Origin of the sequence: Bacillus sp. Xin1, assembly GCF_013314535.1 — a bacterium.
Classification (GTDB): Bacteria; Bacillota; Bacilli; order Bacillales; family Bacillaceae_G; genus Bacillus_A.
Map to the genome: position 1 here is coordinate 57,672 of NZ_JABUAE010000003.1, position 115,343 is coordinate 173,014.

At 32.9% G+C, this 115,343-nt stretch carries 109 protein-coding genes, 15 pseudogenes and 2 riboswitches (2 of these 126 cut by a window edge); of the genes and pseudogenes, 69 read left to right on the plus strand and 55 right to left on the minus strand.

Going from position 1 to position 115,343, the window contains the following annotated elements; translation table 11 throughout:
* Window positions 1-796: the 5' portion of a D-alanyl-D-alanine carboxypeptidase family protein gene (locus HRG09_RS05525; RefSeq protein ID WP_174099747.1), read on the minus strand. It extends 215 nt beyond the left edge of the window; only the first 796 of its 1,011 coding nucleotides appear in the window; it begins with the start codon at window positions 794-796; its stop codon lies beyond the left edge, outside the window.
* Window positions 797-1,102: 306 nt separating this feature from the next.
* Here HRG09_RS05525 and HRG09_RS05530 point away from each other — a divergent pair.
* Window positions 1,103-1,603: pseudogene (locus HRG09_RS05530) on the plus strand (TIGR00366 family protein); the annotation flags it as partial.
* Window positions 1,604-1,786: 183 nt separating this feature from the next.
* Window positions 1,787-2,104: an antibiotic biosynthesis monooxygenase family protein gene (locus HRG09_RS05535; protein ID WP_174099748.1), complete on the plus strand. Its 318-nt coding sequence runs from the start codon at window positions 1,787-1,789 to the stop codon at window positions 2,102-2,104.
* A gap of 106 nt (window positions 2,105-2,210) precedes the next feature.
* Here HRG09_RS05535 and tatC read toward each other — a convergent pair whose 3' ends face one another.
* The 4 genes from tatC to HRG09_RS05555 all read right to left on the minus strand — a co-directional run bounded on the left by tatC (window position 2,211) and on the right by HRG09_RS05555 (window position 6,159).
* Window positions 2,211-2,957, minus strand: coding sequence for a twin-arginine translocase subunit TatC (gene tatC, locus HRG09_RS05540; protein WP_174099749.1), 747 nt, complete (start codon window positions 2,955-2,957; stop codon window positions 2,211-2,213).
* A 53-nt stretch (window positions 2,958-3,010) separates the two neighbouring features.
* Complete coding sequence (locus tag HRG09_RS05545) at window positions 3,011-3,214, minus strand: twin-arginine translocase TatA/TatE family subunit (RefSeq protein WP_174099750.1); 204 nt, start codon at window positions 3,212-3,214, stop codon at window positions 3,011-3,013.
* Between the two features lie 185 nt (window positions 3,215-3,399).
* Window positions 3,400-4,809, minus strand: coding sequence for an amidohydrolase family protein (locus HRG09_RS05550; protein WP_174099751.1), 1,410 nt, complete (start codon window positions 4,807-4,809; stop codon window positions 3,400-3,402).
* A gap of 129 nt (window positions 4,810-4,938) precedes the next feature.
* Window positions 4,939-6,159, minus strand: coding sequence for an amidohydrolase (locus HRG09_RS05555; protein WP_174099752.1), 1,221 nt, complete (start codon window positions 6,157-6,159; stop codon window positions 4,939-4,941).
* Between the two features lie 203 nt (window positions 6,160-6,362).
* Here HRG09_RS05555 and HRG09_RS05560 point away from each other — a divergent pair, with 203 nt between their 5' ends.
* Complete coding sequence (locus tag HRG09_RS05560) at window positions 6,363-7,244, plus strand: LysR family transcriptional regulator (RefSeq protein WP_174099753.1); 882 nt, start codon at window positions 6,363-6,365, stop codon at window positions 7,242-7,244.
* A 531-nt stretch (window positions 7,245-7,775) separates the two neighbouring features.
* On the opposite strand, the gene HRG09_RS05565 is transcribed toward HRG09_RS05560, so the two are convergent.
* Both HRG09_RS05565 and HRG09_RS05570 read right to left on the minus strand, forming a co-directional pair.
* On the minus strand, window positions 7,776-8,933 hold the full coding sequence (locus tag HRG09_RS05565) for a sensor histidine kinase (protein ID WP_174099754.1): 1,158 nt from the start codon (window positions 8,931-8,933) through the stop codon (window positions 7,776-7,778).
* A complete protein-coding gene (locus HRG09_RS05570) occupies window positions 8,923-9,618 on the minus strand; it encodes a response regulator transcription factor (protein ID WP_174099755.1) in 696 nt (231 codons plus the stop codon). The genes HRG09_RS05565 and HRG09_RS05570 overlap by 11 nt, the downstream gene beginning before the upstream one ends.
* Window positions 9,619-9,899: 281 nt before the next feature.
* Here HRG09_RS05570 and HRG09_RS05575 point away from each other — a divergent pair.
* The 7 genes and pseudogenes from HRG09_RS05575 to HRG09_RS05605 all read left to right on the plus strand — a co-directional run.
* Window positions 9,900-10,004: pseudogene (locus HRG09_RS05575) on the plus strand (DUF3885 domain-containing protein); the annotation flags it as partial.
* Between the two features lie 51 nt (window positions 10,005-10,055).
* The gene (mtnN, locus tag HRG09_RS05580; protein ID WP_174099757.1) at window positions 10,056-10,763 is read left to right on the plus strand and encodes a 5'-methylthioadenosine/S-adenosylhomocysteine nucleosidase; all 708 of its coding nucleotides are present in this window, start codon (window positions 10,056-10,058) and stop codon (window positions 10,761-10,763) included.
* A gap of 64 nt (window positions 10,764-10,827) precedes the next feature.
* A complete protein-coding gene (locus HRG09_RS05585) occupies window positions 10,828-11,679 on the plus strand; it encodes a GNAT family N-acetyltransferase (RefSeq protein ID WP_174099758.1) in 852 nt (283 codons plus the stop codon).
* Window positions 11,680-11,841: 162 nt separating this feature from the next.
* Entirely contained in the window at window positions 11,842-12,342 is a 501-nt protein-coding gene (locus tag HRG09_RS05590) for an SRPBCC family protein (RefSeq protein ID WP_174099759.1), read from the plus strand.
* A 456-nt stretch (window positions 12,343-12,798) separates the two neighbouring features.
* A complete protein-coding gene (locus HRG09_RS05595; protein ID WP_174099760.1) occupies window positions 12,799-13,068 on the plus strand; it encodes a DUF1292 domain-containing protein in 270 nt (89 codons plus the stop codon).
* 275 nt (window positions 13,069-13,343) lie between these two features.
* Window positions 13,344-13,946, plus strand: coding sequence for a YybS family protein (locus HRG09_RS05600; RefSeq protein ID WP_174099977.1), 603 nt, complete (start codon window positions 13,344-13,346; stop codon window positions 13,944-13,946).
* Window positions 13,947-14,131: 185 nt separating this feature from the next.
* Complete coding sequence (locus HRG09_RS05605) at window positions 14,132-15,544, plus strand: PQQ-dependent sugar dehydrogenase (RefSeq protein ID WP_174099761.1); 1,413 nt, start codon at window positions 14,132-14,134, stop codon at window positions 15,542-15,544.
* 403 nt (window positions 15,545-15,947) lie between these two features.
* On the opposite strand, the gene HRG09_RS05610 is transcribed toward HRG09_RS05605, so the two are convergent.
* Window positions 15,948-17,633, minus strand: coding sequence for a M3 family oligoendopeptidase (locus HRG09_RS05610; RefSeq protein ID WP_174099762.1), 1,686 nt, complete (start codon window positions 17,631-17,633; stop codon window positions 15,948-15,950).
* A 17-nt stretch (window positions 17,634-17,650) separates the two neighbouring features.
* Entirely contained in the window at window positions 17,651-18,589 is a 939-nt protein-coding gene (locus HRG09_RS05615; protein ID WP_174099763.1) for a DMT family transporter, read from the minus strand.
* A 125-nt stretch (window positions 18,590-18,714) separates the two neighbouring features.
* Between HRG09_RS05615 and HRG09_RS05620 the strand changes: the two genes are divergently transcribed.
* The 5 genes and pseudogenes from HRG09_RS05620 to HRG09_RS05645 all read left to right on the plus strand — a co-directional run bounded on the left by HRG09_RS05620 (window position 18,715) and on the right by HRG09_RS05645 (window position 23,275).
* The gene (locus HRG09_RS05620) at window positions 18,715-20,085 is read left to right on the plus strand and encodes an aminotransferase-like domain-containing protein (RefSeq protein WP_174099764.1); all 1,371 of its coding nucleotides are present in this window, start codon (window positions 18,715-18,717) and stop codon (window positions 20,083-20,085) included.
* Between the two features lie 357 nt (window positions 20,086-20,442).
* Window positions 20,443-21,321 (plus strand): annotated as a pseudogene (locus HRG09_RS28745) (SDR family oxidoreductase).
* A 169-nt stretch (window positions 21,322-21,490) separates the two neighbouring features.
* On the plus strand, window positions 21,491-21,724 hold the full coding sequence (locus HRG09_RS05635) for a DUF3947 family protein (protein WP_254610030.1): 234 nt from the start codon (window positions 21,491-21,493) through the stop codon (window positions 21,722-21,724).
* A gap of 238 nt (window positions 21,725-21,962) precedes the next feature.
* Window positions 21,963-22,370, plus strand: a complete 408-nt coding sequence (locus HRG09_RS05640; RefSeq protein WP_174099768.1) for a CHRD domain-containing protein — start codon at window positions 21,963-21,965, stop codon at window positions 22,368-22,370.
* Window positions 22,371-22,720: 350 nt separating this feature from the next.
* A complete protein-coding gene (locus tag HRG09_RS05645; protein WP_174099769.1) occupies window positions 22,721-23,275 on the plus strand; it encodes an undecaprenyl-diphosphatase in 555 nt (184 codons plus the stop codon).
* Window positions 23,276-23,476: 201 nt separating this feature from the next.
* On the opposite strand, the gene pdxR (HRG09_RS05650) is transcribed toward HRG09_RS05645, so the two are convergent.
* Window positions 23,477-24,916, minus strand: coding sequence for a MocR-like pyridoxine biosynthesis transcription factor PdxR (pdxR, locus tag HRG09_RS05650; protein WP_174099770.1), 1,440 nt, complete (start codon window positions 24,914-24,916; stop codon window positions 23,477-23,479).
* Window positions 24,917-25,064: 148 nt separating this feature from the next.
* Between pdxR (HRG09_RS05650) and HRG09_RS05655 the strand changes: the two genes are divergently transcribed.
* The 3 genes from HRG09_RS05655 (at window position 25,065) to HRG09_RS05660 (ending at window position 26,885) form a co-directional block, all read left to right on the plus strand.
* Entirely contained in the window at window positions 25,065-25,982 is a 918-nt protein-coding gene (locus tag HRG09_RS05655) for a DMT family transporter (protein WP_174099771.1), read from the plus strand.
* 219 nt (window positions 25,983-26,201) lie between these two features.
* Window positions 26,202-26,330 carry a cysteine hydrolase family protein gene (locus tag HRG09_RS29335; RefSeq protein ID WP_262386301.1) on the plus strand — a complete coding sequence of 43 codons (129 nt, stop codon included), beginning with the start codon at window positions 26,202-26,204 and terminating at the stop codon, window positions 26,328-26,330.
* 84 nt (window positions 26,331-26,414) lie between these two features.
* A complete protein-coding gene (locus HRG09_RS05660) occupies window positions 26,415-26,885 on the plus strand; it encodes a GNAT family N-acetyltransferase (protein ID WP_174099772.1) in 471 nt (156 codons plus the stop codon).
* A gap of 156 nt (window positions 26,886-27,041) precedes the next feature.
* On the opposite strand, the gene HRG09_RS05665 is transcribed toward HRG09_RS05660, so the two are convergent.
* Both HRG09_RS05665 and HRG09_RS05670 read right to left on the minus strand, forming a co-directional pair.
* The gene (locus tag HRG09_RS05665; RefSeq protein WP_174099773.1) at window positions 27,042-27,506 is read right to left on the minus strand and encodes a hypothetical protein; all 465 of its coding nucleotides are present in this window, start codon (window positions 27,504-27,506) and stop codon (window positions 27,042-27,044) included.
* Window positions 27,507-29,098: 1,592 nt separating this feature from the next.
* Window positions 29,099-29,743 (minus strand): YczE/YyaS/YitT family protein, encoded by a 645-nt coding sequence (locus HRG09_RS05670; RefSeq protein WP_174099774.1) that lies wholly within the window; start codon window positions 29,741-29,743, stop codon window positions 29,099-29,101.
* Window positions 29,744-29,981: 238 nt separating this feature from the next.
* On the opposite strand from HRG09_RS05670, the gene HRG09_RS05675 reads away from it, so the two are divergent.
* Complete coding sequence (locus HRG09_RS05675) at window positions 29,982-30,194, plus strand: hypothetical protein (protein ID WP_174099775.1); 213 nt, start codon at window positions 29,982-29,984, stop codon at window positions 30,192-30,194.
* Between the two features lie 465 nt (window positions 30,195-30,659).
* Here the strand turns inward: HRG09_RS05675 and HRG09_RS05680 are convergent, their stop codons facing one another.
* Together HRG09_RS05680 and HRG09_RS05685 are read right to left on the minus strand one after the other, a co-directional pair.
* Window positions 30,660-31,082 carry a hypothetical protein gene (locus HRG09_RS05680; RefSeq protein ID WP_174099776.1) on the minus strand — a complete coding sequence of 141 codons (423 nt, stop codon included), beginning with the start codon at window positions 31,080-31,082 and terminating at the stop codon, window positions 30,660-30,662.
* Between the two features lie 349 nt (window positions 31,083-31,431).
* Window positions 31,432-31,647, minus strand: coding sequence for a hypothetical protein (locus HRG09_RS05685; RefSeq protein WP_174099978.1), 216 nt, complete (start codon window positions 31,645-31,647; stop codon window positions 31,432-31,434).
* Window positions 31,648-32,118: 471 nt separating this feature from the next.
* Here HRG09_RS05685 and HRG09_RS05690 point away from each other — a divergent pair, with 471 nt between their 5' ends.
* Window positions 32,119-32,562, plus strand: coding sequence for an RNA polymerase sigma factor sigma-70 region 4 domain-containing protein (locus HRG09_RS05690; protein WP_254610031.1), 444 nt, complete (start codon window positions 32,119-32,121; stop codon window positions 32,560-32,562).
* 288 nt (window positions 32,563-32,850) lie between these two features.
* On the opposite strand, the gene secY is transcribed toward HRG09_RS05690, so the two are convergent.
* A complete protein-coding gene (secY, locus tag HRG09_RS05695) occupies window positions 32,851-34,155 on the minus strand; it encodes a preprotein translocase subunit SecY (RefSeq protein WP_174099777.1) in 1,305 nt (434 codons plus the stop codon).
* An 852-nt stretch (window positions 34,156-35,007) separates the two neighbouring features.
* On the opposite strand from secY, the gene HRG09_RS05700 reads away from it, so the two are divergent.
* From HRG09_RS05700 to HRG09_RS05720, 5 genes and pseudogenes are all read left to right on the plus strand, one after another.
* On the plus strand, window positions 35,008-35,472 hold the full coding sequence (locus HRG09_RS05700) for a hypothetical protein (RefSeq protein ID WP_174099778.1): 465 nt from the start codon (window positions 35,008-35,010) through the stop codon (window positions 35,470-35,472).
* A gap of 178 nt (window positions 35,473-35,650) precedes the next feature.
* On the plus strand, window positions 35,651-35,800 hold the full coding sequence (locus HRG09_RS05705) for a hypothetical protein (protein ID WP_170958730.1): 150 nt from the start codon (window positions 35,651-35,653) through the stop codon (window positions 35,798-35,800).
* A gap of 162 nt (window positions 35,801-35,962) precedes the next feature.
* Window positions 35,963-36,526: a GNAT family N-acetyltransferase gene (locus HRG09_RS05710; protein WP_174099779.1), complete on the plus strand. Its 564-nt coding sequence runs from the start codon at window positions 35,963-35,965 to the stop codon at window positions 36,524-36,526.
* Window positions 36,527-36,846: 320 nt separating this feature from the next.
* Window positions 36,847-37,137 (plus strand): annotated as a pseudogene (locus HRG09_RS05715) (IS4 family transposase); the annotation flags it as partial.
* Window positions 37,127-37,717 (plus strand): annotated as a pseudogene (locus HRG09_RS05720) (CPBP family glutamic-type intramembrane protease); the annotation flags it as partial. The pseudogenes HRG09_RS05715 and HRG09_RS05720, both read left to right, overlap by 11 nt.
* Window positions 37,718-38,656: 939 nt before the next feature.
* On the opposite strand, the gene HRG09_RS05730 reads toward HRG09_RS05720, so the two are convergent.
* Entirely contained in the window at window positions 38,657-38,818 is a 162-nt protein-coding gene (locus HRG09_RS05730; RefSeq protein WP_174099781.1) for a hypothetical protein, read from the minus strand.
* A 584-nt stretch (window positions 38,819-39,402) separates the two neighbouring features.
* Between HRG09_RS05730 and HRG09_RS05735 the strand changes: the two genes are divergently transcribed.
* From HRG09_RS05735 to HRG09_RS28605, 16 genes and pseudogenes are all read left to right on the plus strand, one after another.
* Window positions 39,403-40,632, plus strand: coding sequence for a helix-turn-helix domain-containing protein (locus HRG09_RS05735; protein WP_174099782.1), 1,230 nt, complete (start codon window positions 39,403-39,405; stop codon window positions 40,630-40,632).
* 322 nt (window positions 40,633-40,954) lie between these two features.
* Window positions 40,955-41,149: pseudogene (locus HRG09_RS29635) on the plus strand (DDE-type integrase/transposase/recombinase); the annotation flags it as partial.
* Window positions 41,150-42,144: 995 nt separating this feature from the next.
* Window positions 42,145-43,464, plus strand: coding sequence for a hemolytic enterotoxin HBL lytic component L2 (hblC, locus tag HRG09_RS05745; protein ID WP_174099783.1), 1,320 nt, complete (start codon window positions 42,145-42,147; stop codon window positions 43,462-43,464).
* Window positions 43,465-43,530: 66 nt separating this feature from the next.
* Window positions 43,531-44,751 carry a hemolytic enterotoxin HBL lytic component L1 gene (gene hblD / locus HRG09_RS05750; RefSeq protein ID WP_174099784.1) on the plus strand — a complete coding sequence of 407 codons (1,221 nt, stop codon included), beginning with the start codon at window positions 43,531-43,533 and terminating at the stop codon, window positions 44,749-44,751.
* A gap of 36 nt (window positions 44,752-44,787) precedes the next feature.
* Entirely contained in the window at window positions 44,788-45,915 is a 1,128-nt protein-coding gene (gene hblA / locus HRG09_RS05755; RefSeq protein ID WP_174099785.1) for a hemolysin BL binding component B, read from the plus strand.
* A gap of 320 nt (window positions 45,916-46,235) precedes the next feature.
* Window positions 46,236-47,635 (plus strand): annotated as a pseudogene (gene hblB / locus HRG09_RS05760) (hemolysin BL regulatory component HblB).
* 20 nt (window positions 47,636-47,655) lie between these two features.
* Window positions 47,656-48,858, plus strand: a pseudogene (locus HRG09_RS05765) (PAS domain S-box protein); the annotation flags it as partial.
* A 144-nt stretch (window positions 48,859-49,002) separates the two neighbouring features.
* Window positions 49,003-49,131: a hypothetical protein gene (locus tag HRG09_RS29340; RefSeq protein WP_302480764.1), complete on the plus strand. Its 129-nt coding sequence runs from the start codon at window positions 49,003-49,005 to the stop codon at window positions 49,129-49,131.
* Window positions 49,132-49,603: 472 nt separating this feature from the next.
* Window positions 49,604-51,820 carry a binary toxin-like calcium binding domain-containing protein gene (locus HRG09_RS05770; protein ID WP_174099786.1) on the plus strand — a complete coding sequence of 739 codons (2,217 nt, stop codon included), beginning with the start codon at window positions 49,604-49,606 and terminating at the stop codon, window positions 51,818-51,820.
* Between the two features lie 373 nt (window positions 51,821-52,193).
* Window positions 52,194-52,907, plus strand: coding sequence for a response regulator transcription factor (locus tag HRG09_RS05775; protein WP_174099787.1), 714 nt, complete (start codon window positions 52,194-52,196; stop codon window positions 52,905-52,907).
* On the plus strand, window positions 52,904-53,983 hold the full coding sequence (locus tag HRG09_RS05780; protein ID WP_174099788.1) for a sensor histidine kinase: 1,080 nt from the start codon (window positions 52,904-52,906) through the stop codon (window positions 53,981-53,983). Before HRG09_RS05775 ends, HRG09_RS05780 begins: the two co-directional genes overlap by 4 nt.
* A 76-nt stretch (window positions 53,984-54,059) precedes the next feature.
* Entirely contained in the window at window positions 54,060-54,557 is a 498-nt protein-coding gene (locus tag HRG09_RS05785; protein ID WP_174099789.1) for a DM13 domain-containing protein, read from the plus strand.
* A gap of 43 nt (window positions 54,558-54,600) precedes the next feature.
* Window positions 54,601-54,708 (plus strand): YjcZ family sporulation protein, encoded by a 108-nt coding sequence (locus tag HRG09_RS05790; protein ID WP_174099790.1) that lies wholly within the window; start codon window positions 54,601-54,603, stop codon window positions 54,706-54,708.
* A gap of 284 nt (window positions 54,709-54,992) precedes the next feature.
* Entirely contained in the window at window positions 54,993-55,460 is a 468-nt protein-coding gene (locus tag HRG09_RS05795) for a hypothetical protein (RefSeq protein WP_254610033.1), read from the plus strand.
* Window positions 55,461-55,525: 65 nt separating this feature from the next.
* A complete protein-coding gene (locus HRG09_RS05800) occupies window positions 55,526-56,011 on the plus strand; it encodes a response regulator (protein WP_254610034.1) in 486 nt (161 codons plus the stop codon).
* Window positions 56,010-56,205, plus strand: a pseudogene (locus HRG09_RS28605) (hypothetical protein); the annotation flags it as partial. The gene HRG09_RS05800 and the pseudogene HRG09_RS28605, both read left to right, overlap by 2 nt.
* 69 nt (window positions 56,206-56,274) lie before the next feature.
* Here HRG09_RS28605 and HRG09_RS05810 read toward each other — a convergent pair.
* Window positions 56,275-57,156 carry a 5'-methylthioadenosine/S-adenosylhomocysteine nucleosidase gene (locus tag HRG09_RS05810; protein ID WP_174099791.1) on the minus strand — a complete coding sequence of 294 codons (882 nt, stop codon included), beginning with the start codon at window positions 57,154-57,156 and terminating at the stop codon, window positions 56,275-56,277.
* Between the two features lie 179 nt (window positions 57,157-57,335).
* Window positions 57,336-57,439, minus strand: a riboswitch (purine riboswitch).
* Window positions 57,440-57,835: 396 nt separating this feature from the next.
* Between HRG09_RS05810 and HRG09_RS05815 the strand changes: the two genes are divergently transcribed.
* The gene (locus HRG09_RS05815) at window positions 57,836-58,627 is read left to right on the plus strand and encodes an arylamine N-acetyltransferase family protein (protein WP_174099792.1); all 792 of its coding nucleotides are present in this window, start codon (window positions 57,836-57,838) and stop codon (window positions 58,625-58,627) included.
* Window positions 58,628-58,794: 167 nt separating this feature from the next.
* Here the strand turns inward: HRG09_RS05815 and HRG09_RS05820 are convergent, their stop codons facing one another.
* On the minus strand, window positions 58,795-59,628 hold the full coding sequence (locus HRG09_RS05820; RefSeq protein ID WP_174099794.1) for a VanW family protein: 834 nt from the start codon (window positions 59,626-59,628) through the stop codon (window positions 58,795-58,797).
* 723 nt (window positions 59,629-60,351) lie between these two features.
* Here HRG09_RS05820 and HRG09_RS05825 point away from each other — a divergent pair.
* The 7 genes from HRG09_RS05825 (at window position 60,352) to HRG09_RS05855 (ending at window position 66,350) form a co-directional block, all read left to right on the plus strand.
* Window positions 60,352-61,002 carry a YdeI/OmpD-associated family protein gene (locus HRG09_RS05825; protein ID WP_174099795.1) on the plus strand — a complete coding sequence of 217 codons (651 nt, stop codon included), beginning with the start codon at window positions 60,352-60,354 and terminating at the stop codon, window positions 61,000-61,002.
* Window positions 61,003-61,320: 318 nt separating this feature from the next.
* Complete coding sequence (locus HRG09_RS05830) at window positions 61,321-62,436, plus strand: NAD(P)/FAD-dependent oxidoreductase (protein WP_174099798.1); 1,116 nt, start codon at window positions 61,321-61,323, stop codon at window positions 62,434-62,436.
* Window positions 62,437-62,793: 357 nt separating this feature from the next.
* Entirely contained in the window at window positions 62,794-63,213 is a 420-nt protein-coding gene (locus HRG09_RS05835; RefSeq protein WP_174099800.1) for a VOC family protein, read from the plus strand.
* Window positions 63,214-63,601: 388 nt separating this feature from the next.
* Window positions 63,602-64,165, plus strand: a complete 564-nt coding sequence (locus HRG09_RS05840) for a GNAT family N-acetyltransferase (RefSeq protein WP_174099802.1) — start codon at window positions 63,602-63,604, stop codon at window positions 64,163-64,165.
* Window positions 64,166-64,256: 91 nt separating this feature from the next.
* Window positions 64,257-64,631, plus strand: a complete 375-nt coding sequence (locus HRG09_RS05845; protein WP_174099803.1) for a nucleotide excision repair endonuclease — start codon at window positions 64,257-64,259, stop codon at window positions 64,629-64,631.
* Between the two features lie 172 nt (window positions 64,632-64,803).
* Window positions 64,804-65,433 carry a hypothetical protein gene (locus HRG09_RS05850; protein ID WP_174099805.1) on the plus strand — a complete coding sequence of 210 codons (630 nt, stop codon included), beginning with the start codon at window positions 64,804-64,806 and terminating at the stop codon, window positions 65,431-65,433.
* 137 nt (window positions 65,434-65,570) lie between these two features.
* Window positions 65,571-66,350 (plus strand): undecaprenyl-diphosphate phosphatase, encoded by a 780-nt coding sequence (locus HRG09_RS05855; protein ID WP_174099807.1) that lies wholly within the window; start codon window positions 65,571-65,573, stop codon window positions 66,348-66,350.
* Between the two features lie 335 nt (window positions 66,351-66,685).
* On the opposite strand, the gene HRG09_RS05860 is transcribed toward HRG09_RS05855, so the two are convergent.
* Complete coding sequence (locus tag HRG09_RS05860) at window positions 66,686-67,075, minus strand: cupredoxin domain-containing protein (protein ID WP_174099808.1); 390 nt, start codon at window positions 67,073-67,075, stop codon at window positions 66,686-66,688.
* 366 nt (window positions 67,076-67,441) lie between these two features.
* On the opposite strand from HRG09_RS05860, the gene HRG09_RS05865 reads away from it, so the two are divergent.
* The 4 genes from HRG09_RS05865 (at window position 67,442) to HRG09_RS05880 (ending at window position 70,412) form a co-directional block, all read left to right on the plus strand.
* Complete coding sequence (locus tag HRG09_RS05865; protein WP_174099810.1) at window positions 67,442-68,764, plus strand: glutamate synthase; 1,323 nt, start codon at window positions 67,442-67,444, stop codon at window positions 68,762-68,764.
* A 92-nt stretch (window positions 68,765-68,856) separates the two neighbouring features.
* Complete coding sequence (locus HRG09_RS05870) at window positions 68,857-69,378, plus strand: GNAT family N-acetyltransferase (RefSeq protein ID WP_174099812.1); 522 nt, start codon at window positions 68,857-68,859, stop codon at window positions 69,376-69,378.
* A 32-nt stretch (window positions 69,379-69,410) separates the two neighbouring features.
* Window positions 69,411-69,932, plus strand: a complete 522-nt coding sequence (locus HRG09_RS05875) for a YfiT family bacillithiol transferase (protein WP_174099815.1) — start codon at window positions 69,411-69,413, stop codon at window positions 69,930-69,932.
* A 6-nt stretch (window positions 69,933-69,938) separates the two neighbouring features.
* A complete protein-coding gene (locus HRG09_RS05880; protein ID WP_174099816.1) occupies window positions 69,939-70,412 on the plus strand; it encodes a GNAT family N-acetyltransferase in 474 nt (157 codons plus the stop codon).
* 176 nt (window positions 70,413-70,588) lie between these two features.
* Here HRG09_RS05880 and HRG09_RS05885 read toward each other — a convergent pair whose 3' ends face one another.
* Window positions 70,589-70,966, minus strand: a complete 378-nt coding sequence (locus HRG09_RS05885; RefSeq protein ID WP_174099818.1) for a PH domain-containing protein — start codon at window positions 70,964-70,966, stop codon at window positions 70,589-70,591.
* A gap of 191 nt (window positions 70,967-71,157) precedes the next feature.
* Between HRG09_RS05885 and HRG09_RS05890 the strand changes: the two genes are divergently transcribed.
* The 5 genes from HRG09_RS05890 to HRG09_RS05910 all read left to right on the plus strand — a co-directional run bounded on the left by HRG09_RS05890 (window position 71,158) and on the right by HRG09_RS05910 (window position 74,286).
* Complete coding sequence (locus tag HRG09_RS05890) at window positions 71,158-72,009, plus strand: patatin-like phospholipase family protein (protein ID WP_174099819.1); 852 nt, start codon at window positions 71,158-71,160, stop codon at window positions 72,007-72,009.
* A 236-nt stretch (window positions 72,010-72,245) separates the two neighbouring features.
* Complete coding sequence (locus HRG09_RS05895; protein ID WP_309232012.1) at window positions 72,246-72,485, plus strand: hypothetical protein; 240 nt, start codon at window positions 72,246-72,248, stop codon at window positions 72,483-72,485.
* Window positions 72,486-72,506: 21 nt separating this feature from the next.
* On the plus strand, window positions 72,507-72,914 hold the full coding sequence (locus HRG09_RS05900) for a DnaJ family domain-containing protein (protein ID WP_174099820.1): 408 nt from the start codon (window positions 72,507-72,509) through the stop codon (window positions 72,912-72,914).
* 78 nt (window positions 72,915-72,992) lie between these two features.
* Window positions 72,993-73,808, plus strand: a complete 816-nt coding sequence (locus tag HRG09_RS05905) for a YwqG family protein (protein WP_174099821.1) — start codon at window positions 72,993-72,995, stop codon at window positions 73,806-73,808.
* Window positions 73,809-73,977: 169 nt separating this feature from the next.
* Window positions 73,978-74,286: a hypothetical protein gene (locus HRG09_RS05910; protein WP_174099822.1), complete on the plus strand. Its 309-nt coding sequence runs from the start codon at window positions 73,978-73,980 to the stop codon at window positions 74,284-74,286.
* 517 nt (window positions 74,287-74,803) lie between these two features.
* On the opposite strand, the pseudogene HRG09_RS05915 reads toward HRG09_RS05910, so the two are convergent.
* Window positions 74,804-75,783: pseudogene (locus tag HRG09_RS05915) on the minus strand (LAGLIDADG family homing endonuclease).
* A gap of 399 nt (window positions 75,784-76,182) precedes the next feature.
* On the opposite strand from HRG09_RS05915, the gene HRG09_RS05920 reads away from it, so the two are divergent.
* Entirely contained in the window at window positions 76,183-77,046 is an 864-nt protein-coding gene (locus tag HRG09_RS05920) for an erythromycin esterase family protein (protein ID WP_375335750.1), read from the plus strand.
* A gap of 427 nt (window positions 77,047-77,473) precedes the next feature.
* On the opposite strand, the gene HRG09_RS28750 is transcribed toward HRG09_RS05920, so the two are convergent.
* From HRG09_RS28750 to HRG09_RS05965, 9 genes are all read right to left on the minus strand, one after another.
* Window positions 77,474-77,752, minus strand: coding sequence for a hypothetical protein (locus HRG09_RS28750; protein ID WP_254610035.1), 279 nt, complete (start codon window positions 77,750-77,752; stop codon window positions 77,474-77,476).
* Window positions 77,753-77,756: 4 nt separating this feature from the next.
* On the minus strand, window positions 77,757-78,077 hold the full coding sequence (locus tag HRG09_RS05930) for a hypothetical protein (protein WP_254610036.1): 321 nt from the start codon (window positions 78,075-78,077) through the stop codon (window positions 77,757-77,759).
* A 528-nt stretch (window positions 78,078-78,605) separates the two neighbouring features.
* Window positions 78,606-79,814, minus strand: coding sequence for an L-lactate MFS transporter (locus tag HRG09_RS05935; protein ID WP_174099823.1), 1,209 nt, complete (start codon window positions 79,812-79,814; stop codon window positions 78,606-78,608).
* 287 nt (window positions 79,815-80,101) lie between these two features.
* Complete coding sequence (locus HRG09_RS05940; RefSeq protein WP_174099824.1) at window positions 80,102-80,245, minus strand: hypothetical protein; 144 nt, start codon at window positions 80,243-80,245, stop codon at window positions 80,102-80,104.
* A gap of 29 nt (window positions 80,246-80,274) precedes the next feature.
* Entirely contained in the window at window positions 80,275-81,303 is a 1,029-nt protein-coding gene (locus HRG09_RS05945) for a serine hydrolase domain-containing protein (protein WP_174099826.1), read from the minus strand.
* Window positions 81,304-81,468: 165 nt separating this feature from the next.
* Window positions 81,469-81,726 carry a heterocycloanthracin/sonorensin family bacteriocin gene (locus HRG09_RS05950; RefSeq protein ID WP_174099828.1) on the minus strand — a complete coding sequence of 86 codons (258 nt, stop codon included), beginning with the start codon at window positions 81,724-81,726 and terminating at the stop codon, window positions 81,469-81,471.
* Window positions 81,727-82,185: 459 nt separating this feature from the next.
* Window positions 82,186-82,632 (minus strand): NUDIX domain-containing protein, encoded by a 447-nt coding sequence (locus tag HRG09_RS05955; protein ID WP_174099829.1) that lies wholly within the window; start codon window positions 82,630-82,632, stop codon window positions 82,186-82,188.
* Window positions 82,633-82,744: 112 nt separating this feature from the next.
* Window positions 82,745-83,236: a GNAT family N-acetyltransferase gene (locus HRG09_RS05960; protein WP_174099831.1), complete on the minus strand. Its 492-nt coding sequence runs from the start codon at window positions 83,234-83,236 to the stop codon at window positions 82,745-82,747.
* 190 nt (window positions 83,237-83,426) lie between these two features.
* Window positions 83,427-84,338: a DMT family transporter gene (locus HRG09_RS05965; RefSeq protein WP_174099832.1), complete on the minus strand. Its 912-nt coding sequence runs from the start codon at window positions 84,336-84,338 to the stop codon at window positions 83,427-83,429.
* A gap of 157 nt (window positions 84,339-84,495) precedes the next feature.
* Here HRG09_RS05965 and pdxR (HRG09_RS05970) point away from each other — a divergent pair, with 157 nt between their 5' ends.
* Window positions 84,496-85,944: a MocR-like pyridoxine biosynthesis transcription factor PdxR gene (gene pdxR, locus HRG09_RS05970; protein WP_174099834.1), complete on the plus strand. Its 1,449-nt coding sequence runs from the start codon at window positions 84,496-84,498 to the stop codon at window positions 85,942-85,944.
* Window positions 85,945-85,998: 54 nt separating this feature from the next.
* On the opposite strand, the gene HRG09_RS05975 is transcribed toward pdxR (HRG09_RS05970), so the two are convergent.
* The 4 genes and pseudogenes from HRG09_RS05975 to HRG09_RS05990 all read right to left on the minus strand — a co-directional run.
* Window positions 85,999-86,514 carry a GrpB family protein gene (locus HRG09_RS05975; protein WP_174099837.1) on the minus strand — a complete coding sequence of 172 codons (516 nt, stop codon included), beginning with the start codon at window positions 86,512-86,514 and terminating at the stop codon, window positions 85,999-86,001.
* A 423-nt stretch (window positions 86,515-86,937) separates the two neighbouring features.
* Window positions 86,938-87,057, minus strand: a pseudogene (locus tag HRG09_RS05980) (glycosyl hydrolase family 8); the annotation flags it as partial.
* Window positions 87,058-87,292: 235 nt separating this feature from the next.
* Window positions 87,293-87,577, minus strand: a pseudogene (locus HRG09_RS05985) (alpha/beta fold hydrolase); the annotation flags it as partial.
* Window positions 87,577-87,963, minus strand: a pseudogene (locus HRG09_RS05990) (MFS transporter); the annotation flags it as partial. The pseudogenes HRG09_RS05985 and HRG09_RS05990, both read right to left, overlap by 1 nt.
* A 562-nt stretch (window positions 87,964-88,525) precedes the next feature.
* Between HRG09_RS05990 and HRG09_RS05995 the strand changes: the two are divergent.
* Window positions 88,526-89,236, plus strand: coding sequence for a hypothetical protein (locus HRG09_RS05995; protein ID WP_174099839.1), 711 nt, complete (start codon window positions 88,526-88,528; stop codon window positions 89,234-89,236).
* Between the two features lie 30 nt (window positions 89,237-89,266).
* On the opposite strand, the gene HRG09_RS06000 is transcribed toward HRG09_RS05995, so the two are convergent.
* Window positions 89,267-89,773: a DUF3189 family protein gene (locus HRG09_RS06000; RefSeq protein WP_174099841.1), complete on the minus strand. Its 507-nt coding sequence runs from the start codon at window positions 89,771-89,773 to the stop codon at window positions 89,267-89,269.
* A 218-nt stretch (window positions 89,774-89,991) separates the two neighbouring features.
* Here HRG09_RS06000 and HRG09_RS06005 point away from each other — a divergent pair, with 218 nt between their 5' ends.
* Window positions 89,992-90,528: a GNAT family N-acetyltransferase gene (locus tag HRG09_RS06005; protein WP_174099843.1), complete on the plus strand. Its 537-nt coding sequence runs from the start codon at window positions 89,992-89,994 to the stop codon at window positions 90,526-90,528.
* Between the two features lie 84 nt (window positions 90,529-90,612).
* On the opposite strand, the gene HRG09_RS06010 is transcribed toward HRG09_RS06005, so the two are convergent.
* The 3 genes and pseudogenes from HRG09_RS06010 to HRG09_RS06015 form a co-directional block, all read right to left on the minus strand.
* Window positions 90,613-91,350: a YrrS family protein gene (locus tag HRG09_RS06010; protein ID WP_174099845.1), complete on the minus strand. Its 738-nt coding sequence runs from the start codon at window positions 91,348-91,350 to the stop codon at window positions 90,613-90,615.
* Between the two features lie 246 nt (window positions 91,351-91,596).
* A pseudogene (locus HRG09_RS28755) lies at window positions 91,597-91,789 on the minus strand (oxidoreductase); the annotation flags it as partial.
* Window positions 91,790-91,870: 81 nt separating this feature from the next.
* Window positions 91,871-92,423: pseudogene (locus HRG09_RS06015) on the minus strand (TetR/AcrR family transcriptional regulator).
* Between the two features lie 283 nt (window positions 92,424-92,706).
* Here HRG09_RS06015 and HRG09_RS06020 point away from each other — a divergent pair.
* A complete protein-coding gene (locus HRG09_RS06020) occupies window positions 92,707-93,144 on the plus strand; it encodes a cell wall hydrolase (protein WP_174099847.1) in 438 nt (145 codons plus the stop codon).
* A 175-nt stretch (window positions 93,145-93,319) separates the two neighbouring features.
* Here the strand turns inward: HRG09_RS06020 and speD are convergent, their stop codons facing one another.
* Both speD and HRG09_RS29345 read right to left on the minus strand, forming a co-directional pair.
* Entirely contained in the window at window positions 93,320-94,186 is an 867-nt protein-coding gene (gene speD / locus HRG09_RS06025) for an adenosylmethionine decarboxylase (RefSeq protein WP_174099849.1), read from the minus strand.
* 361 nt (window positions 94,187-94,547) lie between these two features.
* Complete coding sequence (locus tag HRG09_RS29345) at window positions 94,548-94,673, minus strand: hypothetical protein (RefSeq protein WP_262386294.1); 126 nt, start codon at window positions 94,671-94,673, stop codon at window positions 94,548-94,550.
* 360 nt (window positions 94,674-95,033) lie between these two features.
* On the opposite strand from HRG09_RS29345, the gene HRG09_RS06030 reads away from it, so the two are divergent.
* Both HRG09_RS06030 and HRG09_RS06035 read left to right on the plus strand, forming a co-directional pair.
* On the plus strand, window positions 95,034-95,189 hold the full coding sequence (locus HRG09_RS06030; RefSeq protein WP_174099851.1) for a hypothetical protein: 156 nt from the start codon (window positions 95,034-95,036) through the stop codon (window positions 95,187-95,189).
* Window positions 95,190-95,547: 358 nt separating this feature from the next.
* A complete protein-coding gene (locus HRG09_RS06035) occupies window positions 95,548-95,871 on the plus strand; it encodes a hypothetical protein (protein WP_174099853.1) in 324 nt (107 codons plus the stop codon).
* Window positions 95,872-95,964: 93 nt separating this feature from the next.
* Here the strand turns inward: HRG09_RS06035 and HRG09_RS06040 are convergent, their stop codons facing one another.
* On the minus strand, window positions 95,965-96,480 hold the full coding sequence (locus HRG09_RS06040; RefSeq protein ID WP_174099855.1) for a GrpB family protein: 516 nt from the start codon (window positions 96,478-96,480) through the stop codon (window positions 95,965-95,967).
* A 435-nt stretch (window positions 96,481-96,915) separates the two neighbouring features.
* Here HRG09_RS06040 and HRG09_RS06050 point away from each other — a divergent pair, with 435 nt between their 5' ends.
* Window positions 96,916-98,172, plus strand: coding sequence for a sensor histidine kinase (locus HRG09_RS06050; protein WP_174099857.1), 1,257 nt, complete (start codon window positions 96,916-96,918; stop codon window positions 98,170-98,172).
* 123 nt (window positions 98,173-98,295) lie between these two features.
* Here HRG09_RS06050 and HRG09_RS06055 read toward each other — a convergent pair whose 3' ends face one another.
* Window positions 98,296-99,090: an alpha/beta fold hydrolase gene (locus tag HRG09_RS06055; protein ID WP_174099858.1), complete on the minus strand. Its 795-nt coding sequence runs from the start codon at window positions 99,088-99,090 to the stop codon at window positions 98,296-98,298.
* Window positions 99,091-99,637: 547 nt separating this feature from the next.
* Here HRG09_RS06055 and HRG09_RS06060 point away from each other — a divergent pair.
* On the plus strand, window positions 99,638-99,949 hold the full coding sequence (locus HRG09_RS06060; RefSeq protein ID WP_174099860.1) for a hypothetical protein: 312 nt from the start codon (window positions 99,638-99,640) through the stop codon (window positions 99,947-99,949).
* A gap of 384 nt (window positions 99,950-100,333) precedes the next feature.
* Here HRG09_RS06060 and HRG09_RS06065 read toward each other — a convergent pair whose 3' ends face one another.
* The 4 genes from HRG09_RS06065 to HRG09_RS06080 all read right to left on the minus strand — a co-directional run bounded on the left by HRG09_RS06065 (window position 100,334) and on the right by HRG09_RS06080 (window position 103,682).
* Entirely contained in the window at window positions 100,334-100,441 is a 108-nt protein-coding gene (locus tag HRG09_RS06065) for a YjcZ family sporulation protein (protein WP_088229366.1), read from the minus strand.
* Between the two features lie 161 nt (window positions 100,442-100,602).
* Entirely contained in the window at window positions 100,603-101,430 is an 828-nt protein-coding gene (locus HRG09_RS06070) for an energy-coupling factor transporter transmembrane component T family protein (protein ID WP_174099862.1), read from the minus strand.
* Complete coding sequence (locus tag HRG09_RS06075) at window positions 101,423-103,123, minus strand: ABC transporter ATP-binding protein (protein WP_174099864.1); 1,701 nt, start codon at window positions 103,121-103,123, stop codon at window positions 101,423-101,425. Before HRG09_RS06075 ends, HRG09_RS06070 begins: the two co-directional genes overlap by 8 nt.
* A 10-nt stretch (window positions 103,124-103,133) precedes the next feature.
* Entirely contained in the window at window positions 103,134-103,682 is a 549-nt protein-coding gene (locus tag HRG09_RS06080; RefSeq protein ID WP_174099866.1) for an ECF-type riboflavin transporter substrate-binding protein, read from the minus strand.
* Between the two features lie 138 nt (window positions 103,683-103,820).
* Window positions 103,821-103,938, minus strand: a riboswitch (SAM riboswitch).
* Between the two features lie 309 nt (window positions 103,939-104,247).
* Between HRG09_RS06080 and HRG09_RS06085 the strand changes: the two genes are divergently transcribed.
* Complete coding sequence (locus HRG09_RS06085) at window positions 104,248-104,928, plus strand: aspartate/glutamate racemase family protein (protein WP_174099868.1); 681 nt, start codon at window positions 104,248-104,250, stop codon at window positions 104,926-104,928.
* A gap of 84 nt (window positions 104,929-105,012) precedes the next feature.
* Here the strand turns inward: HRG09_RS06085 and HRG09_RS06090 are convergent, their stop codons facing one another.
* From HRG09_RS06090 to HRG09_RS06100, 3 genes are all read right to left on the minus strand, one after another.
* Entirely contained in the window at window positions 105,013-106,794 is a 1,782-nt protein-coding gene (locus HRG09_RS06090) for a PAS domain-containing sensor histidine kinase (RefSeq protein WP_174099869.1), read from the minus strand.
* Between the two features lie 330 nt (window positions 106,795-107,124).
* Window positions 107,125-107,985, minus strand: coding sequence for a Cof-type HAD-IIB family hydrolase (locus HRG09_RS06095; protein ID WP_174099871.1), 861 nt, complete (start codon window positions 107,983-107,985; stop codon window positions 107,125-107,127).
* A 330-nt stretch (window positions 107,986-108,315) separates the two neighbouring features.
* Complete coding sequence (locus HRG09_RS06100) at window positions 108,316-109,527, minus strand: cytochrome P450 (RefSeq protein WP_174099873.1); 1,212 nt, start codon at window positions 109,525-109,527, stop codon at window positions 108,316-108,318.
* 138 nt (window positions 109,528-109,665) lie between these two features.
* On the opposite strand from HRG09_RS06100, the gene HRG09_RS06105 reads away from it, so the two are divergent.
* Window positions 109,666-110,187: a PadR family transcriptional regulator gene (locus HRG09_RS06105; protein ID WP_174099875.1), complete on the plus strand. Its 522-nt coding sequence runs from the start codon at window positions 109,666-109,668 to the stop codon at window positions 110,185-110,187.
* Window positions 110,188-110,253: 66 nt separating this feature from the next.
* On the opposite strand, the gene HRG09_RS06110 is transcribed toward HRG09_RS06105, so the two are convergent.
* The 6 genes from HRG09_RS06110 to HRG09_RS06135 all read right to left on the minus strand — a co-directional run.
* Window positions 110,254-110,409, minus strand: a complete 156-nt coding sequence (locus tag HRG09_RS06110) for a DUF1540 domain-containing protein (protein WP_174099877.1) — start codon at window positions 110,407-110,409, stop codon at window positions 110,254-110,256.
* Window positions 110,410-110,481: 72 nt separating this feature from the next.
* Window positions 110,482-111,132, minus strand: a complete 651-nt coding sequence (locus HRG09_RS06115) for a Vat family streptogramin A O-acetyltransferase (RefSeq protein WP_174099878.1) — start codon at window positions 111,130-111,132, stop codon at window positions 110,482-110,484.
* On the minus strand, window positions 111,122-112,393 hold the full coding sequence (locus tag HRG09_RS06120; protein WP_174099879.1) for an MFS transporter: 1,272 nt from the start codon (window positions 112,391-112,393) through the stop codon (window positions 111,122-111,124). Before HRG09_RS06120 ends, HRG09_RS06115 begins: the two co-directional genes overlap by 11 nt.
* Window positions 112,394-112,668: 275 nt before the next feature.
* Window positions 112,669-113,904: a cytochrome P450 family protein gene (locus tag HRG09_RS06125; protein WP_174099880.1), complete on the minus strand. Its 1,236-nt coding sequence runs from the start codon at window positions 113,902-113,904 to the stop codon at window positions 112,669-112,671.
* A gap of 176 nt (window positions 113,905-114,080) precedes the next feature.
* Entirely contained in the window at window positions 114,081-114,497 is a 417-nt protein-coding gene (locus tag HRG09_RS06130) for a hypothetical protein (RefSeq protein WP_174099881.1), read from the minus strand.
* 230 nt (window positions 114,498-114,727) lie between these two features.
* Window positions 114,728-115,343 carry the 3' portion of a DUF1835 domain-containing protein gene (locus HRG09_RS06135; protein WP_174099882.1) on the minus strand. The gene runs 392 nt beyond the window's last position, so the window shows 616 of its 1,008 coding nt (coding positions 393-1,008); the start codon falls outside the window, past its right edge; the stop codon is at window positions 114,728-114,730.

The window sequence follows — 115,343 nt, forward strand, 5'->3', positions numbered from 1 at the left end:
CATTTGCTTTCATTACAATGGAGATGAATCTTTTGTTTCCTTGTTTGGCTGTACTAGCAAAACTATATCCAGTAGTATTTGAAAAGCTAGTTTGTAAACCATCAACTCCTTTAAATTTCACATTGTTATCAAGTGAATACAACATTTTATTTGTATTGAAAACATGTATATCTTTGAAGGTAAATTGATAAGAGGTTAATTGGGCGATTTCCAATATCATAGGATAATCTGTTATTAAATGCTGGGCTAGTTTTGAGGCATCTAAGGCGGTTATTTTAGATTCTTCTTGCTTATTCATTATGCCGGTTGCACTTGCAAAATAAGTGTTATTAGATAATCCCAATTGTGTCGCTTTTTCATTCATTAAATTCGTAAATTCTTGTTCCCTTTTTGAAATATGTTCTGCTAAAGATACGGCTGCACTATTATCAGATGCAAGAACCATTGCATGAAACAAATCACGAACTGTTATTTGATCTTTAGTCGTTATATCAATTTTATCTCCTTCTGTTTGAATCGAATGATTACTTATTTTTACATGATCATCCCACTTTAGTGTTCCTTTATGTATTTGATCTAGTACAATATACTCGGTCATCATTTTTGATAAACTCGCTGAAGGAAAAGAGGTGTCTTCATTTTTTTTATATACAATTTCCCCTGATTTTGCATCTATTAAAATAGCTGATTGCGCTTGGATTGAAGGTCCATTTACATAGAAATAAAAGTAAAAAACAAGAATTGCAGTAATAAGAAAAGACAAGATAAGAAGCATCAATTTCTTGAAATGTTGCATAAACGATCCTCCTTGTATATCGATATTACTAGTTTAAAAATTAATAGTTAATTAGGAGGAAAGAAAAGTTAAAGAATTTCTAAAGAATTATAAGAAAAATATAAAGATTGGATAATTATGGTCATAATCAGGGAGGGAGTGTACTTTCATTCATATTTAAATACTAAGAAGGTTTGGCATTAGCAGACAAGAATAGAAGTAAATTATGGGATAGAAATAGCAGCTAGAGATGAAAAGTCTCCTTAAGTCGAGTGGAGGAAGAATTTGCATATGTAAAAGGATTTCATTTTCTTTTGTGGAATGTTAATCATATTCTTGTCACTCGGTTTACTGCTACATGGTTCTCTTGGTAATTTTGCACAAGGATTCAAAGAATCCGCGCAATCCATTTCTCCAATTATCCTACAGTTTCCGTTTTATGCAGAAATTATTGCTGTTTTAGGAAGTTCAGGATTGGGAAGCTCTATCATCGAATGGATGGCATCCATTGCGTCAAAGGATACATTTGATATTTTTACATATTGGTCAGCGGGATTGGTGAACTTATTGGCTCCATCTGGCGGAGGGCAATGGGCTTTGCAAGGGCCACTGCAGGTCCCAGCAGGGTTGAAGCTAGGTGTAGATCCAGCGACTATCGCTATGGTGGTAGGATGGGGGGACGCATGGACAAATCTGATTCAGCCGTTCTGGGCACTACCTCTATTAGGAGTGCTAGGGTTAAAAATTAAAGATATCATGGGCTATTGTTTCATCCTCTGCATTTGGGTCGGGATTGTTACAAGTTTATTGATGTTATTTGTATATTAGCTTTAATAGGAATACGCATCGCTATCAAGTTAAGGTCTTGAAATACCCTTAAAATGAAAGTAAAACTAATCTAAAAGTACAGGAGGGACATTTATGAACAACCTAGATTTCAGTATCAATTTTCCGGATATACATGATATTTCATGTAGAAAAGGTAATTTTTAACTTCAAGGGGGGATGTAGATGGAATCTAATAAAGTAATAGTGTGGATTAATGTATTTACTGCCAAACCAGGTAAACTAGATGAATTAGTTGCTATCCAAGCTGAAGAATTACTTAACTTTAAGAGGAAAGGTATTCCTGGTTGGATTAGTAGTCGTTGGCATCGTTCTATTGATAATAATAAGGCAATTATGATGACTACTTTTGAGAGTATTGAATATCATAAAAATTGGTTAGAGAAAAATGACTTCTCCGAACATTTAAACAAGATTAAGCACCTAATTGAAGGAGTAGAAGGTGGGTATTATACGTTAGTGGAAAACATTGAAAATATGTAAACTACTTATATTCTAGATTTTTATTTTTCACCTTGATAGTGAAAAGTCGATATACTGGACATAAAAGCCCACGGAAAAACTCCATGGGCTTCATCAAGTTGAAAAATTAAACATATTCGTATGCTTTTTTGTTTCTTTCTTTAGCACTTAGCTGCCGTTTGTATACAAATTTAGATAAGCTGACGCTTCCCTCATATAAGAGTAGTAACGGTATAGCCACAAGGAAATCTGATAGAAAATCCGGCGGTGTAATTAAAACTGCAATGACTATTAATAGAAAATAAGCGTATTTCCTAATTTTTTGCAGAAGGTATGGATTGATAATTCCCAAACTTGTTAAAAACATAATAACAACGGGTAATTCAAATAGAAATCCAAAGGGTAATGTCATATGAAGAAAAAATTGGAAATATTTCTCCGCTGTAAAGAAAGTAGTAAACATATCGTTTGACAGTGACATTAAAAAATGTAATACAAGAGGAAGTAAAATATAATAACCAAAACTAATTCCCAATAGGAAGAGAATCAATAGTGCTGGAATATAAGTGATTGTAACCTTTTGTTCTTTTGGTGTTAACGCTGGACGTACAAACAACCAAGCTTGATGCGCAGCAACTGGTATAGTAACAGTGCCGGCAGCGATTGCAGCAATTGTTAAATAAACGAGTAAGATATCACTCGGTCCTAACAGCGCAAGCTTAAATGGTAAATCTTTGACCAGCACATAGTAAATATCTTGTACAAATATAAATGTCAGTATAAAAAACAGCAAAAAAGCAACTAAAGTGATAATAATACGTTTACGTAACTCTTCAAGGTGCTGAACGATTTTCATATTTTTATCTTCCAACATTAATCACCCCATGAAATAGGAGATGTAAGACATATTCTACATCTCCTATTCATCTATTTGTCTAGTTTTTCTTTCTTATTAAGATTTTTTTGTAACTCATTTGTGTCATCTGCGATAAGATCTCTAGTAGATTTTTTAAATTCTCTTAATGTTGATCCGAATGCTCTTCCTAGTTCAGGTAACTTAGAAGGGCCAAAAATAATCAGGGCGAGCATTAAAACGAGTATTAATCCTGGGATTCCAATATTCTGAAGCATAAGATCCTCCTTAGTATTGAGTTTTATAATTCCTTTTACATGCTTATAGCAATGCTAGGAAACATTTCGGAAAAAAACATCTTTAGGTGGAAATTATTGTGTGGTTTTTCTGCCTTCCATTCATTTGCATTTACTTAGTTGCATACCAAACAAAATTTTATCAATTTTATTCGTATTCGCAGTGATTAGTTTTTTGCTTTATCAAGAGAACCGGCAGACAGAGTACCTTTATGTAGCACAGAAGCGCGCTTTGGCAGCCGGGCTACCGCTTCGGCTGAACAGCTTGCTGGAACGAGTACGGCGGTAGCAGCATCGCCAACTTTTGGCCAAACTTGCTTACCGGATTCATCTAATGGTGTAATGCCGCCGGTAGCAAGAGAAAGTGCGCGGGACAAATTGTATTCGTAAGACCATCCATACAGCTCTGCAGCAAGATGAGCTTTTTCCAGCGTGTCACCAATCCCGAGCGGGGACCAGTGATCCATTATACTGTCATTGCCAAGCATGACATTCACCTTTTGCTTTTGAAGAAGCGGAATCGGCATCGCATATTTGCCAATTGGAACAGTTGACGCAATCGAGATGCCCAGTGAAGCAAGGCGATTTGCCATTTCGATGTCGGCGCCGGCTGTCAGCGAGGCGAGAGAGAAGGCGTGGCTGATTGTCACTTTGCCCTGGAGACCAGCCTCTTCAGTCAAATCTGCCAATCGACGAATTGCTTTCAAGCCAGTTTCGCCGCCTTCATGAAGATGGATATCAATGCCTGCGTTATAGTCCACTGCAATTTGCACCATAGTTTGCAGCGATTTTTCCATATCTGCATCAACCACAGTTGGATCTAGCCCGCCAACATGTGTCGCTCCGAGCTTCATAGCTTCCCGTAGTAGTCCCTCTGCATTGGAACGAAGTAAGCCGTGTTGGGGAAAAGCGACAATTTCGTGTGATAATTTATCTGAATAGTTGGCTAAAGCGCGCTTTAAACTCTCAAGATTTTTAAGGCCGACGACGGGATCAATGTTGCAGTGACTTCTGGCATATGTTGAACCGTAGCTAAGAATCAATTCAATTAATTTTTCCGCACGTTCTTGGGCAGTCGGCAGCAACTCAAGTAACAGCGTTTGTTCAACTTCAATCATGTCAAAAATGTTTTTTCTTTGCGTTGCAGCTCTCCAAGGACCACCATAAAAGGTTTTATCCAAATGAATATGCATATCTTTAAAGGAAGGAAGCAGCAGCATGCCTTTTGCATCATAGCGATCGATATTTTTTTTATAAGGAACTTTTGTATCTGATATTTTTGTAATAATACCTTTATCGATTTGAAGATTGCGAAGTACAGTGTCCGTTGCGACAATCTGGCCATTTTCATATCTATATCCGCTTTCTAATCGCACATTCCACAGCATATAGGAACTATTTTTTCCAGGTTTTTTGATGTTGTGGTCATCTTTCTTTTCTTTTTCGTCCGCGCTTACAGTTCCAGGGACAAATAATCCCATCGCGTCCGTAACGCCGAGAATTGCTGTAGCCCCTCCAATTTTGCATGCGTTACCTAAAAACTTTCTACGAGAAAAACCTTTGTTTTCTTGATCCATTGGAATATCCTCCTCTTATAAGCTTTGCATGGAACTTAAAGCATGCAATTTTTAACACGATATCTGTATTTTACTTACCTTTTATCTTTATTTAAAAATGATTAAGATCTTGCTTCTTCATTTACTAGATTAAAGCGATCCGGAAACGATTTTTCCTTTAAACATAGTGGCTGCTCGTTCTGCTCTTCTTGCAATGGCTTCAGCGGAGCAGGATGCTTTGACAAACACGATATTTGCATCGTCTCCGACTTGCGGCCAAACTTGTTTCCCTTCATGATTGAGAGGCGTCTTGCCTCCCGTAATAAATCCGAGAGTTTGTGCCAAGGACCGTTCATCTACCCACTTTGAAATTTCTGCTAAACGGCTGGCACGTTCGAGAATGTCACCGTTGCCAAATGGCGACCAAACATCAAAAATGTTGTCACATCCGACGGCGACGTCCACTCCTTTGTTATGTAATAGCCCAACAGGTGGAAAACTTCTGTCAATTGGAACACTTGTAATAATTGAAATTCCTGCATCAATCAATAATTCTGCCATTTCACTTACTTGATTGAATGGAATATCTCCTAGGCCAAACGCGTGGCTAATGGCGACCTTTCCTTGCAGACCGGCTTCTTTTGTAAGGGCAGCTAGCCTTTTCATCGTAAAAATACCAAGATGATCGGTATCGTGTAAGTGTAAATCGATACCGGCATCTTCTTCCACAGCAATCTCGATCATCTCTTGTAATGATGCTTCGATATTCCCATCAACAGTCGCCGGATCAACACCACCAACAAGAGAGGCACCTTGGCGAATTGCTTCTCTTACTAGATTCCCTGATCGAGTGCGCAATAAACCGTGCTGCGGAAAAGCAACAATTTCATAAGATAACTTGCCCTCAAATGTTTGTAATACCTTCTGAATAGCCTCTAAATTTCGCAAACCGATTTCTGGATAAATATCTACATGCGTACGAATATGGGTAGATCCAGCTTTTAAGAAAGTCTCCAGTAGATGTTCCGCCCGCTCCTGAGTAGTAGTAGATAAAGAGGGAAGAACTTCTTTTTCCATTTCGAGTCGTTCAAAAATACTGTTTACAGGTGTTACTGCTTTCCAACGATCACCCACTATCGTTTTATCCAAATGACAATGCTTTTCAATAAACGATGGAAGTATTAATAGCTGCTTCACATCTACTTTCGGTAGACGATCTTGAAAAGGTTCATCAGTCGTAACAATTTTTGTGATTTTTTCATTGTCAATAAGAAGGTGGTAAGAGCCTGTTTTTGTTTTTATAACGGTATCATTTTCAACGTGATGACCGTTTTCTAATTTGGCATTTATTAACCAAAAAGCGGAGCCCATAGAGTATCCCGTCCTTTCTTTTATAAATAATCAGAATGCTCTTTTTTCTCCTTGTGAAATTTCAATAAGTCAGGGAATATTACAAGGGAAATGCAAAAAAGATTCATAAGATTATGATAAACTAAAGAAGAATATATGGAAAATATAAAAAAAATTAATTTTACTTAAGTTTTTCATATATAAAAGGGGAGTGTTTTCTATTTATGGATATAAGACAACTGCGTTATTTTATTGCGATTGTAGAGGAAAGACAAATCTCGGCTGCTGCTCATAGGCTTCATATTTCACAACCTCCGCTCAGTCAACATTTGAAAGCGATGGAACAAGAGCTAGGAACAAAATTGGTTGAGAGATCAGGGAAATTTTTAGAACTAACGCAAGCAGGTCAAGCTTTATATAAATATGCATTACAAATGACGCAATTATTAGAAGAAGCAAAAATGGAAGTAAAAGGAGTAGGGGATGGGATAACAGGAAGGCTGACACTTGGTGTCAATACTTTATCAGTAGTCGGGTTACCTCAATTGATGCAACAATTTCATGAAAGATACCCTAGGGTTACGTATAAAATTCAACAAAATGAATCAGCTCAGCTTTGTCAGCTAGTGAGAGATAGAGTAGTAGAGTTAGCAATCATTCGCTTGCCGCTGATGTTGGATGACTTTTCTGTTATCCATCTTCATACAGAACCGTTCTATTTTATTACTTCAAAAAAACAGCAATTAGCTAATCATAAGATTACTTTGGAGGAAATGAAAAAATCTCCATTAATCTTGCCTAGTACAGAGGGGTTAGGGGTATACAATATGATTTTGGATTTATTTTCTAAATATGAGTTATGCCCGAATGTCATTGCTGAATGTTCTGATATATCTGTTCTATTAGATTTAGTTGCGTCTGACTTTGGAGCCTCCATCGTTCCAGAAACCGTAATTCAGCGATATAAAGATTATCCTATACAAGCTTTTAAAATTGCTGATACAGATTTGACTGCCTCTACAGGGTTAATTTGGTTGAAGCATCATGAATTATCAAGTATCGCTCAAAACTTTGTTAATTTATATAAGTTCATATTGAAAAATTGACACATATGTAAGGTTGAAAAAAGTGTACATAGCCGTGATTGTCGCTGACGCAGTGGCTTCTCAATAAAGAAAGTTTTGAATTCCCATTAGGTAATACCATTCTGGTTACAGTAAATAATGCTTCAGAGGAAATAACTATACATATCTATACTTTACAAAAAGGAGAAGGGATTCTCATTTCTTTAAAAGCTGTCAGGGGAGAGGAGTTAAGAAAGAATATCCGTAATTTAAGTGGTGGAGAAACAATCCGTCTAGTATTCTATAAACTGTTTTTCGAAGATACAATGTGTTAGTTTTAGATGAATTGACAAATTTTGAGGTGATGATAGAGAGGGAAAATAAAGAGCATTTCCTTGAAATCGTGAAACGAAATATATTAGATGACTCAGAGTATTAAAATGCCAGTTAGCATGATACTATCTCGAAATGAAATGATTCTTTTGAGATAGTATCATTATTTTGTTGTATTAAAAATAAAATACTTTTCTTGTTTTGATGGATAATGTATTTAAATATTGAGACGAAATATTTTTATTGTTTATATGGAAGAAGCTTTACAGTAAATATTGTTTTTTCATCATTGCTATATACTTCAATGGTTCCATTATGAATCTCCACAATACTTTTGGCGATGGCCAAACCAAGGCCTGATCCTCCGGTATATGTAGAACGGGATTTTTCAACGCGATAGAAACGTTCAAAAATATGTGGTAAATCTGTACTTGGGATAGGCTGTCCGTAATTGGTAATATCAATTGCAATCATTTTACCGTCTTGATACGCTGTTACATCAATGAATTTCCCATCATTACCATACGTCATCGCATTCATAATTAAGTTTTCAAATACCCGTACTAATTTATCTCCATCAGCGAGTACCATTAGTTTTTCTGAAGGAAATGAAGGTCTACATTCAATATTTGCTTCTTGAAATTGTATACGGAATTGAACCGATAGTTGACCAAGCAATTCAATTATATCAATAGGTACAGTATTTAGTTGTAAATCTTTATTTTGAACACGGGTATATTCAAACAAATCATTCATAAGCATGTTTAACCTAGTTACTTTGTCATAAATAACTTGAATATAATGGCGTAATTCTACTTCATCTCTGTAATTATCATGATGAATAAGATTAACATAGCCAACTATGGATGTTAATGGTGTTCGTAAGTCGTGCGATACATTTGTGATGAGTTCACTTTTTGCTTGCTCAGTTTGCCGTTCTTCTTCAATAGAAACTTTTAACTGCTCTACAATACGATTGACACCAGTTGCTAAATCTTCTAAATAATCATGTTGTAAAATAGACACTTTATGATTAAAATTACCATCTGCAATATAACGAATTTCTTCAATCATTTGCTTTATACACACTTCATAATATAGTTTTTTTTCGTGACGATAAAAAATATAAACATAGAATGAAAAAATGGAGAATAAAAACAGATAGGATCCCATCATTGTCCAAAGAGACTCTTTTAATCCCCTATACTTTTCATATCCGACAATCCTGACAAATTCTCCACTTAATGCTGTTAATGTAAGGGAACTATCAATTACACTTGTAACAAGACGGGATATGACAAACTCGGTAATTGGTGTAAGTAAAATAGAAACTAAAAGCCAAAATGCAATTTTCCATTTTGGGATGACCTTCAATATATCAACCGTTTCATTTTTCAATTTTATAACCCACTCCCCAAACAGTATGAATGAGTTTTTCACCATTTGTTCTTGTTTCAAGCTTATCTCTTAAGTTGCTAATATGAACCATTACAGTTTTATTAGAACCATAACCATCTTCATTCCAAACACGTTCAAATATTTCTTCTGAACTAAATACTCTACCCGTATTACTAGCAAGTAAATATAAGATATCAAATTCAATAGATGTAAGTTTAATATACTCACCATTCATTTTCACAGTATGATTATGCTTATGTATTTCCACAGAACGAATCCGAATAATCCCATCTTCTTTTATTTGTGTCGCAGCATACTGGAAGGAGGATCTACGCAATAATGCTTTGACTCTAGCGATTAATTCTAATGGATTAAAAGGTTTAATCATATAATCATCAGCACCTGTCATCAGACCGAGGATTTTATCCATATCTTCGGCTTTTGCGCTTAGCATAAGAATGGGTACCGTATTTTCTTCTCTAACTTGCTGACATACTTCTAATCCGTTACGCTTTGGCATCATGATATCTAAAATCATAAGATCAATTTGATGAAGTGAGAGCATATGTAACGCTTCCTCACCATCATAGGCTTTATAAATGTTGAAACCTTCATTTCGTAAATAAACGGCAAGTAATTCTACAATCTCTTTATCATCATCAATAATTAAAATATTTCTTTCCATCGTAAATTTAATTCCTCTCTCTACATTTCATCATCATTAATATAATAACAAACATTTAGCTGTTTGGGAGTTAAGACTATATGCAAAATTTCATGTAACGTATTAAAAGGGTTTAAAAAATACAGCACGAATAAAAATAAGAGGATGCTTTATTTCTTATGATAAGCGGAATATAAATTTTGTTAGGAGAGAGTAACGTGTTACATAAAAAATAAACTGCGTTTAAGCCGAGTGGAGATTGGGAAAAAGATATAAAAATATTTTTATTAGAATACAACCACATGTTTATTTACGATGATAGAGGATGTGAGGTGATTGCGAAGAATAAAGAAATGATACGAGATTTATATATAAAATACAGAGAGTGGATTCCATGTTATGAATGAGGAAGTATTGATGAATGATTCAAATGAAAATAGGAGGAAGTGAAAAGTGTAATGAAGCGTATTGCAATTGTATCAGCATGGGAGCCAGAACTTATATATCTGCATCAACATTATCCAAGTCATCGTGTAGAAAAACGAGCAGCTTGGGAATTTCATTTTCATTCTATAGATGAGTTAGAAGTAATATCTGTAATTACGGGCGTTGGAAAAGTAAACTGTGCTAGTTGCGTACAGTTACTAATAAGTGAATTTAAACCTGAACAGTTATTTATGACAGGTATTTGTGGAAGTTTATCCGAAAAAGTAAAAAATGGTCATATTGTTGTTGCACTTAATACTCTACAGCATGATGTAACTGCTGCGGGAACAGGATCAGATACTTTCGACTTATATACTGGTAGAACAGCTCCTATTGAAACAACGAAGTATCTCGTAAGACAAATAAAAAAAGTGCGTTCTTATGATCCAGTACACTTCGGGACCTTCATATCCGGAGATCAGCGTATTCGTAGTACGGAAATGAGATACTTATTACATACTGTATATGGTGCAATAGCTGTCGATCAAGAAGTAGCAGCTTTTGCATACGTATGTCATGTGAATAAAAAGCCTTTTCTTTGTTTAAAAGCAGCCTCAGATCAAGCGAATGATAGAACAGTAGAAGAACAAAAGGTTTTTAAAATGTTCGCTTGTGAGAGAGCATGTGAATATTTGCTTGCGTTTTTACGTGTATATGAAGTAACGACAGCCCATCAATAAATCAATGTTTTATTAAGTGTCCATTTATTTCAAATTAATAGGAAAGGTAGATGCAAGTATTACTATGATTCATTATAAAAAATGTAGCGAAGTAAATATAGATTTCGTATACGAAGCTTTTCGAGATGGTTTTTCTGATTACATTATAAAGATGGAGGTTTCGAAAGAAGACTTTATAAAAAGGTTTTTTGGTCCGGAAGGAAATAAACTTGAACATTCTCATCTAGCACTAGATGAAAAAAGGCCAATTGGAGTTATACTTGGTGGAATCAAAGACTATGAAAGTATAAAAACAATGCGATGTGGAACATTAGCGGTTCATCCGGACTTTCGTGGAACTGGTGTTAGTCATACATTATTTGAACTTCATAAAGAAGAAGCGATAAAAAATGAATGTCAGCAGCTTTTTCTTGAAGTCATTGTCGGTAATGATAGAGCGATTCAATTTTATAAGAAGTTAGGCTATGAAAAAGTATATAATCTGTCTTACTATAATTTGAAGGATCTTTCTAATTTGCCAAGTCAGACTCTACAAAATGTAGAAATAAAGCAAATTAAGTTTAGCGAATTTCAAAATGGAATACAAAAATGGTTAAACTTCCATATAAATTGGCAAAATGATATCGATTATATGGAGAAAACTGAAAATAATACGTATTATGGAGCATATATTAACGACGACTTAAAAGGATGTATATGTGTGAGTGACAATGGTAAAATCAGTTTCTTATTTGTAGATAAAAAATATAGAGGAATTGGAATAGCTACAAATCTATTACAAACTGTAAGTAAAGAATTACAGCTTTCCAGTCTTTCTATAGGATTCCCAAATAATAGTTTACTTGAAGGGTTTGTAAAAAAGTGTGGATTCGAAAAAAGTCCATTGGCTCAGTATGAAATGTATTATACATTATAACATTTAGAGAAAAATAGAAAAGTCCTTCAGCTTCATACTTTAAACGAAACTGAAGGATTTATATTTTTATAGACATCATAAGTTTGCATTTGCTTTTTCATGTGTTTTGTGTGATATTAAAGTTAAGCGAACGTATGTTTTTATTTAAATGGAGGTGTGACAATGTTAGCTCTACTAGAGAAAATAGATAACGAGTATGTAGCTCAATTTAATCGTCCTTTACATTATTCAGTAGAAGAAATTTGGGCTGTATTAACAGAGAATGAGAAACTAGCAAGATGGATGCCAAATCTTCACATAGAGAATTTGCGGAAGGGAGGTATAATAAAGTTTGATATGATGGATGGTTCTGGGGAATTTATTGATATCAATATTTTGGAATGCCAAATGAATTCCGTATTAGAATTTATTTGGGGAGAAGACCGAGTTCGATTTGAAGTACATAAAAATCACGATGGTTGTATATTGATTTTAAAGGAGTTCATTCATGAAATAAATGATCACACGCCAAAGGACTTATCTGGATGGCATATATGTTTAGAAATGTTTTCTTCTGTATTAGATGGACGTAATATGGAGTTTCCGAAAGATGAGTGGGAAAAATGGTATGAAAGATATAAGTTAGTAGTAGTTAATAAAATAGGAAATAAAGATGTAAATTAATTATATTATTGTGTAATAATTATAGGTTAAAAATATATTTATTAAGAAAAAACATTAGAAGGTTTTATATTGAATAAGGAATTTACAGAAGACAAACTAAAAAATGGCCCTGTTCAACAACTATGTCGATAATCGAATAAAACGAAATCTTGTCAATATCACATAGGATAAGCCCAGATTAATAGCTTTTCGTTTGTAACACGATTAGATAAAGTAATGAAGATGATCTTCAAAGTGTAAATATACACCTGTTTGATTTTTAAAGAATTCCAATCAGGTTTGTCTAAGTTAGAAAAGAGTTGATGTATTCCATATCCTTTTAGTTGTGTTCTTACGCTGAAGCAGTAAGAAATTGTTGTTCTTTGTGCATTAATTTGATTTTTTATGGAAATATATACTAGTAAGTATGCGATTTGAACGTTCTATTTTTTAGAGTATAACAGGAGGAGAATGAATATGTCGGAAATTGAAGTAGGCGAAATTTTTATTCTTAGCGATGAGAGTAATGAGGAGCAGGAAGTTGAAGTGCTCGGAACGATGAATGTTGAAGGAGCAGAATACATTGCCGTTGGCTTTGTAGAAGACATTCAAACGGAAACAGAGGAAGACATAGATATTTTCTTTTTAAAAGTAGAAGAAGATAGTGAATTCTCATACATTGAGAGTGACGAGGAATTCGAAAAAGTATCTGCTGCGTTTGAGAAAATTATGGAAGAGCAAAAATAATATTGGTTGGACACAAGAGGGGGATGCATATCTGCCCTCTGTTTTTGTATAAAGGGGCACGGCAAGATTCTTAATATGCTAAAAAACCACTAGTTAGCCAAAGCAATAAGCGAAGTGTCTTGGTCATAATTCTTTTTATTGTATCAGTACGATACATCATCTACCTGGAATAAGTCTCTGTTTTTGGATATTTATGGAAGCGCAGTCCTCATTCCAATTGATTACTAACAGGCAATACCGCATAAAGCGCAAGAGAATGAATAATATAGAAAATGATGAATTGGATATTTTTGGGGGGTGTTTTCATCAATTGGTTTGTTCGTTATTGGTATCAATCGATGATAGAGACAGGTGCAAACTATGTTCATGTCAGAAAGAAGGCACTTGCAACCAAGTTAGTTATTACAGCTTTATTGAGTACAATTGCTACTATGCTTCAATCAGCGGGAGGCTTTATGCCTGGTATAGGCTTTCTAATTAGTTCTCTAGCGACAGTACCAATTTTTTTAGCTACTTGTTTTTATATCCGCCAGGGAATCCTTTCTTTTACCCTTACGATTTTCCTTTTATTTATTATTCAGCCGAGTGAACTAATTATCTTTCCCTTTACAACAGGTTTATTAGGTATAGTGATGGGGGTGGCTTTTTTACAATTGAAGAGTAGAATTATGATTGTTTCCTTTTCATCAATATGTCTACTTACAGGTATTATGATGATTCTGTATGTATTCCGTTTTCCAGTGCTAGGCCCTACTGTTGATACAACTGTGGACTTAAAAGTTATCGCAATAGCATTTATATTTAGTTTTCTATACTGCTGGATCTTCGCGGAGTTTTGTAGACTACTCATGAATAGATTGTATCAGATATTTCCTTAACAGTTGAGTAATATAAACAGTTTGAAATTTCCATATATCCATCTTAATATCCACATAGAACCTACCAAAAATGTACCAATATTAAAAGGAAATTCACCTAATCTCCCGGCCTTAATTTGATACTAAAAGCACAATTCTAATCATATTCTTATAAAAGAAAACAATTAGAAGGAGTGTAAAGTTAGTTGATAAAAGTTAAGGTTAGTTTACGACCCATTGTAAGTAAGATAAATTTACCCACTGTTTTGAAAACAGCTATACTTCCGGGCGACTCAATTGAAAGATTATTTATTGCAACCCAGGTAGGAGAGATCTTTTACATAGGAAACGGGGTTATAAGGACTTTTTTAGATATTCGTTCGCGAATCATAAAACTAGGTGATTCTGGTAGTGGATATGATGAACGGGGATTGCTAGGGCTAGCATTTCATCCAGAATTTTATAATAACGGTCTGTTTTATCTTCATTATTCAGTAGCTGGAACACAAGGTCCAGGTGCTCTTTCTGAATCTTTTAAGCCTAACCCATGTGATCCTAGAACTTTAAACCTAAGATGGATAAATAGAGAAACTCAATATGATCATATTGATACAGTTGAAGAATGGATTTTACAATCGAATGGTCAACCTCAAAAACGACGAACATTACTTAACCTAAGAAGACCATTTTATAATCATAATGGTGTCAATAGCTTAAACTTTTCACCTGAAACCGGAAAACTTATTTTAACAACCGGAGATGGTGGTTCAGGCTATGATCCATTTAATTTAAGTCAGGAAGACATGGAGATGGCTGGTAAAATAATTGAAATTGATGTTAAGAATACATTTATCTATAATCCACCCGTAGTCACACGTTTTAATGAACTTCCCGCACCTATCCAAGAAACGCTTACAGTAATTGCAAAAGGGGTTCGTAATATATCAGGCATTTCATTTCAAAAGCTTTATAATCAGTATATCAAATATGCGGGAAATGTCGGACAGGATTTGGTAGAGTCGATTTTTTCATTCATTCATTATAAACCAATACCGGTTACACAGCTTATTCAAGCTTCATTAATGAACTCTAAACCTGACCAAGAAGGATTTATAAACTTTGGCTGGCGAGGGTGGGAAGGTGCTTTTCCTACTTCAGTTATAAGGGGCTGCTCTACAAGTCCGACTTTGGATGAGAAAACAATTGCTTATTACAATGAAGCAATAATAACTTCAGTGAGGCGTCTTCAGCCTTTAACTAGTTATTTTCATAAAGATCCCCGTCCCGATAAGTTTGGAGGAATTGCACTTACAGGAGTCCAGCCATATATGGGGAATGGAATCCCAAATTTAACGGGAAGCGTTGTATTTACCGATCTTGCCCGGTATGAAGAATCTCGCCCTCCGGTTAGAGGGGTCTTAGCTTATACGAGGGTAAGGACAGATTGTAAGCCAAATGATTTTAGTGTTATTGAAACCGATTATAATTTCGGGTCTCAACCAGCTTATTATGTTAATTTGGGGTCGAATCTAGATCAAACCAGACTATATTTAGGGGTTTATGGCTCTATGAAAGTGACTGATTTTAACCAAGGTACTGTTTTTGAAATTGTTCCGTAATTTATAATTAAAAACTTGAAGATTAGATATATATTATTATAGAATGCAGAAACTAGACTAGTAAACAAGCTGTTTTTGTTTCTAAACATAGAATATGATGAATTCTATTGTTAAGAGGAGATAATCATATTTATGAGATGTAATTGTCATTGCAAACATTTTCGAGATTGTGATAATTGTCGAGATTGGTAAATCTCTTTGAAAGAGTGTTTTAAAGAAAAACACTCTTTTTTGTTCCTGGATTTTCTGAACCCATTATTTGACGCTAATTTTTTATTTTTCACAAAAAAACCATTAGAGATTACTATAATTTAGTTATGTAAACTTACAATGATAAACTTAACCCTAATTTTAAAATTAGGGTTAAAAATAAAGTAATGCAGTGCAACCTATTTTTAATTATTTATATGTTTTCTAGTAACTGTAATTCTTCTTCTACAAAACTCATTACTTCTTTTATTATTTCACTAGAAAAATCAAATTGAATTCCAGCTGCTTTATATACTTCTTTTACAGATTTAGAACTACCTAAAGATAAAGCTTTTTTATAGTTTTGCAATGCTTGGTGAGGGTTTTCTTTATAGAGCTTATACATTTGTAAAGCGCCAATTTGTGCAATTGCGTATTCAATATAATAGAAGGGTACTTCGAAAATATGAAGAACAGATAACCATTGTGCAACTTTCCAACTTTCATATCCATCTGTATTTACTACACTTGAGTTATATAGGGAAGAAAGTTCTAGAAACTTAGCATTTCGTTCTTCGACAGTATGGTTTGGGTTCTCATACAACCAGTGTTGAAATTGATCAATGATAAGTGTATTTGGTAAATACTCTACAATCTGTGTTAATTGCTCTTTCATAGCTTGTTTTAAATCTTCTTTGTTTGTATAGAAAATGTTCCAATGCTCCATTGTGAAAAGCTCCATTGTCATGCTTGCTAATTCAGCAGTCTCCATCGGTAAATGTTGATATTGGTGTATTAAAATATCTTTCATTAAATCATGATGAATACAGTGACCCATCTCATGTAAGAAAACAATAACATCATCTTGTGTTTTTGTTAAATTCATAAAAATAAATGATAACTTAGATAGGGGTAAATACTCACAAAATCCGCCTGGCGCTTTTCCTTTTCTGCTTTCTAAATCTAGATGGTTATGCATCTTTTCTAGAAGAGTTGAAAAGCTTGAATCAAGCTTAGTAAAAAGCGTTTTACTTTTCTCTATTAATTCAATTTCATTTTCTACAGGTTGTAACAGTTTATGATCTGCAGGTAAAGCCTGTATATCCCACGGACGTAATGTATCTATCTGAAGCTTTTTCTGTAATTCTTTATGAATTTTTTCTTGAAGCGGCACAACGTATTTACGAATAGATTCAGCCAATTGATTACATTGCTCAGCAGTGTAATCAAAACGCTCATATTTTTTAAACATATAGTCACGATAATTCGTTAAACCAACATTTCTAGCTTTTTTTGACCGAAGAATAATTAACTGATTTAAGATTTCCTGAATCTCATTTTCTACGGATAGAAATTTTTCAGAGATAGCAGTCATTGCTTTTTGACGAACGCTTCGATCTGGATTCTGTAGATAGACATTTAATTCAGATAGATTTACTTCTTCACCATTCCACATAGAAGTGAGGTTACCAGTGATTTCAAAATATCTTGTTATTAACTCATCCTCAGTAATTTCTAAACTAATATTTTCTTCATTAAAGAGTTCTCTAGTATTTTTAATTTTTTTATCTAAGAATCCAAACTGAGAAGGATTTAACTGTGAGTGGTAGGGTGATTCATAATATTTTTGGTCTAATAGACTTTTATAACGTTTTAATATAGGCTGCACATGTTTTTGATTAAAGTCAAAAGTGTTTTTTGCCTCTGCATCATTCGTATTTCGTTGAAAGGCGATATAATGTTTCGTAAGTTGTTCATTAATAGAATTTAAAGTTTGTGATTGTTTTACTAACCAAATCTCAAGTTCTTGACTAGATGATATGGATTCGTTTAATAGTACATCCAATTTTTTTATTAATTCATCTATATTACTAATATTGATAGGTATTGTCTGCTGCATGAAATATCCCTCACTTATTATTTACTAATAGAGGTATTCTTTTCTTTCGTATGAATTCCTTTTTTACCCAAGAAATTGGTGCCTACTATACCAAAGATAATCATCATAGCTCCAAAGATATGATAGTGTGCGATTTGTTCGTGTAAAAATAATACACCTGCAATAATCGTGATAAGTGTAGATAGATTACTAAAGACACTCATCTTAGCTGCTTCTATATAAGACAATGAATAATTAAGTAGAAATGCTGTTAGTAAGGAAGAGAATAATCCTAAATATAAAATAGATATAAGGAATGTTCCGTTTGTAAATGGTATAAAGTATTCATTTACTGTACTTTTATTTATATGATTAATGATGGCGATTAAATTGAAGCTAAGAAATCCAATGGCTGTCATTATATACGTTAAGTCATGCAGCTTGAATTTTTTTGTCATTTTCCTAGCTAATACATTGTAGCAAGCAGAGGATAATGCTGATAACAGAATAAGGATAATTCCAATAAAGCTAGTTTCATGAGTTTCTATGCCATTCATTACAAATATATAAATGACACCAATGACAGAAATGAGTACAGATATTTTTTGCCATGCATTTGAATGCTCTTTTAAAAAATAAGAAGCTAAAATCATTGTAAATATAGGTATGGTAGCTTGGATAATTCCGGCTTCAGATGAGCTTGTATACACTAAACCAAATGCCTGGAAAGCAAAAAATAGTGCAGGGTAAAATATTGCTAATGGCAAAAGTGTAAGTATATTTTTAAATGAAATATTTAATTTTACAAACCCGAAAATGATTGGGATAGTTGCTATTAAGAAAGCTACAGTAAAACGATGAGCAAGTGTAGCAAGCGGAGTTGTAACTGTTAATGCTAATTTCACAAACATAAATGAAAAACCGATAATAAAAGAATATACTAGTGCTGCTGTATATGCTTTAGTTGTATTTTTCATAATTTCACCTCATATAGTTGATTTGTTACTGGCCAGTATATGTACATGGTAATCTTTCTGAGTCAGTGCTACAATGTTAACAAATCTAAATTGTACCGGTACAAAATAGACATGGGGGTACAATTATGTATAAATATTTAAATATATTAAATGATTTAGAAAGTATGATTCAAAAAGGAGAGATAAAAGAAGGAAAGAAATTACCGTCTATACGTTCACTTGTATCACAATATGAGTGCAACAAAGCAACAATTATACGTGCGCTTCATGAATTAGAGAAGCGTCATATTATTTACTCCGTACCTCAAAGTGGGTACTATGTGGTGAAAAGAATGGGGAATCATGAAGAAGGTGAAGCAGAGAATATTGATTTTGCATCTTCAGCTCCAGATCCTGATGTATTTCCGTATTTAGATTTTCAACATTGTATTAATAAGGCAATTGATACGTATAAGAATGATTTGTTTATATACGGTACACCTAAAGGATTACCATCTCTAATTTCAGTTGTGCAAAAACAACTAGCAAACTATCAAGTTTTTACAAAAGAAGAAAACATCTTCATCACCTCGGGAGTTCAGCAAGCTCTCGCTATATTAACTTCTATACCCTTTCCAAATCAAAATGAAACGATACTTATTGAGCAACCGAGTTATCACTTATTTATTGAATATATAGAAACAAATCGTATTCCTGTAATTGGAATTAAACGAACTGTTGAAGGTATTGATTTAATTGAGTTAGAAAAGATATTTCGAACGAGAAAGATAAAATTCTTTTATACCATTCCAAGATTCCATCACCCACTAGGTACTTCATATTCTAAGAAAGAAAAAGAAAAGATTATTTCTCTTGCGAAGAAATATAATGTATTTATAGTAGAAGATGATTATTTAGCAGATTTAGAACAAAATCCAAAGGTAGATCCACTATATAGTTACGATGATTCTTCACATATAATCTATCTAAAAAGTTATTCAAAGATTATTTTCCCTGGATTACGTGTAGGTTTGGCGCTTATTCCTTCTTCTATTGCAGAAGCGTTTCATAAATATAAAAAACTATTAGATATTGATAGTTCAATGATTTCCCAAGCTGCGTTAGAAATTTATATAAAAAGTGGGATGTTTGAACGACACAAACAAAAAATCCAATTGTCATATTACACTAGATCTAAGGCGTTATCTGAGGTATTAGAAGAAGCTTATAAAGAAAATCAACATCTGTTTTGTAAAACAGAAAGTAATATAGGAATACATACGTGCTTATCCTTACATAAAAATATTATGACGGAAGCGCTTATTAAAAACTTAAGAAAAAATCAAATATTTTTGGAGACTGTGGATAAAAATTATTTGTCTTCTTTTCATAAAGAAAACCTTTTAAAACTAAATGTATCAAATGTGAAAGAAGAGAAAATTGGGATAGGAATTCATAGAGTAATCGAGGAAATGAAACACGTAAGTCGTGTAGATTTCCATTTTAAGAAAGATTAACACTTCATATAGGAGTAGGAGGTTTATTATGAAGAAAAACATAATAGCATTGTTGTAGGAATAGGAGTGTTAGCAATGGTGATATATAATAAAAAAAGTGAACAATGTAAAGCGATTACTGTTCAGATAAAATAAGTTGTTACAGATTATAATAACCTACCTTTAGAAAATGTTAAGGTTTATGAAGATTCAATTACAAATAAGGAACATGCTCTTTCGAATTCATAAGATGAGTTTAAATTTTACACTGGTGTTTGTGGTGAAATTACGCTAGAGAGAAATATACGAAAAAATATGATGCGAGAGCATGTACCTAAATCGATTCAATTAAAAAATTAACATTAAGGAGAATTTTATATGAAACCATTACAAGGAAAAGTAGCAGTCGTAGCTGGTGCAACACGAGGTGCTGGAAGAGGGATTACGATGATGCTCGGTGAAGCTGGAGCGACTGTATATGTAACAGGAAGAAGTACAAAAGGTAATTTATCATCAATGGGAAGAACAGAAACAATTGAAGAAACCGCAAAATTCGTTACAAAACAAGGCGGAAAAGGGATTGCTGTTCGTGTAGATCATACAGTAGAAGCTGATATTGAAGCGCTATTTAATAGAATCCAAGAAGAACAAAACGGAAAACTTGATATTTTAGTAAATGATGTTTGGGGCGGTGATCCGCTTACTGAATAGGAAAAACCGTTTTGGGAACATAACTTACATAACGGATTACTAATGCAACAACGCGCTGTCCATTCGCATATGATGACGAGTTATTATGGTGTACCGCTTATGGTGAAGAACAAGAAGGGACTCGTAATTGGAATTACAGATGGTGTAGATTATCAATATCGTGGAAACCTCTATTATAGTTTAGCGAAAATCTCAACAATTCACTTAGCGGAAGCGATGGCAAAAGATTTAGAGGAACATCATATTACTGCTGTTGCGGTAAGTCCTGGCTTTCTCCGTTCTGAAGCAATGTTAGATTTATTTGGTGTGACAGAAGAAAATTGGCAAGAAGGTACAAAGAAAGATCCTCACTTTATCGCATCTGAACCCCCTTTCTTTGTAGGGAGAGCAATTGCCGCTTTAGCAAGTGATACGAACGTTCATAATAAAACAGGAAAAGCACTTAGCTCATGGGAGTTAGCGAGAGAATATGGATTTAAAGATATTGATGGAAGACAACCTGATTGGGGAAAATATTTTGAAGAGAATGTGTTAAAAGAACAATGAGTATTATATAAAATGAAAAGAAGGCTAAGAACTCTGTATATATCGGTTTTTAGTCTTCTTTTTGTATTATAAATTTTCTTCCGGTGGCGGGTATTGGAACTTTTTAAAATTCATATCTATAGTATATAAAACACTATGTGGATAATTAAATAAGAAGGAGTAAATGAATATGAATATTCCATATATTTATGATAAAATTCGGGTCCCTGCTGTAACATATACTACGGCACAGGGAACGGTTCATTCTGCTCAGCACGTTCTACAAGCACTACAAGCACAAGCCATGCAAATGCAAGGTATGCCATTAGAGTACCCACCTGTACAACATTATTATCCTACGTACATTATTCAAAGTGGAGTTTATTTTTCAACAATTCCATTTGGTGCCGTGTACAATTTATAAAAGTTGATTTGAGCTGTTCCAATTTGATTTTGATCTGCAATATCAGAATCAAATGTATTCGTTGCACTTACACCGCTAAAAGTATTTGTAACAAAGGTGAAGTTTTATAAGCGTTATTTAGAAAGGAGAAGTGTAGGATTTGTATGTTCATATTCCTCTTATAGTGAAAATGAACAAGCTGTTTTTTTATTTAATGAATACTATATAGCATCAAAGAAATAAGGAAGTGAAGCACGTCTTGTCCACATGTTTTATTTCTAAATTAACAGGTCGAGAGGAAGTACCTCCTGTTTATACAGACGCTTTTGGAATAGCACAATTTAGATTTAACAATGATTTTACGAAACTTCAATTTAAACTGGTAGTACATGATATAGAACAAGTGACTGCTGCTCATATTCATTTAGGAGATAGAGGAGAAAATGGCCCAGTTGTTGTTTTTCTATTCGGGCCAGTTACACGCGGAATTAGTGTAGATAGAGGAGTGGTAACAGGAATTATTTCAGAAACTGATCTTGTTGGTTCTTTACAAAATATGTCATTATTAGAACTTGCAAATCGGATGAATACAGGTAATACTTATGTAAACGTTCATACGGAAAAACATCCACCTGGACAAATTCGAGGGCAAATAAGAAGGTTTTAAAATTTCTTAGATGTATGTACAGTTTGTTTCTGCTTATAAGTATGCTAACAAAAACCTTTAGACATAATCATGACTAAAGGTTTTTATTGTGGGGAAATGTATACAGGACCAACAATTTTAATTATATAGGAGGTGAAGTTCTTGGAAGATAATCGAAAATCAATCCTCGCTTTTATCGTGTTAGTTTTAGGTTTAGTGTTCTTTGTTGGAGGTATGGTTTATAGCTTGTGGGGTCCATTTTAAATTTGTTTGTGACTAACTGCCCCTTAGATAATCCAGTCCTAAACTGCTTTTTATTTATTAAGTTAATGGTTTCTATATATTTCTGAAAATAAAGGAGAACATTCGCAATGAATTATATACTATTTAAAGCGATTAATCGTCTTGCTGGACGCGGAACTGCTATGGATACGATAATGGTTTTTATCTCACAGAAGACCCGATATTTATACCTTTTCACATTGATTTGTATGTGGTTTAGAAGCAATTTCTACAAAAAAATTATTTTGTATGCAGGAATATCAGCTGGATTCACCTTATGTATAAACCGTATCATCCAATTTTCTTATTTCAAACCTCGTCCTTTTATTGTCCATCGCGTTCGTTTGCTTATCCCATCAAAGAATAATTCTTCGTTCCCAAGTAAACATACTGCTTTAGCTTTTGCTGTAGCAACTTCCATTTTACTTCGTGAGCGTTTCATTGGTTCTATTATGTGGTTATTAGCGGTGTTGACAGGTTTTTCACGTATTTGGGTAGGGCACCATTATCCATTTGACATAATCGGGAGTGCTGTTATAGGTAGTCTTACAAGCGTAGTTATTAATAAAAATACATATGCATTTCAATCTTTTATTATTTGGATTATAAAGATGTATTCATCGTTTACAAAATTATTTAAATGAAAAAAGATGAACTCATCCGTTTCTTTTGTTTGGTGAAGTAGAGTAAGAGAAGGTGCAAATTGAAAATCTTTTTTTGCATTTTAAAAAAACAGTAGAGAAATAAGAATTGATTAGGATGACGAAAAACAAGTATATGCTAGAAAGGACTAGTATATACTTGTTTTTCGTTTGTATGTACCATGTGAACAATAAAGAATTTGATTAATGACCATTTTGAAAATTGTATATTACTTCACGAAGTTTTTTCAATCCAATCAGAGTATCTTGTTCACTTAACATAGAATAGCTGATACGTAAATGATCATGTTTCGATTCATGAACAAAACAAGCAGTTCCAGGTAAAAAAGAAATGTTAGATTCATTTGCCTTTTTTAGTAATGCAAATGAATTCATTGAATCCGGAAGAGAAATCCATAAATTAAAACCGCCTTGTGGTTTTTGGAAGTGAATCGTATCTGTTAGAGGAGAAAGTATCTCTACTGCAGTATCGCATCGTATTTGCAAGGCAGTTCGCAATTTTTCTAAATGATTTTTCATTCTTTCAGTTCGTAAAAAGGGTTGAATAGCTTTTTGAGTTAACAATGGGCTTCCTATATCCATCAAAGCTTTTACAGCATTTAGCCAATCAAATACAGGCCCCTCCGCCGCTACTGCTGCGATACGCAGACCTGGCGCTAATGTTTTACTGAATCCTTTTAAATATATGACATACCCGTTTGTATCAAAGATTTTAAGTGGAGCTGGAATTGTAGCCTCATCAAAATATATTTCTCCAAATGAGTCATCTTCAATTATAAAAAATTGATATATCTCCGCCAGTTCTATAAGTTCCATTCGCCTTTGTTTACTCATGACAGTACCTGTAGGATTTTGAAAAGTAGGATTTACATATAGTAAAGTTGGCGTCCTTTTTTGACAAACTTCATCGATTAAATCAGAACGAATCCCTTGTTCATCAAGCTCAATTGGTATGATTTGAACACCTTTATTTACAAACACATCAATTGCTGCACCATAGCACGGGCTCTCTATTATAACTGTATCACCTGGTTTTAATAATGTTTGAGCGATTAAATCAATTCCTTGCTGGGCGCCACTTGTAATTAATAAATTAGAATGGTTTACAGATAGTTTTTGATAGTCCTTTAAATATCTTGCAATCTCTAATCGAAGTTCTTCATCTCCTTGAACTGGTCCATAAGTTGCTAATATCATTTGATCTTTATCTATTATTTTTTGTATTTCCTCCGAAAGAAATGGATTCGGTAATAGACGAGGGTAAAGAATAGCTTGTGAAAAATCATAATACTTTCTATGTTGATTCATTACATATTGAGATCGAATGACATTGATTGATTTCGTATGTTGCCAATCATACGGTAGAGATTGAGATTTACGACGCTCGTGTTTATGTATATAGACGCCTTTCCCTTGCTTTATATATACATATCCTTTCGTTTCTAACTTCTTATAAGCTTTACGGACGGTTAATATACTTATTTGTAAATCATTCGCCATAGAGCGTAATGAAGGTAAAGAATCTCCCTTTGATAGCAGTCCACTTTGAATTCGTTCAACAATTTGCATATAAATTTGTTGATAGAATGGTATGTTAGATTCTTTCCGCAGTATAATCTTCATTATCTCACCTAAGTTTCTTTTTAATTTAATTAAATCTAAAAACATATATAGGAGCAACTATAGATTTGTCCAACTGTTAAATACCTTGATATACTGTTATACACTTCTTCCTTTATACTCACCTTAATAATCAAAAGGAGGAAACGTAATGGTCATTTTTAATTATATTTTAATTTGTATTATTTTCGGGACAACATTTTTAACAATAAAAATCGGGATTGAAGCGGGAGCACCACCGTTATTTTCAGCGGGAATCCGTTTCTTTTTAGCGGGTGTTATTTTGATTATCATATTTATGATAAAACGGAAACATATCATGCCATACTTGTTATCAAAAAGAATTATGTATGCTGGTTTTTGTTTAACCTTTATGACATTTGCAACATTATATTGGGCAGAACAATATATTTCTTCAGGATTAGCAGCTGTTCTTTCGGCAACAGGACCAATGATGATTTTGCTATTACAAGTAAAGAAAAATAAAACAAAATTACAACGGGAACAATTTCTTGCTTTAATCATAGCGCTTATAGGTGTTATTTGTATCTCTTTACCAGGGATGCACCATCAACTTACTTTTATATGGAGTATAGCTTGCGTTATCATATTAGTCGGCGAATTATTTTATGGTTTAGGTTCCATCCATTCAAAAGAAATACTTTCAGATTTGCCAAAAGTATCGCCGTTTCTCATTAATGGAATCCAAATGTTTTACGGGGGAATTTTTCTGTTGATTACTTCTATTTTTATAGAACAGCCCAATCCAGCTATATTAACATCTTGGAGTGTGCAATGGCCTATTTTGTACCTCATATTTGTTGGTTCAATTGGTGGGCATGGACTCTATTACTGGCTCTTATCAAAGACCAATCCGGTATTTCCATCAACTTGGCTATATGTATCTCCTTTAATCGCTGTTATTGCAGGATATATATTTTTAGGGGAACCAATTAATCCACTAATGGGAATCGGAGCGTGTCTCATCTTGATTGGTGTATTTTTAGTAAATCGCTCTATACTTGAGGTGTACTTTAAACAGGGAAAATTATTGAAAAAAGAAATGTAACATGATTGTATTTTGGTTGTGGGATACTTAATGCACCTCTAAATAACAGAAAAAACAAACTATTAAATAGAGTTAGAACTCTTTATATGTTATAATTTATATATCATTTTCATAAAATGGCCCTATATATCATAGGGCTTTTTTGAGTTGTACAGTAGAAAATAATACATATTAAGGACAATCAAAATTTTCATTAGCAAACGGATAGGGGTGGTTCACTTGAAACAAGCATTAATCGTTATCGATTTGCAAGAAATCTTTTTCTCAGAGGAAAAAAATTACTTATATCAGCATGAACAATTGCTTCAAAATGTGAATACAGTTATTAACTGGGCAAAAATAAATTAGAGTACCAGTATCAATTAAAAAAGGTAGTATGCTTGTGAACTTTAAAATAAGTACGAGGAAAATATTGATGGGGAGGGAAGCTTTATGGAGATAAAAATAGATGATTTAACCGGTACCGGTACAGAAGTAGAAAAATTATTGATGGATCATCTGCAAAGCATGGCACTACATTCTCCTCCAGAAAGCAGACATGCTCTAGATTTAGAAGGATTGCAGAAAGAAGATATTACATTTTGGAGTGCATGGGAAGGTAATGATTTAGTTGGATGCTGCGCACTTAAAGAACTCAATAGTCAACATGGAGAAATAAAATCAATGAAAACATCTTCATTGCATTTAAGAAAAGGTGTTGCCAAGCGGCTTCTTCAACATATAATTGAGGAAGCAAAGCGACGTGGTTACCAGAGGCTAAGTTTAGAAACAGGATCTATGAGTGTGTTCAAACCAGCTAGAAGTTTGTATACAAGTATGGGATTTCAATATTGCAAACCGTTCTCGGAATATAAAGAGGATCCAAATAGTGTGTTTATGACAATGGAATTGGTATGTAATTAAATCGTTTTTAATATATATATGTTTTTCAAAGTTATATAAATTAAGTGTTAATTTAAAATGGATTTCAACTATTTATAAAAAAGATGTACCGAAAAGACCCCTTTGGATAAAATTATCTAAAGGGGTCTTTTCGGTAACAAAGGTATTTAGTTATATTTACAGCATATCATCCCATGAACTTTGCCCATTGTAGGATATACCATGCTGCTCTTCCGCCATTTTCATAGGGTCCTCGTGAGAAAGAGTAAATACCATTTTAGGTTTCTCATCTTTCATGTACAAGATGTAAATAGTATCATGGATCAAATCTATTGGCTGACCCGTTTTTTTTTCAAGGCGCATCGTACCTTTTGTTTTCACCATCGTATAGTAAGGATTGAGGGGGATTTCTTCAACTGGGATCGTTTTGACGAATTGAAAACCCAAAGAATGTAAGTATTCCTGACTTTTTTCAGTTCCCGTCAGATAATCTTTTTTTGAAACTATCTGGAGAGCGCCACTAGGATCGGCACCCACAAGGGGATCAATCACATGAGGAGCCAGAAGTTCTGGCTTAAATGCATTATGCGCTCGATTAAACTCCTCAAAGTATGTTCGGATTTTATCACTTACTTGGTTCATGGTTCTTCACCAATCCTTTCTTGATCACTAAAGTCTTCTTTTACCCATTTTTATCCTCTCTTTTTCCTAATTCATCCTATTTGAGAGAGGAGTGGTTGAGAACTATATATGTGTATTCTATTTTTGTATGGTTTACATTATGTAACAATATCGAAATTCAACATATCTATGAACCTTAAAAGTATGTCCTAATTGTAATGCAAATCAAATTGAGAAAGGGATGATAAGGGCAGGCAATGGAGTAGTTCATATGTTTTCTTATAACAATCCAAGAAGTCAATTTTCACCAATATCTTCATATTTCTGTTTGAAATGTGGATATATTTGAGGTTTATTTGTTGAAAAACCTCAAAACTTTTAAAGCAGAATATTAAGCTAGTTGTTTTGTTGGTTTATCAATATTCATAGCATTATTCCGGATTCTTATAAAGTGGGATACTCAGATAGAAAAATGATTTTTTATTTTTGTACTCTAGAATTACCGAATATGATTCTATTCAAGAAATAGCTGATAAAATACGATTTATCACTCGATTTTAGTAAATAATTTTATTAGTTTATCATCAAAGAACTTTCTTTCTTAATAGAAATATATAGTGTTGCGACAGGTGGAACGATCAAAACAGTTGGTGAGGTAGTTGGAACAGTTGCTGATTTTTAGAAGAAAGCTAAAAAACTGTCAAATGCTTCTAAAAGTACGAAGTTTAAAATATATCGCACAGGTTTTGATGATGTTGCTCAATACATTAAAGAGTATAAAAAATTGTCAAATTATATTACAAAAAAACAAGCAGAAGCTTTAGATTAGAAAAAATTGAAATGACTAAAGAAGGTAGAATTCGTGAAAGTTTATTAATAAAGGATGGCTGGCGTGATCCTCTTTTATACAGTATTTTAGAACAAGAATGGGAAAAATTAATCAATAAGTTTATATTGCGAATAAGTACTTTAGTACAATTAGGATAATAAAAGTGAAAAAATTTTTTTGTAAAAATTGAACACAGATATAATTAGATTTTATTAATGTGAAAAATTTGTTTGATTACACAAGCAGATTGGAAAAATAAAGCTAATCTTGTACTTGAAATACTAGTATTACTTAGTTCAATAATTATTCATTATCACACTAAACAGCTCCGTTATTTCAATAATTTAAAGCTTCGATTTACGTTTAATAATTCCTTTTCTGATTCAAAAAAATGGCCTGATTGCTGAACAAGAAAAAAACTGTATTAAAATACAGTTTTTTTGATCAATCTTTTTTATAAACGATTAGACTTTTTTATGAATGACTGAACTTTAATCCAAGTCCACACCAAAAGGATATACCGGTACAACTTTTTTATAAATGATTAAACTTTATTCCCAAGCTACAACTACGGCAAGAAAGTGATAGGGACTTAAATTTGTGTAGTGGAAATAAAATTGTTTAATTTTGTTTCTAGATATGTAGTAACTCCCTACTTGTTAATTTGGTAGAGGTTATTAAGGTTGTTTCTGTATACTTGATATTTTACTCTACTTAAATAGGGGATTATTCTATTTGATTTCAAAATAGACTCGTATATTTTTGTAAAAGAAGTTTTATATATTTATAAATTTGCACCAACGTTGTCTTTCTTTTTCCTCTCTAAAGTATATAAAAATTTTTGAAACATCTGGAATGATTGCTGGAATATTGGACTCTGGATAAAAGTGTATAGGAATGTCACAATAAAAACGGGACCGCCTAGAATATAACCAATTACTAATACAATGCTTTCCACAATAATTCTAGCCCGGCTTACAGATAATCCTGTTTTATCAGAAATGGCAAGCATGAATCCATCCCTTGGTCCTGCACCAATTGCAGCAGCGACATACATACCACCGCCAATACCTGTAATTATAATTCCAGAAAGTAAAATAAGCAGATTGATCCACAAAGAATGTGTGGCATGAGGAAGAATATCCAACCTTAAGAAAAAATCCATAATAGGGCCGATTAGCAGTGCGTTTAAGAATGTTCCTACGTTTATATATTTCCGATCTACTACTAAGGAAACAAGAACAAGAAATAAACCGCATATAACACTCCATGTACCAATGGTCCATCCAAATCGCTGATAAAGTGCCATATTCAAAACTTCCCATGGATGTAGGCCAAGAAATTTAACCTTTACTGCAATGGCATTGCCGAGTCCAAAGAAAGTTAATCCTAAGAAAAAAAGAAAATACCGAAAAAGTGTTAGCCCCATTTTTAATCCCCCTAATATTATATATCATTACGTATATTACATGTAGAAATCTAGTTATACAAATGTTTTGTATTTTATTATGAAAACAAATAATTTTTGGCTTTTAACCTTCAACCAAGAAAGAGCACACGCTTTTTTAATAGGAATGAAATTGACAATAGAATAAGTATAAGCTTTTATAATTTAGAAATAATATTATGGTTCGTAGTAATTACTAAAATAAAGAGGAGAGACACATATGACTATTAATAAATCAAATGATCCTAAAAAAGAATTAGCACTTCAAAAAAATTCAAACATGGATGGATTGATTAATCTGAAAGACGTAAGTGAAGGGATTCAAGATATAGTAGAGCCAGAAACAAGTACGCAAGAAGGAAATAGAGCTTCAATATATTGGGGTGATGAGTGGAATGTAGAAGAAGGGGAGAAGAGAAGCAGAAAAAAATAAAATGTTTTTAAAATAAGAAATATCAAGGATAAATAAGCTAACTCCGTACAAAAAAAAGAAAAGGCACTTTATTCAGTGACTTTTCTTTTTTCTATTCTAAAGGTTTCGCTTTTTATCTTGTTATTCTAACGCCGTAATATAAGTTTTACTGCATGAAATTACTCTATTTTTCTCCTATTCTATTCTCCTATTTTGAAACAAGTGTTGCATTTTGTCTCTTTCAATTTAGGAATTCTAACGACTTCCCCGCTTTTGGAAAATAACTGCCCATAGTTACCCGACCTTTCATACTATAATTGTAAATCGCTTTACCCTTGACTCCAGTCGCTGCCTTTTATCTATCAGTATTTAGGCAATAATTCAATAATATACTTACGTTCTCAAATTCCTAACAGTATGCGACGTGATTCCAAAACCCCCTTATAGAGTTACGTTTAACTTTATCTAAAGTTTCATGTATCAGTATTACTCCGCAAATTGGCCCGATTGTTGAACCTCACCATTTAGGTCAAAGCTAAGATTCCTTGCTTTATGACGGTTCTCCAAGGATTCGATTGCCAGTTCAAGCGCAGTTAAGCGTCGCTCATTTAGTGTTTTTTGAGAACTACCTTCTTTTGCTTTTGCTATCTGTTTTTCGATAGATGGAAGGACACCTTGTAGAATATCTTTAGAAGTCAAAATGCTTTCTTCGTCATAGGAAAAATCTCCCCCATTCCAAACGTTTTTGAGGCTTTCTATACCAATTTTTACGGCGTCTCGTCTCTTTTTGACAAGAGTTGTATTTGTACCTTTTTCGCTCATGCTTTTATAAGCATTTGAAAGTTTATTAAAAGTCGACTCTAAGGATTTAATAGACAAATTTTGGATTTCTTGGCTAACAGTCTTCATATACGAACCTCGCTTTTCTTTTTTAGTAATCCATTATTACATAATCAAGGCGATTTGACTATCCAATCAATTTCAGTATTTGTTCAATAAATCTTATATTTATGAACATAGGATAAAACTTAATGATATCAACGTTTTTCAGCTATAATCGCGTTCATAAAGTGTGTACAAAATTCAATGTTCAGTTAATCTGCGGATTTTATCTTTCTGAAGATGTATTTATCATTTCTTAAAGGTCTAAAAAATAATGATTGTTAATCTATGTATATATTAATATATTGTGGGTTTTGGAGAAGGAGTTATAACAAAAATTTCATTTTGTAGAAACAGGGAACAACCGAACAAGAATTTAAGTTGGTTTCTTAAAAGGACTTTCTCTCTTTTTTATCCATTCTGAACTAGCAATACTACCAACAATTGCAATGATAGAGCTGGCGGAAATAGATTTAATTACCCAATAAATACCTGTACCGGTAATTAAATCAATGATAATGAAATTTTTAATTGTTGATTTTTTTACTTTTATTGAGTGGAAAACAACTTGGTTATTTTTTTTAATCAATATGATCACGCTCCTTTTTATCAAAGAATATGACAAGGTAAGCTCGACATATTCTTTTTGTCCCTTGATGAGGAATCATAAAAAGAGCAGCTAGCCAACGCTAACTGCTTGATTTTAAGGGGGAACAAGGAGAAATACAATCATGTTATCTACAGTATTGACGGAATATTTAGCTTTATTCAAGGGAGAACAAAAAAAGCTGTGATTTCTCCCAGCAAGTCATAGGGTATTCGTGCATAGACGAATTTACTTATATAATATCTTGATAACTAAATGTTGATGAATTAGCAGTATAAATGGATAAAGGAACCATACAGAATAGATTGGTAGGGGCTACTTTACCAAGCATCGTTCCCTTATTCAACGGGTGGATATTAAAATTTCACATACCTAATATAAATTAAAAATAACAAAATTACAATAGGTGGATTTACCATGACAACATTTTACTAAAACTTAGGAGAATAGGTTGAAATGCTAGAGATTGAATTAAAGGACTTGAAGTTAGAACATAAATATCTTATGAAAAACATGCATATGAATGCACCTAAATTTAACGGGGGAACTGATTACAGCAAAGACCGTGTAACAGGGGGACAAATACCTTTAGCGTTAGATGAAATCGCAGGGAGACATGATCGCATTATGGAGAAGTCGCAACGCTTAAAAGAAAGAATCGCTGATAAAAAGGCATTAATGGGAGAAGTTCAATTTGTCATGAGTAACAAGAGGGGGTTAGAGCAACAAATTGTGTATTTACGTGATGTAATGGGATTTAACTTAAAAGAGATTGCTAGTGAATTAGGATATAGTTACGACCATATCAGAAGAGTGAGCAGCAGAATGAAAAGAAGCCACAATCATGCCACAATCGTGACGCACTGTTCTAGTGATTTAAAGGTGATACACTATTATTAGTGAGAGGTAGCGGAAACTACTTCCCACGTCCCACAAACTCTAGTGTTGTCTGCGAAACACCATTAGATGTTTCATGATTTCATAATTTTAGTTATTACTCACAACAATAACTAAAATTATGAAATAAGTCAGTGTCTTCTTTAAACAATCAAACTTTAAATTTACAAACAAATTTGATTGGACTTTATTCTAAAATATGTGACCTGTAACTTTTAAAGCAACATAATGGAACCCTCTCGTTATATATAACGAGAGGGTTCCATTATGGCTAGTTTGTATGTAAAAGCACTAGTTTACTTTTTTTATAAACCCTTTGTAATGACGTTTTACAAGCTGACTTTCTAATGTTTTCATTGTTTCTAATGCTACCCCTACGATGATGAGTAAGCTTGTACCACCAATTTGAGCAGAAGATGGTAAAGTAGCAACCTTTGTGAAAACAAGCGGTAAAATTGAAATAGCACCTAAGAAGATAGCACCAATAAATGTTAAGCGATACAAAATCTTTGTCACATATTGTTCTGTTGATTTCCCTGGTCGGATACCTGGAACATATCCGTTTTGCTTTTTTAAGTTTTCTGCCATTTGTTCAGGGTTTACTTGAATAAATGAATAGAAGTATGTGAAAGCAATAATGAGACCTACGTAAAGTGTCATGCCAACTGGATGTGCAAAATCTAGATTTGTACTTAACCATTTGGAAACACTAGAATCTGGGAAGAGCTGTGCGATTGTTCGCGGTGTCATGAGAAATGCTGAAGCAAAGATTACTGGGATTACACCAGCACTATTTACCTTTAAAGGTAAATGCGTATTTTTTGCTCCTTGATATTGATTATTCCCTGAAACAGCTTTTGCATATTGAATCGGTATTTTACGAATTGCCTGTTGAATATAAATAACACCGACAACGATTGCTAAAATAACTAATCCAATCAATACAATTTTTATAATATGCATAAAGAGTTGATCTCCAGCATTTTGGAATTGCTGTAAATAAATTTGATTCACGACATTTGGAATCGCTGCAACCAGCCCTGCAAAGATAAGCATTGAAATACCGTTACCTACGCCGTTTGCAGTAATTTGTTCACCTAACCAAAGTAAAAATGCAGTACCGGCAGTTAATACTGTAGCAATAAATAAATATGTAGTCCATCCTGGATTAGAAATTAATTGCCCGCCTGCTATATTATTAAAGCCAATAGACATCCCTATGGCTTGAATGAATGCGAGAATGATTGTAAAGTATCGGGTAAATTGAGCTGACTTTTTGCGGCCCATTTCTCCTTGCTTTGCCCACTCTGTAAATTTTGGTACAACATCCATTTGTAATAACTGTACAATGATGGAAGCTGTAATGTATGGTGTGATACCTACAGCAAAGATTGAGAAGTTTTGTAATGCTCCTCCGCCAAATACATTAAGCATACCTAAAACATTGGCTTGATCTTGTACTTTTAATACCTCTGCGTTAGTATGAGGAACTGGTATAAACGTGCCAATTCGAAAAACAATTAACATCGCAAGTGTAAAAAGGATCTTCCTTCTTATTTCAGCTACTCTCATAAAGTTTGAAATCGTACGAAACATCATGTCGCCTCCTGTATTTTTATCAGCTACCTAAAAGGGAAAACTGAACATTATATCCTAATGAATAAACCACAAACCTCCTTCCGTGTAGAATTCATTTGACAAATGAACGTTCAAAAATTTTGTAGTTTTATCATGGATATAAGAAACACAAGGTATATAAGCGAATAGATGGATCATCTTAATCATTCAATAACCATAATATACCTAATAAATAAAAAAATGTACATAGATAAGACTGAAAAGAATGAAAAATTAACGGGAAGGGCGAAAATTTTCCTGTTTTTCATAAATAGTTGCTTATATAAATCAGCAATTGTTATAATTTTCTTAATAATAAAAAGGAGGTGAGTAGATTCCATGATGCATTTACTCAGTAAACGTGTGGAAATGAGCCTGGATCTTTCTCACTCATATAGCTGGTGTGATAATTCATTTTTAAAAATACAATCTACATGAGATAATTGCATATGCTTTACGAGACATATTTCATGAGAAAGTGGATATCAATCATCCGTCTTATCAAGTGTTTCTACAGGGATATACAATATAAACATCAATTGATGAACATATTTTAAAAGATTTACCATTGTTTATGAGAATGCATCAATTAATTATGTTTACGAAAATGCTCTGAACTGTTGATATTCCAGAATTAGAGGAATATCCGGAATGGTTACAGAATTTACGAAAAAAGCTTGTAAACTATATACAAAAAACGAGAACAGAATTTAAAAAACCACACTTTTAAATTGTTATAAAAAGCGTGCTGGCAATTTGTCAGTATGCTTTTTTATGTATGGCTGTATAGCTATTTTTATTATAGTGAAGATACTTGGATGGAGGAAGAATATGAGCAACGACTTCTTTTTGAAGAAAGTAAAATTACTAGTACAGATGCATTCTGAAGGATTGCTTGGTGATGAAGTGATGCCTGAGGACGTTTTAATCAGAATTGTTCCAACTCATGATTTACCAAACGTGTTGACATTAGGAATGTCATTAAACTATCAAAGAGATTCATATAAGTTGTGGCAGTCGATTGTACAAGCCTATCTCAATGAAAGTTCTCAGTGGATTTTTCATTCAAATACTGTATCTAAGTGTAATCTAGATGAGTTACGAAACGTGTTGGTACATTATAGAGTAGCATTACAGCCTAACCGTCACCCTGAAATTTGGAAACGGGTAGCAATGGGGATTACTCGCTCTTCTTCAAATGGGGATGTTATGGGGTTAATTGAGTCTGTACAATTTGATATTTCCTTATTGGGGTCCCGCCCCATTATGCAAAAGATAAAAATTGGAAGCCAATAGATGAAAAATAATAATTACTTATTCAACTAACGCATGCATTAGTTGAACAACCTAAGGCTGCTTCGGTAGCCATTTTTTGTACCAACTGGCAGTTTAGTTTTCAATATGTGAAAAGGGATTTCTAAGTGATTAATTGAATATATATTTATTGTTTACTAATTCTTGGGGAGGTCCCTTTATGGGAGATAAGCTTTACTGTATTGCTGTATATCAGGTTCTTAATGAAGAAAGACTAGGAGCTTCGCACGGTTCTATAATAACTTATAGTGATGCTGTGACGGGATCTCCTGTTAGTGAGATAGGGTATTTTTTAATTTATTTATTATAGTAACGTACCCGAAGAGGTTGATATGGTGACATATCAACAAACTGAGGTGGTACCACGAAATTGCAACTCTCTCCCTCAAAGATTATTTCTTTGGGGTGAAAGTTTTTTTATTATATAAGTTTCATTATGTCATCATTTAAAGTTTTCGAGAGGAGAAATTATATGCATCCTATTTTATTAGAGGTTCCGTTACAAATAGAAACAGACAGACTAATTCTTCGAGCACCACTTCAAGCTGGTGACGGGAATGTAGTACACCAAGCTATTAAGGATTCAATTAATGAGTTAAAGCAATGGCTGCTTTTATTCCAGTCAATTCCTACTGTTGAAGAAACGGAAATTATCCTGAGAAATGCGCATATAGATTTTTTGAAAAGAGAAAGCTTTCGCTATCTTATCTATCATAAGGATACTAATGATTTTATCGGAACTGCTAGCCTTCACGGAATTAATTGGAAGATTTCTAAATGTGAAATTGGATACTGGATTAACACGCAATTTAGTGGCAATGGATATATGACAGAAGCAGTAAGTGAGTTAACAAACCTTGGATTTCAGTTACTCAAATTTAGAAGGGTTGAAATACGATGTGAATCTAATAACACTAAAAGTCGTACGATCCCTGAAAAACTAGGTTTTGAGCTTGAAGGGATATTACGTAATGAAGATCTTTCAGTTGACGGTAAAAAACTAACTGATACCTGCATCTATGCAAAGGTAAATTAGATTAAAATTTTAAAATTCCTTGTACAACTAAAGCATGCGATAGTTGTACAACATATCTTAAGGTCGGTTTCCAAATTTGGAAGGCGGCTTTTTTGATTTTTTATAACGAACAGTGTCATAACTTTTAAGGGGTCACACGGCCCAAAAAAGAAAATTGTACGTTAAAGAATATTTTTACATATCGTTAAGAAATAAAAACACAGGAGAAATGATTTTCCCTGTTGTTGGTTTGAATTAAAGTTTGATCAAAGTATTGCTACAAATATTGATTTTATAAAATGAAAAAATACGATATTCTTTCTGGGTACCCATCAACTTAAGAAATCAAGAAAGAACGCTTAGAATGCCATTTATTTGGGCAACTCATTAGTATTTTACTCTGTTCAACGACAATATTCAAAATGCGTCAGTTACTCTTGGATAAGAAAAAGAAAGAGTTAAGTGAATACAAATCCATCTATATGATAAAGAATTATTATCTATTGTTTTATGAGGGACTACAGAAGGGTAGCCATGAATTATTAAAAGTTTTACTGCGTTTGTTTTACCTTTTAGAGAAAAACGGAAGAAAATCTCGCCGGTACGAAAAGAAAAACGTCTTTGATAATCTGTGGAATTACTTATTCTATTGCCTGATTTAGCGGACTTGCGAGGTTTCAGCCCCCACAAGGTGGTATGTTAGAACCGATCTACAATATACTTGGACTTCAGTATCCACCAATACCATTAAGTTTCATTTTTATAGTAGTGTTGAGTGGAATTTTAGGAAGCTTGCTTAACTTAATCCCAGTTATGGGGGAAGAAATGGTTTGGCGGGGTTATATGCTCACAAGGCTAGTGGATGCGGATTTTTCACGTCCAATCCTTATTAGTGGATTGATTTGGGCAACGTGGCATGTCCCAATTGTTATTGCTGGACTATACGTAGAGGGAAGATCTATCTTTCTCTCTGTACTTGACATCTATTTTTGTATTGTGCCATTCAGTTATATTACAGCTTATTTACGACTTTTAACAGGTAGCGTTTGGCCTTCGGTTATTATCCATACCACTTGGAATGCCATTATTCAAGGACCTTTCGCGCGTGCAACTACAGGACATCAGTCAGAGATTTGGATTGGAGAATCAGGATTAATAACCGCCCTTATTATCTTGATTACGGCAATAATTGTGTCTCGGATAATTTACTAAACATTGATTTTTTACATAAATTTCAAAAAAATGATTGTGAATCAGAAAAATGGAATCTCAGATTCCTTTGTAAGGATTTTTAATAGTCATATGAATGCCATATGTATCGATAAAGATTAAAATTCACATGATTGAAAAGAGGGTGCTTAAACGCTATTTTGTTTTATTCGTAATTTTAAATCTGTAATATTGAAGCCAATGTAATACAATTTCATTGGCTTCAGTAAGCTGATTTTTAACTGAAAATAGAGTGGGAAATTAAGGGTGTCATATATATTAATTAAAAGTAGCATACAAAGAATACTTAAGTGACATTTCTTTTGTTATAGAATAAACAAATCCTGATATTGCAGTAACTATTGTTTTGAGGTTAATTTACTGTGAAATAAGTGTCTAATTTCTACTTTTACTTTGGATTAATATTACTGCACCTCTTAATTAGAGGTGTTGTTTTTGTTAATTAATAGCCATTGTACTTAGAAAATAAATAATATGTTTATGTCATGGAGTAATAAAGCTAGGTAGCATAAAGACTGATACTACAAAGATTAACAACATATAAAAAAATTATTTATATGTTGTGTCACCTCTGCTATTCCTAATAATTTTGAAATCTATTTATTTCTTCCGCTTTTGCGGAAACTAAAACTAATGTTGCGACCAGTAATATAGTGCCAATTAGATAAAAATAGTTGTCCCTATATATCGTCAGTATTTTTAATATTCCATTCGCTTTTTGTGTTTTCTATTTTTATTTTTGTACTGATGATAAGACCTTTCCCTCAATTAGATCTTTCAATAACATAGACCTATTTGGTGCTTGAATTTCTTCCAACGTGAACTTTCCGAAGCATAGTGGTTCAGAAATAGCTTTATCATTTTCATCTGTTGTTAAATTCTTGACTTCTTTATTATATTTGTCAAAAAAATTTTAATAAATCAGTTTATCAGTTTTACATTCGAATTAGCAGCATCCTCTTTTTTAATCTCAGTTTGTCCAAGTGATTGAATTGAATTTTTGGCTGTTAGTTCTTGCGGTGATACAGTATCTCCTATGACTTTCGCTGTATTTTTAATCTTTTTTCCAGCTTGTCCTCGCATGGAGTACCATTGTATGCTACTCTGTATGTGTCACATCCCAAAATTTTCCGTTTGCTTTTCCTACATTAAATTCACTTTTTTCTGTATCGAATGCATCTGTCACTGTTTAGCCAACTACTTGTAATATACCTGGGGCATATTCTAGTCCGTCTGGCAATGTATCCGCAAAGGCTAGATTTTTCTCAAGATTAGCAAGAAGCTATTACTTGCTAGAGTTGTATACTCCAATCATCCCTTGTTTCTGTATTTTGTAGGTTCTTCACTGTTTTCTCAAGTTCTATGATTAGATCTTGGAGAATTAAGAAACGACCTCCGCTCATTTCATTGTCGTTTAGAAAATTATAAGAAAAGAATCTATTTCTTTCACACTTTTCCTAACTACTCCGATATTTAGATGTTACTTACAAATAAATAATATATGATTTTCATAAAAAAGATATAGTAATATTTTGTCGTGAATTGTACTAATTTGATATTTTATAGTAATATTTGTCGTGAATTATACCTAGCGAAAAATAGTTTATGGATCCATAAAGGAACAAAGTGAAAAATTTATCAATTAATTTACTTAAAAGGAGAATGCAATGAATAATTCCACCGATATACAACACTTATGTGACCTAGCACATAAAGCATTTAATGTCCCTGTGCACATTTTATCTACAGATAAAAAAATTTTATATCATTCTACTTCTGATGATGTCAGTAGTCCTTTTTATTCTTCAAAAGAAGAATATCTTAGTGACATTTATCAAGAAAACGATCCCTATAACTTGCCACTTTTCAGATGTAACAGCTATCTTGAAAATTTCGTTTTAATTCATATAGAAAATCATGATTATATAAAAGGGACTATTATAATCGGTCCCACTATACATCCAAAGGGTTCAGATGATATGACTTTAAAACTTCAGAAAGAATTTAAATCGAATGATAAAATTCAAGAAAGACTAGCCTATTATCAGGGTTTACATGAGATTAAAAAAGATACGTTAATTGATATGGGAATTTTATTACATTACATGATTTTCAATGAAAAGTTAGATGAAAGTATTGTTTTAGAAAAAAATAAAGTACTAGAGGAGGTTTCTAATAAAATTGTGAAACCTGATTTATATATTTTAAAACGCCGACAAAATAAACCTAAGACTCATAATATGACATTAGTAAATGATTTTTTTTCGAGTATCAAAGAAGGAAATAAAAAAAAGTTAATACAGTATATGTATGCAGTTTCACAAGAAGATGTTGAACTTATGTTAATAGAGGATCCACTCAGGAACCAAAAAAATCTTGGGATTATTGCGATTACCTTAGCTACTAGATATGCGATAGAAGGAAACCTGCCACCAGATATTGCTTTTGCGCATAGTATTTTGTATATACAAACCCTAGAACAATTAGATAACGTAGAAGCTGTAAAGCGATTGTCAGGAGACGCTTTACGTACTTTTGCAGATCGTGTGAAGGAATACAATGCACAAAAGTATTCATACGCGGTTACTACATGTATGAAACATATTAATAAAAATATTTACGATGGAATATCTCTCGATGAACTTGCTAATCATTTGGATATTACCCCTACTTATTTATCTAAACTATTTAAAAAAGAAATGGGAATTCCTTTAAGCGAATATATTCAAAGGGAACGAGTGGAAGAAGCAAAAAAATTATTAACACTAACTACTTATTCGTTATCAGATATTTGTGCTTGGCTCAACTTTAATGACCAAAGTTATTTTACAAGGGTTTTCAAAAAAATTACTAGCATGACCCCTAGACAGTATCGTGAAAGATATAACTTAATATAGGCTTGTTATCTGGTTCTAATATAAAAACTTAAACATAGGTGTAAGTAGTCACTAAAACTTGGACGCACTGAACTTATTACTCTAGAAAGAGTATGTGATTTGTCAGGAAAATGAACCTGTATTCAAATAGACGCATTATCAACCTGATATTATTTTGTTAATGGAATAGCTTCAATTTTCGTGAGTTGGTAAAAATAATGGAGAAACGGGGCTTATCTATTTTTCATATAACGATTTTGCGCTGGATTTATTAGTATGTTTCTGAATTGGAAAAACGAGTCTAACGACAACTCAAACAAGTAGATCTTGAAGAGTCCATGAAACATATATCCAAGCAAAAGGACAATGGAAATATTTTTACCATGTTGTTAATTTGAAAGAATACACTAACCATTATTTTTTAAAGAAAAAACAGAAGGCTGCAAAGGGCTTTTTCAAGAAAGCATTGCGGCCTTTTTATATTTTAAAGCCATTTGTTATAACAATCGATAAGAATACAGTATTATCTTCATGTTAAGTAATTATTAATGGTAATATTGGAGATTATTCCATAAAATTCAAATAACATATATCATTGGATAAATCTATACTATATGTAATTATACATATCTAAATAATGGTAAAAAAGCATAAAAAAACCTATAAAATTATATTATAAGTATTTTTTCTAAAATAAAACTGCCCAGTTAAACTAAAATAGTTATTTTTCAACCATATACTCATTAATTTGTAATCATTACAATTACAGAGATGAAATCCAGAATTAATTTTTTAGTATAATATTTTTCGCTCATATTATTACTTAACAATTAAATTATCGAGTACAATCGACAAAATTTTGCTATTTACGCATCGAAAATTTAATGTTTTAATGAACAACATAACTGGTATGACCAGACAGAAAGGAGAAGATTAAGCTAATAGAAGTATAGTGAAGCTGCAAGTAGCATTATGTCGAGATCAGTTATCTTAATATTCGGTTAATTTTTAAGGAGTCTAGAATCTCAAAAGGATCAAGTTTGTAATAAAAGTGTTCTAAGTTTCTGCATAACAAAAGTGAATTTATTCCGCAATAAAAGTATAAGCAATGTACAGTATGATTTCACCTTTTGTAGTCTTGTAAGGCTATTGCTGACAAAACTAAGAGACATATTATGAAATTGATATTAGAAAAGGTCATGACAGGATTAACTGTAGAAGCAATGGTTTATCTATCTTCGCGGCTCTGTAAGCTAAACAGCAACTCTTGGGAGAAATTAATATTTTACTACTCATTGGGCAGCTAATTCAAATATAGCTGATGAATTTTTATCGTTTACTATTTGAAAAATAGAGTATCTAAATGAGAGGGAAGTAAAATCCTTAGATCCTATTAGAAGTAAATAATAACGATAACAGCCTATCTGAAAGACTTCTCCTTCCTTCATGCGTGTGCAAGGAGAGAGGCTAGCGCTATGTCGTACAAGTTATATGAATCAAGTTATAAAAAACAATGGTAAAGGAGTGTACGGAATGAAAAATAAAATAATTACAGGATTTTTAATCACATCCATTGTAACTGGAGCAACTATTCCTATCAATACTCTCGCAGCACCAATCGTTCAAGCAAAAACTCAACAGGAAAGTATGGATATTTCTTCATCATTACGAAAATTAGGTGCGCAATCTAAATTAATCCAAACGTATATTGATCAATCTTTAATGAGTCCTAATGTTCAGCTAGAGGAAGTCCCAGCTTTAAATACAAATCAATTCCTAATCAAACAAGATATGAAGGAATGGTCATCGGAACTCTATCCACAGTTAATTCTATTAAATTCAAAAAGTAAAGGATTTGTAACGAAATTCAATAGCTATTACCCGACATTAAAATCGTTTGTAGACAATAAAGAAGATAGAGAAGGGTTTTTGGATAGACTTGAAGTTCTTCAAGAAATGGCTATGACCAATCAAGAAAACGCGCAACGACAAATTAATGAATTAACAGATCTTAAATTACAGCTTGATAAAAAATTAAAAGATTTCGATACTGATGTGGTAACCGCGCAAGGCATACTAAGTACAGATGGAACAGGAAAAATAGATCAGTTAAAAAATGAATTATTAAATACCAAAAAGGCAATTCAAAATGATTTACAACAAATTGCATTAATACCAGGGGCTTTAAATGAACAGGGATTTGCTATATTCAAAGAAGTTTATAGTCTTTCAAAAGAAATTATTGAACCGGCTGCTCAAGCAGGGATGGCAGCGTATAACAAAGGAAAAGAAATTAACAACTCTATTCTAGAAGCAGAGAAAAAAGCAGCGCAAGAAGCGAAAGAGCAAGGTAAAACTGCTCTAGAGATTGAATCAGCCAAAAAAGCAGCTCGTGAAGCAATTGAGAAAAGCAAACAAGGTGAAATAGCTGCAGCTGCAGCCGCAAAAACGCAAGAGTATGACCTGATGAAAGCCATTGATACTGAAAAGATTAAGAAAACATTTGGTGTCTTCGCTGAAGTAAATAAACTAACAGCAGAACAGCGAGCATATTTAGATGATTTAGAGAAACAAAACCAAAAAATATATGATTTAACAACGAAACTATCAATAGCAGATTTACAAAAATCAATGCTTCTTCTTACGCAAAATGATTTGCATACGTTTGCAAATCAAGTAGATGTAGAACTTGACCTACTAAAGCGATATAAAGAAGATTTGGATCTAATAAAAAATAGCATTACAAAATTATCTACTAATGTTGATACAACTAACCAGCAGTCTCAAAAAGATACATTAAGACAATTAAAAAATGTAATAAGTTACCTTGAAGAACAGGTATATAAATTTTAATATTATGTTTTTAAAAATCTACAAAGATTATAAGAATCTAGCGAAAGAATGAGAAGGAGAATGGTTATGAAAAAATTTCCATTTAGAGTGCTAACTTTAGCCACTCTGGTAACGGTTATAACTGCTACTACCGGTAACACTATTCATGCATTTGCACAAGAAACGACCGCTCAAGAACAAAAAGTAGGCAATTATGCATTAGGGCCTGAAGGACTGAAGAAAGCATTGGCTGAAACAGGGTCTCATATTCTTGTAATGGATTTGTACGCAAAAACAATGATTAAGCAACCGAATGTAAATTTATCTAATATCGATTTAGGCTCAGAAGGGGGAGAGTTGCTCAAAAATATTCACCTTAATCAAGAACTGTCACGAATCAATGCAAATTATTGGTTAGATACAGCGAAGCCACAGATTCAAAAAACAGCCCGTAATATTGTAAATTACGATGAACAATTTCAAAATTATTATGACACATTAGTAGATACTGTACAAAAGAAAGATAAGGTAGGTCTAAAAGAGGGCGTAAGTGATTTAATTACTACAATTAATACAAATTCTAAAGAAGTTACAGATGTAATTAAAATGCTACAAGACTTCAAAGGGAAACTATATCAAAATTCTACAGATTTTAAAAATAATGTTGGTGGCCCAGATGGTAAAGGTGGGTTAACAGCAATATTAGCAGGTCAACAAGCAACGATTCCACAACTTCAAGCTGAAATTGAGCAACTGCGTTCTACTCAGAAAAAACATTTTGATGATGTATTAGCATGGTCAATTGGTGGTGGATTGGGAGCAGCTATTTTAGTTATTGCAGCTATTGGAGGAGCGGTAGTAATTGTTGTAACTGGCGGTACAGCAACACCGGCTGTTATTGGTGGACTTTCGGCTCTTGGTGCAGCTGGTATTGGCCTAGGAACAGCGGCTGGTGTCACGGCATCTAAGCATATGGATTCCTATAATGAAATTTCTAACAAAATCGGAGAATTAAGTATGAAAGCTGATCGTGCTAATCAAGCAGTTATTTCGCTTACTAACGCGAAAGACACATTGGCATATCTATATCAGACTGTGGATCAAGCGATATTGTCTCTAACAAATATTCAAAAACAATGGAATACAATGGGCGCAAATTATACAGATTTACTTGATAATATCGATTCTATGCAAGACCACAAATTCTCTTTAATACCGGATGATTTAAAAGCTGCTAAAGAAAGTTGGAATGATATTCATAAAGATGCAGAATTCATTTCAAAAGACATCGCTTTTAAACAGGAATAGAAATGAAAATTAAAACCTAAATTGGAGGAAAATGAAATGATAAAAAAAATCCCTTACAAACTACTCGCTGTATCGACGTTATTAACTATTACAAACGCTAATGTAGTTTCACCAGTAGCAACTTTTGCAAGTGAAATTGAACAAACGAACAATGGTGATACGGCTCTTTCTGCAAATGAAGCGAGGATGAAAGAAACCTTGCAAAAGGCTGGATTATTTGCAAAATCTATGAATGCCTATTCTTATATGTTAATTAAAAATCCAGATGTGAATTTTGAAGGAATTACTATTAATGGATATGTAGATTTACCTGGTAGAATCGTACAAGATCAAAAGAATGCAAGAGCACATGCTGTTACTTGGGATACGAAAGTAAAAAAACAGCTTTTAGATACATTGACGGGTATTGTTGAATATGATACAACATTTGACAATTATTATGAAACAATGGTAGATGCGATTAATACAGGGGATGGAGAAACTTTAAAAGAAGGGATTACAGATTTACGAGGTGAAATTCAACAAAATCAAAAGTATGCACAACAATTAATAGAAGAATTAACTAAATTAAGAGACTCTATTGGACAAGATGTTAGAGCATTTGGAAGCAATAAAGATCTCTTGCAGTCGATTTTAAAAAACCAAGGTGCAGATGTTGAGGCTGATCAAAAACGTCTAGAAGAAGTATTAGGATCAGTAAACTATTATAAACAATTAGAATCTGATGGGTTTAATGTAATGAAGGGTGCCATTTTGGGTCTACCAATAATTGGCGGTATCATAGTGGGAGTAGCAAGAGATAATTTAGGTAAGTTAGAGCCTTTATTAGCAGAATTACGTCAGACCGTGGATTATAAAGTAACATTAAATCGTGTAGTTGGAGTTGCTTACAGTAATATTAATGAAATGCATAAGGCACTTGATGATGCTATTAACGCTCTTACTTATATGTCCACGCAGTGGCATGACTTAGATTCTCAATATTCGGGCGTTCTGGGGCATATTGAGAATGCAGCTCAAAAAGCGGATCAAAATAAATTTAAATTCTTAAAGCCTAATTTGAATGCAGCGAAAGACAGTTGGAAAACATTACGAACAGATGCTGTTACATTAAAAGAAGGGATAAAGGAATTAAAAGTGGAAACTGTTACTCCACAAAAATAGGGAAATATTAATTCTGTTGCAAAGTGAGCCAAAACATAGAGAGTCTATGATTACACTGTTAAACAGTAAGGCGATAATTAATAAATCCTTATATACCAGAAAGGCGGAGTCTCATTAAAGACTTCGCCTTTCTGGTATATAAGTTTTATCCAAATAAAAGATAACCGTGTAGTTTACTTGTTTTTTTAAACTTTGCAATAGAATCGATTAATTGGGGACAGATTATATAGATTTGCTTGATAATATCGAATCTATGCAACAACATCGCTTTTTAATAAGAATAGAACTTGAAATAATACCTTATATAGGAGGAATAAGAAATGATGAAAAAAAAACCTTACATAATACTCGCTGTATCAGCGTTTTTAACTATGACAACTACTTATGCGGTCACACCAGTAGCAACCTTTGCAATTGAAACTGAACAAACGAACACTGGAGATATGTCTCTTTCAGCAAATGAAGAACAGATGAAAAAAATTGTCCAAGATGCTGGGTTATTTGCAAAAGCTATGAATGAATATTCTTATTTGCTAATCAATAATCCGGATGTGAGTTTTGAAGGAATTACTATTAATGGGTATGCAGATTTACCTAGTAAAATTGTACAGGATCAAAAGAATGCAAGAGCACATGCTGTTACATGGAATACGAAAGTAAAAAAACAGCTTTTAGATACATTGACAGGCATTATTGAATACGATACAAAGTTTGAAAATTATTATGAAACATTAGTAGAGGCGATCAATAATGGAAATGGGGATACTTTTAAAAAAGGGATTACAGATTTACGGGGGGAATTCAACAAAATCAAAAGTCTGCAAAAGCATTAATAGAAGAATTAACTAAATTTAAAAACGCTATTGGAGAAGATGTTAGAGTATTTGGAAGCCATAAAGAGACATTGCAATCGATTTTAAAAAACCAAAGAGCTGATGTGGAGACTGATCAAAAGCGTTTAGATGAAGTTTTAGGACAAGTAAACTATTATAAGAAATTAGAATCTGATGGATTAACTATGGTGAAAATCCCTTTTATCCCCACGCTTATTTCTGGTGGCATAATGATAGGTACAGCTAGAGATAATTTAGGTCGATTAGAGCCTACTTTAACAGAATTACGTAAAACTGTAGATTATAAACTTACATTAAACCGTGTAGTTGGAGTTGCATTTCATAATATTAGTGATATGCATAGTATGATTGATAGTGCTATTACTGTTCTTACTTATATGTCCACACAATGGGATGATTTAGACTCTCAATATTCGGGTGTACTGGGGCATATTGAGAATGCAGCTCAAAAAGCTGATCAAAATAGATATAAATTTTTAAAGCCTAACTTGAATGCAGCGAAAGACAGTTGGAAAACATTAAGAACAGATGTTGTCACATTAAAAGAAGGGATAAAAATTGCAGAGAAGAAAGAACAGGATTTTATGGATCAACTTCGTCCATCAAACGTTTTCTACTTTTATAAAAAAATTCATAACGCATACACATTTGAAATAAAGACTGGAACAAATGCGCCAAATGCGTCTTATAAAGTTATGAATTTAACTAAAAACACTGTTCATAATATGTGGAGTGGAGGGGCTAGTACAAACATGTGGGCTGACTGGCTTTCATTTAATCCAAATGATGAATTTGCGGTGGTAGCAGTAGTGGATGGTAAAGAATATGTTGTGTATAAAGACAAAGTAGAAAATATAATGAACTGAACCCGAAAAATAACGCAGTAAATGGAAGCCTTCTTGATGTCAGTCTGACAGTTTCTCCTATACTAGACGTAAGAGGAAATGTGATAGCTTTAGCTGCAATATGTAGAGACATCTCTGAAAGAAAACAAGCAGAAAGAGAACGACATCGATTACACCAACAATTAAGAGATAGTGAGATGAAGTACCGTGAACTAATCGAACAAGCAACTGACGCAGTATATGTAGTAGAGCTGAATGAAGATCATTTTCCAAGTCGATTTATTGAGGTAAACCCTGTTGGGTGTAAAAGATTTGGATATAGTAGAGAAGAGCTGCTCTCGTTACCATTTCCAAATGTAGTACCACAAGATTCTATAATGATTGTAAGGTTGTTAGAAAAAATTAGAGAGGGACAAACTTCCTTCACTTTGCAAGATGAATATGTTTTTCCAACAGGAAAAATAATAACAACTGAGTTTAGTGTCCGTGTTTTTAACTTAAATGGTAAAAAAGTTTTCCTAAGTATTTCCCGTGATATCACTGAACGACTAAAAACAGAAGAATTACTACGAAAATCTGAAAAACTTGCTGTCGTAGGACAATTAGCGACTGCAATGGCTCATGAAATTAATAATCCATTAACCGCAATGAAAGGGTTTATGCAATTACTAAAATCAACGGAAAATGAGAATAATCAGGGTTATATAAATATAGTATCATCAGAAATTGAGCGTATAGAAAGTATTACAAATGAATTTATGACGGTAGCCAAACCACAGGTGGTAAAAATACAACCTAATGATATTAGTGTGCTAATGGATCAAGTTTTAATGCTACTGCAGCCTCAAGCAATGATGAATAATATAAAAATTAGAATTGATTTTACACCTGGTATTCCATTGATTCCATGTGAAGGAAATCAATTAAAACAAGTATTTGTTAATATTATAAAAAATGCAATTGAATCTATGCCAATGGGAGGTGACATTCTGATTCAAGTTAATATACTTGATAATGATCAAATAAGAATTCGTTTTATCGATCAAGGGTGTGGGATTCCAAAAGAACGTATACCATATCTCGGAGAACCTTTTTATAGTATTAAAGAAGTGGGGATTGGCTTAGGGTTAATGATCTGTTATAAAATTATCGAAACACATCGGGGAAAGGTATTTATTGAGAGTAAAGTGAATAAGGGAACTATAGTTGAAGTCACTCTCCCTATTTGTACACTTCATAATTAATACATTCTTTTACTGAAATTTTATAAGAAACTATACAAAATGTAATGTTAATGTCACTTAATGAAATAAAAAAGAGTATAAGATAATATAAAATTCAAAGTGTTCATACGAACAAAATAAATAAACAATAGAATGGAATTATGAATGGACATGTGTAAGAAATTAGTGAAACCACTAATTGTATTAGGAAGTGCTACGTTACAAACACTGGGTGCTTATGTATATACAATTATGGATTACGTTACAATAGATGAATTTAGTAAAGAAGCCTAGGTAGAGACTAAAGAAACAGCTAGTCAAGCAACTATTAATCACTTTAAAACAGAAAAAATATGGATATTGTCATTACTCAGATTTGTTTCTAAAGAGAATATGCGACACCTGAGATTTATTTAGAGGGACATGTTTCTGGAAATGAGAAACAAAAAAATTCTGCTACTGTAAAATCTTTAGAAGATTATCGAGTTAAAGATACATCTAAAAACTAAATTTATTGTTAGTGAGCAGTTAGCTTTGGCTAACTGCTTTTTTGTATATATTGTAATCGATTCTTCATTTTACTGCTTTATTGATGTTTGATATACAGATTATATGGCCTTTAAAAAATCTGTAAGTGTTTTGTAATATTTTCGAGAGACTTTTTTAACAGTTATGAGAGAGAAATGAAAGATTTGTTAAATATGATGAAATTAATCTTACTAGTAGGTGTTCTAACTCACCTAGAAATCAAGGAGGAAAAATAACAATGAAAAAATTGAAGCCAGCACTTAGTGTATTGGGTAGTGTATCAATGGCACTGACTTTAGCATCCCCTGCTTTAGCAGATGTAAAACAGCCGAATCCAGGAAGTACAGTTGAAATATTCAAAGAGAATGCAAATGCAAAAAAAGAAGATAAGAATTTTACGCTCGGATCTGATGGGGAAATAGGTTCGCTCATTACACAAAATATTGAAATGGCAAACAACGATTGGGACAAAGATGGTATTTCTAACGACTTAGAGATTAATGGATATAAAATTGAATTTAATTCACAAACTGGGAAAAATGAAGCGAAAGCATGGGATCCCGAGAAGGATAAAGGGAAACCAAAATTTATATCGAATCCTATGAATGCAAATACGGATGGTGATCCTTTTACTGATATGTATGAGGTTGAGAATTATAACAATGATTCTGATACTAATTTCAATCCGATAGTTGCCAACATGCCGAATTTGCAAATTGGTGTCAAACGGATTGAAGTAATTCCTATTGCAACCATTACGGATAATAATGGCGGATCAGTTAGCAGAGGATGGGAAAAAAGCGTATCTACACAACATTCATTTAATGTAGGTTTAAGTGGTTCAGGTGGTGTAGAAGGCTCAGCAGCCGGTCCTGTTCCTTCTGGAAGCGTTTCAGCAAACGTGGGATATGGATATTCAAAAACAACTACTGAAACGGAGAGTTATACAAATAATTTTGATTGGTCTACCGCAACAACTATAGATATAGCGAATGCTGCAAAATTACGGGTACATCTGGAATATAAGAATGTAGGCACAGCATCCGCTGAAAATGTTTCGCCTCATTTTAATATTCGTTTAGGAAACAAAATTATTAATACTGTAAAGGCAACACAAGATCGTTATAAGGCAAACTATTTAAGTACAGAAAAAGGTGGACGGAATAAAACAGAAGTAGTAATTGACAGTTTAGAGGGACAAGCAGATGCAAATATTGTCTTATCATTGGATGAATTGAAAGCTGTTGAGCAAGGGGAACTTCTTTCGATTGAAGTTTTACCTACAAGTACAATGGATTTATCCATCGAAAAAGGTGAAGAAGTTATGCATTTAGGAGATTCAGGGAGATATGAATCTAGAGTAAATGCAGCTACAGAACAATTAGAAACAGATATAGGAAATATACCAGGGTTTAGGGTATATACTCCTAAAGACAAATCCCTTGCTGATAAGCCAATCTTATCCTATAACGAAGTTTTTCAACATATTAATATAGATACGAATAAAGTAAAGCATATTGTAAACAAAGCTAAAAGTAATAATCAAGTATCAGTGGTTTCAGATAATAATGGAACTGATGCATTGAACGCTTTAAAAGCGGGGCAGGGGGATCGCGGTTATTTACATAAAGACTCTGTACACGGTGCTTTTGCAAAACTACAGCAACCAACATTAGTAGAAGGTAGTTATGATCCTGTTACGCAAAAAATTCGGGCATCAATCTTACCTGGTTTATTTGGAGTGAGTAAAGAGATCCCTACTACTTATAGCAAGAAATGGAATGCTCCTTCACAAACAGTAACACTAGTTAAACGTGAGAATGGATATACATATGAGTCTAGAGAAAATATACATCCTATTAAATCTGAAATTGCAGCGCACAGAAAAGTTACATTTGAAATCAATGACGCACGCAATCTAACGCCTACACAAAAGATTGATACCGAAATTAAAGCTAATAAAGAATTTGAAGATTATGTAGTAGATAATTCAGGTGAATTTGTTACAGAAGGAGTTCCTTATACTGTCGCTTCATATGGAAATACAGCTTATTGGGGAAGTCATCACGCCGGGAATAAATGGGAGTATCTTTGGGCTGAAAAATCTAGCGGTGAAAAAGTGAATGTAATTATTGAAAGAGTAGGTCAACCTAAACCTGGAAAACCAATTAAAAAGGATGAAGATGTATTAATTAAATTCCAAAATCCTATTTATTCAGATTATGCATATTTAAAACTTCAAGATAGTTATATCCATTTAGATCAAAAACAGAACGCAAGTACTTTTAAATTTAATCATGCATACCCAAAGAACTTCACTGGACACCATAAGCAATGGAACATACTATCTAATGGTAACAAGTTAAAGGTAGGATATTTAATCGATTATATGAAATATGGTAATGGAGAGAATGGGACTGATACTATAGCATGGAATCTATCAAGAGCTCAGTAATATGTAACAGTTCTGTTGCTAAGTTTGAAAAAAGAACCGGTAATGAACTGAATATGAAAAGTTAGATACAAAAATTTAGGCTACTAATAGGGAATGAGTTCGATGTTGAATCGGACTCATTCCTTTTAATTTATATGATTTAGAAACTACTATTTTAAATACTTATCTAGTCATATAAGTAATCAAATGTTAAGATTACTATCTGGATTACATAAATATTTTTCTGAATTTTCATTTGTTTCGATGCCGAAATGAGGAATTCTGATTTATTGATACAATCAGTTTTTATATCTTTACCTATAAAGATATATTTATTGGATAATAGAAAAAATAAATTTTTTTGTTATTGGTGAAAAAGAAGTGAGGATAGTATATGAAGAAAAGAATTTTAATCGTAGAAGATGAAGAAAATATTCGAGAAGTATGCAAACGGTATTTAGAAAGAGAAGAATATGAAGTATATACCGCTGTAAATGGTAAAGAAGGTTGGGATTTATTTCTTACACATCAACCAGATTTAATTATATTAGATTTGATGATGCCAAAAAAAGATGGATGGGAATTATGCGAGGAAATTCGTCAACAATCAAATGTCCCTATTATTATGTTAACTGCTAAGGGAGAAGAAAGGGATCGAATTTTAGGCTTAACAATGGGGGCAGATGATTATTTAACAAAGCCATTTTCCCCTCGTGAATTAGTATTAAGGGTCCAAATTATACTAAGAAGAGGAAGCCGGGTACCGATACAAGCGAAAGAATCCCTATTGGAAGTGATAGAATTTCCAGATTTGAAAATATATACAAAGACAAGATGTGTACTTGTTTGTGATAAGGAAGTGGAGTTAACGGTGAAAGAGTTTGAGGTACTTTATCTCATGGCAAAGCATCCAAAACAAGTATTTTCTCGCTCGCAGCTTCTTGAACTAATTTGGGATTTTGGACATGAAGGGGCATCAAACACAGTTACCGTGCTAGTGAGTCGTTTACGTGAAAAGCTTGAGAAGCATACAATAAAAAATCGTTGGATTCATACGGTTTGGGGTATAGGATATCGCTTTGAGCCAAATGGAGGAAATGAAACATGAGATTACGTATTCAATTGTTACTTATGAATTTATTAAGTACCAGTATTATGGTAATTGCTATATGGTATAGTGAGACGAAAATGTTACTTGAACCGGAACAAACGCGGTTATTAACAGTAATTGCATTTGTGGCATTCATTATTTCAACGTTTATTTATTGGTTAATGACACGCCCTATCATGAGATCTATACAAAATTTAATAAAATTGACGAAACAATTTAGTGATAGACACTTTGAAACAATGTATATACTTGGGCAAGAACCACGGGAGTTTAAAGAATTAGCAACAGCCTTTCAACAGATGGCAAAAAAATTAGAAGAAGGGTTTACTAAGTTAGAGGAACAGGAAAACTCTCGTAAGGAGCTAATTACCAATATCTCACACGACTTACGAACACCTATGGCTAGCATGCAATTGATGATCGAAGCATTACAAGATAACCTGATTGAAGATCCTGAAATGAAAAAGCAATACTTAGCGACGATTTTAAAAGAAATAGAAAGATTAAGTGGATTAATTAATGACTTATTTGATCTTTCAAAGTTAGAGTTTGAGCAAGTAGATTTTCACCCAAGTTTCACACATTTAGATAAAGTCCTATTAGATGTATTAGAGTCATATTCTGTCTTGTTAGAAGACAAACAAATCTATATGCAATTAGATGTTCCTGATACATTACCTCGACTTTTGATTATGCCTTGTAAAATAGAAAGGGTCATAGGTAATTTATTACATAATGCAATTCGGTATTCTCCTGTCTATGGAACAATTGAATTGACTGTAGAGGAAAATAAACAAACTCAACAGGTCCAATTCAATTTGCGGGATGAAGGAATGGGAATTTCTCCAAATGATCAATTACGCGTATTTGAACGTTTTTTTAGAACAGATCGATCAAGAAGTTCGCAATCTGGAGGATCCGGTCTTGGATTAGCTATTGCAAAATCATTGATTGAAATGCACAAAGGGGAAATTGGTGTGAGGAATCGTGCAGATGGTAAGCAGGGAAGTGAATTTTGGTTTACTCTTCCCATCACATCAGAAAAAAATAAGATTGCTGAAAGACTTTTGTAACATTTACGTTATAAAAATGAAAGACCTTCTTGTTAACATACTACTACACAGTATGTTACAGGAGGTTTTTTACTTTATGAAGAGAAAATATGTATGGTTTATAGGTGGTTTGATAATTGTATTGGGGATCTTATGGTTATTGTTCCGACCAGAGAAATTATTTATTGATAAACACGTGAATGAAGCATTGCCACAAACAGAGGTGCAATCAACTGAAGCAAAGAAACAAATTGATCGAGTAATAAGTGAAGGACTGTTTCAAAACGGTGTCCATGAAACAACTGGAACGGCAAAAATTCATCAATTAGCGGATGGAAAACGTGTTTTGCGACTTTCTAATTTTACAACATCTAATGGGCCAGATGTACGAGTTGTATTAGTTCCTACAAATCGTTTGAAAAATAATGAAGACGTGAAAAACTATCAGTATATTGAATTAGGAAAATTAAAGGGAAATAAAGGAGACCAAAACTACGAAATTCCTGAAGGGATAGATGTAAGTGTATATGGTTCGGTTTCTGTTTGGTGTAAAAGATTTAATGAAAACTTTGGTGCGGTTTATTTTAATAATTAAATATTAATTTAAAATTTCCCTCTAACTCAAAGGGGAGATTCATATGGGATATGGTGGCAGTTGCGGCGGAGGTTGTGGATTCGTATCACTGGTTGTGCACTTTATCTTATTAATCATAGTTGGAACTAGCTGCAGCGGATTTAGTTGCTAAGAAGGACACTCATAAGAGTGTCTTTTTTATATTTCTTAATTTTTGTATATTTTGGAGTTACTGGACGTTTACGGAGAGATTATATTCGTGCACAAATAATTTTAAGAGTATGCTAGGAAATCTTTGATTTATCAAGAAAAATTAAATTTAAAATGCATTATATATAGAAGCCACTTGAGGGGAGGAATGTTAAATTACAAAACGTATCATATAGTAAGGGGAAGATTTTAGTAAAAGTTGAAGGATACGATGGTCACTACATTTTTAAGTAGGAAGGAAAGAACATGAAATTTCTATCTCGTTTTGGTCGACATTTCCACCGTTTACAGTGGAAACTGACTTTATTTTATGTATTAACAACCATTGGTGTACTATTGACACTTGAAGTGATGGGATTTCTTATATCACTTAGTTTAGTGAAATATAATGCGGACCGAATGTTTGAACAACAGATAAGTATACAAGCTCAAAATATATCTTCTAACTTTAACGGACCATTTATTAATCAAAGTCAACTGAAGAAAGCATTAGATGATTGGCCCATTGAAGTAGGAACTGAATTCGATGGATTTTCTGCGATCATTGATTCTAATCGGAATTTACTTGCAAGTGCTGTAGAGGATGTGCCGCAGTTTATTGATTATAAAGCAGAATTTCCTGCGAAAGTTTCTCGGCATATATATACAGTGTTGTCACTGAAACCATCTGAAGCGCGTAAAGGAGAAAGGTGTGAAAATTACTGTTCAGTGTAAGCAACCTGACATTCAAGAAGGTAACAAGCCGAATGTAAATTGCAATTCAGAAGAGGTGATAGATAATGGGGAAGGAAGATCTGATTTCGATTTTAATTGTTGATGATCATGCCATTGTAAGACAAGGGTTGAATGCTCTATTCACAATTCAACCTGATTTTCATGTAGTTGGAGAAGCAGAAGATGGTGAAAAGGCTACGGCTCTAGCTACTGAACTTGTGCCAGATATCGTACTATTGGATTTAGTGATGCCAGGTATCAATGGTGTAGAAGCGATTCGAAGAGTTAAGCAAGTTAGTCCTCGTTCTCAAGTGATTGAGTTGACTTCATATCATGAGGATGAATACATTTTTCCAGCATTACGTGCAGGTGCAATATCATATGTACTTAAAGACATTGAGCCTAATCAATTGGTTGAAACTGTAAGGAGAGGCGTACAAGGTGAATCTATTATGCATCCACGTGTTGCTGCACGGGTTGTTAATGAGATTCGTGCTACGAAACAGGCATCTCCCAATCCATTTTTTGAGCTAAGTGAACGAGAATTATGATTTAGGTGGCGATCCATCTCGTATTTATAATAGTGCGAATGACGGAGATTTATCGTTCATTTTAGATATCACACCAGGGATTGGAACTAGAAAAGAAATTGGTCAGTTAATCAATGGTAAGTAAAGACCTGGTAACAGATAAAAAATATGGACCAGAAGACTATGGTTGGGGTACACTAGCTGTTGTATCCGGCTAAAGATAAAAAACGAAGGGAGATTAGTATAGAAATCATACTAAAATCACTTCGTTTTTTTCATTGAAACTATTTGTTTGGCATTGTTGCTATATATTTTTTCACTACTTCATAAACGTATTCTTGATTTGCCGATGCTGTATTTGGATTGTATTTCCCATTATTTGTTTTATTATTTGATAGTACTCGAATGCCTAAGAAGGGAACGTCATAAGCTTTTGCGATCTGTGCAGCAGCAGCGCCTTCCATTTCTTCTACAGATGTTCCGTATTTCGTGTGGAACCATTTAATTCTATCAACTTCGTTATTCCATAGATCTGCTGAACCTATTGTTCCTTCAACTACTTTACCTTTTGTATACTTATCTTTTACCGCATTTGCTGCTGCAAGTAAATCTTTATCGCCCTCGTAATATCTAATTTTTTCATCATTTGGATCTTCACCTGCACTTCCTTCAGAAGCCATTAAGTCCATAGATATCCATTTTGACGGATCCATTCCTTGGTTTTCGTCCATATTTGTTGTTTTCAATGAGCCGATGTTTGCGACCTTTTTACCTAAAACGATATCAAAGACGTTTAAATTTGGATCATGTCCACCAGATGTCCCTTGATTGATGATGGCTTTAGGTTTATATTTTTCAATTGCAATTGCGGTAGCTGCTGCTGTATTTTCCATTCCTTTACCTGTTTTCGCAACGATTACAGGATAGTTATCTACTGTTCCTTTATAAAATACAAAAGTTCCTGATTTTTCTTCTTTCACATCTTTTAACTTTTTCGCAAATTTTTCAGCTTCTATTGGCATAGGTCCTTGGATTAAAATAGGGTTTTGAGCCTCTTTTGATTTTGCCTCGCTTTTCGACGGTGAGCTACATCCTGCAAGTGCCGATAATAATAGTACACTCGTAGTCGCAAAAACAGCGCATTTTTTAACAATTTTCTTCTTCATAACATAATCTCTCCCTTTTCTCTTGGTGTCTGTGTTTCGTATACTCGGTATTTTTGGTCCAAAGAAAAAAGTTCTAGAATATGTAGAATGATTTCTACTTTCTAGAACTACGGAAGTCAAAGTATAGTTAATTAAGCAAACAAGGATGCTTATAAAACGGTAGCGACGAATATGTCTAACAACCGATTACTTTAACCCGTAGTCCAGTTCTTTTATTGGGAACTAGGTAGAAACGCTCGGACCATATTACCGAGTATATACGAGTGATGATATTTAAGATGATTACATTTATAATATAGCAAACTTATAATGGATATTCAATAAAAACCGAACTTTATTTTATAAAAAAATAAAAAAAGTTCGGTTTTTTATGGTTTTAAAGTAAAAAATGGTTAGTTTTTAGGAGTTTAACACTCAAATAGTGATATCTAATTTAAAATACAGTACAACGAAAGGATATTTCTAGCACTTTTGTACCGGTACAGTTTTGTTAAATGTACATTGTTTATAAGTCATTTGATTTTTAGAATGAGTATATAGTAAAGAAGGATATTAGATCATGATTCTATTTTACTCAATACCCTTTAAGATGAGATGGTACTCTCACTTTTTCTTGATAATGATCAAGTTCTAATAAGACATATTCATAGTACAAAAAATTGTAGAGGAAGTGTTTTATATGACAGAATTACAGAAGTTATTCTTTTCAAGATTGAATCTTGAGGAACAAAAAACACTTGAAATTGAAGACTTAAATATAATAATGCAGGCAATGGCTTACGAAATTCCCTTTGAGAATTTGGATATTGTAAAAGGTGATACAAAAGAAATTTCAAAAGAAAATTTACAAGAAAAAATATTAATAAATTCCCGTGGTGGTCTTTGTTATGAGTTGAATTCAATTATGTATTACTTTTTAAAGGATTGTGGTTTCGATGCCAAATTAGCATTAGGTACTGTTTATGATAGAGAAGGAGAAATTTGGGCTCTTGAGGAAGGGCATGTTACAATCATTTTAAATTATAATCATGCATTATATCTAATTGAAGTAGGGCTTGCTTCTGTTGTGCCTTTGGTGCTTGTTCCATTCACTGGTGAGGTTGTTAAGTCGATAAATGGTGAATATCGTGTTAGGAGAAAAAATACGGATAAAGGGTCCTACGTTTTAGAGAGGAGAGACGTTAATATATCACCTAAATCAGATGAGAAGAGAGAATGGAAATTATGTCATGCTTTTCATACAGATACTATTGATGAAAGAACCTTAAATCGAGTGCAAAAGAAAGTGGTAGAAGATGAAAATTCCCGCTTTAATAAAGGACCAATTGTTGTGAAACTTATGGATTCTGGGTACATTTCTTTAACAAAGGAAAGTTTAACTCAAACAATAAATGGTCAGAAAGATAAAAAGTTACTTACAGAACAACAATATACAGAGATATTACAGGATAAATTTAATATTAAACTGTAAAAACAATGTAAGTTATTTTTCATTTTGAGAACAAAGAAATGCTTAAGTTGATGGAGTTAAACTACTTTACCATCGACTTAAGCATTTGGGCTTTTTTTGAATAATTTCAGTTTACGCAATGACATCATTTTTCACACTAGAACCAAATCAATTACTGGTGCGCTAAATTAATCTCCACTTTCTTCATTATTACAAGTTAATAATGGTTCGTACATCATTATAGCATGATTCTCCGTTACATATTGATCTTCTATAAACTGTTTCTGTTGGCTATATACTCTACGTTGAATAATATTATGTCGTATATAACCACCCCAGTATGCAGGTTGGATTGAGTGTTCTTTTTCGTAAACTTCATATTGATAAAGCTGCGGATAGGCTGTTCTCCATTCACCAACTAAATGTGTATCTGTGATATAAAGGTGAAGTTGATACGATTGGTCCGTTTCATTTTTAATTTGTAAGTCCAAATAGTTATAGGAACAAGTTGCTCCGCTTCCAAATGGTTGGGTACGCTTGGAATCAGGAAAGACATCGAAGCTATGACGATATCGTTCTGTTACTGTAAGTGGTGTATGTAAGGTCATCCAATATATTAAATTTGAGAGCTGACAAAGCCCTCCCCCAATGCCTGCTTGAAAAGATCCATAGTGTAGTATCATACCTTCTACATACCCTTTTCTCTTCGTAGGTTTACCTATTAAACGCCAGTAAGAGAATGTTTCTCCTGGTCTAATAATGATACCATCTAGCTGTTTAATGGCAATCTTTAAATTAACAACTTTATTCTGTTGATACCACATATCTACATCCTTGAGTTTACGAAGTAATATCGTTCGGTGCTGAATAGCTGTACAGGCTAATTTTTCTTGTTGTAAAGTTTTTGCATATGTTTTTCCGTCTGTTAACCACTGGATGTATCTCTTTGTAGAGTAATACCATGTTCCTAGCATAATACGATATTTAGATCGCTGTTTAGGACGTAAGTTCACTATATTCATTTTATTTCCTTTCTCTTACATATTATTAAATACATTTGTATCATAAAAAACGAAAAAACCATATATTATAATATTATTTAAATAAAAAAAGAAAGTATTTGGCTCTCTTACTACATATTTTAATAGGGCTTACAGCTCGCTCTACAACAAAAATTATATCTTATCCTTTGTGAAAAATATATAGATACATTACTAAGTTTAGAGAGGGAAAAGATTTAATAGATCCGAAATGGAGATATTGATTTTTGTATAACTTTCCTCCAATTGAGCAGATAGGGATAGAGGGCCTTTTATTTGGTGCGTATCAATAACCCTTTAATATCGATTCAAACTTTATGAGTCTGTAACTATAAGGAACTGGCAGTAAGCATATTCATTTTTAACACTGCTCCGATTTTTAGAATGGTATTTTGGGGTGTTTAGTTACAAGAATTAAACATCAATACTTACCTAAAAGATATATGCTGCTACTTTACATGATTTATCGCTCAAAATTTCAGCTGTAGATGGTTTGGTAGAGATGCTTCTCAGAAGAGTCAGAACTTCAAGGGAAATTAAAGAATGCGTTAATAAAGGGAATGAATGATACCGATGGTGCAAAGAGAGTTGCTAAAGTTGATGGTATGACGCTATTAAAGCGTAGTTTTTCGATTTACCGCCGATATCGCTTATAGTAATATTGTACTATAAAAACAACAATGAATAAAAAAGAAGGAGCTAGCAATGACAATTATCGTTAAATTAAACCTTAATAAATATACAAATATGGTGGTAGTCAACCAACCAGAAGATTACGACGTTTTTACTGAACAAGCAACTACGCTTTCTAAAGATCATGATGCTATTTTCATTTTTGTAGAAACAATCGATGAGATGGTAAAGCACACACAACTTATTCTTAATAAACAGCTATTACTCGAAAAAGGCTATTTATTTTTTGCTTATCCGAAAAAAGGAAACACTCGTTATGAAACTTTTGTTCACAGAGATGAAATATTTCCAGCAATGAACGTTGGAGAAGATGGATATGTAGGTAATAGTGATATCAAATTTGCACGAATGGTAAGTATGGACGATGTCTTCACTGTCGTTGGTTTGAAACGCGAAAAAAAGAAAGCTAAGAAGACATCAGCCGCTAGTCAATGCGTCTCTGATTATGTCGAAAACATTAAAGATGTAGAAGTGTTATTAGCTAATCATCCTAATGAACTTCAATTTTATCAAGATTTAACGCCAGGATATCAAAAGGATTGGGCGCGTCACATATTCTCAGCAAAACAGCAACAAACACGTGAAAAGCGTGCGCAGCAAATGATTGAAATCCTTTCACAAGGTTATAAATCCATTGATTTATTCCGCAGAAAGAAGAAATAAAGAAAACTTAATAGTAGAAAGTGGACAGTTTAAAATTAGGGACTGAATGTTAAATACTAAGATGTAAAAAACACATTCTTGATTTCATGCTATAAATAAGGAATCAAGAATATGTTTTTTTGTGAAATTTGGTTTTTGATGTAAAAATACATAATGATGACACAATTTATAGCATGAAAAAGTTGAAAAAACATCTCCTTCCAGTATACTGAATATGGTTTAAGATTTATAAGAACTACTTTTTACAGCACATAAAATGTGTAGAGCTCTTGTACAGTAAATAAAATATAAAAGAATGAATAAGAAAAGGTGTTTGAAATGAAATCGTATATTGTAGTTGGAGCTGGAATTTTAGGAGCATCTACTGCTTATCATCTGGCTAAAGAGGGAGCTAATGTTACTTTAGTTGATCGCCAAGATTTAGGGCAAGCAACGGATGCAGCTGCAGGTATTGTATGTCCGTGGCTTTCACAACGACGTAATCAAGCTTGGTATAAAATCGCAAAAGGTGGAGCGCGCTATTACGCTTCTTTAATTCAGCAATTAGAAGAAGATGGCGAAACAGATACAGGTTATAACCGAGTAGGTGCTATTAGCTTACATACAGATGATAAAAAGTTAGATCAAATGGAAGAGCGAGCATATAAAAGGCGCGAGGATGCACCCGAAATTGGTGAAATTACTCGTCTATCGTCAGAGGAAACAAAAAAATTATTCCCGCCGTTATCAGAAGAATATGGAGCTGTACATATAAGTGGTGCTGCTCGTGTTAATGGAAGAGCACTTCGTGAGTCGCTTGTAAATGCTGCGAAAAAACATGGTGCTACTTTTATAAAAGGAGATGCAGTTTTAATTCATGAAAATAATCATGTTAAAGGTATCCATGTAAATGGCGAAACATTAATTGTGGATCAAGTAATTGTCACTGCAGGAGCTTGGGCAAATGAATTACTAAAACCACTTGGTATTAACTTTCTTGTGACTTTCCAAAAAGCTCAGATTGTTCATTTACATATGCCAAACACGGATACAGAAAATTGGCCAGTTGTAATGCCGCCCAATGATCAGTACATTTTAACTTTTGAAGATGGCCGTATAGTTGTAGGAGCAACGCATGAAAATGATACTGGTCTTGATTATCGCGTTACAGCCGGCGGTTTGCATGAAGTCTTTGATAAAGCATTATCTGTGGCACCAGGATTAGAAAATAGTACGATGTTAGAAACAAGAGTTGGTTTTAGACCATTTACACCAGGTTTCCTTCCAGTTATCGGTCCGTTACCGGATTTTAAAGGTATACTCGTTGCGAATGGTCTAGGTGCTTCGGGATTAACAGCAGGTCCATACTTAGGTGCTGAACTTTCGAAACTGGCTTTAGGACAACCGATAGAATTAGATTTAAGTCATTATGATGTAGCCGGTGCAATTGAATAGTTATTAGATATAGAAACAAAAAAAGATTAGGGTGTTATTCCTAATCTTTTTTTGTTTCTTTTTACATTGTACGCAGTGAGTTCTTTTTTGCTCTTGTTGATGTTGTAAAGCTTCAGTCATGTTACTCCACTAAAGGACCATTTTCTTGAATAAAAGAAGGGACTATTCGTAAGTAAATCGAAGTTAATCAAAGGAATAAATGTTCAAAGCACTTTTGAACATTTATTCCTTTCCACTGACATACTGTTGTCAGCATTAGACGTTTACAATAGCTATGGGAATAGCAACTAGGAAATTACTCGGCGACTCTAAATATTGATTATAATTACTTACTCAACATTGAGGAGGAAATCGATTATGAGCGACACAAAGACATTACGAGGACTCACCACCGTCAGTTTTTGGGCGGCTGATCTAGCGGCGGCAAAGAAGTGGTACGCTGAACTATTGGGCATCGCTCCATACTTCGAGCGCCCAGGATATGCCGAGTTTCGCCTCGGCGACTACCAGCACGAGTTGGGCCTGATCGATAGCCGCTATGCGCCCGATGGTTCGACGACCGGACCGGCCGGTGGTGCTGTCGTGTACTGGCACGTCGACGATGTAACAACAACTTTCGAGAAGCTGCTGTCTATGGGAGCGAAAGAACATGAAGCACCCACAGTTCGCGGTCAGGGGTTCATTACTGCCTCCGTGATTGATCCTTTTGGGAACATCCTAGGTATTATGTACAATCAGCATTACTTGGAAGTTCTGGGTTCGACCAGGAAAGAGTGATCCGTGCTGTCGGCATTCAGCTTAACCTATGTCCAGTACATACCATTCGCATTGCTGGTATACTTACACAATTTATTTTACAAAATCGTTTACACGAACAAATGAAAATGACCAATTAGTATTCTGATAATAGGCGCATTAATTGAAGAAGGATCACAGAAATAATCAAATTTTTTTATGAAAAATGATTCAATTGAATATATTAAGAGCTTGTTTTGATTAATCTTTTTTCAAAATAAGCTCTTTCTTTTTGTTCGTTTACCAAGGGCATTAGTATCAATTTGATCAAATATTATTCTAAAGCACATGGGGGAAATTTAATCGTTTTGGAGAAAAAATCTATTTGGGTTGTACTTTTGAAATTTAGAGAATGAAGGAGTTGCCTTAGGTGGATCACGTTGAGATCAGAAGACCAATCATTGGTGATTATGAAGAGTTAAATCAATTTTTCCATACAGTTATTATAGATACGTTTGCTAAAGAGGGGTTATCGGAGTTGGTTGATGACATAAAAGATGAGATTGAAACAAAAAAGCAGTATTTGAAATGCGACTTTGATAGCGATGGGAAAAATCGATATTTTTTGATCGCTGTAGATAAACATTGTAATAAAATTATCGGTACAATTGAGTTTGGTCCATCAAGTAAACTTATTAATAGTTGTACAGATGGCGTATTAAAAGACTTATATGAAGTAGGGACTGTATTTGTACTGCCGAATTATCAAAGACGCGGCATAGGGAATTTGCTTTTAAATGTAGTACTCCTTACCTTATTAAGTAGAGGGATTAAAGAATTCTGTTTGGATAGCGGGTATACGAACGCACAGAAAATATGGAAGAAAAAATTTGGAGAGCCTAACTTTTTGTTAAAGGATTATTGGGGCGAGGCTTATGATCATATGATTTGGAGAAAACGTATCGATGATATACCTATAATATTTAGTAGATAGCAAAAAACGGTATTTTTACTCAGCATGAATAGCTTTTCTTACATACATGTGCTATTATTTACCTTTACAATAAAAGAGGACGTGAAGCAACTTGATTAAAATTGATTTACCTGCAGTTGATGTTTCTATCACAGAAAGAAAACAAGTAATAAAAGGCGATGAACCAAGAATCACTCCAATCCATGGATTTATTGATTTTCACCTGTTTCCAAGAGATAAAGGCGGCATTTTTATGTTTTATAACATTAATGACGAACTTCTTTTTGTTGGGAAAGCACGTAAAATAAGACAACGTATTAAAAAACACTTTGAAGACAATGTTTCACCAATTAAAGCACATCGTGATGAAGTATACCGCATTGATGTATGTATTGTAGAAGATCCAATGGAAAGAGAAATTTACGAAACATATATGATTAACGAGTTTCAAGCGAAGTATAATGTGGATAAAGTATTTTATAAATAAAATCAATGTAAAACATGATCTTGGTACTACATCAAGATCATGTTTTTTTATATGCAATAAAAAACATTGGATTATTCTTAATCATTCGACAAAATACAACAATCTGAGATCGTGTTTTTTGTTATGATAAGTAAGGAATTTATATATTATGTTTATCGGGGGATAAAAAGAGATGTTGAAAAAATTTACTACATGTATTTTAGGTAGCGCTTTAGTATTCAATTTATCTGGCTGTGGAAGTACATCTGACAAAACTTCTTCAGAATCTAAAGAAACCAATTCTAAACAAGAAGAAAAGAAAGTGCAAACAACTGATGAGGCGAAAACGAAAGAGAATACAAAGCAGAAAAATACAGAACAAACAAAAGAGAAGTCAAAAATAAAAGAAAAAGAGTATACTTTAAACAAGGCTTTTCATACACCTAAATTTGATGTAACTGTAAAAAGAGTTGTAGAAAGAGATAAGGTTGGTAAAGAAAGTATAGGGATCCAAGAACCTGAAGATGGACATGTCTTTATTGTTTTAGAAGTGGAAGGAAAAAACATCACAAACGAACCGATGAAATTAGCCGTTTTACCATCAGTTGATTTAGTGGATGAAAATGATAATGTTTACCAAAGTGATGTGTGGGCAACTAGTAGTTATGAGGTTGAAAAAGGCGAGACCTCTACTATTACTAAGGAATTAAAACCTGGGGATATAAAGAGAGAAAATAAAGTTTATGTGATTAATAAAGAAAAGTTTGATACGGGTAAATGGTATGTTCTTGTTAATCATGAACATAAAGAACAAATTAAATAGGGTTTATGTTAAGAGGGGATATACCCTCTTTTTTTGTTTTCTGAAAAAGTCCTTAAATCTTGAATTCCTTTTCCTTTCTTTCATAACAGGTAAAAACAAACATATACTGGTACAAGCAAACAAGAAAGGAGACCATCATGAACTGGTTAGAAGCTTTTATATTAGGAATTATTCAAGGATTAACGGAATTTTTACCTATAAGCAGTACGGGGCATTTATATTTAGGAAGACATTTATTCAATTTAGATGAAGCGGGTCTGTTCTTAGATACAATGCTTCATATTGGGACACTGATCGCTGTGTTTATTTATTATAAAAAAGAGTTTGTGTATTTGATGAAAAACCCATTTTCAAAACTTACTTTTTTACTTATTGTTGGAACAATTCCAGCGGTCGTTATCGGTCTATTATTTAAAGATTTCTTTGAAGAAATTTCAAAAACAGGTGTAACAATTGGATGGGAGTTTTTAGTGACCGGTTTGTTTTTATATATGGCAGAGAAACAAAAAAATGGACGTAAGAAAATGGATGATATTACATATCAAGATGCTTTTATTATTGGTTCGTTTCAAGCGTTTGCTATTTTCCCAGCAATCTCTCGTTCTGGTATGACAATTGTCGCTGCGCTTTGGAGAAAGTTAGATCGTGAAACAGCGGCTTATTTTTCTTTTTTATTATCAACACCTGCTATCGTTGGCGCTATCGTTTTACAATCTGTGGATGTGTTTCAAGGGAAAGCTGAAACGATTTCAAGTACGTCGTTAATCATTGGAGCTTTATCTGCTGCATTTTTCGGATATATTGCGGTATCTTGGATGATTCAATATTTAAAACAGCATTCCCTTAAAGTATTCGCCTATTATGTTTGGGCCTTAGGTATTATCATTATAATTTTACAGTTCACTGGCGTATTTTAAGGATGAATCCTTAAAATACAATCAAGTAGTAAGTGAACTTTATGCAGGATCTTGCTGGTAGATATTATTAGATAAACTTAACACCGTTATTTTTTTCTATAATTAAATCATCCTTTTATAAAAAAGTTTGATAATTTTTGCGATCCTTACTCAATTAATACGCCCGATTGTGGAAGATTCTAATTACTATGTCTTATTGAACAAGCTTCTCTCTTTACTTTTTTATAAGAATATCCGTTTGCGGAGGGGGATTTAGCTGTTATAATAATGTCTGGGTAATAATAAATAAGTTCCCGTTGCTTATTAAACAAGCAAGGCCCGATTGGCCCTGCTTGTTATTTGACTATTACTTTTCCATCCATTCCTTTTTGGAAATGGTACCGACATATGAGTTCATATGTACCGGGCTTGTTGGGTTTCACGGTAATGGTTTTTTCTTTTCCCGGCTGGACTTCGGCGTCAATTCCGAGCTTTTCCACTGTGAAGGTATGCTCTTTCTTACCTTGGTTTTTCAATATCAACGTTGTCGTTCTTCCAATCGGAATAGTGATGACTTTCGGATTAAAGTAATCATCATTCAACTCGACCTCAATCACTTTCACTGACTCAACAGGCTGTGTTACGACGCTAGATTCGGCAAATACACCGAGTGAGCCTAGCGTTGTCACAACCACAATCATTGCAAGGAAAACGACCAATCCAGTTAACCGCTTTTTCACAGACATTCGCAATCCTTCCTTTCCTAAGTACTATTGTTTTCCAATTAATAAAATATTATCATTATAAATGGGATTCCAACGTGCTTCAAATAGTAACTCTTTTATCTGAAACAATGACAGAGAAAAAAGATTGACTCTAATAACGACCTTATGGAATTCATTCTTCTTCAATTAACCTGCACCATTAGTTTAAGTGTAATACTTCACATTCAAACAAAATATTTTCATCATCTTCAAGTTTAACTTCCATAATTTGGACATATTGTTGAACAAAGGAATGCTCTACAAAAAAGATCTTTTTATCAATCTTTATTTTTATAAATTATCGAATTTTATTTTAAGTCACAGAAATATCTATCAGGAGGTAAAAGAATGTTAGAAAAAGCAATCGTTATTGGTGGAAGTATAGCTGGAAAACTAGCAGCAAAAGCTCTATCAGATTTTTTTCAAGAAGTAATGATTTTAGAAGCAGGCGAAGAGTGGAATGAAAAAAGCCCTCGAAAAAAAGTGCCCCAAACATATCATCCTCATGTGTTATTAAAAGGTGGTGAAGGAGCAATTGAGAAATTATTCCCGGCAATTATGAACCAATTAAAAGAAGATGGTGGTATTGTAAATAATTTTACGGGAGATTTGAAATGGCATCATTTTGGTTTATGGAAACAACCATTTATTGGAGAGTTGAATGCGGTTCAACAGAGTCGTCCTATGCTTGAGTGGCATATACAAAAAAGAATGAGTGAAGTAACTAATATTACGACGAAATATGAAACAGTAGTTGAACAATTGATAATCGATCCACATCGTAACAAAATCTCTGGTGTGAAAACAAAGTGTTTAATAACAGGAATGAAAAAAGATCTTCACGCAGACCTAGTTGTTGATACGAGCGGATTTGGTTCAAAAAATATAGAGTGGTTAGAAACACAGGGCATAGATGTAAAAGAAGAAAAAGTATGGATTCAATTGTTTTACGCGACTAGGGTATTCCGTCTAAAACAGAATGAGCGTCCTGATTGGTGTAATTTACTTATTTCCCCTAGTTTTCCTGAAAATCCTTATGGTGCCTTTATTCAAACGATTGAAGACAATCATTATTTCGTGACTTTTAGCGGATATGCCAATGAAAAGGCACCAAAAACAGATGAAGAGCTCCTTGCATTTGCTCATAAGTTACCTGCCCCAGATGTCATTCATTTTCTTGAACAAGCAGAACCGATTACAGATATAAAAATACATAAGATCCCTTACCAAGTTCGTCGGCGTTTCGATTTAGTGAAAAATATGCCAGAAGGATTTTTAGTAATTGGAGATGCTCATTGTCGCTTTGATCCGGTTTTTGGACAAGGAATTTCTGTCGCTGCTATGGAAGCTGAAGAATTACAAATGTGTTTAAAGAAGGGGAAAGCATTAGAGAAAGGATTTACTCGTGGCTTCTATAAGCGAATTTCGAAAATTATTAAAACGCCGTGGGAAATGGCTACTACAGAGGCATTCCGTCATCCTAAAATAAAAGGTGAGAAGTCTTTTATACAACCATTTCAACAATGGTATACGAAAAAAATATACCAGCTTTCTGCGAATAATCCAGACATTTATATTCGTTTAGTTAGAGTAATGAATCTTATGCGTAGTCCTCTACATCTTTTTCATCCTAAGGTATGGTTTGCTATTCTTAAAACTCGACAAAAATAAAGGGGGTTAATCCTAATACTTATAGTAGGGAATTAACTATTAAATGGCGAATTTATAATAGTTAATTGAATAAAAAAAGGAATGAATTATGAATGGAAATATACATAGAAAAATTAAAGGAACAAGATGCAGAAGAATTGTTTGCTTTTGAGTGTTATAATAGAGTCTTTTTTGAAAAGATGGTACCAAGTCGTGGTGATAATTACTATGTTTATGAGACGTTCCAGCAAAAACATGATGGATTGTTAAAGGAACAAAAAGAAGGAATTTCTTACTTTTATCTTATAAGAAATATGAAAAAATCAATTGTGGGCCGAATCAACTTAGTAGACATTGAGAGAGATAGACAATCAGGATATCTTGGCTATCGTGTAGGAAAAGATTTTGTTGGAAAAGGAATCGCAACTAATGCCGTCCAATTACTCCTAAATCAAGCAGCAAAAAATCAAATTAATGAAATTCATGCAAAGACAACAAATCATAACATTGCTTCACAAATGGTATTAGAAAAAAGCGGGTTTTCGTGTACCACAATTGATAAAAAAGTTATAGAGTTAAATAATCAAAAGGTTAATTTCATTCATTACGTTTGGAAACATACTAAAATGTTATAAAAGAAATTTTAAAACAAAAGGGGAACAATGCAATGAAGGACTTACGTTATCCAATTGGGAAGTTTACTTATGAAGGAAATGTTACTGAGGAAATGGTAGAAAAGTGGATTGGAGAAATTGAAAATCTCCCTCAAGAATTGACAATAGCAATTAAAGAGTTAGATAAAGATCAGTTAGATACACCGTATCGAAAAGGTGGATGGACAGTACGGCAAGTTGTTCATCATGTGGTTGATAGTCATATGAATAGCTATATTCGTTTTAAGTTAGCTCTTACAGAAAATAATCCGACAATTAAACCGTATATGGAAGGAAAATGGGCAGAGCTCCCTGATTCAAAATTACCAGTAGATGTTTCTCTTGTATTATTAGACTCCTTACATAAAAGATGGGTAAATTTATTAAACTCTTTAGAACAAGAAGATCTTGAAAAAACTTTTAATCATCCAGAATCAGGTGAAACAAAACTAGAGGTCGCAATTGGATTATATGCATGGCACGGGCGTCATCACACAGCACATATTACTTCTTTACGGGAAAGATTAGGATGGTAAGGGGCTATGGAAATCATATTAGAAAGAGCAATAGAGTCTGATGCAGAATCTATTTTTAATATTCAAGTACAAGCATTTAAACCGTTATTAGAAAAATATAAGGACTATAAAACGAATCCTTCTAATGAAACGATCGATAAAGTAATTGCAAGAATAAACAATCCAAATGGTGGGTTATATAAAATATTAGTTGATAATACTCTTGTGGGAGCTATTTGTGTATTTATGAAAGAGAAGACGACACAATTCTGGATTAGTCCTATGTTTATTCTACCTAATTATCAAGGGAAAGGGATTGCTCAGAAAGCACTCACTTTAATAGAAAAGATGTTTCCACAAGCAATTAGTTGGGAATTAGCTACAATCCTAGAAGAAGAACGTAATTGTTATCTATATGAAAAAGCGGGTTACACTCAAACGTGGTTAAAAAAGAAGTTGAATGATCATACAACACTTATTTATTATAAGAAGACATTATAATAAATTTTAAGGGATAGATAAAACAGAGTAAGTCTGTATTGTCTATCCTTTTATTGTGGTTCTTATAATGCAATGATACGAAATGTCATTTTGTATTTTTAAAAGTTTTTAATGCATGTTGTTCCAAAAAATACGGGGTATATACTTTTATTTTTGTATAAATATACAAAAAGTGGCTATTTCGTTGTGTATTTTACTAGTGCTTTTTGAACGCTTAAAATACTGTCATCGCTTTTAAATTCTTTTGTGACTGGTTCGTGCATGCCAGATATCCAAATTTTAAGTTCAGCATCTAAATCAAAATGTCCTGCTGTTTCAATGCTAAATTGTGTGATGCTTTTATATGGAATAGAATGATATTCTGTTTTCTTACCAGTTACGCCTTGTTTATCTACTAAAATCATTCGTCGATTTGTAAATACAATTAAATCTCGGATTAATTTATACGCAGACTCAACTTGTTCATCATCAAGCATAATCTTTTCTAAGTCACGCTCAACATTTTCTACACTCGTATCAGATGCATTTCCTAAAATGCCACTAAATAAACCCATATGAAATTCCTCCTTTATAATCTGTGGAATGAGTTTCTTTTATTGTATCACGTAATAGGATAAGAGATTCTTACAATGCAGCAAGAGCTTTTTAAAGTGAATGCAATGAATTTATTAATACTTCATCATAATATCTTGTGCTAAAATATAAGTGTTTATAAAATTAAGAAACAAATGCAGAGGGAGTATACATGAAAAATATTGGTTTAGTATTAGAAGGCGGAGGCATGAAAGGATTATATACAGCTGGTGTACTCGAGTACTTTATGGAAAATGATTTATTTTTCCCATATGTAGTTGGAGTATCCGCAGGAGCATGCATGGGGGCAACTTATGTATCTCGCCAAAAGGGAAGAAATAAAAAAGTGAATACAGAGTTGGTTTCTGATCATCGTTACATATCATATCGAAACTTCATACGAAAACGAGAATTATTTGGTATGGACTTTCTGTTTGATGAAGTGCCTAATAAAATTGTACCGTTTGATTTTCAAACTTTTTTAAATACAAATGAGCAGTTTATAATTGGAACAACAGATTGCGAGACAGGACAAGCTATTTATTATAATAAGCAAGAGCACGGGAATGATATATTAAAAATTATTCGTGCATCAAGTTCAGTACCATTTATTGCTCCAGCTGTAGACTATGATGATAAAAAACTTTTAGACGGAGGAATCATTGATCCTATTCCTGTTCGAAAAGCACAAAAAGATGGATATAAAAAGAATGTTGTTATTATGACGAAACCGGAAGGATATGTGAAAAAACGTAATAGATTTTCGCCTATGGCAAAGTATTTATATAGACGATACCCGAAAATCTCGGAACTTTTAGTAGAACATTATCGGTTTTATAACGAAACCGTTTCTTATATGTCTTCAAGTTCACAAAAAGAGAATTTCTTTGTCATTCAACCAAGTGTGCAACTTCCTATTAGTGGGATTGAAAGAAATAAAGATAAGCTTGTTGAATTATATAATCTTGGGTATCAGGATGCTAAGAATCAGTATGATCGGTTATTAGAATGGATAGATAAATGAAAAAGAAGGGCAGCACACAGACTATATTGTTTGTGTGCTTTTTGTTCATAAAACATACAACGTTAGTACAGTATTTATATAGGAATTTATTTATTAAGCAAGAAGTACTAATCATATAATGCGATAGAGGAGGGAAGAGGCATGAGGTCAAATTACTAAGCCCTAAGATATCAGAACTTAGAAATCAATTAATCAACGGAGATATCCCTTCGTGTATTGCTGTTGGAATCGATCAATTGACAGAGAAACAATTTTTATCACTTCATCATGCATTACAATTACGTATGTATATGGCAGCTGGCACGCTTGAAAACGAACCGCTTTTAAAGGCTAATAGAAACCTCTCTAAGACACTTAGAGAAAAAGAGTATCAGATTGCCTATGATGAGTACCAAGGCGGTTATGACGAAATCTGGTGGCGTGAAAAATTTGCTGTAGGGGTACTAGCTCTAAATCATTCAAAAGCAACACTTTAAAAAGAAGGGGAGGAAGAAATTATGAATGAAAAGGATATAGATAAAGCGTTGAAAAAGCAAGAGATTTTAGTAAAGGATGAGAAAGTTTGGTCTTATACATATGAAGATCATATTAGTTCTATCATTAAACGTGCAGAAAAAGCAGGTGCTTTCGATAATTTATCTGGCAAGGGGAAGCCGCTTAATATCGATAAAAACCTTTCTTATCATCCCGAAAAGCAACTTTATAAAACGTTGAAAGATAACCACGTTTTACCTAGATGGATTGAGCTTTCAAAGGAAATTGATCATTTAAAAGAGAAACTGAAAGAGATTACAGATTCTATAGAAGCAGAGAAATTAATTGAAACTATTAATAAAAAAGTGTCAGAACATAATCTTTTGTGTCCACCAACTGCACAAAAGATGAGAGTGAAAATGGATTTTTAGTATTTTTTCCTAAGTCTTTCGCTTGTTATATAATTAAGATAGGTTTATTTTACTTATTATGTAAGGGGGAAATGGAGAATGACAAATACATATCATTTACAAGTACCAAAGCAGTTAGAGCCGTATAGAAATATTATAGAAAAAAGTGTGAGACCTTATATTAAAGTTACAGGAGAACTAAGCGAAACAACGCTATTTCAAAGTAAATTTGGTGGGTACCCATATTTGCCGCTTCATCATACCCATCCAAAAGGTTCAAATGGGAAACCGTTGATGTTACTAGCGCAATTGAATCTTGAAGAAATTCCACAAATTGAATATATGCCAACAAAAGGACTGTTGCAGTTTTTTGTAAACGGTGAAGATGACATTTTTGGTGCTAATTTTGATTGTTTAACAGAACAAAAAGATTTTCGAATTATTTATCATTCTGAAATAATTTATGATGATTCGCAGCTTGTAACTGATTTTAGTTATTTGAATCATTTGGATTTAGAATATTTTGTTATACCGCAAGTTGCTAAATTAACATTTGAACTAGCCTATCAACCTATAACAATAGAAGATTATCGTTTTGAATCGCTTTTTCAAGATACAGTTGATATAGAAGAGATCATTGATAACGAAGAGGGAATAGAATTTGGCGAATTGTATGAAGAGTCTTTTAGAGGTCAAGGGCATCAAATAGGCGGATATCCATTCTTTACACAAACAGATCCAAGAGATTGGCAAGAATCTTATCAAGAACACAACATTTTATTGTTACAAATTGATACGGATGACTCTTTAGGGATCATGTGGGGAGATTGTGGCGTTGCGAATTTCTTTATAAGAAAAGAAGATTTAATCAAGTTAGATTTTACTAATGTACTTTATAATTGGGATTGCTGTTAAGGAAATGCAAGGCCGCTTTCTACATGAGTATATGGAAGGTGGCCTTATTCTTCGCCCTAAAAGAATTTTTTCTATTTTCAGCAGGTGGAATGCTATCAGAAAGCGGGGAAGAGGGGTTGCGACAATTAACAAAACTTTGTGACCTTATCGTACAGTAGAGATCAATCGCATGCCTGAACTTCATTTTGTAAATCTCCATCAAATTATCGAAGGAAATAAAACAATTACATTAGAAGTAGAAAACTTAATGAAAAAAGATTTACAACATTACCATCCAAAAGATTGGACAATGATTGAAGGTGCCGAAACACATCGCTTTTTTATTGAAGCACCGATTCAAGATTTGTCCCTGGGTGGTTTTATTCGTTCTACAGATACAGAGAAATACATTTGTTATGTAAATACGTATCAACCTAGAATTTATCAAGATTTTAGCCTGGTTCATGAACTCTTATTAAATCGAACTACATTATGTTAACTAAGGAGAAATTTCAAGATACATAGCAAATAATAAGCAGGTTAAGCAAAATATGTAATTAAGCACTAAATTCACTTATATTTGATAAATAAGATATAGATGTAACGATTAAAATTTGGAGAGAAATTTTATAAATGAATCGATTGATTAAAATCGGATTTAGTTTATAAATATTTTTCAGTCATAAATTCATTTATAATCTTCAGCATCATAATCATAAATACATCAGTAAAATTTCGACATAAATTTGCTGTGATAAATCAAAAAACTAATGAAATCTACAAAATTATAATTAGATGTAAATCGCATTAAAAATTTTCGTTTTATCTCAAAATGTATAGTTTACTATAGATATGAGACATAAAAACCTTTTATTTATATAACTTCTGATAATATATATTATGTTAACTGTAAAAATAAAAGTAACTTATCTTTATTATATTCCCCCCTCTTTTGACCGTTACTTAATAAAAAAAGATTAGTGCCAGAATGCAATACACTAATCTTTGAAAGGATTTTAATTTGAATGAATTTGTTCAAATCGATTTTTGAATTCTAAATCGTTTTTTAACCAACTTTTAAATGTCGATTTGCTAATGTTGAGATATTCGCAAGACTTATTTATAGAATTGTGCTGCTGATATTGTATGAGAAAATCATTTTTTCTTTGAGCGACAGCTGATTTTGTTCTTTTTAATTTTCTATCATGTAATTGTTCCGAATCTGTGGTTTCCATTTGAAATATATCATATTTTCTTTGCAAAAATAATTCTTTATCTTTATAGATCCAATCAGAGAAACGTTTAATTGTTTTTCTCCTGCTGAGGATTACACGATAATGAGTTTTTTTTATTTATGAAGTTTGGTTTGAAGTTTCGCTCTTGTAAGATTTGGATTAAGGAATGCATAAAGCTATATGATCCCCCTACAAAACTTACTGTATACGTTGGGTAATTTACATAGCCATCTCCATCAAAATATCCTCTAACGAAATGATGTAGATGCTCTTGTGGGACAAATGGGAATTGTACGTTGTTTGATTTACAAGGCGTGATTCCATGTAAGTTCATTAAATCGTTTTTCATGATTTTGCTATTTAAATTTAACATATAAACGCCAGTGTTTTTATTTTGGTACAACGGCTGATTTGAATTGAGTTCGATTTTTATATCTTCTAAAATTCTCGATTCTTTTTGAGAAATACTTACGGTTTGATTATCTTTTGTAATGACACCATCTGCAATAAAAAATCCTAATATATATGCCATATTATTAGACCAATTCTTAAAGTAATCTTCATTTAAATGATATTTTCGTTTCCAGCTCCCTCTTGCTCTCTTTTCAACATTGTTATCCGTTAAAACCATCCGAACATATCTAGGTGAAACATTAGCCATTTTTGCAATATTTGACGTGCTCTCCCCTTTTAAATAAAGCTTAAATCAGTTCGTCTTTTTCCAATGTACATTTAGACTTCTTTTTGCTCCTGTCAACCACTTTGATTCTCTCCTTTCAATAGATATAAATTAGGTGTGCATCTTCTTCTATATCATATAAAAGAACTGATGTTCTGTCTATTTTAGCTATTGAAATTGGAGTAACATTTTTATTCACTGTTGATCTTCATACCCTCCTTTTTTTCTGCTGCTATCTGCTTTATTTTTGGAGCAACTATATAGCATACTTTCTCGGGTTCTCTTCTGGGAATTATTTTTACATCTTTTTAATTTGTAGAATTTTTAAATTTAAGAGAATTATTTCCTTTTTCTTCTTGATTTGTATAAATTATATCCTTTAGTATAGATGTGCAAATCTAATTGCATCCATTTTGTTTACATGAATCATAAATGATTAGATTTATGTGATAAAGTTTATAAAAATTTAGGAGGGGTATGTGTGTTTTCGAAATGGAAAAAAGGATTAGTAACTACTTTATTTGCACTAACAACATTTTCAACAGTAGCATCTGCTGAAGAATTACCTGCAGATCAACAAAAATGGCAGAAATGGGTTAGTGAACATGCAGTTAAATTACAGGAACCAACTACTGCTAGTTCTAATGAGGATTTATCATTTTTAAAGAAAACCTTACAAGACAAACGTATTGTCTTATTAGGTGAATCTACTCATGGTTCAACCGAAATGAATCAATCAAAAGTTCGGATGATTAAGTATTTGCATGAAGAAATGGGTTATGATGTAATTGCATTTGAATCAGGCTTTACAGAAGCGAATGTTGTGTATCAAAATATAGATGATTTAACAGCTGAACAAGCTATGAAGAAAGCTATTTCTAACGTGTGGTCTACAGAAGATGTGGAAGAATTATTTCAATACATAAAAGAACAAAAAGAAAAAGGAACGCCCCTTATTTTAACGGGATTTGATATACGAATACCGTGGAATGCCTCTACTGCTACATTTGCAACAACTGCAAATGAATGGATTAGTAAATTGAACCCTGAAATAGGGAAACTTCTCGTAGAAGCGGAAGAAGAAATAGTGAAATACCGTTCTGTTTCTTCTTATGAAGAATTCCAAACGATGCAGTCTTCTCTTTTGTTTAAATACGAAAAAGTAAAAGAATTCATTCAACAACATTCAAATGATTTAAAACAAGTAGCGCCTAAAGCATCCTATGATGTAAAACTTCTAGAAAAATCAGTCAGTATTCGAATTGATACGCTAAAAGCGCATATTCCAAATGAAGTAAAATCGAGATTTGGAATCCCCTTTGATTACGCTAACTATAATAGTTAGTTTCATTTGTTTTCTGGAAATAGCTTATTGAACAATGAATAAGGAACCGTTTTTTTAATTAACAATTCGTAAACTTCAGCACCAACATCATGTAGAGTTACATAGGCAAAGAAATCTTCTGTTGTATCCAACAACGAAAATGTGTTTTTAAGTCTATTCATTACATTGATTCCTATTAAAACCAGCTGCTCTTCAAAAAACGATTTATGAAATGCTATCTTTCTTTCAACATTAAGTATTGGATGCTCCGTATTTATACAATAGTATGCATTTGAGATTTCTTCTAATTGTGGGGTGGTTAATTCATTGAAAAAGGTAAACGGAAATGATGAATCATGGTACCGAATTCCATATAAGTTATTAAGCTCTTCTTCTGATTCATCAGAATACCATTTATCAACTATCTTTCGGTATGCTTGTTCGGTATTTATTGATATACCAAAGTAGCCTCCCTCAGTACGACGTACAATGCGAGTACAAATACATCTTTATTATTTTCGGAATGAGAAAATTTTTCTATGACATTAGAACATGTCTCAAAAAATAAATCTTCAACATACTTAAAATCAGCTAAAAATATATCTTTTTCATTTGAGATATCTTCAAAATATGCAATAGTTTTTTCAGGAGTATAAACAATAAAACCTTTTTGAGTTGACTCCCAATCTCCATTAATGACTTGTTTAAGAAATGTGTTATAATCCATGGTTTTACCCCTTTTTCCATTTGTTTTTATGTATTATTTGTTTGTAATAACGACAGGAAAATATATAAATAGACAATCCTGCGAACAAAGAAGCAGTAACAATCACTTTATTATCTATTAATTCAATTTTAGTATAGTCTGGACTGTCAATATCAAATAGATCAATGTAATTACATTTCGAATTACCGTATGCTTTTGTAAAATAATCAATAAATCTACTAATAAACATCTCTTTTTTATTCAAACTTTCTAGTACTTCTCCGCTTTCATTCAGAATAAGTTCTTCAAGTTTTTTGCTTTTAAATATTTCGTTATATACTTGCATAGTTATCCCTCCTCCCCCTCTATTTTTTCTGTACATAATGATTAAAAGGTTATACTTTCAGTAATATTTTGAATCAATTACTCTAATATATTTTCAATGGAATATTCTTGGTTATCAAGTATCGTTCCTCCCATATCTGTTTCATCTTAAAATAATTGTTTTATTACTTGTGAATATATGGAATTATTAGGATGTCATTTATTATTATTTATTAGTAGAAAAAATGATTGTAGATGGATGAAATAAAACCTCATAAAAAGAAAAGATATAAGTGGAGAACGTTTAAGAAATTTTTAATTCAATGTAGGGTTAACATTAAAAAAATATTTAAAGGCTTATTTATTTTAAGTCTATTAGGTGCATTTGTGGAATTTGGTTGTTACATAGTGGATTCAAAATCGCATAGGGAATTGACTGTTATAATTTGCTTTATGGTAACGTACTCTGGAAATAAACAATTTAATTCCCTCTTAAAAGAGCCCTAATATTCAATTAGGGCTCTTTTTTATACAAAACACATGCAAAATGTTAAGCTGTTTTTCGATATAATTTTTGTGTTTCTTTCTTCTTCTCTTTGCTCGGTGGTCGAATGAAAATAGAAATAATAAAGGAAACAATACATAGTATACCGATTGTATTGAAAGTTGGCTGGAATCCACCTAATAGCGCTCCAATAAATGAACCTGCAAGCGCTCCGAAACCAAACCCTTGATATACGATTCCGTAATTTGTGCTATGATTTTTTAAACCGAAGAAATCACCCACAATTGCCGGAAATATAGTAATGTTTCCTCCGAAACAAAATGCCACACTTGCAACACAAGTAAAATAAATAGCGTAGTTTAAATTCATAAAACTGAGTGTGAAAACAGATAAGCCAATTATAACAAAAGTTGCTGAAACAATTTTTAATCGACCTATTTTATCTGATAATGTCCCAAGAACAATTCGGCCTGCAGTATTAAAAATCGCAATCATCGCAACTGCATTGGCTGCGGTGGCAGCACTAAGTCCTACGAGTTGAACTCCGATATCTTTTACCATACTGATTAAATATAGGCCACCCATGCATGATGTAAATAGCATAAAAAACAATAAATAAACTTGTTTTGTGCGTAACATTTCTTTCGGTGAGTAGTTATGACTTAATGTTTCAGATACTGTTTCATTTGTCACAGCTTCACGTAAGAAGTAAGATCCCGCAAGGACTAAAATTAATACAATAATACCCCAATATAAAAAAGTTTCCGAAACACCAACTGTATCAATGAGCATTCCATTCACGTATTTAAAAATTAGGCTTCCCATTCCATAAGCCGAGACTGATATACCAGAGATCAAACCTTTCCGATTTGGAAACCATTTAATTAAATTTGATAATGATGTGATATAGGCTGTTCCATCTGCATATCCTACCACGACACCAGCGAGTAAATAAAGTAATGGTAATGAGGAAACTTGCGAGCTAAGTATTAATCCAATCCCAAGAACAATCCCTGCGGTTGCAATAAGTTTTCGAAGTCCCATTTTTTGTTGTAATTTCCCTGCAAACAAAGTTGAAAATGATAAAGAAAAGCTGGTAATGGAAAAGGTTATAGCTACAGTATTAAGATCCCATCCAAATTTATTAACTAAAGGTTGATTAAACAAACTCCATGTATAAATCGTTCCAAGACCAATTTGTACAATGATTGTGCCTAGGACAATAAGCCATGGATTTATAGATGTTTGTTTCATGCTAACTGTCCCTCTCTTATCATGTTATGATTTATCACAATTTAGTATTTCCGCAATGAAATGCAAGATACTAATTTAAGACTGGAAATTTGTATCTTGTATAAAATAAACAAAAAGACGCTTCGTTAAGAAACGTCTTTTTGTCGATTAGATTATATACGGGTTTATTGTAAAAAGCTGTGTTAAGATAAGACATTTTCAAATGCTTATATACATATAGTACCAAATATTATCATTATTTTTATGAGGCTAAAGATGTATTTTTCTTTCGTAAGAAAGTCGTATAATTAATATTCAATTTCCTCATAATCTTTTGGTTGGGGAACAGTTTGCATATTGGCAGCATCTTTTGGATCACTATATATAGCATTTTGTTCGGTACTCATATCTTTTACAGTTTGTTTATTATTTTTGTTCGACTGCTTTTTCATTAAGGCTCACTCCTTTTTTATAAAAGTAGTTATACCCTAATTGAGTCATTTTTACTGACACGAAATGTATCAGCGACTAAATTGCTAAATTCTCGTAAATAATACAGATAGTTCTCGCCTCCATAGTTATATCTTTTGTTATACATTTTAGCGACGACAACATTGTATTCCGGAATAACTAAAATGGTGGGTCCTGTAATGCCTAATATTTGATACGAACCTTTAGGTACCCTTTCCCCAAGTTCGCTTTGTAAAGCTGGTGTGTTTTGCACAAACCAAAAGCACCCGTTTTGTGGTAAGTCCATGTTTTCGTATTTTGGACTTTGAAGACTTGTTGCAATTTTAATGACCTCTTTCGGTACAATTTGTTTCCCGTTTATGTATCCTTCATTTAAATGTAAATTTCCCCAATAGGCGAATTCTCTAGCAGAAACAAAAAGATTTTTTTCTGTTCCATCATCTGATATCCCAGTACTATAAATTGCTTCTTCATGAGGATTTACTATTACCTTTACCAAATTCTCATAATGCTTTTTTCTCCATCCTGTTTCTTTAAAACCTGCAGGTATAAAAATACGTTCTTTTAATAATTCAGGGAAACTTTTTTGGTATAGCTGATAAATAAGACGTGTTATCATATGTACGTTAATATCTCTATATGCCCACCCTTTTCCAGGTTCAAATTCTCGATAAATAGTCCCCTCTTCTTTTTCATTTAAACCATGCGAATGGGTTACTAAATGTCTTAATGTTGTTTTAGCAAGCAAATTTCTATCATAGTCTTTAAAATAATCAGCTGCATATTCGTCGAGATTCTTTATCCTCCCTTCATAAAGTGCATATGCAACTGCTAAACCTAAATAACTTTTTCTAGCCGAAGCAACATTAAATTGTGAAGAAGCTGTAATGGAGACGCTGTTTTCAGTATTAGAATGTTTTCCACTATAATGTTCAAGTACCACTTCATTATCTTTTATAATAAAAAGTGCTGCTGCGGAACTATGATTCCGTTTTTTTATTTCTTCTACCCATGAAACTAATTTCTGATATGTATCCAATGTATTATTCACCTCGTTATGAACTCTATATCGAATATTAAATTCATTAGAAACAGAAGTTATCCTTTAATTTGTCTATTCTATAAAATGAAAGAAAAGTGCTTTTGTAATCCAATCATGTATATGCACTTTTCTTTCATACAAAACTTTACCTATGTTTCAAACTTAAATGAACCACCAGCTCCAGCAACCAAAGCAACTAAAGCAGCTGAAACATCTGAAACATCCACCGCAACGTCCGCATCCGCCACAACGCCCGCAACCACCACATCCACCGCAACGTCCACAACCACCAAATTGTTGACGAGCATCTTCCTGAACATAATAATATGGATATTGATTTTGTTGATCCCAATACACAACATTTCCAGCTTGATAATCATTTAAATTTAATGATTGCAGTTCTTGTTGAAATTCATTCATTTTTATGACCTCCGTTTATAAATTAAAGCTTCTATCCAGCGCAATTCATCGATGTTTTTCTATGTTTTTTGCTTATTTAATCTTTGTAATAAACAGCGATAAATATAGAATCTATAAATCAATTTCAATACGTACAACAACAAAATATGAGCTTTTACTGGGTGATGTACCTTGTTCGGTTGCCTATTTTTAGATAGCTTGTATGTTGGATTCATTTTTATAAATGAAATAATAAAAGTGATTTTAATAATATGGAATTAGAAAATGGTATTTAAATTTATCAGGGTGAATGGATTATTTTTACTTGATGAGGATTCCAGCTCTTTTTGGGAAGCTGTTCATGTATTAAATCCTAGAAACTGTGGGGAATTTCAAAGCAAATTGGAGTGGGAAAGAATAAGTTGGGTACTTATGCAGTATTATTAACACTTAAGTACCCAACGCTATGCAGAAAATACTTTATAAATTGCTAATCCAACAATTTGATAAATCTTCTTTTTGTACTTTTTCTATTAATCTTTGAACAGAGGGTTCGGGCATTACTTTATATGTAATTAGATTTTCATAATTAGGAATAATCCAATGAAATTCCAAATGAGATTCTTTAGAAATCGGTGTTATATCACTATGTAAGTCTTTACTATAGACTTCGAAAACATGGTTAATTTCATAATGAAGCGTCTCACTATCTTGCCACTCGTTTTCAATCACTCCTAAAAAACGCGTAACTTCACAATCTATACCTATTTCTTCTTTTAATTCGCGAATTAATGCACATTCGGCAGGTTCTCCTAATTCCACATGACCACCTGGTAAAAAAGAATAATGTCCTTTGTAATTTGCTATTAAAAGTTTGTTATTTTTTATAATAATCCCTCTTACAATATGATGGAATTTTGTTTTCAATTAGGTTCCTCCTCTTTATGCAGTAACTGCTCTATAGTATTTATTTTCGTTACATCCTTATTATTATTTTTTGTTCTTCTATAACTATCGTGAATGGATTTTGAATACACCTCTAAATAATCTTATTTTCACGTTTTTTCTTAATTAAAGTTAAACAATATACTTGTTCTCCATCATAAACATGACCAAGATCTACAAAACCATAACTTTCATATAATTTTTTTGCTCGAGTGTTCTCTTTATGAACAGTTAGACGAATCTCTTTACACTGAGAAAAATGATTGGTAATCCATTTAATCATTTCTACTAAAGTGGATTTTCCGTATCCTTTTCCTTGATATTTTTCATCAATCATAAAACCATTAATCCAATACATGTCCACTGTATTTCTATCGAAGGCATGCATAATAAACCCAACCATAATATCGTTGTCGTATATAGCAAACGGTATATATTCTACATTTTCGCCATCTGGTTTGATATATACTTTTGCAAGTGATACAGCTACAGGTGGTACAAATTGATTTTGCTTGTTGGATACTTGTAATTTTAGTGCTTCTTCCCAGTTTTCCCTTGTCACGATTTTTAATTGTATGTTTACCATATAAAACTCCTTTGAAATAACTGATTATGAATTTATTGAAAAACCCTTGTTTAGTAATTGTTTCTTTGTGGAATTCAAATATCTTAATAACATTTCCGAAAAGATTTCGTATTTTTCTAGATTCGTCCCATTCCATTCATTTCCTCTTTTACTTATGGATTTTGAAATATTCAAAGTGAATATAACTTATTTATAAACTTTTTATTTTCTTCACTCGTATGTAGTGATCTTTTTCGCTTTTTATATGCGCAAGTACAACGCCAAATATTATTATGACACCCCCAAGTATAGATAACATAGTTGGAATCTCTCCCAACCATATCCAGCTGATAAAGCATGCAAATGCTGGTGTTAAATAAAGTGAGCTCGTTGCTTCAGAGGCTCCAGAATGAGAAGTTATATAAGCTAAAGCAATATAAGGAAGTACAGTTGGAAAAAGACCTAAATACACAGCGCTAAGAGTAATCTCTATAGGAGCTTTTACTATTTCAGAGCCGAGTCCTGGTAAAAAAATTAGCATTAATAAAGTTCCTGCCCATATCGTATATACAGTAAACGGCAGATTTCCATATTGTTTTAGAAATGGTTTTTGAAAAACAAAGAATAGACTTTCTGAAAATGCAGCAAGAAGTATAAGTAATATACCAGCATTGAATTGGAATACATCACCTGTACTCATTGATATAAATGCTACCCCTATAAAACTAACTGCTGCTCCTATCCATCCCCATAGTTTAAATCTTTCATGGGAAAATATAACAGCAAGAATTGCAGTAAAGATAGGGGTGACTGATACAATCAAACTTGCAGGGCCTGCACTCACACTTTTCTCTCCATAATTTAAGGTGATATGATAAACGGTAAAACCCAAGCCGCCTAGTATGAATATTACTGGTATGTCTTTTAATTCTGGTAGACGCATTTTACTTATGATTGCCAAAATAAATAAAGCGAATGAAGCGATTAGTAAACGTAGTAGTGTAAGGTGTTCCGGTGTATATGCTTCAAGACCAACACGAATTCCAGGAAATGCAGAACCCCAAAGAACAATCGTAATGCAGTGCGCAAATAAAATACGGAAATTCCAATTACTATTTTTCATATCATTCATTCCTTTCATATAGAAAAAGTCAACCACTTGTTCTTTTCTAATTATTTCTTTTCATAATATTCAATCGTTGATAAAATGTCTTCAACCACTTCTTTAATGAAAAAACCAACCACTTTCCAGTTCATTAGTGGAAAAAAGGGAGCTTTTTATGAGTACGTATGATCGAAAGTTGAATAAACAATCTCCTAAGTACCAACAGATTATGGATTATATGAAAGAAAAAATTACAAATGGAGAATGGCCCATAGGTAGCAAAATACCAAGCCAACGAAAATTGGCACAGATATTTGATGTGAATCGAAGTACGGTTATTACTGCATTAGAGGAACTAACAGCAGATGGTTTAATCAAAGGAAAGATGGGTATGGGTACAATTGTGGTTAATAATACATGGACCCTATTAGCTACTGACCCACCGCCTAATTGGGATGAGTATGTAAAAGCAGGTTTACATAAACCAAGTAAAGGAATGGTTCAAGAAATTAATAAAGTGGAATCAAATAAAAAATTCATTCACCTTAGTAAAGGGGAACTTGCTTCTGATATTTTCCCATTAGAAACAATGCAATCAGTCATGCAAGAAGTATCTAAAAATCTCACTGTTTTTGGATATGAAGAACCAAAGGGTTTTCTACCTTTACGTGAAGCTATTAGTAATTATGTAAAATCATTTGGTATTCAAGTTTCTCCATCTTCCATATTAATTGTCTCTGGTGCCTTGCAGGCTTTACAGTTGATATCTGTTGGTCTTCTCCATAAAGGATCTACAGTATTACTTGAACAACCTTCATATCTCTATTCGCTACATGTATTTCAATCAGCAGGCATGCATTTATCAGGGGTATCAATCGATCATCAAGGGATTTTACCAAGTGATCTATCTAGACGAAATAAATATAATGGTGAGAAAACAATTTTATATTCTATTCCTAGTTTTCATAACCCAACCGGAACTTTAATGTCAGAAAATCGGCGGAAAGAACTTATAAAAATATGTGAGAAAGAACAACTTCCTATTATTGAAGATGATATTTACCGAGAGTTATGGATTGATGAATCACCTCCTTTCCCATTAAAAGCAATGGATAAACACGGACATGTATTACATATCGGTAGTTTATCAAAGACGCTAAGTCCAGGTTTGAGGATTGGATGGATTATCGGTCCCGAACCTGTAATTGAAAGATTATCAGATATAAAAATGCAAACGGATTATGGTTCTAGTTCTTTATCACAAAGAGTTGCTGCTGAATGGTTATCTAGCGGCTTATATGAGAGGCATGTAGAATCTGTGAGAAAACAGCTACAGGAGCGAAGATACGTGATGCTTAAAGCATTGAATATATACTGTAAGAATATTGCAGAATGGAATGTTCCTAGTGGTGGATTTTTTATATGGTTAAAAATAAAACCGAAAATCTCAATGAAAAAACTATACTCAAAGGCGTTATCTAGGAGAATACTTCTTAACCCAGGGCGTATTTATGAAGAAGAATCTGATCAGCATATTCGACTATCTTATGCTTATGCATCTATAGAAGAGCTTACGAAAGGAATTTATCAATTAAGTGAGATTGTTCGAGAGTTGATGGAATGATAGAAAAATCCTCTTCTCATAAGGAAGAGGATTTTTTATTCCTTCTTAGTTTTTTTAAATCGTTTTATCAAAAACCTCGTTTATAAAATCAGTTTTCTCTTCACAATAACTATTAATATCATATCGATAGTTTTCGGCTAATCCATATTTCAATTCTTCATATTCTTTACGTGCAGCCTTATTCGATGATAAATAATCACGTAAAGCGATATGCTCTAAATAGCCTTTCCCATCCTTTGGACAAACATAGAGATGATATTTCATAACATGATCTTCTTTATTCCTTTGAAAGGCTTCACGTCCTTCAACACCTAGATTTCCTTGATGATGATAACCTTCTTTTTCTAATCGTTTTATAATGTCAGGTAAAATATCATAACTCTCTATAATCACATCAATATCAATAATTGGTTTAGCTGCTAACCCTTCAACAGAGGTGCTCCCTACATGCTCAATTCTTAAAATTAAATCTCCAATATAACTTTCAATCATCAGCTTGATTTTCTGAAATTCCGTTTTCCATTCAGGATTATAAGGCTTGATTTCTATTACTCTTGTTTTTTCAGCCATTATCGATTCCTCCTTATCGTAATTGTATGTTTCTTCTTAATATAACAAGTTGTTCATCCGGACCTTCACCAAACCTTCGAACTTTTGCAAAAACAGGTTCTGTTTTTATACAGACTATGAATACTTGAAGAAAAGTCCGATATACTATTACTCAAATTTCCTGATGTACTTTTGTCTAAACGTTTCTAAAGATTTCGTTACACCTGGCACAAACTATAATTAAAATTCACAAATAATAACGAAGACATTAGGGTCCCTCCCTATTTTTCGCTACATATTAGTAAGACTCTATGGATCTTCTCTTAGAATCTTTTTATGTATTGGATTAGTTAGATTAGTAAGTATAGAAAAGGTGGGGCCACACTACATCTGCGACCATCTTTTCTATACTATTCAATTGTAATGCTTCAGTCACCATTCGCTTTAACACCAAAATGGTACTGGCTTCCACCAATTCCCTGTAATAAATAACATAGTTAATAGATTATAACTTTCACTAAAATAGCTTTCTTGCTTATTTTTCATCCAATCCCAACCACTATGGTACCCCGCTTATAATAGTTGTTACAAGAAAATATAGAAAACATTCAAACGAGTAAAGAACATTATTAAGCTCTGAAAAAAGCAGAATCGTTGATTATTTAATAACGATTCTGCTTTGATGATATCCACACACTTTCTATTTCATTGTGAACGTAACTTGCTTAAGTTTCAATAAAAAATAGACACCCTTAGAAGTGAAAAATTTCTTAGGTGTCTATTTTGATTGTGTAGTTTCCTATACTCTTGAAGTATGTTTCAAAATATCGTTAATTATATTAGCCCAATCGTCGAAATGAATTTCATGACCGGTTCCCTCTAGTGTTAGTAACGATGCATTAGGAATTTCATCAACAAGAGCCAAAGCATGCTCATACGGAAGTACCGTATCTTCTGTGCCATGAATAACTAGTGCAGGTATATTTATTTCTTTTAATTTCCCCTCGTAGTAAGCATCACCTTTAAGCAGTGCATGATTAAACATACTGAGTAGATTGTTTGCTCGCTTTACTTCTTTTGTTACTCATTTGTTTCTTTTAAAGATTCATATATTAAAGATTCATCAGCACCTGAGAAGAAAGTGACTGATAAACCATTTAATAAACTATATAAACAAAATAACCATATATCATCAGCAAAAAACAATATAGAAATACTTATAATCTTTATGCAAGCGCCTGTTATAAAAGAGAGTTTTAAACCCAACCGATCTGCAAACACGCCTGCTGGTACTTCTCCAATTAGAACCGCTCCACTCCAGCACATTAATACGAGAAAAATATTGGAAGGAGTTAATCCTCTTTCCACATAAAACAACGTCATAACCGCTTGTAAAAAGCTAATTGTTCCAAAAAAATGAACCCAAAATAAAATAGAAATATTATGTTTTGCTAGTGTATATTTCTTCAAACGTTCTCCTACTTTCCGATATTTATATTCTTTGCGGAAGTAGGAGTGCTAAGTTAGCTTAAATGCTATTCACTCCTCTTCCCTCATTTAAGAATGTTTTTAAAGTTTTTGACATGTTAATTCCTCCTTGCGTTTAATTAATTGTATCGTAACAAAAATTCTTAATATTCACAAAGATATTTTATAAACTGGATAAGATTGTCGAAATAGAAAAAGTGGTATATAATAAGCAGTAACATTACTAGTAATTATTTTAGGTATTCCTAGAATAAAGGAGCGATACATATGAAAATTACTATTTATTTCGGAAGTCATGAAGATCAAGATGTACGTACAATGGATTGTCATTTAGATGTAGACGATGCAGAAGAGCTTGTCTCTGTTTCATAATATAAATTACAAATTAAGTGGGTCGAAACCTCTTCCCCATCACGTTCAAGGCACCTTTAAAAGGTGTCTTTTTTATTGTTTTCTGGTGAAAATCTCTTTACTTTGTAGCGATTAAATAGTAAAATATAAATATACGAACAAACGTTCTTTTATTTTAATCGTACTTGAAGGGATGATTTTTACAATGGCTCAAAACAAGCGCAGAGGAAGAAAAAAGCATACACCTACTATCTCAAATACAGGCTTTATCGGCTCTGTGTTTATTGATACATTGGAACTACAAAAAAAATCCTATTATTTTGCTCGTAAAAAGTTACAAATTGTCCATCATGTATTAGATGGTTTGGCAGGTGCAACAAGTTCTTTGTTTAAAGAACATAATATATCAGCACATATGTCTTGTGTGTATTTACATAAACAAAAGAAAATCGGTTTTGTTCTTTCAACAAAACCTTTTGAAGAAGCTGATGGTGTTGCTTATTTTAAAAATTACTTAATTGAAAAAAATTTTTACGATAATCAAGACGCTGAATTTCAAGAAGTATTTAATACAGGGTTTATTGGAGTGGTATTTGCTGATCTATCTAGTATCGATCGTTTTAATTTTGATTTTGAGATGAGCATGCTATCAAAACTAATGAAAGATATGATTATTCCTGTTAAAGAACTCTTTTTACGCCATAATACTCCTGCTTATATCTCTACCTCACATTTAGAGGGACAAAACAAATTAGGATTTGTTTTGTCTGTTAAACCTTATGATGAACGTGCAGAAGCGGATTTATATTTTGAAACATACTTAAAAGAACGTGGCTTATATATTGGTGATGAAGAAGATGATATTGATAAAATTGTGATTCGAAAAAAGGTAGAGTTAATATAGAAAAAATGCAGGATTGCAATCCTGCATTTTTTATTTGAAAGTCTCGTTTTCTAAAATAACAACAGAATCGTTAGTCATTCTACCAGCTTCTTTTGTATAACTAACAAGTCGTTGGATATTATCGCAACACAATTTTGCTCCCCATACGAGTAATGGTACACCAATAAAATCAATATGTAATCTTCTTGAAAATAATCCTCCAAATGTCATGGGAAGTGGAACTGTTGGTGATGTATTTGAAAAAATGATTTTTTCCTTATTTTGATATTGCTGTTGAAGGATCTCTCCTAAGTTCTTCATTGCTGGAACGACTAACTTTTCTGTTCCGTGTCCTATTGTGTAAACTGGATTTCCTCCCTCGTCTCGCCCTCGAAAAATTAATTTTCCCATATCTGAAGTTTTGAGTTTATTGAAATAGTCTACATTTAAAATTTCTACTTTAGTCAGTTTTCGATCAGTGGGGAGTTTATTTAAATGGTATGCTGCTGCAAGTGAAGTTGTATGGGTTCCACCGAAATCAGTGTAAATAAATATCATAGTCTCATTCCTTTTTCATTCACATTCAATATTTATAAGTATCACCATTTCAACATTTACTAATCAAGAGAGATTTTGATTTTATAACTTCCTTGTTTTAATTCGTGATTTTTGCTTGTGATAAAACTATGATAAACATAATGGCAATGATATTCTTATTCCGCTTCTAATTTAGATAAGATATAATTATATATTACTGAAAGGATGGTGTATTTCTTTTGAATATTCTCGAAACAGAGCGGCTTATTCTTCGCCTACAAACAACCGAAGATGCAGCGTTTATCCTTGAGCTTTTGAATGATCCCTCTTGGCTACGATTTATAGGAGATCGCGGTGTAAGAACCCTAGAAGATGCAAGAGACTATATTTTGAATGGACCAATTCACATGTATGAACAATTTGGTTTCTGTCTTTTTTTAGTAGAGCGAAAAGAGGATCATGTTCCAATCGGAATTTGTGGTCTCGTAAAAAGAGATTCCTTGGAAGATGTTGATATTGGATTCGCTTTTCTCCCAAAGTACTGGGCAAAAGGATACGCCTATGAAGCAGCTTCTGCGGTAATGTTATATGGGAAAGATAAGCTAGGGTTAAATCGTATTGTAGGGATTACTACCCAAGACAATTATGCCTCAGCTAAGCTGCTTAAAAAAGTAGGATTGCAGTTTGAACGATTGATTCGATTGCCTAATGACAATGAAGAACTTAACCTGTTCGTATTTGATAAACGAAAAGAAAACCACATAAATGAACAGTAGAGATATCGAAAATGTAAAAAAGACTCTCCATTCGGGAGAGTTTTTTTTACATTTTTTAATTTTATGATGCATTTGCCGGTATACTTATTTTACAGCCTGAACAGATACTGGTTTCCACCCTTTGTTTTCAACCCAATCAATATATACTGTATATTTTTTATTGCTTTGCTTATTTCGCACATTTCCATATGCTTTATTTGTTCCATTATTTCCGATGAAATCATAAATGAGTTGTGATTCAGGAACATTAACAGCATAGGAAATTGCCTTTTTCATCTCATTCCAATCTGTCGTTCCCTCTTGAAATTGCATAGCAGGCTTTGTCCCTTGTTCTGTACCAATTGGTTCCCATTGCTTTATTTGTTCTATTTGATCTGCATTTTTGTCCGATTGATTTTTATTTATTACTTCTTCATTAACCTTCTGCTCTTCGACTTTATTATTCTTTTGTTCTTCTTGTTTTTTTACTTGATTTTCGTTGTTCTGTTTTTCTTTTTCTTTTTCTTTCAAGCTTTCTGTTTCTTGATTTTGCTGTTCTATTAATTTTTGTTTTTCAATCTCATTGTTTATTTGTTCTTTTGATATATCTTTTTCGGATTGTTTTGTTTTTTGTTCCTCTATTTTTTTGTTTTTCGCCTCTTCAGATGCATATTGTGCTACTTTCTTTTCTTCTGAACGCTCTTTTCCTTTTGTTTGATCAGTAAAAAATAACTGATAAGATACCATGCTGACTGTCAGTAATACTATACTTAATCCAATATTAATAACACCGCGCATTCGACGTGATTGTTGTTTTTCTTGAAACCTACTTTTAATCCCCATTCCTGGAACCTCCATGTGACTGTTACAGTGAAACTGTATGCTACTTTCATTACTTTAAATTCCGAATTCTATATATAGTTCTTACCTCTTTTCCCCTTATCACCTACACTAACCTTTATTTTAAATACATATGTATTAGTAAACCTGCTTTTTTATATTACATTTTAATATTCAGAACTTCAATAACTATTTTTTGCCCTTCCTTTTGATTCAACCATAATAACTATAAGTTAAAACGCAATAAACTTAACTCTGTATTAGTTTTGCTTTACGAGCAACACGACAAACAAATCGCATTAATTTTTTATGAACAAATGGAAAAATTGTAAAAAATATATCCATCGTTTTTTTAAAAAGGCATTGGACAAATAATTAATTGATTTCTCTCTATCCCTTTAAGGGCAATTTTTGCAAATTTCTCTGCTGTTTTTGGCTTATTCATTATAGCGCTATTTTCATAGTTCTCTCCTCCATGAGTTGTATTTCTCTGCATGAAAACGAAATAAAAGGCGAGTATGAATTACGAATTCTTTTTAGAAATAGATAACAAAAATATAGTGATCACCTCTTCGAATAAACGTTGTAATTCCTCAGTTTTAACTGTGTGGATAAATTGACATAAGCCACCTAACTACGAACCTAATAGAATACTTGTCTTTTCAATATCCTCTATTTTAAATTCATCATTATTAATTCTTTCTTCTAAAATATGTTGATATCCTTGTAGGGGGATATTTGCTAATCCATATAGTTTCTGCACTGTAGAAGGGTTGGTGGTAGGATCTGATGCAAGTTCTTGACCAGCTCTTAGTAAAGGTGTTATGTAATTATAAAAACTTTTCTGTTGCTGTTTGATATTTCACATCCCATTGCTGCATACCCTTTTTCGCCAAATACACAAACAAGTTTTCTTTATTTTGATAATGATAATAAATATGTCCTTTGCTATAACCAGAGGCTTTCGCAATATCTTCAACAGAAGTCTTTGCATACTCCTTTATAGAAAATAATTCGGTTGCTTTTTCAGCTATTACTTGTTTTGCTTGTTCACTGTCATAACGTCTTTTATTCAACAGTGTTCTCCTTTCGATTGAATTCTAAAAAATTAAACGGTTGTTCTAATTTTAGTTTATGCAAATCTTCTATATGTAGCAACTATTGTAATAAAAAATACAAAACATTAACTATACAAAGAATTGATATGCACGGAGATAGGCTGTTCATATACGATTGCTAGTTTTGATTATTTTATTTTTTATATAAATGCGGTGCGTGAAATTGCCTGTTTTTCACAAACTTTAATTCGTGTTTTTTATTCTTTTTACATATATTTATAAAGAGAATGGAGGGATATTCATGCGAATCTCGTACACAGAAACTGATGTGGACTTGTTAGCTCGTTTAATAAGAGCAGAAGCAGAAGGCGAAGGCCAACAAGGGATGCTGGATGTTGGAAATGTCGGTGTGAACAGAGTGATGTGTAATTGTTTAGACTTTAAAGGGATTACAAATATTGGGCAAATGGTGTATCAACAACAAGGCGGAAGTTATTCATTCGAAGCTGTAACAAAAGGATATTTTTATCAACGTGCAAGAGAAACTGATAAGGAACTGGCAAGAAAATGCCTGGAATATTGGAGAGGGCATCCCGCAACTAATTCCCTCTGGTTTTTTAATCCTACAGGAAATTGTCCGCCCGTTTGGTGGAATCAGACATTAGCAGGACAATTCAAGGAACATTGTTTCTATCAACCAACACAAGCGGATTGCCCAAAAGTATATGCTGGAAAATAAGTGTTTATTTTATGAGTGTTTCAAAGATTTACTACAAATAATGAGGATTATGTAAATGAATATACCTTTAAAACATTCTTAACTTCCTCTTCTCGTTCAAAAGTTAGCCAAAAGGAAAAGTCTTATTAGCAAGGCTTTTCCTTTTTAAGATTCCATAATTAATTGCTAAATGGACCTAGAAGTTGTTTCTATTTTCCGGAGAAGCATTATCATTCAAGCCTTCTTCAATTAAGCCATGATTCATGTTTTTTCCGTAAAATATTTCATCCATTTCCGTTTTTAATTTTTTTGTAATCTCCTCACGTTCTTTTTCGGGTAACTTTTCTTGGGTATATCCAAATAGATAGTTGTTCAAATCAAATTCTTTTAGTTTACATTTTGTATGGAAAATATGTTCTTGATAGACATTAACATCAATCATATCATAGAGATTTTTCACGTTATTTGGAATGTAATTTTGGATAGAACTTATTTCGTGATCGATAAATAATTTGTTACCTGTTATATCTCTTGTAAAGCCTCTAACACGATAATCAATTGTCATAATATCTGTATCAAATGAGTGAATTAGATAATTTAACGCTTTAAGAGGTGAGATTTCACCGCATGTAGCTACATCAATATCTGCTCGAAAAGTGCTGATACCCTCATTCGGATGATATTCAGGATACGTATGTACTGTAATATGACTTTTATCTAACTGCATGACAACTGAATCTGGAAGAGGTCCAGGAGATTCAGTGAATGATTCAGTTGGCACTTCTACCACTGGACCTTCTGATACTAATATAGTTACGCTTGCGCCTTGTGGTACATAGTCTTGTTTAGCAATATTCAATACATGTGCTCCTATAATATCCGAGACATTTTTCAAAATCTTAGTTAATCTGTCTGCATTATATTGTTCATCTATGTATTCTATATAAGCTTCTCGTTCCTTTTTTGTTTTTGTATAGCAAATATCATACATGTTAAAACTTAATGATTTTGTAAGGTTATTGAATCCATGTAATTGAATCCGTTGCTCTGGTGTTAGTTTCATGATAAAATTCCCCATTCTGTTGTTCAATAATATTTGATAAACCCTTTACGCAATATAATTCCATACTACAACTTTTTCATGCATATTCTTTTGAATTAGAATCACTTGAAATATATTAGTTATTTCTAATTCGCGACTGGAATTTAATTGAGTTTAATACATTTTATTACTGTAAAAATACGGTAAGTGAAATTTAGAATAACAACAATATAGAATTTGAATCAAGAAAACGTTGTGACTAGATTAACCAAAAATGAAAAGATGTACGAGTTCATATCAACCTGTACATCTTTTCATTTTCTTTGTAGTCAAGACTAATTAGATACTGTGTCAATTTGTTTAATTAGTCTCAATTAAAACATTATTTGTTTAAATCTTTTTTTGTTATTTCACTTCTAATATTCACATCTTTTGAGAATTCAGTATCGTTTTTTAGATTATTCAGATGTTGATCTTTACGCTTTCGATTATCATTCCGATTCGTCATCATTTATCCCCCTCTTATTAACGTTCGTACCTATTTTGTACAAAAGGAACTATTTCATACAGATTATTTTCGTATGTATAGTCTCGTATTATTGAGAATTTTAGTGAATTTTCTTATTTTATAAAATAAGAAAATTTGTTACTTACTATCTTTTGTAGTAGGATTCCTCCATAAAAAATTTATTCATTTCTTTTAATGAATACAAAAAGTGTATGTTTTGTTCATGGTTTTAATCTCTTTTGTCTAATGCACTATGAGTCGATCGATGAAGTTTATAACCATTTTCCACTTTTTATGAAATTTATTTTTGACAAAACACTTACTTGGTGGTGCATACTATGCTTATTGGAGGTGACAATCATGGGACACAATCAAAACCCGTTTACAACAAAGAAGCGTAATGCCAACGGACAATATGATAAAGAAGCACACAGCATCGACAGCCATGGTAACTTTGTACCTAACACACCAACGAATGACGCTGTTCTTCGTGCTGAAAGGCCGAAGAACAAATGAAAAAAACTGGATTTCTCCTGGGCTTTTTCATTTGTAATAATTTTCATTGATATCGTTTGTCAAAAAATAACGAGTACGTGGCATTCCCTTTTTTTGGCTCATCAAGAATACTTACTACCTTGGATTTTATATGATCCTCTTTCTCTTCCATTGGCAGTTACTGCTTGAGTACCAATTATTAGTGGAAGAAGCGATTTTTATTACTAGAAACAGAATAAAATTAATTCAAGAAGCTTACACGTTAGATGTAAGCTTCTTTCAGCCTGCGCAATTAAGATTTGAATTTTACCAAATTTAACACAATGCGTTCAATATCTTTCCAAACTATTTGGACATGATAAAGAATGAGGTGACTATAATGAAAAATGAAATATCAAAGTTAGTACCAGAAGCAGTTAACAAGGTAATTCAGAAAGAAGTTAAAGACAGAAACCGACGCATTATTGATTTAATTATCGATGATGCCACTGCATATGGATTTAATTCGGAGCAAGTAGTCCCTTGTATCATGGCTGCTTATTATGCTCATCAGTCCGCGCATTATCCTAGTGAAATGGAAGATGAGTGGATCGGAATCTTAGTCTTCTACACAGCTATACGTTCAGCGATGAAGCTTTTATCTTACGGTAAATTTAAAGCAAAGCGATCAGAGAATGGATGGATGATGTATACAGATCATTGAACAAATCTTATTTTGGAGTAAGAGATTTCTATTAACAAACCGCTGAAATCTCTTACTGATTGCCAAATAAATACGAGATTATATTTAAGTAATTTAATCTAATGCTTCTTCTGCTAACGAAATAATATTCTCAATATATGGAGATTTTTCATTTGTATACGCCACTCGATCAAATGGATACTTCATGGCAAGCTCTTGTTTTAATTGTTTATATTCCATACGTGCCCATTCATGATTTCTCATAAAATCACGGAATAATAAATTGTTCTTCCACTCTTGACCACCATACGTATAGACGTGTAAATGATGTGTACCTGCTCTCCATTTCCCTTTTCTAAAAAAACGTCTATGTGGAAAATGTTTATGAAATACATATTCATATCCTATTGTTTGCATAGGTTCTATCCAATGATCAACTACTTTTAAATCTTTAACACCTATCATCATATCAATAAGCGGTTTCGCGTCTAATCCTTCTACTGACGTACTTCCAATATGTTCAATCTCTAAGATGTCCTTTTCTAGTAATGCGATAAATTTCTCTTTCTCTTTCAAAAATTCCGTATGCCAATTTAAATTATACGATTCAATGATTATTTCTTTATCCATCTCTTCCTCCTTTTATACTCATAACCTAAGTTTATAAGCTATCTTTTTTATTAATCAAAACAGGACTTTCTGCATCATTCTCAAATATATCAATGTTTAATCTAATTATATAAAATAAGAGGTGCAAAATGAATGAAATTCCGATAACAATTCATTTGGATGATGTCCCTTTTCAATTAAAGGAATATCAAGATTTCGATTGGCTTGTAAGACTTGGTAGAGTATTTGCAGTGTTAGATCAGTAAGATTCAGCGAATATTTACTTCGGTATTGAAAAAAATCAACGCTATACGCAAGTGAAAGAGTTTTATTTAGCATAGGGATTTACTCGTAACAAACCTTCTCATTGTAGTAAAATAATTAATAATGAAGAAATTACATTTTTTCTGTATAATACTTATTAGTATTGAAAACTACAATAATGAGGCATGCTAGATGAATTTTATATACATCAATCAAAACGTATTAAATAATTTGCTTTACATTTTAAGTAGCGTCTTTGTTTTTTATTTTATATATGATAACGGGATGTTTTTCAAAAAATACAAAAAAACCCTTATTGTAATCTGCACGAGTATACCGTTAATTTTATGTATGAAATACCCTATATATATCGATGAAAATTGTGTTCATGATTTAAGACAAATTCCATTTTTCATAGGTACACTTTATGGTGGCTTACCGGTTGGAATCGCTTTATTAACTATCATGTTATTAATTCGGTTTGTTTTTTATGGTGTGAACTTTTTAACTGTTATTGTTTATATTGTAATGCTAATTTTCACTGCTCTTGCCTCTTCTAAATTTAATCAATTAAATAGAAGAAAGAAACTCATTATGTCAATATTTTTATCTATTTCTCTTGCTTTACTTACAACATTTATCGCTGTAATTTTATCGGATTTTCCAATTACACATCCATATATTACTTATTTTATTATACTGCCCCCGATTATCATGTTATTTGTTGTATATATGAATGAAGTTTTAAGAGATGCCTTTATGATGAGATCCAAATTAGTAAAAATGGAGAAAATGGAGATTGTGAGTCAACTTGCTGCAAGTATTTCGCATGAAGTTAGAAATCCTCTTACTGTAGTAAAAGGATTTACTCAGCTCCTGAAAACACCAGATTTATCACAAGAGTCACGAGAACAATATATTGAACATATTCTGGGAGAGTTAAACCGTGCACAAGTTATAATTGATGATTACTTAACATTCGCTAAGCCTGCATCACAAAAAGTTGATAACATTATAATAGATCAAGAATTAAAAAGAGTAATAAGTATGATGATGCCATTATGTAATATGAATTCTATAAATGTTTCTGAAGAATTAGTAACCGGATCCATTATTGGGAATACACAGCATTTTCAACAATGCTTTTTAAACTTAGTAAAAAATAGCATTGAAGCAATGCCAAATGGCGGGAAACTTCGTGTTCAATCATCGGTTTTTGAAAACAAAGTTACGATTGTTATTAAGGATAGTGGAATTGGTATGACGCCAGAACAAATAAATCGATTTGGCGAACCATATTTCAGCACAAAAACAAAAGGAACAGGTTTAGGTACGATGGTTGCAGTGAAAATCATTGAAACGATGAACGGCACTTTAAGTATAAAGAGTATTGTTAATAAAGGAACGACTTTAAAGATTACATTTCCACAAAATAATGAGGTTGCTTAATAAAATCTTGATTTAAAAGGAGCTCCTATGCTCCTTTTTGTTTTCCCATATATAAAAATTAGCTATGCTTTTATAAGATTTTGCATAAATTAGTTATATAAAAACCTTAATATTCATTCATCTCTATGAGTATGGAAAAAGTCTCATATCGGTATGAATAAAAACAAACTGCTGAATCATTTCATTTAAACATTTCGCTGCTTTTGTAGGAATTTGATGCTTTACGTTATCAATGAATTTTAATTCATTACATGGCACTTTTCCATGCAGTAATTTCGCATGACTATAAAATACCTTATCTTTCTTACCATAAACTAACAAAATCGGAAGTTGAATATTTTCAAGCTGATTCGTACAATTATAATGCAAACTATAACGATAATATTGCCAGATATTTTTGGCATTCCCTTTTCGTGCTTCTTTAAACATCTTTTTGAACAATTTATGTGTATTTGAATTGCCCCATGAAATAGACCATGCTAAAAATGAAACTGCTCCCACTTTCGCAAGTTTCACGCCAAGTGAAATCTTATTCTTTAGATATCCATCCCTAACTTCTGACATCCCCCCGATTAGAATACCCCCTAACGCTCTTTCAGCAAAAGTCAATAAAAATTCTAATGCGATAGAGCTTCCAGTCGAATATCCACATACAAATGCTTTTTTAATCTCCAAATGATCCAACAAACATCTAATGTCTTCAGCAATCAATGGATAGGTTATCGGTTGTTTTGAATACTGACTCCTTCCGTGCCCTCTAATATCAAAAGCAATTACCTTGAAATTTTGGGATAATTCCTCGATTTGGTACTCAAAATTCACACAAGTAAGTACAGGGGGATGAATAAAAACAATAGGAACCCCTTTTCCCTTAACGATATAATACAGACTACCACCGTCCACATCCAACATTGGCATGTATGTAATCACCTCAACAATCTAAAATCGTCCCTAACTCTTTTTCAAGAAAAAAAGTATCTTCCAAAAGGATGCATACTAAAAATTGATTTCAGTACAAAAGTATTCCCCTTTTGTTATTAATTCCTTTATAAGATGACATGTTATGCTATAAATAACCTCTTACAGTACACATTGACAATGTGCCTTTGCACTCATTTCAGTTATTATGTGGCACTTCTTTTTTTCTATTCTGGCAACTATTTAGAATAAATCACAATAAATTTTATTCTATAAATTACCATAGAAAATGAATATCATTCCTTTTAATCTCATTTTTTTATATACTCCATCTCATTGAGTAAAAAACATTATGTAAATGAATTTTGTACATGTTTCCCTTTTTCATGAGTGAACCTACAAGTACACTTAGGGTTTTTAAGAAAAAAGATTTAAGAAATATTAACATAAATTAGCATCATAAATTTCTATAAAATATTGCAACATAAATCTTGTGAAATTGAACTTAGTGTTTCTTTTTCCTAATTATTTTTACAGGGGGTAAAAAATGAATACTCTTAACTTCTTGATGTCACTATTCAATTCTGGAAGAAGAACTCAGCAAATGTTTAAATTATTTAGAAATAGACGGAATAACAATAGAAGCTGGATTTGGTTTTCTTTACTAGGATTAGGAACAGTTTTTAGTGTAGTAGCAACACGTAATTCAAACATGATGAAACCTATTCAACGTTTGTTCCAAGGTGTTCAAAATCCGACAAAAACATTCATTCCATCCAAAGTAAATTTAGCAAATATAGAGTTTGCCGATGAAATTACGCCTAACAGTCAAAAGAAACTAGGTAATCAAAATCAATAACTATCGTGAATAATAAAAACTTATCTTTAGTCACAACTGTTTACAATATAAAAAAGCATATAAATTTCACGAATGTTTTTAAGTGTAACTTTGTCATTTCAGTACAATTTTGATTTAAATCACAGCCGTCCCTATTTCATTTTTCATTGATTAGCATAGCTGTACCACTCTTTATGTATGTATTAAGTTTTTTATTTGTAAAACTCAATCAGAATCAATCACCGGTACACAAAAAAATCAAAACTCTAGAAAATTTCTATTGAAAAAAGGAGCATGATAGCTCCTTTTTCCTGTTGAATCTCGTATTGATACTAAAAAAAGTATCTTTAATAGTTTTTCTGATTACATGATTCTGCGACGAATGATAAAAAAATCGTTTGTTTTTTAATATCCTCCGCCCCAGCAGCTGCATCCAACAATAATTAATAAAATAAATAAAACAACTAATAAAGCAAATCCTCCACCAAAACCGCAAGAACCACCGTGACTCATATTTTCTCCTCCTTTTAGTATAAAGCTAATGGGTAATCGATTATTTATTAACGGGTTCGTATTATACAGTATGTATCTATGTAAATTTGGAGCATGTCTTGGATAAATTTAAAAAAGCACTCCGCGAGTGCCTAAATTTTATCCGAATAACATCGAGAAACTTACAATGGATACCAAAACCCTTTGAAAACATTGAGTTTCAAATAAATAGAAATTGATAAAGTTATAATACCAATAATGAGTCCTATATAGTCCTCTTGTTTTGCCTTTGTTGTAAAATACCATGTTCGTTTCTCTTTTTTTCCGAATCCTCGTAAATCCATCGCATTTGAAACGGTATCGATTCGCACTAAAGATTGAATAACAAGTGGCCAAAAGATGAGTACCCGGTTTTTAATACGTTCCCAAAAATTCGCCTCTCCTCTTTCAAATGGTACACCTCTTGCTTCTTGAGCGTGCTTAATCAATTTGTAGTCCGCTTGTATATTCGGTATGTAACGGAGTGCAATGTTTATTGCATAGGCAATCTTATACGGTAAACCAATTTTATATAAGCTGCTAGCAAACTCACTTGGATGTGTCGTGTATATAAAAATAAGTGTAAATGGTAATAACGTAAAGTATTTTAATGAAAGTGTAAGAGCATAAAAGAGTGTTTCAAATGTAATCGTAGTATATCCAATATGCAAGAATGCTGTACTTGTACCAGTTAACTCAGATCCATAGGTTGGTGTAATCAATAAAATCATCACCGAATTTAGCATACTAAATGTGAAAATGACACTAAATATAATGACAACTTTTTTCAAAGGGATTTTAGCAATCACTAACCCTAAACAACCAATAATAAATAAGCATAATAAAATACGAAAATCAAAAAATATAAATGTAAGAGTCATCCAAATGATAAATAACAACAATTTAATTGCGCCGTCCATACGATGAAAGTATGTATGATTATCTATATAAAATAAATCTGATTTACTCATAATCTCCCCTCCTTTTTGCCTCCATATACATTTGTACAAAAACTTCTGGAAAAGGGATTTTGCTCAATCTTGCTAATGTTGTTAACGAACTTTCCTGTAAATTAGCTTGCTGCAATACTTCGCTATTTGCTAATACGATTGGAACAGTGTCATCAGCAAGTATTCTTCCTTGATGAAGAACAACTGCACGGTCTGCATATTCTAAAGCTAAGTTCATATCATGTGTAATAAAGATAAATGATATTCCTTGTGTTGCTAATACACTTATACAAGACATAAATTGTTTATAATGAAAATAATCTTGTCCTGCAGTTGGCTCGTCTAAGATGATGAGCTTCGGATTCGTTGTTAAAACTGATGCAATGGTAAGCCTCTTTTTTTGCCCGTAGCTTAACGCTTGAATCGGCCAATTTCGAAATGGATATAGCCCGCAAATTTGCAACGCATCTTCCACTCGTTTATGTATTTCTGAGCTAGAAATCTTCTGTAATTTTAATGAAAAAGCAACCTCATCCCAAACAATAGATTGTGTAATCATGTGATTAGGATTTTGCATAACGTAAGATATCACTTCTCCACGCTTCCGAATAGACCATGAATTTATATTATCATTATCAAGTACAATTTTTCCTTTCTGTGCTTTGTTCATTCCAGTTAATAAATGTGCAAATGTAGATTTACCTGCACCATTATGACCTAATAATGCTACAATTTCTCCTCTTTGTATGGAGAGTGTTATGTCCCTCAATGTAAAACCTTTGTGAGAATATGAAAATGAAATGTTTTCTATTTTACATAGGATTTCTTTTTTTTGTTGTTTTTTACACGCATTAGAATTTAACATCCATTGCTTAACCGCTTTATTCAACCTCTCATGATTTAAACTTCCAATTGGATATAATTCTTCATCTAAAATATTCATTTTTATGTTTTTTAATGCTTCAATATATACAGGTTCTCTTAATCCTATTTCTTGTAGCATGTTTGTTTGTAAAATCCTTTTTGGTGAATCGATTGCTACAATTTCTCCGTCATCTATTAATATGATTTTATCTAGGTCTAATTTTAATATTTCCTCTATTCTATGCTCAATAATAACGATTGTTTTATTTAATTGTTGATGTACATTTTGAATAAGTTCTACTGTTTTTAAACTACTTATTGGATCTAAATTTGCTAATGGCTCATCAAATAGTAATATGTCGGCATCTGTCGTTAGTAGACCAGCAAGAGAAACAGTTTGTTTTTGGCCACCAGATAATTCATGTGGGCTTCGTGAATGAAATGTATGCATCTGAACTTTCTGCAAAGAGTCCATAACAACAGCCTTCATTTTTTTCTGTTCTACACAATCATTTTCTAACGAAAAAGCAACATCTTCCCCTACAGTTAAACCAATAAACTGGGAATCTTGATCTTGCAAAATAGTTCCTACATGTTTACTTTGCTCAAAAATACCACCTTTTCGCGGATCCTTACCACATATTGAAATGTTCCCAGTACTTGATCCTTCATAGGAAAAGGGGATAAGCCCATTTATACAATGGGCCAATGTTGATTTTCCTGATCCACTTCGACCGGCAATCAATACTTTTTCGCCTGGATAAATATGAAATGTAATATCTTTTAAAGTAGGTTCTGTCACTTGTTTATACTGAAATGTAAATTTCTCAAAGGAAATAATTGGATTCATTGTAATCTCCCTACTTTTCAATTTTTAAATGTGTATGTTTTTTATTTACTTTCGCTAATCCAAGTGTAATTGGTAAACCAAGGATTAAGAAAACAAGGGCATCTGCAATCGTTGCACCAAGTACTTGAATAACAATTTTATCTAAAGGCTCTCCCATTACGATAATATCGAAAACTCCGGCAAATATAATTGCAATAACAATCCCAATTAAACCCGTTACAGCAAAATATGAAACATCTCGATTATGGAATGTTCCATTTTTCACACTGAAACTTGTTCGTTTTTGTACAAGTCCCATCGTAAACCCAATAATGCCTGAGCTAAGTACCCATCCCCACCATATTCCCCATCCAGCGATAGTATCTGTTACTGTATGACCAATAAGACCAACCAAAAGTCCCGCAAATGGACCAAAAATCGCACCAAAAATTGTTAATATAACCAAAGCAGGTTTTATAAATGTGTTTGGGGCAATTGAAAGTCCCCATAAACCTAATACACCATATATTGCAGAACCTATCCCAATTGCTACGACTAATTTTGTAGATAATTTGTTCATATGAATTCTCCTCTCATTCTAGTTAGTTTCTATTAGTCCTATGTGAAAAATTATTGAATTATGAACATTCACTTCCTTTCTCCCTAATAAAAAATGACCTCTGTTATAAGAGGCCATTTGTATATGAAATATATGCTTCCCTTATCTTTCAAAAGACAATATGTCCTTTGTGGAATTAGCACCTTCCTATTTGTATGAATAAATAGGGGTTGCTGAGGTTTCATCGGGCCGTTCCCTCCATCTCTCTGGATAAGTATTCGTTTGTAATTTGTATTATTTCATTAACGTAAATTAATTTTAATATTTTTCTTACTATTTCCACTTTTGTGTAAAATAGATAAAGTGAAACTTTAATCAGTAGGGGGTTTCCTCATCCCCACTGATTATTAGTTGAACCAATCGGGCCTTTACGGGCAGTTTATCTCCCACCTAACTTCTTTGCTCCCGCCGAATTTTGAGGTGGGAGTATTACTGCCCGTTAGTGCGGGATGAATAAAACATTGTATTCTTATCGGAATTATGGAATAATTGATGTAACAAAGCGAGCTAACGGGAGGAATTGAACATGAAAGTAATCGGATTAATTGGTGGATTAAGCTGGGAATCAACATCTCTTTATTATAAACATATTAATACGCTAACTTTATCTCAGTATAATCATAATGCGAAGCTTGTTCTTTATAGCATGGATTTTGGTGAAGTGACAAATTTATTACAAAATCAACAATATGAAGAAGTGCAAAATCAACTCGTTCAAGTAGCTCAAAAAGTAGAACACTCCGGTGCAGATTGTATACTTATGTGTTCAAATACAGTACACCAATTTGCGGAAGAAGTAGAAAAAGCAATCTCTATCCCACTTCTTCATATTGGCGATGTAAGCGCTGAAGAAATTGTTGAACATAATGTGAAACGGATTGGTTTGCTTGGAACAAAACAAACAATGGAACAAGATTTTTATAAAACGAGACTAGCTAATTATGGTATTGAAACAATTATTCCCGAAGAAGATGAACGAAATTTCATTCATCATGTCATTCTCCACGAATTAAGTAAAGGTATTATTTCAAAGCAATCCAAAGACCATTTCTTACAAATTATTCAAAATCTCATTAAAAACGGGGCAGAAGGAATTTTATTAGGATGTACAGAAATACCGTTACTCATTTCACAACAAGATCTTTCTATCCCTGTATTTGACACTGCTTTTTTACATGCCAAAATTGCAGTACAATTCGCTGGCTAATCAAAAAAAGAAGCTATCTTACAAGGTAGTAAGATAGCTTCTTTTCTTTGCTGCTACTCTATGTGAAATGGAAATTAATCTCTATTATAAAGACCCGGTTATAGATGGCATAGCTGAATGAGAAGTACCTTGCTCACTTTGAAACATAGGTAAATAAATAGTAACGGATGTTCCTACTCCTACCTCACTCATAATACTAATTCTTCCTTGATGACTTTCAATAATTTTATAACTGAGCATTAACCCAATGCCAGTTCCTTTTTCTTTCGTACTATAAAAAGGTTCACCAAGCCTTTTTATTCTTTCTTCAGGGATTCCTACGCCCTCATCCACTATATTAATAATAACTTCCTTACATTCTGATTTTTTCACAGAAATGGAGATTTTCCCTCCATCTGGCATAGCTTCAATTGAGTTTTGCAAAATATTAATAAAAACTTGTTTTAATTGATTTTCACAGCAATCTATTATTAATTCCTTTAATTCTATATGCAGATCAATTTGAATATTGGTCATGATTGCCTTTGTATTAATTAACGAAACGACATTTCTTAATATCGAACAAATATTTTTCTTTTCAGTTGGAATGACATCAGTCTTTGCGATTGATAAAAACTCATGAAGGATTGATTCAATTCGCTCAATTTCTGACAGCATAAGATCGAAATATTTATCTTGATCTTCTTGATTAATTTGAAATAGTTGAATAAATCCTTTAATCACTGTCAGTGGATTTCGAACTTCATGTGCTACCCCAGCAGCTAACTGTCCAATCGCTGCAAGTGTATCTGACTTATTCAATAACTCTTCAGTCTTTTTCCGCTCAGTAATATCTCGAACAATTATCATAATCTTATCTTGTAAAAGTGGTAAACACCTAGCTTCAAAGAAACTAATACTCCCTTTAAGTGTTAACGGATATTCAACAATAACTGTAGATTCTTTTTGTTGTACTTGGTGAATCGCTCTTCGGAATTGCTGTGCTACAGGTGATGGCAAGACTTCATAAAACTTTTTCCCCATAAACGATTCAGCAGGTACGTAAAACTTAGATGGTGAACCAGCTTTATAATCTATAATTGTTCCATCAGCTTCGGTTAAAAAACACAAATCAGGTAATGCTTTGAAAATAAGCTCTAGCTCAGATGTTTGTTGCTTTAATTGTTCTTCAATTCCTTTTCGATGCGTAATATCAACTCCAACTGCCCAATAACTATAACCAGGTACTGGAAAATGTTCTGAGATGTTTGACCACATGATTGTTTTTATTTCTCCATTTTTGCATGTTAATTTCATTTCCCAATCTCGAAAACTTTTTCCACGCACCGAAAATTTCTTTTGAATGTGTCTGCGATAACTTTCATCCGGATATAGCAATTCAAGTGCTTTTGGATTTTCAATAATCTCTTCTGCAGCATAACCTGTTACAAGCTCACATTCCCGGTTCCATAATATAAAATTTCCATCTTTATCAAGAGCATCAACCATAATGGGCATATTTTGTAAGATTGTATGTAACTGTTCTTCTTTTTTAGAAAGTAAATGTATATTTTTTGTTTGATTTTGAAGTTTATCCATTGCACTATCTACAATGAGGTTTGAAAGCATTTCGAAGTATTTTTGACAAGTACGGATGTCCTTTTTTATTGAACAAGCAACAAATGATCCAAGATGTTGCTCATATAAAAAAAACGGAATTTCAATCTTTGTAAGTTCTATATTTTCTTCTCGACTCATACCAAATGAAAAAATACATTCCCTATTTTGATCAAGAAGTTGATGTGAAATGTTTGTTAATTTATAAAATTGTTCTGCCATGGTTTCTATTGTGTTCACGTCAATGAGTTCCAATAGCCGAGCATTCATTCTCTTTCCACCTCTATATGTAAAATTAATACCATTTTTTATTCACGCTTCTTCATTATACGAAGAATGTTCTCGTAGGTATATAGAAAGAGCATAATTATTCAAATAAATTTTATTTTTCAATAAAAAACATTCCCATCGTTCTATAATTCCCTTCATATCAATGTATTAAAAACGGGATATTCACAAAATATTCACAAATATATTGAAAAACATATACATTTTTTCCAATATATTCTATAAAATAAAGTGTAATAAGATATTCTATAAATTTCATAGAATACCTTACCCCTAATAAAAAATAAAAAAGAATCCTTGATGGATTCTTTTTTATTTTTTTACCATGACATATTGATAAAGGGCATGTGCCACTCCATGCTCTTCATTCGATAGTGTTTCATAATCACAAATCTGCTTCATTTCGTCTACTGCATTTCCCATTGCGATAGATATATTTGCCTTTTCCATCATAGAAATATCATTTAGACCATCACCTATTGCAACAGTATTTTCTACTGGAATATTAAGATGTTCCGCTAAAGTATATAAACCATTGCCCTTTTGAGCGTCACAATGATTAATCTCTACATTATGCCAATATGAAGCAGTAATTGCTAGCTCTGTATTATGTTGAAAATGCATTTTTAACTTTTTTAATTTCTCAATATCATAGGAAAATGGTAAAAGTTTATGCACAAAAATCTCTTCTTCTAATATTGATTTACAACTTTTTATTATATGAAACGCTGTATGCTCAAGGTACAACGCTGCAATAGTTTCAAGCTCATCTTGATTAATATCTTTGTTTGACTTTTTTATCCATTCTATTTCATGATTCACGCTTTCTTCACCATATGCTGGAACGTATACTCCCCTGTCTGTATACAGTTGATAATACATACGATTTCGTTCCAGATACTCGACAATTTCGAGTGCTTGTGTATTTCGAATTGGGTATCTCTTCATCATTTTTTGATCCACATAAATAAGAGCACCGTTTTCTGCGATAATAGGACATTGTAAATTAGCTTCCAGCAGTAGGCGTTCAATATCTACGATAGAACGTCCTGTACAAATCGCCACTACATGTCCCTGATTCTGACATTTCCGAATCGCTTCTGCATTTTCTTTACTAATTATTTTATTACCTGAAAGAAGAGTTCCATCTAAATCAATTGCAATTAGTTTCATTGTTTCGTCACCACTTTCCATAAATAAACATACTCGGATAAAGTTTTACTTATCGTGATTTTACGGACAGTTGATTCCTCCATTTACCTTCACTAAAGTTTAAGGTGGAAGACTTTCTGTTCGTAGATAGCGGCATAAATATAGAAACTAGGTATCGTTTCTATATTTACTTTGCCAAGCACAACTTAGTTATAATTTATGAAAAGCGTTTCAGGTCAAGGAATATTTTTTAAGTCGTTTAAAAAGTTTATAGAGAACAGTAAGATAAATATGAAAAGTAAGTAAAAATCCTTACTTAAACAGGAATTTTCACTTGCTTTTAAATATGCTTTATTTCATTAAAAGAATAGGGAGTTTTTTTAACGTTTGTTCATTCTCTAATATACAGTTTTCCAGATGAAAGGATGGAGAAAGCACCAGTCTTTTAAAATTGCTAATAAACGTAGTTAATGCAATTTCAGCTTCTAAACGAGCAAGCGATGCTCCTAAGCAAAAATGTGGCCCTTTGCCAAATGTTAAATGTTTTTCATTTCCAGTCCGATGTAAATCAAAGCAAGTTGCTTGCGAAAATTTATTTTCATCTAAATTGGCAGCGCTTATCCACGTAACAATCATTTGTCCTTTTTTCATTTTTGGACCAAATATTGTTGTATCTTCCATTATAGTACGGGCTAATGCAACAGGAAAACGATAGCGTAGTACCTCTTCTATCGCTTGAGGAATAAGCTCTAGATTGTTACTTAATTCATTGTATACATGGGGGGCATCTACTAAAAAGCAATAAAAGCTATTAATAATAAGGTTTGTAGTTGTTTCATTCCCTGCAGCTAAAAGTCCTAATGCAAATGTAACAATTTCATCGTCAGTCAACCTTTCTCCCTCATACTCTGCTCTGATTAAGTCTGAAATAATATCTTCTTTCAAATGGTATCTTTTTTCCTGAACAATCGGCAAAAGATAGGCTTTAAACTCATATAAAGCAACTTCTTTCTGTGTATCTAAATCGTTAAATTGTTCTTTGCTATATGGCATGAACAAAATATCTGACCACATCTTAATTTTTTTCCTATCTGTTGTTGGAACACCTAATAAATCAGAAATAACAGTTACAGGTAGAGGGGCTGCAAATTGCTCTACAATATCAATTTCACCATAAGAATTCATATCTTGCACAAGTTCATTTGCAATTGCTTGTATTCGCGGCTGCCACTGTTGAAGACTTCTTGGGGTAAATGCCTTTGAAACGATTGAGCGAACATTTCGATGTTCAGGAGGATCAGAAGAATTTAAATTTACTCTTGTTTCTAAAGGCGGGACAGAAAATTGACGACGGTCTCTTCTGCTTGAAAATAGGCGATAATCTGATAAAACACGGTTCACATCATCATATAAAAAAACATTCCATACATCCTGCTCCGCATCATAATAGACCGGATGATTTTCCCTCATATGCTTATACCACTCGTAAGGATTCCATAGTTCTTCTTTTGTTTTCAACTTTGAAATTTCATGAACCAAAATTACATTTTCAGGCGAATTCATAGTTCTTTCCTCCCTTTTCTTTTAAAATAAAAAGCAATAGGTAGGCAATTCAAAGATGTATAGACTAACATATGTTATTTTAACATATACAAAGGAGATAGTTACAAATATAAACTTGAGAAAATTAGGAGGATTCATATGTATGTTGATATTTTATTACTTGCAGAATTAACTTCTGGACCCAAGTATGGATATGAAATAAAGAAAAATATTCAAAATCGCCTTGGAAAAAATTTCGAATTGAATCATAACATGCTCTATCCTGCTCTTCGCCGTTTTGAAGATATGGGAGCAATTACAAAAAAGATTCATCAACAAATAGGTAAACCAAACCGTAATATTTATGCACTAACTCCTACCGGTGAAGAAATCTTTTATGAAATGATGCGAGAGTTCCCAGAAAAACTAGCTACTAATGATGCTGAATTTCTTGTACGTGTTGCACTATTTGAGAAACTGGATTACGAAGCTCGTAATGAGGTTTTAACCACTCGTCAAAAAGTGTTACATACACAATTAACCTCTATTCAATCTTTAGCTGAAACATCACTTTTTATTTCTGAGGTCGTAAAGCATAGAAAATCATGTATTGAACATGAGCTAGCTTGGATTACATCTCTTATGAAAAAAATAACAGAAAAAGAAAAAAACTATGAATGAAAATGAGATTTATTATCAATACTATAATTAATAAAAGGGCAACCCCATACGGTTACCCTTTCTCGTTTAAGCTTCAGGAATGAATGTTTTGCAATCAGTTTCTTCCGTTTTCGATGCTTTGTTACCTTTATGACTCACTACATAAATTGCATCTGCATTACATTTGTTTCCATTACCCCAATATTTACAGTTGTTTACTTCACATAAAACATCTTGTGCCATAAGTATCACACCTCCTTATTCTTTTATCATTAACAAATTTGTGAGGTATGATACCATTTGGTGATCCGTTTTTTACTTTTGACGTACTTTTTTGCTTAGAGCAATCTTTCTTAAAGCTCCTATATCTCCACTTACAATCACATGAATATTGTTAGAAATAGTCTGAATGTCCAAGTCCCACCACTTTATCTCTAACAATTCACTTATTACATCATTTGAAAATCGCTTTTTTATCTCAATAGCAGGATTACCGCCAACAATTGTATATGGTGGAATGTCTTTTGTTATAACAGCTTTAGCAGCAATAATTGCTCCGTCCCCTATCTTAACTCCAGGCATAATCGTCGCATCCATTCCAATCCATACATCATTTCCGATTACCGTATCTCCTTTAAACGGTAAATCAGAAAGTGTAGGTGTGAATTTCTCCCAGCCATGACCGAAAATATTAAATGGATACGCTGAAAATCCATCCATTCTATGATTTGCGCCATTCATAATAAATGTAACTCCAGGTGCTATACAACAGAATTTTCCCATAACCAATCGGTCTCCAAAAAATTCATAGTGGTATAGCACTTGATCTTCGAATGTTTCTTCATTTTTCGAATCATAATAAGAATAATCTCCAACAATAATATTTGGTTTGGTTATTGTATTTTTAATAAAATGAACACTCTTATTTCCTTCAATAGGAAATTTCACATTCGGATTAGGATTCATGCTGGACAGCACCACCTTCATTTGAAGTTTCTATTATTGGTTTCAAATTGTATATTGGCAAAATAAATAAGGAACCAATAATAAATAGTAATGCTGTTCCTTCATACATTGTACTAAGTGAAAATACTTCTTTTAATGAACCGGCAATACTCATCGTTAATACCATCGAACCCGTAAATAAAGGGCTCAAAATCCCATTTACGCGTCCAATAAAGTCTGTATCCGAATTTTGAATAATGAGTGTGTTTATCCCGATTTGAATACAAGGAAGAGCGAGACCACTGAAAAACTGAGCGATAAGTGTGATCCATAAATTTGTCGAAAATCCAATGATACCAATCCCGATTGCCTGTGCAACCATTCCTAAAATTAACATTTTTTGCGGAGCGATATTTTTTGCAAATACCATCGCTAAAGCTCCACCAATAATCATCCCAGCACCATTTACAGTTAATAGCCATTGTAAGCTTTCTTTTGATAGACCTAATTGTTCTGTCACGATAAAAATACCTAATGGCTGAATGAGACCAATTCCTAATCCTGCTGCCATAAAACAAATACCAAGTAATGTTAATGCTTTCTTTGCTTTTACATATTTAATTCCATCTACCATTTCTTGCAGTATGCTCATTTTTTTCTTTTCTTCCTGTTCTTCAGAATCTTTTGGCAGAAATAACAAGACTAACGCCGCAAGTAAAAAAGCAATACCTGTCACAATAATAGAAGTGTAAATTCCGAAGGCTTGAAATATAAATGTTCCAAGTATAGGACCTAATACCATAAAAATTGCAAAAATGGTTTGATATAAAGACATCGCCAATTGTACTTCTTCTGTAGATAGATGTTGTTTAAATAATTTCATGCCTGAAGGCTGTGAAAATTGCGAAAGAATCGCAGAAATTAGTGTAACAAAAAATACAACTTTCCACGTACCAAACATAAGTGTAAAAAGTACCGCAAATACAGATAATGAACTTAAAGTTTCACACCAAATCATCGTTCTTTTTGGTTTCCACCTATCCGCGAATGTCCCTCCTATAAATGAAAAAATAAAAATTGGTGCAAATTCCGCAACTGAAATCATGGAAATGGCAAACGCATCGCCATTTGTCATTTCCATTACATAAAGCAATACCGCAAAGTTTCGGATCCAAATCCCTACTTGGAGAAATAATGCCGAAGCAATGATCGCCTGCACAAATCGATTTTTTAATACTACAGACATATTACTCTTTGGTTTCGTTTCTACATTCATTGACATAAAAAAGCCCCCTATTCCGCATTCTAAATAGGAGGCAGCACAATCATATTATAAAAGACAGGTCTATTCGCAGCGCGAAAATACATCCCTTTTACATATAAAAATGTACATACTAATCCTATTCAGAAGAATATTTCGTTCTATAACGAAGATTTCTTAAAAAATAGAATTAGTTGATCATTGGGATGTCTTCACCCTTCCGTTTCAATTTAAAATCACACATACATACTCTATGTAAACCACCAAACATGTATGCGTGTCTCAATTTATTTATTCTAGAAAGACAATGGTAATTCCTCTAAAGAACGCATTAAATAATTACCTTGCCACTTCACTTTTTCACGCTCACCTTTTATTTGGATGTTTGGCATACGGGTTAGCAATGTGGAAATTGCAATTTTTGCTTCTAGCCGGGCAAGTGGTGCTCCTAAACAAAAATGACTCCCCAGTCCAAAAGCAATGTGCCTGTTATTTTTCCTTGTAATATCAAAAACCTCTGGATTTACAAAAACATTCTCATCACGATTCGCTGAAGCTAATGAAATAGTCACCATATCCCCTTTTTGAATTTCTTGACCATGTATCATAAAAGGTTCAGCTGCCCAGCGTGCTGTCGTAACTTCAACAGGGGAATAATAACGTAATCCTTCTTCAATCGCCGAATCAATAAGCTCTGGTTGTTCTTCTAATAACTGTAGTTGACTTGGATTCTCCAGTAAAGCCAAAACTGTATTGGTAATTAGATTCACAGTCGTTTCATGCCCAGCTACAATTAGTAACATAATCATTGAATAAAGTTCTTGGGCACTTAACTTACTACCTTCACTTTCAGCTTGGATTAATGCACTAACCAAATCTTCTATTGGATTTTTCCGCTTTATATCCACCAAGTATTGGAGATATGTAATGAATTCTGCTAGTTTCATTTCAGTTTCCTTTATTTCTTCAGGGGTTTCGGGTGAATCAATTACCGCATGAGACCACACTCTAAATTTTTCTTGATCCTCTTTTGGAATCCCTAGCATTTCACTGATTACATTGATTGGCAATGGAAATGCATAGTCATTAACAAGGTTTAAAGAGCGTTTCTGTTCGGCATGATCTAATAAAGTATCCGCAATATGCTGAATACGTTCATCTAATTGTGAAATCATCTTAGGAGTAAATGCTTTCTGAACTAATGAGCGTAGTCGATTATGATCAGGCGGATCCGAATTTAGCATATGAGTCGTTAAATAATCTCCATTGTCTACAGAAAGAAATGGATTAACCTCTACTTTTTCAAATACATTTTCAGGGTTTTTCTTTAAACGAGAATCTTTTAAAAACGCTAATGCATCTTCATATCTTGTAATGAGCCATTCTGTCCCAAGTTCACTCTGATTTACGAACAAAATAGGTTGTGATTTACGTGATTCTTTATAAATCTCATAAGCATCTTCTTTAAACTCTGCAGAAGCTAAATGAATACCATTTTCTATTTTGTAGCCCACCGTGTTTTTGAAAGACATCGTACTCCCTCGCTCTCTTCTATTTGTGAAACTCACTCCAACATATGAATTATAACTTATAAAAAGAGGGAATTTTGTTAATTTTTCGTTATAATCTTACTTTATATATTGAAAAATAATTCATTTCAAAAAACGAGCGATAAGAAGATGAGTTCTTCTTATCGCTTGTTTTTTCACTAAGAAAAGCACATAAAATTACTAATTTGTTGATATCTATAACTTACTTTTCGGCGACGTCCACCTTGCCATGTGTATCCTGATACCCCATTTCGTCTCACTTCAGTCGGGAAAAACCATAAATCTCTTCCAAAAGGCCCTGGGCGATGTAAACGTAAGTATCCCCATCTTCCCAAACAATTACACATCCATGTTCTTATATGACCACTTTGTGCAGGAGCCGCAAACGTTGATGGTACAGAAGGTGCTTGTGATGGAGGTGGCCCTGTTGGAGCATCTTCTGCATCATCTGGTCGATATTCCTCAAGTTCTACATCTCTTGACTCATGAGACGCTTCATAGTCAAAAGTTTGCGGGTTATAATATGCTGTTTGATTATAATCTACATACGGAAAATACGTTGACTGATTATACATAAAAAAATCACCTCTTATGATTAATTACTCTATCCAATCATATGTTATATCTCTTATATATGAAGCTTATTTATATAGCCCAAAAAAGAAGTTGAGGGATTATGTATTTATATAACTGCAAAATATTATAGAGGTTCTCATTTCCTTCTCCAAACAAAAAAGCCCGATTTCTCAACTTTAATACTGAGAAATCGGGCTTTTTATAATGGACACTGTAAAGCAGTCCTTTCCTAATGGCTCTTCTTCAGTTTGACACTGTAATAGCGCATCGCTTTTAAAGTACCTTCCATTTCAAATACACCTTGCTGGATTAATGTACGTAAGCGATATTCAAGAAAAATATCTCCAATCACTTGCTCGATATGCCCAAGAACTTCTCCTATTAACCTTGGTGCCTTACAGAAAGACCTTGCTGTTTTTAACTTTTCTGCACATTCGACAATGAAAGAATCAAAATAATCTTCTTGTACAGATTGAACTTTGTTTTCGTTCCAAATTCGTAATAAATCCGTAGTTTCAGATAGTAACTTCCATTCTTGTTCAAAACCTTTTCGTTCTTCTTCAGATAGTAATGCGGAGTTCTCATATTTTTCATAAATAATTGCTAGTTGTTCTGGAGATAACTCCCCTGTCGCGCGTATATCATAACCTTCTGGGAACAGCTCTCTAGCTTCAGATGTGTTAATTACATGAATATTATCTCGATCTTGTAAATGTGCAAGTACAAAACAAAGACCTACATGTTCATGTGTATTGTTAGCTTTCCAAATTGTGATTGGTATATCTTGAGGAATAGACTGTAATTCTTCCATCGATTGTCTAAATGTTGATAAATACTCTTCTTCA

Excerpts from the sequence above, each read along its gene's own strand:
- HRG09_RS05535 (WP_174099748.1), top strand. The coding sequence starts at position 1,787 with ATGGAATCTAATAAAGTAATAGTGTGGATTAATGTATTTACTGCCAAA.
- tatC (WP_174099749.1), bottom strand. The coding sequence starts at position 2,957 with ATGTTGGAAGATAAAAATATGAAAATCGTTCAGCACCTTGAAGAGTTA.
- HRG09_RS05545 (WP_174099750.1), bottom strand. The coding sequence starts at position 3,214 with ATGCTTCAGAATATTGGAATCCCAGGATTAATACTCGTTTTAATGCTC.
- HRG09_RS05550 (WP_174099751.1), bottom strand. The coding sequence starts at position 4,809 with ATGGATCAAGAAAACAAAGGTTTTTCTCGTAGAAAGTTTTTAGGTAAC.
- HRG09_RS05555 (WP_174099752.1), bottom strand. The coding sequence starts at position 6,159 with ATGGGCTCCGCTTTTTGGTTAATAAATGCCAAATTAGAAAACGGTCAT.
- HRG09_RS05560 (WP_174099753.1), top strand. The coding sequence starts at position 6,363 with ATGGATATAAGACAACTGCGTTATTTTATTGCGATTGTAGAGGAAAGA.
- HRG09_RS05570 (WP_174099755.1), bottom strand. The coding sequence starts at position 9,618 with ATGGAAAGAAATATTTTAATTATTGATGATGATAAAGAGATTGTAGAA.
- mtnN (WP_174099757.1), top strand. The coding sequence starts at position 10,056 with ATGAAGCGTATTGCAATTGTATCAGCATGGGAGCCAGAACTTATATAT.
- HRG09_RS05585 (WP_174099758.1), top strand. The coding sequence starts at position 10,828 with ATGATTCATTATAAAAAATGTAGCGAAGTAAATATAGATTTCGTATAC.
- HRG09_RS05590 (WP_174099759.1), top strand. The coding sequence starts at position 11,842 with ATGTTAGCTCTACTAGAGAAAATAGATAACGAGTATGTAGCTCAATTT.
- HRG09_RS05595 (WP_174099760.1), top strand. The coding sequence starts at position 12,799 with ATGTCGGAAATTGAAGTAGGCGAAATTTTTATTCTTAGCGATGAGAGT.
- HRG09_RS05600 (WP_174099977.1), top strand. The coding sequence starts at position 13,344 with ATGAATTGGATATTTTTGGGGGGTGTTTTCATCAATTGGTTTGTTCGT.
- HRG09_RS05610 (WP_174099762.1), bottom strand. The coding sequence starts at position 17,633 with ATGCAGCAGACAATACCTATCAATATTAGTAATATAGATGAATTAATA.
- HRG09_RS05615 (WP_174099763.1), bottom strand. The coding sequence starts at position 18,589 with ATGAAAAATACAACTAAAGCATATACAGCAGCACTAGTATATTCTTTT.
- HRG09_RS05620 (WP_174099764.1), top strand. The coding sequence starts at position 18,715 with ATGTATAAATATTTAAATATATTAAATGATTTAGAAAGTATGATTCAA.
- HRG09_RS05635 (WP_254610030.1), top strand. The coding sequence starts at position 21,491 with ATGAATATTCCATATATTTATGATAAAATTCGGGTCCCTGCTGTAACA.
- HRG09_RS05645 (WP_174099769.1), top strand. The coding sequence starts at position 22,721 with ATGAATTATATACTATTTAAAGCGATTAATCGTCTTGCTGGACGCGGA.
- pdxR (WP_174099770.1), bottom strand. The coding sequence starts at position 24,916 with ATGAAGATTATACTGCGGAAAGAATCTAACATACCATTCTATCAACAA.
- HRG09_RS05655 (WP_174099771.1), top strand. The coding sequence starts at position 25,065 with ATGGTCATTTTTAATTATATTTTAATTTGTATTATTTTCGGGACAACA.
- HRG09_RS05660 (WP_174099772.1), top strand. The coding sequence starts at position 26,415 with ATGGAGATAAAAATAGATGATTTAACCGGTACCGGTACAGAAGTAGAA.
- HRG09_RS05665 (WP_174099773.1), bottom strand. The coding sequence starts at position 27,506 with ATGAACCAAGTAAGTGATAAAATCCGAACATACTTTGAGGAGTTTAAT.
- HRG09_RS05670 (WP_174099774.1), bottom strand. The coding sequence starts at position 29,743 with ATGGGGCTAACACTTTTTCGGTATTTTCTTTTTTTCTTAGGATTAACT.
- HRG09_RS05675 (WP_174099775.1), top strand. The coding sequence starts at position 29,982 with ATGACTATTAATAAATCAAATGATCCTAAAAAAGAATTAGCACTTCAA.
- HRG09_RS05680 (WP_174099776.1), bottom strand. The coding sequence starts at position 31,082 with ATGAAGACTGTTAGCCAAGAAATCCAAAATTTGTCTATTAAATCCTTA.
- HRG09_RS05690 (WP_254610031.1), top strand. The coding sequence starts at position 32,119 with ATGCTAGAGATTGAATTAAAGGACTTGAAGTTAGAACATAAATATCTT.
- secY (WP_174099777.1), bottom strand. The coding sequence starts at position 34,155 with ATGTTTCGTACGATTTCAAACTTTATGAGAGTAGCTGAAATAAGAAGG.
- HRG09_RS05700 (WP_174099778.1), top strand. The coding sequence starts at position 35,008 with ATGAGCAACGACTTCTTTTTGAAGAAAGTAAAATTACTAGTACAGATG.
- HRG09_RS05705 (WP_170958730.1), top strand. The coding sequence starts at position 35,651 with ATGGGAGATAAGCTTTACTGTATTGCTGTATATCAGGTTCTTAATGAA.
- HRG09_RS05710 (WP_174099779.1), top strand. The coding sequence starts at position 35,963 with ATGCATCCTATTTTATTAGAGGTTCCGTTACAAATAGAAACAGACAGA.
- HRG09_RS05730 (WP_174099781.1), bottom strand. The coding sequence starts at position 38,818 with ATGCGAGGACAAGCTGGAAAAAAGATTAAAAATACAGCGAAAGTCATA.
- HRG09_RS05735 (WP_174099782.1), top strand. The coding sequence starts at position 39,403 with ATGAATAATTCCACCGATATACAACACTTATGTGACCTAGCACATAAA.
- hblC (WP_174099783.1), top strand. The coding sequence starts at position 42,145 with ATGAAAAATAAAATAATTACAGGATTTTTAATCACATCCATTGTAACT.
- hblD (WP_174099784.1), top strand. The coding sequence starts at position 43,531 with ATGAAAAAATTTCCATTTAGAGTGCTAACTTTAGCCACTCTGGTAACG.
- hblA (WP_174099785.1), top strand. The coding sequence starts at position 44,788 with ATGATAAAAAAAATCCCTTACAAACTACTCGCTGTATCGACGTTATTA.
- HRG09_RS29340 (WP_302480764.1), top strand. The coding sequence starts at position 49,003 with ATGGACATGTGTAAGAAATTAGTGAAACCACTAATTGTATTAGGAAGT.
- HRG09_RS05770 (WP_174099786.1), top strand. The coding sequence starts at position 49,604 with ATGAAAAAATTGAAGCCAGCACTTAGTGTATTGGGTAGTGTATCAATG.
- HRG09_RS05775 (WP_174099787.1), top strand. The coding sequence starts at position 52,194 with ATGAAGAAAAGAATTTTAATCGTAGAAGATGAAGAAAATATTCGAGAA.
- HRG09_RS05780 (WP_174099788.1), top strand. The coding sequence starts at position 52,904 with ATGAGATTACGTATTCAATTGTTACTTATGAATTTATTAAGTACCAGT.
- HRG09_RS05785 (WP_174099789.1), top strand. The coding sequence starts at position 54,060 with ATGAAGAGAAAATATGTATGGTTTATAGGTGGTTTGATAATTGTATTG.
- HRG09_RS05790 (WP_174099790.1), top strand. The coding sequence starts at position 54,601 with ATGGGATATGGTGGCAGTTGCGGCGGAGGTTGTGGATTCGTATCACTG.
- HRG09_RS05795 (WP_254610033.1), top strand. The coding sequence starts at position 54,993 with ATGAAATTTCTATCTCGTTTTGGTCGACATTTCCACCGTTTACAGTGG.
- HRG09_RS05800 (WP_254610034.1), top strand. The coding sequence starts at position 55,526 with ATGGGGAAGGAAGATCTGATTTCGATTTTAATTGTTGATGATCATGCC.
- HRG09_RS05810 (WP_174099791.1), bottom strand. The coding sequence starts at position 57,156 with ATGAAGAAGAAAATTGTTAAAAAATGCGCTGTTTTTGCGACTACGAGT.
- HRG09_RS05815 (WP_174099792.1), top strand. The coding sequence starts at position 57,836 with ATGACAGAATTACAGAAGTTATTCTTTTCAAGATTGAATCTTGAGGAA.
- HRG09_RS05820 (WP_174099794.1), bottom strand. The coding sequence starts at position 59,628 with ATGAATATAGTGAACTTACGTCCTAAACAGCGATCTAAATATCGTATT.
- HRG09_RS05825 (WP_174099795.1), top strand. The coding sequence starts at position 60,352 with ATGACAATTATCGTTAAATTAAACCTTAATAAATATACAAATATGGTG.
- HRG09_RS05830 (WP_174099798.1), top strand. The coding sequence starts at position 61,321 with ATGAAATCGTATATTGTAGTTGGAGCTGGAATTTTAGGAGCATCTACT.
- HRG09_RS05835 (WP_174099800.1), top strand. The coding sequence starts at position 62,794 with ATGAGCGACACAAAGACATTACGAGGACTCACCACCGTCAGTTTTTGG.
- HRG09_RS05850 (WP_174099805.1), top strand. The coding sequence starts at position 64,804 with ATGTTGAAAAAATTTACTACATGTATTTTAGGTAGCGCTTTAGTATTC.
- HRG09_RS05855 (WP_174099807.1), top strand. The coding sequence starts at position 65,571 with ATGAACTGGTTAGAAGCTTTTATATTAGGAATTATTCAAGGATTAACG.
- HRG09_RS05860 (WP_174099808.1), bottom strand. The coding sequence starts at position 67,075 with ATGTCTGTGAAAAAGCGGTTAACTGGATTGGTCGTTTTCCTTGCAATG.
- HRG09_RS05865 (WP_174099810.1), top strand. The coding sequence starts at position 67,442 with ATGTTAGAAAAAGCAATCGTTATTGGTGGAAGTATAGCTGGAAAACTA.
- HRG09_RS05870 (WP_174099812.1), top strand. The coding sequence starts at position 68,857 with ATGGAAATATACATAGAAAAATTAAAGGAACAAGATGCAGAAGAATTG.
- HRG09_RS05875 (WP_174099815.1), top strand. The coding sequence starts at position 69,411 with ATGAAGGACTTACGTTATCCAATTGGGAAGTTTACTTATGAAGGAAAT.
- HRG09_RS05880 (WP_174099816.1), top strand. The coding sequence starts at position 69,939 with ATGGAAATCATATTAGAAAGAGCAATAGAGTCTGATGCAGAATCTATT.
- HRG09_RS05885 (WP_174099818.1), bottom strand. The coding sequence starts at position 70,966 with ATGGGTTTATTTAGTGGCATTTTAGGAAATGCATCTGATACGAGTGTA.
- HRG09_RS05890 (WP_174099819.1), top strand. The coding sequence starts at position 71,158 with ATGAAAAATATTGGTTTAGTATTAGAAGGCGGAGGCATGAAAGGATTA.
- HRG09_RS05900 (WP_174099820.1), top strand. The coding sequence starts at position 72,507 with ATGAATGAAAAGGATATAGATAAAGCGTTGAAAAAGCAAGAGATTTTA.
- HRG09_RS05905 (WP_174099821.1), top strand. The coding sequence starts at position 72,993 with ATGACAAATACATATCATTTACAAGTACCAAAGCAGTTAGAGCCGTAT.
- HRG09_RS05910 (WP_174099822.1), top strand. The coding sequence starts at position 73,978 with ATGCCTGAACTTCATTTTGTAAATCTCCATCAAATTATCGAAGGAAAT.
- HRG09_RS28750 (WP_254610035.1), bottom strand. The coding sequence starts at position 77,752 with ATGGATTATAACACATTTCTTAAACAAGTCATTAATGGAGATTGGGAG.
- HRG09_RS05930 (WP_254610036.1), bottom strand. The coding sequence starts at position 78,077 with ATGCAAGTATATAACGAAATATTTAAAAGCAAAAAACTTGAAGAACTT.
- HRG09_RS05935 (WP_174099823.1), bottom strand. The coding sequence starts at position 79,814 with ATGAAACAAACATCTATAAATCCATGGCTTATTGTCCTAGGCACAATC.
- HRG09_RS05940 (WP_174099824.1), bottom strand. The coding sequence starts at position 80,245 with ATGAAAAAGCAGTCGAACAAAAATAATAAACAAACTGTAAAAGATATG.
- HRG09_RS05950 (WP_174099828.1), bottom strand. The coding sequence starts at position 81,726 with ATGAATGAATTTCAACAAGAACTGCAATCATTAAATTTAAATGATTAT.
- HRG09_RS05960 (WP_174099831.1), bottom strand. The coding sequence starts at position 83,236 with ATGGTAAACATACAATTAAAAATCGTGACAAGGGAAAACTGGGAAGAA.
- HRG09_RS05965 (WP_174099832.1), bottom strand. The coding sequence starts at position 84,338 with ATGAAAAATAGTAATTGGAATTTCCGTATTTTATTTGCGCACTGCATT.
- pdxR (WP_174099834.1), top strand. The coding sequence starts at position 84,496 with ATGAGTACGTATGATCGAAAGTTGAATAAACAATCTCCTAAGTACCAA.
- HRG09_RS05975 (WP_174099837.1), bottom strand. The coding sequence starts at position 86,514 with ATGGCTGAAAAAACAAGAGTAATAGAAATCAAGCCTTATAATCCTGAA.
- HRG09_RS05995 (WP_174099839.1), top strand. The coding sequence starts at position 88,526 with ATGATTTTTACAATGGCTCAAAACAAGCGCAGAGGAAGAAAAAAGCAT.
- HRG09_RS06000 (WP_174099841.1), bottom strand. The coding sequence starts at position 89,773 with ATGATATTTATTTACACTGATTTCGGTGGAACCCATACAACTTCACTT.
- HRG09_RS06010 (WP_174099845.1), bottom strand. The coding sequence starts at position 91,350 with ATGGGGATTAAAAGTAGGTTTCAAGAAAAACAACAATCACGTCGAATG.
- HRG09_RS06020 (WP_174099847.1), top strand. The coding sequence starts at position 92,707 with ATGCGAATCTCGTACACAGAAACTGATGTGGACTTGTTAGCTCGTTTA.
- speD (WP_174099849.1), bottom strand. The coding sequence starts at position 94,186 with ATGAAACTAACACCAGAGCAACGGATTCAATTACATGGATTCAATAAC.
- HRG09_RS29345 (WP_262386294.1), bottom strand. The coding sequence starts at position 94,673 with ATGACGAATCGGAATGATAATCGAAAGCGTAAAGATCAACATCTGAAT.
- HRG09_RS06030 (WP_174099851.1), top strand. The coding sequence starts at position 95,034 with ATGGGACACAATCAAAACCCGTTTACAACAAAGAAGCGTAATGCCAAC.
- HRG09_RS06035 (WP_174099853.1), top strand. The coding sequence starts at position 95,548 with ATGAAAAATGAAATATCAAAGTTAGTACCAGAAGCAGTTAACAAGGTA.
- HRG09_RS06040 (WP_174099855.1), bottom strand. The coding sequence starts at position 96,480 with ATGGATAAAGAAATAATCATTGAATCGTATAATTTAAATTGGCATACG.
- HRG09_RS06050 (WP_174099857.1), top strand. The coding sequence starts at position 96,916 with ATGAATTTTATATACATCAATCAAAACGTATTAAATAATTTGCTTTAC.
- HRG09_RS06055 (WP_174099858.1), bottom strand. The coding sequence starts at position 99,090 with ATGCCAATGTTGGATGTGGACGGTGGTAGTCTGTATTATATCGTTAAG.
- HRG09_RS06060 (WP_174099860.1), top strand. The coding sequence starts at position 99,638 with ATGAATACTCTTAACTTCTTGATGTCACTATTCAATTCTGGAAGAAGA.
- HRG09_RS06065 (WP_088229366.1), bottom strand. The coding sequence starts at position 100,441 with ATGAGTCACGGTGGTTCTTGCGGTTTTGGTGGAGGATTTGCTTTATTA.
- HRG09_RS06070 (WP_174099862.1), bottom strand. The coding sequence starts at position 101,430 with ATGAGTAAATCAGATTTATTTTATATAGATAATCATACATACTTTCAT.
- HRG09_RS06075 (WP_174099864.1), bottom strand. The coding sequence starts at position 103,123 with ATGAATCCAATTATTTCCTTTGAGAAATTTACATTTCAGTATAAACAA.
- HRG09_RS06080 (WP_174099866.1), bottom strand. The coding sequence starts at position 103,682 with ATGAACAAATTATCTACAAAATTAGTCGTAGCAATTGGGATAGGTTCT.
- HRG09_RS06085 (WP_174099868.1), top strand. The coding sequence starts at position 104,248 with ATGAAAGTAATCGGATTAATTGGTGGATTAAGCTGGGAATCAACATCT.
- HRG09_RS06090 (WP_174099869.1), bottom strand. The coding sequence starts at position 106,794 with ATGAATGCTCGGCTATTGGAACTCATTGACGTGAACACAATAGAAACC.
- HRG09_RS06095 (WP_174099871.1), bottom strand. The coding sequence starts at position 107,985 with ATGAAACTAATTGCAATTGATTTAGATGGAACTCTTCTTTCAGGTAAT.
- HRG09_RS06100 (WP_174099873.1), bottom strand. The coding sequence starts at position 109,527 with ATGAATTCGCCTGAAAATGTAATTTTGGTTCATGAAATTTCAAAGTTG.
- HRG09_RS06105 (WP_174099875.1), top strand. The coding sequence starts at position 109,666 with ATGTATGTTGATATTTTATTACTTGCAGAATTAACTTCTGGACCCAAG.
- HRG09_RS06110 (WP_174099877.1), bottom strand. The coding sequence starts at position 110,409 with ATGGCACAAGATGTTTTATGTGAAGTAAACAACTGTAAATATTGGGGT.
- HRG09_RS06115 (WP_174099878.1), bottom strand. The coding sequence starts at position 111,132 with ATGAATCCTAATCCGAATGTGAAATTTCCTATTGAAGGAAATAAGAGT.
- HRG09_RS06120 (WP_174099879.1), bottom strand. The coding sequence starts at position 112,393 with ATGTCAATGAATGTAGAAACGAAACCAAAGAGTAATATGTCTGTAGTA.
- HRG09_RS06125 (WP_174099880.1), bottom strand. The coding sequence starts at position 113,904 with ATGTCTTTCAAAAACACGGTGGGCTACAAAATAGAAAATGGTATTCAT.
- HRG09_RS06130 (WP_174099881.1), bottom strand. The coding sequence starts at position 114,497 with ATGTATAATCAGTCAACGTATTTTCCGTATGTAGATTATAATCAAACA.